Source organism: Nocardia sp. NPDC005366, from assembly GCF_040606855.1.
Classification (GTDB): domain Bacteria; phylum Actinomycetota; class Actinomycetes; order Mycobacteriales; family Mycobacteriaceae; genus Nocardia.
In genome coordinates this window covers 1-114,659 of record NZ_JBEXFQ010000006.1, presented here as the reverse complement: position 1 = coordinate 114,659, position 114,659 = coordinate 1, and the positions used below count along the sequence as shown (strand labels likewise).

General features: G+C 67.9%; 106 protein-coding genes (1 of these 106 running past the window's edge). 61 read left to right on the top strand and 45 right to left on the bottom strand.

Annotated elements, in window-relative coordinates; translation table 11 throughout:
* Positions 1-5 carry the start of a cupin domain-containing protein gene (locus tag ABZS43_RS09295; protein WP_355035506.1) on the bottom strand. It extends 409 nt beyond the left edge of the window, so 5 of the gene's 414 nt are visible here — the first part of the coding sequence; the start codon lies at positions 3-5; the stop codon falls past the left edge of the window.
* Positions 6-180: 175 nt separating this feature from the next.
* Between ABZS43_RS09295 and ABZS43_RS09290 the strand changes: the two genes are divergently transcribed.
* The gene (locus ABZS43_RS09290; protein ID WP_355035337.1) at positions 181-726 is read left to right on the top strand and encodes a MarR family transcriptional regulator; all 546 of its coding nucleotides are present in this window, start codon (positions 181-183) and stop codon (positions 724-726) included.
* Between the two features lie 86 nt (positions 727-812).
* The gene (locus ABZS43_RS09285; RefSeq protein WP_355035336.1) at positions 813-1,607 is read left to right on the top strand and encodes a hypothetical protein; all 795 of its coding nucleotides are present in this window, start codon (positions 813-815) and stop codon (positions 1,605-1,607) included.
* Positions 1,608-1,724: 117 nt separating this feature from the next.
* Here the strand turns inward: ABZS43_RS09285 and ABZS43_RS09280 are convergent, their stop codons facing one another.
* The gene (locus ABZS43_RS09280) at positions 1,725-2,291 is read right to left on the bottom strand and encodes a helix-turn-helix domain-containing protein (protein WP_355035335.1); all 567 of its coding nucleotides are present in this window, start codon (positions 2,289-2,291) and stop codon (positions 1,725-1,727) included.
* A 141-nt stretch (positions 2,292-2,432) separates the two neighbouring features.
* Entirely contained in the window at positions 2,433-5,252 is a 2,820-nt protein-coding gene (locus tag ABZS43_RS09275) for an aconitate hydratase (RefSeq protein WP_355035334.1), read from the bottom strand.
* Between the two features lie 380 nt (positions 5,253-5,632).
* On the opposite strand from ABZS43_RS09275, the gene ABZS43_RS09270 reads away from it, so the two are divergent.
* The 10 genes from ABZS43_RS09270 (at position 5,633) to ABZS43_RS09225 (ending at position 15,506) form a co-directional block, all read left to right on the top strand.
* Positions 5,633-6,217: a DUF6676 family protein gene (locus tag ABZS43_RS09270; RefSeq protein WP_355035333.1), complete on the top strand. Its 585-nt coding sequence runs from the start codon at positions 5,633-5,635 to the stop codon at positions 6,215-6,217.
* 265 nt (positions 6,218-6,482) lie between these two features.
* Positions 6,483-7,898: an NlpC/P60 family protein gene (locus ABZS43_RS09265; RefSeq protein ID WP_355035332.1), complete on the top strand. Its 1,416-nt coding sequence runs from the start codon at positions 6,483-6,485 to the stop codon at positions 7,896-7,898.
* Positions 7,899-8,023: 125 nt separating this feature from the next.
* On the top strand, positions 8,024-9,199 hold the full coding sequence (locus tag ABZS43_RS09260; protein ID WP_355035331.1) for a MoxR family ATPase: 1,176 nt from the start codon (positions 8,024-8,026) through the stop codon (positions 9,197-9,199).
* Between the two features lie 32 nt (positions 9,200-9,231).
* Positions 9,232-10,182 (top strand): DUF58 domain-containing protein, encoded by a 951-nt coding sequence (locus tag ABZS43_RS09255; RefSeq protein WP_355035505.1) that lies wholly within the window; start codon positions 9,232-9,234, stop codon positions 10,180-10,182.
* Entirely contained in the window at positions 10,179-11,183 is a 1,005-nt protein-coding gene (locus ABZS43_RS09250; RefSeq protein WP_355035330.1) for a VWA domain-containing protein, read from the top strand. The genes ABZS43_RS09255 and ABZS43_RS09250 overlap by 4 nt, the downstream gene beginning before the upstream one ends.
* Positions 11,184-11,260: 77 nt before the next feature.
* The gene (gene fabG1, locus ABZS43_RS09245; RefSeq protein ID WP_355035329.1) at positions 11,261-11,983 is read left to right on the top strand and encodes a 3-oxoacyl-ACP reductase FabG1; all 723 of its coding nucleotides are present in this window, start codon (positions 11,261-11,263) and stop codon (positions 11,981-11,983) included.
* 53 nt (positions 11,984-12,036) lie between these two features.
* Positions 12,037-12,873, top strand: coding sequence for an NADH-dependent enoyl-ACP reductase InhA (inhA, locus tag ABZS43_RS09240; RefSeq protein ID WP_355035328.1), 837 nt, complete (start codon positions 12,037-12,039; stop codon positions 12,871-12,873).
* 7 nt (positions 12,874-12,880) lie between these two features.
* Positions 12,881-13,927 carry a ferrochelatase gene (locus ABZS43_RS09235; protein WP_355035327.1) on the top strand — a complete coding sequence of 349 codons (1,047 nt, stop codon included), beginning with the start codon at positions 12,881-12,883 and terminating at the stop codon, positions 13,925-13,927.
* A 53-nt stretch (positions 13,928-13,980) separates the two neighbouring features.
* The gene (locus tag ABZS43_RS09230) at positions 13,981-14,358 is read left to right on the top strand and encodes a DUF1330 domain-containing protein (protein WP_355035326.1); all 378 of its coding nucleotides are present in this window, start codon (positions 13,981-13,983) and stop codon (positions 14,356-14,358) included.
* A gap of 74 nt (positions 14,359-14,432) precedes the next feature.
* Complete coding sequence (locus ABZS43_RS09225) at positions 14,433-15,506, top strand: hypothetical protein (protein WP_355035325.1); 1,074 nt, start codon at positions 14,433-14,435, stop codon at positions 15,504-15,506.
* A gap of 115 nt (positions 15,507-15,621) precedes the next feature.
* Here ABZS43_RS09225 and ABZS43_RS09220 read toward each other — a convergent pair whose 3' ends face one another.
* Genes ABZS43_RS09220 through ABZS43_RS09210 form a run of 3 tightly spaced genes read right to left on the bottom strand, consistent with a single transcriptional unit; the run spans position 15,622 to position 18,188 of the window.
* A complete protein-coding gene (locus ABZS43_RS09220; RefSeq protein ID WP_355035324.1) occupies positions 15,622-16,383 on the bottom strand; it encodes a serine protease in 762 nt (253 codons plus the stop codon).
* 27 nt (positions 16,384-16,410) lie between these two features.
* A complete protein-coding gene (locus tag ABZS43_RS09215; RefSeq protein ID WP_355035323.1) occupies positions 16,411-17,757 on the bottom strand; it encodes an SPFH domain-containing protein in 1,347 nt (448 codons plus the stop codon).
* Entirely contained in the window at positions 17,757-18,188 is a 432-nt protein-coding gene (locus tag ABZS43_RS09210; protein ID WP_355035322.1) for an NfeD family protein, read from the bottom strand. The genes ABZS43_RS09215 and ABZS43_RS09210 overlap by 1 nt, the downstream gene beginning before the upstream one ends.
* A 194-nt stretch (positions 18,189-18,382) precedes the next feature.
* Between ABZS43_RS09210 and ABZS43_RS09205 the strand changes: the two genes are divergently transcribed.
* The 9 genes from ABZS43_RS09205 (at position 18,383) to ABZS43_RS09165 (ending at position 29,913) form a co-directional block, all read left to right on the top strand.
* Positions 18,383-19,594: a hypothetical protein gene (locus ABZS43_RS09205; RefSeq protein ID WP_355035321.1), complete on the top strand. Its 1,212-nt coding sequence runs from the start codon at positions 18,383-18,385 to the stop codon at positions 19,592-19,594.
* 57 nt (positions 19,595-19,651) lie between these two features.
* Positions 19,652-20,488, top strand: a complete 837-nt coding sequence (locus ABZS43_RS09200) for a DUF3097 domain-containing protein (protein ID WP_355035320.1) — start codon at positions 19,652-19,654, stop codon at positions 20,486-20,488.
* 130 nt (positions 20,489-20,618) lie between these two features.
* Positions 20,619-21,434 carry a hypothetical protein gene (locus ABZS43_RS09195; RefSeq protein WP_355035319.1) on the top strand — a complete coding sequence of 272 codons (816 nt, stop codon included), beginning with the start codon at positions 20,619-20,621 and terminating at the stop codon, positions 21,432-21,434.
* A gap of 149 nt (positions 21,435-21,583) precedes the next feature.
* Complete coding sequence (locus ABZS43_RS09190; protein WP_355035318.1) at positions 21,584-22,882, top strand: extracellular solute-binding protein; 1,299 nt, start codon at positions 21,584-21,586, stop codon at positions 22,880-22,882.
* Entirely contained in the window at positions 22,879-24,702 is a 1,824-nt protein-coding gene (locus ABZS43_RS09185) for a hypothetical protein (protein ID WP_355035317.1), read from the top strand. Before ABZS43_RS09190 ends, ABZS43_RS09185 begins: the two co-directional genes overlap by 4 nt.
* Complete coding sequence (locus ABZS43_RS09180) at positions 24,699-26,390, top strand: hypothetical protein (RefSeq protein ID WP_355035316.1); 1,692 nt, start codon at positions 24,699-24,701, stop codon at positions 26,388-26,390. Before ABZS43_RS09185 ends, ABZS43_RS09180 begins: the two co-directional genes overlap by 4 nt.
* 282 nt (positions 26,391-26,672) lie before the next feature.
* A complete protein-coding gene (locus ABZS43_RS09175) occupies positions 26,673-27,572 on the top strand; it encodes a CorA family divalent cation transporter (protein WP_355035315.1) in 900 nt (299 codons plus the stop codon).
* Positions 27,573-27,771: 199 nt separating this feature from the next.
* Positions 27,772-28,674: a trypsin-like peptidase domain-containing protein gene (locus tag ABZS43_RS09170; RefSeq protein ID WP_355035314.1), complete on the top strand. Its 903-nt coding sequence runs from the start codon at positions 27,772-27,774 to the stop codon at positions 28,672-28,674.
* 141 nt (positions 28,675-28,815) lie between these two features.
* The gene (locus ABZS43_RS09165; RefSeq protein WP_355035313.1) at positions 28,816-29,913 is read left to right on the top strand and encodes a 4Fe-4S binding protein; all 1,098 of its coding nucleotides are present in this window, start codon (positions 28,816-28,818) and stop codon (positions 29,911-29,913) included.
* A 61-nt stretch (positions 29,914-29,974) separates the two neighbouring features.
* Here the strand turns inward: ABZS43_RS09165 and ABZS43_RS09160 are convergent, their stop codons facing one another.
* Together ABZS43_RS09160 and ABZS43_RS09155 are read right to left on the bottom strand one after the other, a co-directional pair.
* Positions 29,975-30,121 (bottom strand): DUF1059 domain-containing protein, encoded by a 147-nt coding sequence (locus ABZS43_RS09160; RefSeq protein WP_355035312.1) that lies wholly within the window; start codon positions 30,119-30,121, stop codon positions 29,975-29,977.
* A gap of 194 nt (positions 30,122-30,315) precedes the next feature.
* The gene (locus ABZS43_RS09155; protein ID WP_355035311.1) at positions 30,316-30,864 is read right to left on the bottom strand and encodes a hypothetical protein; all 549 of its coding nucleotides are present in this window, start codon (positions 30,862-30,864) and stop codon (positions 30,316-30,318) included.
* A 609-nt stretch (positions 30,865-31,473) separates the two neighbouring features.
* On the opposite strand from ABZS43_RS09155, the gene ABZS43_RS09150 reads away from it, so the two are divergent.
* Positions 31,474-31,995, top strand: a complete 522-nt coding sequence (locus ABZS43_RS09150) for a hypothetical protein (RefSeq protein WP_355035310.1) — start codon at positions 31,474-31,476, stop codon at positions 31,993-31,995.
* Here the strand turns inward: ABZS43_RS09150 and ABZS43_RS09145 are convergent.
* Positions 31,973-32,650, bottom strand: coding sequence for a TVP38/TMEM64 family protein (locus ABZS43_RS09145; protein WP_355035309.1), 678 nt, complete (start codon positions 32,648-32,650; stop codon positions 31,973-31,975). The two genes, ABZS43_RS09150 and ABZS43_RS09145, sit on opposite strands and share 23 nt — an antisense overlap.
* 177 nt (positions 32,651-32,827) lie before the next feature.
* Between ABZS43_RS09145 and ABZS43_RS09140 the strand changes: the two genes are divergently transcribed.
* The 3 genes from ABZS43_RS09140 to meaB are packed head-to-tail and all read left to right on the top strand — an operon-like array spanning position 32,828 to position 38,000.
* Positions 32,828-34,684 (top strand): methylmalonyl-CoA mutase family protein, encoded by a 1,857-nt coding sequence (locus tag ABZS43_RS09140; protein ID WP_355035308.1) that lies wholly within the window; start codon positions 32,828-32,830, stop codon positions 34,682-34,684.
* On the top strand, positions 34,684-36,960 hold the full coding sequence (gene scpA / locus ABZS43_RS09135; RefSeq protein ID WP_355035307.1) for a methylmalonyl-CoA mutase: 2,277 nt from the start codon (positions 34,684-34,686) through the stop codon (positions 36,958-36,960). The genes ABZS43_RS09140 and scpA overlap by 1 nt, the downstream gene beginning before the upstream one ends.
* Complete coding sequence (gene meaB, locus ABZS43_RS09130) at positions 36,957-38,000, top strand: methylmalonyl Co-A mutase-associated GTPase MeaB (protein ID WP_355035306.1); 1,044 nt, start codon at positions 36,957-36,959, stop codon at positions 37,998-38,000. Before scpA ends, meaB begins: the two co-directional genes overlap by 4 nt.
* 25 nt (positions 38,001-38,025) lie before the next feature.
* Here the strand turns inward: meaB and ABZS43_RS09125 are convergent, their stop codons facing one another.
* The 3 genes from ABZS43_RS09125 to ABZS43_RS09115 all read right to left on the bottom strand — a co-directional run bounded on the left by ABZS43_RS09125 (position 38,026) and on the right by ABZS43_RS09115 (position 39,812).
* Positions 38,026-38,607 (bottom strand): DUF3558 domain-containing protein, encoded by a 582-nt coding sequence (locus ABZS43_RS09125; protein WP_355035305.1) that lies wholly within the window; start codon positions 38,605-38,607, stop codon positions 38,026-38,028.
* The gene (locus ABZS43_RS09120) at positions 38,607-38,993 is read right to left on the bottom strand and encodes a hypothetical protein (protein ID WP_355035304.1); all 387 of its coding nucleotides are present in this window, start codon (positions 38,991-38,993) and stop codon (positions 38,607-38,609) included. Before ABZS43_RS09120 ends, ABZS43_RS09125 begins: the two co-directional genes overlap by 1 nt.
* Positions 38,994-39,113: 120 nt before the next feature.
* A complete protein-coding gene (locus ABZS43_RS09115) occupies positions 39,114-39,812 on the bottom strand; it encodes a TetR/AcrR family transcriptional regulator (RefSeq protein ID WP_355035303.1) in 699 nt (232 codons plus the stop codon).
* Between the two features lie 112 nt (positions 39,813-39,924).
* Here ABZS43_RS09115 and ABZS43_RS09110 point away from each other — a divergent pair, with 112 nt between their 5' ends.
* From ABZS43_RS09110 to ABZS43_RS09090, 5 genes are all read left to right on the top strand, one after another.
* Positions 39,925-40,800 carry a metal-dependent hydrolase gene (locus ABZS43_RS09110; protein ID WP_355035302.1) on the top strand — a complete coding sequence of 292 codons (876 nt, stop codon included), beginning with the start codon at positions 39,925-39,927 and terminating at the stop codon, positions 40,798-40,800.
* Positions 40,797-41,858 carry a PDR/VanB family oxidoreductase gene (locus ABZS43_RS09105; protein ID WP_355035301.1) on the top strand — a complete coding sequence of 354 codons (1,062 nt, stop codon included), beginning with the start codon at positions 40,797-40,799 and terminating at the stop codon, positions 41,856-41,858. Before ABZS43_RS09110 ends, ABZS43_RS09105 begins: the two co-directional genes overlap by 4 nt.
* A 46-nt stretch (positions 41,859-41,904) precedes the next feature.
* Entirely contained in the window at positions 41,905-43,374 is a 1,470-nt protein-coding gene (locus tag ABZS43_RS09100) for an NAD(P)/FAD-dependent oxidoreductase (protein ID WP_355035300.1), read from the top strand.
* Positions 43,371-44,309 carry a short-chain dehydrogenase/reductase gene (locus tag ABZS43_RS09095; protein ID WP_355035299.1) on the top strand — a complete coding sequence of 313 codons (939 nt, stop codon included), beginning with the start codon at positions 43,371-43,373 and terminating at the stop codon, positions 44,307-44,309. The genes ABZS43_RS09100 and ABZS43_RS09095 overlap by 4 nt, the downstream gene beginning before the upstream one ends.
* Before the next feature lie 350 nt (positions 44,310-44,659).
* A complete protein-coding gene (locus tag ABZS43_RS09090; RefSeq protein ID WP_355035298.1) occupies positions 44,660-44,974 on the top strand; it encodes a hypothetical protein in 315 nt (104 codons plus the stop codon).
* 106 nt (positions 44,975-45,080) lie between these two features.
* Here ABZS43_RS09090 and ABZS43_RS09085 read toward each other — a convergent pair whose 3' ends face one another.
* The 3 genes from ABZS43_RS09085 to ABZS43_RS09075 all read right to left on the bottom strand — a co-directional run bounded on the left by ABZS43_RS09085 (position 45,081) and on the right by ABZS43_RS09075 (position 47,750).
* Positions 45,081-45,596 (bottom strand): hypothetical protein, encoded by a 516-nt coding sequence (locus tag ABZS43_RS09085; RefSeq protein ID WP_355035297.1) that lies wholly within the window; start codon positions 45,594-45,596, stop codon positions 45,081-45,083.
* Entirely contained in the window at positions 45,596-46,843 is a 1,248-nt protein-coding gene (locus ABZS43_RS09080) for an aconitase/3-isopropylmalate dehydratase large subunit family protein (protein ID WP_355035296.1), read from the bottom strand. The genes ABZS43_RS09085 and ABZS43_RS09080 overlap by 1 nt, the downstream gene beginning before the upstream one ends.
* Before the next feature lie 202 nt (positions 46,844-47,045).
* A complete protein-coding gene (locus tag ABZS43_RS09075) occupies positions 47,046-47,750 on the bottom strand; it encodes a TetR/AcrR family transcriptional regulator (RefSeq protein ID WP_355035295.1) in 705 nt (234 codons plus the stop codon).
* A 170-nt stretch (positions 47,751-47,920) separates the two neighbouring features.
* Here ABZS43_RS09075 and ABZS43_RS09070 point away from each other — a divergent pair, with 170 nt between their 5' ends.
* From ABZS43_RS09070 to ABZS43_RS09055, 4 genes are read left to right on the top strand one after another with little or no spacing between them, the layout of a single operon-like run.
* Positions 47,921-49,495 (top strand): succinic semialdehyde dehydrogenase, encoded by a 1,575-nt coding sequence (locus tag ABZS43_RS09070; protein WP_355035294.1) that lies wholly within the window; start codon positions 47,921-47,923, stop codon positions 49,493-49,495.
* A gap of 32 nt (positions 49,496-49,527) precedes the next feature.
* Complete coding sequence (locus ABZS43_RS09065) at positions 49,528-50,358, top strand: SDR family oxidoreductase (protein WP_355035293.1); 831 nt, start codon at positions 49,528-49,530, stop codon at positions 50,356-50,358.
* Positions 50,359-50,404: 46 nt separating this feature from the next.
* Complete coding sequence (locus ABZS43_RS09060) at positions 50,405-50,692, top strand: hypothetical protein (RefSeq protein ID WP_355035292.1); 288 nt, start codon at positions 50,405-50,407, stop codon at positions 50,690-50,692.
* Positions 50,689-51,000 (top strand): hypothetical protein, encoded by a 312-nt coding sequence (locus ABZS43_RS09055; RefSeq protein ID WP_355035291.1) that lies wholly within the window; start codon positions 50,689-50,691, stop codon positions 50,998-51,000. Before ABZS43_RS09060 ends, ABZS43_RS09055 begins: the two co-directional genes overlap by 4 nt.
* A 3-nt stretch (positions 51,001-51,003) precedes the next feature.
* Here the strand turns inward: ABZS43_RS09055 and ABZS43_RS09050 are convergent, their stop codons facing one another.
* Both ABZS43_RS09050 and ABZS43_RS09045 read right to left on the bottom strand, forming a co-directional pair.
* Positions 51,004-51,864, bottom strand: a complete 861-nt coding sequence (locus ABZS43_RS09050) for a putative protein N(5)-glutamine methyltransferase (RefSeq protein WP_355035290.1) — start codon at positions 51,862-51,864, stop codon at positions 51,004-51,006.
* 102 nt (positions 51,865-51,966) lie between these two features.
* A complete protein-coding gene (locus tag ABZS43_RS09045) occupies positions 51,967-52,836 on the bottom strand; it encodes a YdcF family protein (protein ID WP_355035289.1) in 870 nt (289 codons plus the stop codon).
* A 208-nt stretch (positions 52,837-53,044) separates the two neighbouring features.
* Here ABZS43_RS09045 and ABZS43_RS09040 point away from each other — a divergent pair, with 208 nt between their 5' ends.
* On the top strand, positions 53,045-53,899 hold the full coding sequence (locus tag ABZS43_RS09040) for a bifunctional 5,10-methylenetetrahydrofolate dehydrogenase/5,10-methenyltetrahydrofolate cyclohydrolase (protein ID WP_355035288.1): 855 nt from the start codon (positions 53,045-53,047) through the stop codon (positions 53,897-53,899).
* A gap of 18 nt (positions 53,900-53,917) precedes the next feature.
* Here the strand turns inward: ABZS43_RS09040 and ABZS43_RS09035 are convergent, their stop codons facing one another.
* Together ABZS43_RS09035 and ABZS43_RS09030 are read right to left on the bottom strand one after the other, a co-directional pair.
* The gene (locus ABZS43_RS09035) at positions 53,918-54,694 is read right to left on the bottom strand and encodes a hypothetical protein (RefSeq protein WP_355035287.1); all 777 of its coding nucleotides are present in this window, start codon (positions 54,692-54,694) and stop codon (positions 53,918-53,920) included.
* 196 nt (positions 54,695-54,890) lie between these two features.
* Positions 54,891-55,319, bottom strand: coding sequence for a MarR family transcriptional regulator (locus tag ABZS43_RS09030; RefSeq protein WP_355035286.1), 429 nt, complete (start codon positions 55,317-55,319; stop codon positions 54,891-54,893).
* Positions 55,320-55,401: 82 nt separating this feature from the next.
* On the opposite strand from ABZS43_RS09030, the gene ABZS43_RS09025 reads away from it, so the two are divergent.
* The gene (locus tag ABZS43_RS09025) at positions 55,402-57,159 is read left to right on the top strand and encodes an ABC transporter ATP-binding protein (RefSeq protein WP_355035285.1); all 1,758 of its coding nucleotides are present in this window, start codon (positions 55,402-55,404) and stop codon (positions 57,157-57,159) included.
* Between the two features lie 71 nt (positions 57,160-57,230).
* Here the strand turns inward: ABZS43_RS09025 and ABZS43_RS09020 are convergent, their stop codons facing one another.
* Both ABZS43_RS09020 and ABZS43_RS09015 read right to left on the bottom strand, forming a co-directional pair.
* Positions 57,231-57,983 carry a L,D-transpeptidase gene (locus tag ABZS43_RS09020; RefSeq protein ID WP_355035284.1) on the bottom strand — a complete coding sequence of 251 codons (753 nt, stop codon included), beginning with the start codon at positions 57,981-57,983 and terminating at the stop codon, positions 57,231-57,233.
* Between the two features lie 156 nt (positions 57,984-58,139).
* Entirely contained in the window at positions 58,140-58,799 is a 660-nt protein-coding gene (locus ABZS43_RS09015) for a cyclodeaminase/cyclohydrolase family protein (protein WP_355035283.1), read from the bottom strand.
* A gap of 141 nt (positions 58,800-58,940) precedes the next feature.
* On the opposite strand from ABZS43_RS09015, the gene ABZS43_RS09010 reads away from it, so the two are divergent.
* Positions 58,941-59,978 (top strand): LLM class F420-dependent oxidoreductase, encoded by a 1,038-nt coding sequence (locus tag ABZS43_RS09010; protein ID WP_355035282.1) that lies wholly within the window; start codon positions 58,941-58,943, stop codon positions 59,976-59,978.
* An 87-nt stretch (positions 59,979-60,065) separates the two neighbouring features.
* Here ABZS43_RS09010 and ABZS43_RS09005 read toward each other — a convergent pair whose 3' ends face one another.
* The 5 genes from ABZS43_RS09005 to ABZS43_RS08985 form a co-directional block, all read right to left on the bottom strand.
* A complete protein-coding gene (locus ABZS43_RS09005; RefSeq protein WP_355035281.1) occupies positions 60,066-60,404 on the bottom strand; it encodes an STAS domain-containing protein in 339 nt (112 codons plus the stop codon).
* Between the two features lie 88 nt (positions 60,405-60,492).
* Positions 60,493-61,305 (bottom strand): class I SAM-dependent methyltransferase, encoded by an 813-nt coding sequence (locus ABZS43_RS09000; protein WP_355035280.1) that lies wholly within the window; start codon positions 61,303-61,305, stop codon positions 60,493-60,495.
* A gap of 178 nt (positions 61,306-61,483) precedes the next feature.
* Entirely contained in the window at positions 61,484-61,825 is a 342-nt protein-coding gene (locus tag ABZS43_RS08995; RefSeq protein WP_355035279.1) for a zinc ribbon domain-containing protein YjdM, read from the bottom strand.
* Positions 61,826-61,851: 26 nt separating this feature from the next.
* Positions 61,852-62,658 (bottom strand): alpha/beta hydrolase, encoded by an 807-nt coding sequence (locus tag ABZS43_RS08990; protein ID WP_355035278.1) that lies wholly within the window; start codon positions 62,656-62,658, stop codon positions 61,852-61,854.
* Positions 62,659-63,058: 400 nt separating this feature from the next.
* Entirely contained in the window at positions 63,059-63,439 is a 381-nt protein-coding gene (locus ABZS43_RS08985) for a DUF5313 family protein (protein ID WP_355035277.1), read from the bottom strand.
* Positions 63,440-63,664: 225 nt separating this feature from the next.
* Between ABZS43_RS08985 and ABZS43_RS08980 the strand changes: the two genes are divergently transcribed.
* The 8 genes from ABZS43_RS08980 to ABZS43_RS08945 all read left to right on the top strand — a co-directional run bounded on the left by ABZS43_RS08980 (position 63,665) and on the right by ABZS43_RS08945 (position 74,406).
* Positions 63,665-65,497, top strand: coding sequence for a phosphoenolpyruvate carboxykinase (GTP) (locus ABZS43_RS08980; protein WP_355035276.1), 1,833 nt, complete (start codon positions 63,665-63,667; stop codon positions 65,495-65,497).
* 2 nt (positions 65,498-65,499) lie between these two features.
* Positions 65,500-67,218, top strand: coding sequence for a SulP family inorganic anion transporter (locus ABZS43_RS08975; protein WP_355035275.1), 1,719 nt, complete (start codon positions 65,500-65,502; stop codon positions 67,216-67,218).
* 144 nt (positions 67,219-67,362) lie between these two features.
* A complete protein-coding gene (locus ABZS43_RS08970; protein ID WP_355035274.1) occupies positions 67,363-67,839 on the top strand; it encodes an oxidoreductase in 477 nt (158 codons plus the stop codon).
* 41 nt (positions 67,840-67,880) lie between these two features.
* Positions 67,881-69,815, top strand: a complete 1,935-nt coding sequence (locus ABZS43_RS08965) for a proton-conducting transporter membrane subunit (protein WP_355035504.1) — start codon at positions 67,881-67,883, stop codon at positions 69,813-69,815.
* A 5-nt stretch (positions 69,816-69,820) separates the two neighbouring features.
* A complete protein-coding gene (locus ABZS43_RS08960) occupies positions 69,821-70,771 on the top strand; it encodes an NADH-quinone oxidoreductase subunit H (RefSeq protein WP_355035503.1) in 951 nt (316 codons plus the stop codon).
* Positions 70,772-70,799: 28 nt separating this feature from the next.
* Positions 70,800-71,462, top strand: coding sequence for a hypothetical protein (locus ABZS43_RS08955; protein WP_355035273.1), 663 nt, complete (start codon positions 70,800-70,802; stop codon positions 71,460-71,462).
* Positions 71,462-72,928 (top strand): proton-conducting transporter membrane subunit, encoded by a 1,467-nt coding sequence (locus ABZS43_RS08950; protein ID WP_355035272.1) that lies wholly within the window; start codon positions 71,462-71,464, stop codon positions 72,926-72,928. The genes ABZS43_RS08955 and ABZS43_RS08950 overlap by 1 nt, the downstream gene beginning before the upstream one ends.
* Complete coding sequence (locus ABZS43_RS08945; RefSeq protein ID WP_355035271.1) at positions 72,925-74,406, top strand: NADH-quinone oxidoreductase subunit C; 1,482 nt, start codon at positions 72,925-72,927, stop codon at positions 74,404-74,406. The genes ABZS43_RS08950 and ABZS43_RS08945 overlap by 4 nt, the downstream gene beginning before the upstream one ends.
* A gap of 25 nt (positions 74,407-74,431) precedes the next feature.
* Here the strand turns inward: ABZS43_RS08945 and ABZS43_RS08940 are convergent, their stop codons facing one another.
* From ABZS43_RS08940 to ABZS43_RS08925, 4 genes are all read right to left on the bottom strand, one after another.
* Entirely contained in the window at positions 74,432-74,662 is a 231-nt protein-coding gene (locus ABZS43_RS08940; RefSeq protein ID WP_355035270.1) for a hypothetical protein, read from the bottom strand.
* Positions 74,659-76,506, bottom strand: a complete 1,848-nt coding sequence (locus ABZS43_RS08935) for a phosphoenolpyruvate carboxykinase (GTP) (RefSeq protein WP_355035269.1) — start codon at positions 76,504-76,506, stop codon at positions 74,659-74,661. The genes ABZS43_RS08940 and ABZS43_RS08935 overlap by 4 nt, the downstream gene beginning before the upstream one ends.
* Before the next feature lie 29 nt (positions 76,507-76,535).
* Complete coding sequence (locus ABZS43_RS08930; RefSeq protein ID WP_355035268.1) at positions 76,536-77,417, bottom strand: hypothetical protein; 882 nt, start codon at positions 77,415-77,417, stop codon at positions 76,536-76,538.
* A gap of 91 nt (positions 77,418-77,508) precedes the next feature.
* Positions 77,509-77,868 (bottom strand): metalloregulator ArsR/SmtB family transcription factor, encoded by a 360-nt coding sequence (locus ABZS43_RS08925; protein ID WP_355035267.1) that lies wholly within the window; start codon positions 77,866-77,868, stop codon positions 77,509-77,511.
* 265 nt (positions 77,869-78,133) lie between these two features.
* Here ABZS43_RS08925 and ABZS43_RS08920 point away from each other — a divergent pair, with 265 nt between their 5' ends.
* The 9 genes from ABZS43_RS08920 to ABZS43_RS08880 are packed head-to-tail and all read left to right on the top strand — an operon-like array spanning position 78,134 to position 88,321.
* On the top strand, positions 78,134-79,744 hold the full coding sequence (locus ABZS43_RS08920) for an ABC transporter substrate-binding protein (RefSeq protein ID WP_355035266.1): 1,611 nt from the start codon (positions 78,134-78,136) through the stop codon (positions 79,742-79,744).
* Positions 79,745-79,761: 17 nt separating this feature from the next.
* The gene (locus ABZS43_RS08915) at positions 79,762-80,850 is read left to right on the top strand and encodes an ABC transporter permease (protein WP_355035265.1); all 1,089 of its coding nucleotides are present in this window, start codon (positions 79,762-79,764) and stop codon (positions 80,848-80,850) included.
* Entirely contained in the window at positions 80,847-81,719 is an 873-nt protein-coding gene (locus ABZS43_RS08910) for an ABC transporter permease (RefSeq protein WP_355035264.1), read from the top strand. Before ABZS43_RS08915 ends, ABZS43_RS08910 begins: the two co-directional genes overlap by 4 nt.
* The gene (locus ABZS43_RS08905; protein WP_355035263.1) at positions 81,716-83,374 is read left to right on the top strand and encodes an ABC transporter ATP-binding protein; all 1,659 of its coding nucleotides are present in this window, start codon (positions 81,716-81,718) and stop codon (positions 83,372-83,374) included. Before ABZS43_RS08910 ends, ABZS43_RS08905 begins: the two co-directional genes overlap by 4 nt.
* Positions 83,371-84,642, top strand: coding sequence for an acyl-CoA dehydrogenase family protein (locus tag ABZS43_RS08900; protein WP_355035262.1), 1,272 nt, complete (start codon positions 83,371-83,373; stop codon positions 84,640-84,642). The genes ABZS43_RS08905 and ABZS43_RS08900 overlap by 4 nt, the downstream gene beginning before the upstream one ends.
* Positions 84,639-85,862 (top strand): acyl-CoA dehydrogenase family protein, encoded by a 1,224-nt coding sequence (locus ABZS43_RS08895; RefSeq protein WP_355035261.1) that lies wholly within the window; start codon positions 84,639-84,641, stop codon positions 85,860-85,862. The genes ABZS43_RS08900 and ABZS43_RS08895 overlap by 4 nt, the downstream gene beginning before the upstream one ends.
* A gap of 38 nt (positions 85,863-85,900) precedes the next feature.
* The gene (locus ABZS43_RS08890) at positions 85,901-86,932 is read left to right on the top strand and encodes an aldo/keto reductase (RefSeq protein ID WP_355035260.1); all 1,032 of its coding nucleotides are present in this window, start codon (positions 85,901-85,903) and stop codon (positions 86,930-86,932) included.
* 50 nt (positions 86,933-86,982) lie between these two features.
* Positions 86,983-88,092, top strand: coding sequence for an NtaA/DmoA family FMN-dependent monooxygenase (locus tag ABZS43_RS08885; RefSeq protein ID WP_355035259.1), 1,110 nt, complete (start codon positions 86,983-86,985; stop codon positions 88,090-88,092).
* Positions 88,049-88,321 carry a hypothetical protein gene (locus tag ABZS43_RS08880; RefSeq protein ID WP_355035258.1) on the top strand — a complete coding sequence of 91 codons (273 nt, stop codon included), beginning with the start codon at positions 88,049-88,051 and terminating at the stop codon, positions 88,319-88,321. Before ABZS43_RS08885 ends, ABZS43_RS08880 begins: the two co-directional genes overlap by 44 nt.
* Before the next feature lie 8 nt (positions 88,322-88,329).
* Here ABZS43_RS08880 and ABZS43_RS08875 read toward each other — a convergent pair whose 3' ends face one another.
* Entirely contained in the window at positions 88,330-88,611 is a 282-nt protein-coding gene (locus ABZS43_RS08875) for a hypothetical protein (protein ID WP_355035257.1), read from the bottom strand.
* Positions 88,612-88,694: 83 nt separating this feature from the next.
* Between ABZS43_RS08875 and ABZS43_RS08870 the strand changes: the two genes are divergently transcribed.
* The gene (locus ABZS43_RS08870; RefSeq protein WP_355035256.1) at positions 88,695-88,817 is read left to right on the top strand and encodes a hypothetical protein; all 123 of its coding nucleotides are present in this window, start codon (positions 88,695-88,697) and stop codon (positions 88,815-88,817) included.
* Between the two features lie 94 nt (positions 88,818-88,911).
* Here ABZS43_RS08870 and ABZS43_RS08865 read toward each other — a convergent pair whose 3' ends face one another.
* A complete protein-coding gene (locus ABZS43_RS08865; RefSeq protein ID WP_355035255.1) occupies positions 88,912-89,976 on the bottom strand; it encodes an LLM class flavin-dependent oxidoreductase in 1,065 nt (354 codons plus the stop codon).
* Positions 89,977-90,005: 29 nt separating this feature from the next.
* Positions 90,006-90,194, bottom strand: a complete 189-nt coding sequence (locus ABZS43_RS08860; RefSeq protein WP_355035254.1) for a hypothetical protein — start codon at positions 90,192-90,194, stop codon at positions 90,006-90,008.
* Positions 90,195-90,578: 384 nt separating this feature from the next.
* Here ABZS43_RS08860 and ABZS43_RS08855 point away from each other — a divergent pair, with 384 nt between their 5' ends.
* The gene (locus ABZS43_RS08855) at positions 90,579-91,421 is read left to right on the top strand and encodes a hypothetical protein (protein WP_355035253.1); all 843 of its coding nucleotides are present in this window, start codon (positions 90,579-90,581) and stop codon (positions 91,419-91,421) included.
* A gap of 37 nt (positions 91,422-91,458) precedes the next feature.
* Here ABZS43_RS08855 and ABZS43_RS08850 read toward each other — a convergent pair whose 3' ends face one another.
* Positions 91,459-93,078 (bottom strand): ATP-binding protein, encoded by a 1,620-nt coding sequence (locus ABZS43_RS08850; protein WP_355035252.1) that lies wholly within the window; start codon positions 93,076-93,078, stop codon positions 91,459-91,461.
* Positions 93,079-93,257: 179 nt separating this feature from the next.
* On the opposite strand from ABZS43_RS08850, the gene ABZS43_RS08845 reads away from it, so the two are divergent.
* Positions 93,258-94,094, top strand: a complete 837-nt coding sequence (locus ABZS43_RS08845) for an SMP-30/gluconolactonase/LRE family protein (protein WP_355035251.1) — start codon at positions 93,258-93,260, stop codon at positions 94,092-94,094.
* Between the two features lie 183 nt (positions 94,095-94,277).
* Here ABZS43_RS08845 and bfr read toward each other — a convergent pair whose 3' ends face one another.
* Positions 94,278-94,760 (bottom strand): bacterioferritin, encoded by a 483-nt coding sequence (gene bfr, locus ABZS43_RS08840; RefSeq protein WP_355035250.1) that lies wholly within the window; start codon positions 94,758-94,760, stop codon positions 94,278-94,280.
* Between the two features lie 58 nt (positions 94,761-94,818).
* Positions 94,819-94,980 (bottom strand): hypothetical protein, encoded by a 162-nt coding sequence (locus tag ABZS43_RS08835; RefSeq protein ID WP_355035249.1) that lies wholly within the window; start codon positions 94,978-94,980, stop codon positions 94,819-94,821.
* Between the two features lie 664 nt (positions 94,981-95,644).
* Between ABZS43_RS08835 and ABZS43_RS08830 the strand changes: the two genes are divergently transcribed.
* From ABZS43_RS08830 to ABZS43_RS08820, 3 genes are all read left to right on the top strand, one after another.
* The gene (locus tag ABZS43_RS08830) at positions 95,645-96,577 is read left to right on the top strand and encodes a DUF1206 domain-containing protein (RefSeq protein ID WP_355035248.1); all 933 of its coding nucleotides are present in this window, start codon (positions 95,645-95,647) and stop codon (positions 96,575-96,577) included.
* A 115-nt stretch (positions 96,578-96,692) separates the two neighbouring features.
* A complete protein-coding gene (locus tag ABZS43_RS08825; RefSeq protein WP_355035247.1) occupies positions 96,693-97,154 on the top strand; it encodes a hypothetical protein in 462 nt (153 codons plus the stop codon).
* 107 nt (positions 97,155-97,261) lie between these two features.
* Positions 97,262-97,807 carry a hypothetical protein gene (locus ABZS43_RS08820; RefSeq protein WP_355035246.1) on the top strand — a complete coding sequence of 182 codons (546 nt, stop codon included), beginning with the start codon at positions 97,262-97,264 and terminating at the stop codon, positions 97,805-97,807.
* A gap of 13 nt (positions 97,808-97,820) precedes the next feature.
* Here ABZS43_RS08820 and ABZS43_RS08815 read toward each other — a convergent pair whose 3' ends face one another.
* From ABZS43_RS08815 to ABZS43_RS08805, 3 genes are read right to left on the bottom strand one after another with little or no spacing between them, the layout of a single operon-like run.
* Positions 97,821-99,239 (bottom strand): aminotransferase class I/II-fold pyridoxal phosphate-dependent enzyme, encoded by a 1,419-nt coding sequence (locus ABZS43_RS08815; protein WP_355035245.1) that lies wholly within the window; start codon positions 99,237-99,239, stop codon positions 97,821-97,823.
* Positions 99,236-105,553 carry an SDR family NAD(P)-dependent oxidoreductase gene (locus tag ABZS43_RS08810; RefSeq protein WP_355035244.1) on the bottom strand — a complete coding sequence of 2,106 codons (6,318 nt, stop codon included), beginning with the start codon at positions 105,551-105,553 and terminating at the stop codon, positions 99,236-99,238. The genes ABZS43_RS08815 and ABZS43_RS08810 overlap by 4 nt, the downstream gene beginning before the upstream one ends.
* A gap of 44 nt (positions 105,554-105,597) precedes the next feature.
* Positions 105,598-106,203, bottom strand: coding sequence for a GNAT family N-acetyltransferase (locus ABZS43_RS08805; RefSeq protein WP_355035243.1), 606 nt, complete (start codon positions 106,201-106,203; stop codon positions 105,598-105,600).
* Positions 106,204-106,479: 276 nt separating this feature from the next.
* On the opposite strand from ABZS43_RS08805, the gene ABZS43_RS08800 reads away from it, so the two are divergent.
* Entirely contained in the window at positions 106,480-108,012 is a 1,533-nt protein-coding gene (locus ABZS43_RS08800) for a cytochrome P450 (RefSeq protein WP_355035242.1), read from the top strand.
* Between the two features lie 4 nt (positions 108,013-108,016).
* On the opposite strand, the gene ABZS43_RS08795 is transcribed toward ABZS43_RS08800, so the two are convergent.
* The 6 genes from ABZS43_RS08795 to ABZS43_RS08770 form a co-directional block, all read right to left on the bottom strand.
* Positions 108,017-109,459, bottom strand: a complete 1,443-nt coding sequence (locus tag ABZS43_RS08795) for a CYTH and CHAD domain-containing protein (RefSeq protein ID WP_355035241.1) — start codon at positions 109,457-109,459, stop codon at positions 108,017-108,019.
* Between the two features lie 107 nt (positions 109,460-109,566).
* Positions 109,567-110,223 (bottom strand): class I SAM-dependent methyltransferase, encoded by a 657-nt coding sequence (locus tag ABZS43_RS08790; RefSeq protein WP_355035240.1) that lies wholly within the window; start codon positions 110,221-110,223, stop codon positions 109,567-109,569.
* Positions 110,224-110,292: 69 nt separating this feature from the next.
* On the bottom strand, positions 110,293-111,414 hold the full coding sequence (locus tag ABZS43_RS08785; protein WP_355035239.1) for a glycosyltransferase: 1,122 nt from the start codon (positions 111,412-111,414) through the stop codon (positions 110,293-110,295).
* Positions 111,411-112,754, bottom strand: a complete 1,344-nt coding sequence (locus ABZS43_RS08780; protein WP_355035238.1) for a glutamate-1-semialdehyde 2,1-aminomutase — start codon at positions 112,752-112,754, stop codon at positions 111,411-111,413. Before ABZS43_RS08780 ends, ABZS43_RS08785 begins: the two co-directional genes overlap by 4 nt.
* Before the next feature lie 17 nt (positions 112,755-112,771).
* Positions 112,772-113,335, bottom strand: coding sequence for a YdcF family protein (locus ABZS43_RS08775; RefSeq protein WP_355035237.1), 564 nt, complete (start codon positions 113,333-113,335; stop codon positions 112,772-112,774).
* 5 nt (positions 113,336-113,340) lie between these two features.
* Positions 113,341-114,659 (bottom strand): glycosyl hydrolase family 28-related protein (locus tag ABZS43_RS08770; protein WP_355035236.1); only part of this gene is annotated, 1,319 nt, incomplete at its 5' end.

The window sequence follows — 114,659 nt, the reverse complement described above, 5'->3', positions numbered from 1 at the left end:
ATCAACAGGCGGATCCGTGCCTGCTCGGTGCCGACGATCTCGGACTGCCGCGGATGCCGGATGGCGAGGTCGCGGTGCTCGGCAGCGGTGCTCATGGCTCACTCCTATGGTTCGGTACTTGATTGTTCGCTGAAATATAATTCGGTACCGAACTATATCCCGGCGAATAGAATGCTGTCCATGGCTGCCAAGAAATCGGGTCCGAGGAACTCCGATCCGGTCGACCGCATCACCGCGCAGTGGCGTCGGGAACGGCCCGATCTGGATCTGGAGGCGATGGCGATCCTCGGGCGGCTCGGCAGGCTGATGATGGTCGCCCAGGGGGAGATCGAGGCGGTCTTCACCGCGCACGGCCTGAACCGAGGCGAATTCGATGTGCTTGCGGCCCTGCGGCGTTCGGGTCAGCCGTTCGAGCTGAACCCCTCGGTCCTCGCCGATACGCTGATGCTGTCGCGGGCGGGGATGACCGGCAGGCTGGACCGGCTCGAATCCGCGGGCCTGGTGCGTCGGAGCGCCGATGCCGCCGATCGGCGCGCGATCCGAGTCGCCCTCACCGCCGCGGGGCGCGAACTCGTCGACACGGTCGTGACCGACCACATCGAGAACGAGACGAGGATGCTGGCTGTCCTCGATGCCGCGGACCGCCGCGAACTCGACCGGATCGTGCGGGTACTGCTGGAGAGTATGGAGCCCGGTTTACCCGCCCGAGCGGCGGAAATCGAGTAGTTCGCTACGCGGGTTCCGCACGCGCGCGAGCCTCACCCTGATGTTCCACGCCGCCGCTGGCGGCGCAGGAGTCAGGGAGGATCTCGATGATCGACATCATCACACTGCGGGGAACCGGGGAACCTCGCACCGCGGACGGAACGCCGGTGGGCATGCTGGGCGACGTCACCGCGCTACTCGATCGGAACCGGTTCACGGTCTTCGAGCCGGACTGGCCCGCCTCGGTGGGGCCTTCCCCCGATCTGTGGGGCCCGTCGCTGGAAACCTCGGTGCGCGAAGGCGTGGCCGCGGGGGTGCGGGCGATTCAGGATTCGCCGAATATCTGTGGGCTGCTGAGCTATTCGCTCGGCGGCATCTGCGCGTCGAAGATCCTGGAGGGTGTGCGCTCCGGCGCGTACACCAATACCGACGGCTCGCCCCTGGAGATCGCCTTCGCGGTGAATATCGCCAATCCGCTCCGCAGAGCAGGCCAGTCCGTCGGAAATCTGTGCCCGCCACAGACTTTCGGTCTGCACGGCCAGCGTGGCCCCTGGCCCCCGAATGTCGCTGTGCGCGAATACGCCAACCCGGGCGACATCATCACCTCCGTGCGGGCCGACTCGCCGCTACGTTTAGTCGACGCCGGCATCTCACCGTTCTCCTTCATCGAGGGCGCGCGCATCGGCAATCTGACGCCGCTGATCTTCGCCGAACTGCTCCGCTTCCTCATGAACGATCCGGTGTCGAACCTGAACCGCTACGCCCTGGCAGTGCAGGGCGTCATCGGCTACCTGACCCCGTGGCCCGACGGTGAGCACGTGCTCTATTCCGGCCACAATATGCCGGGCACCGGCGTCCTGTGGACCACGCACGCCGCCGAGTACATCAACGCGAATTTCTGAACGACGCGGCAGGCCGGGGGCCGTGGAGGCGGGAATCGAACCCGCGACCTCCGCACCTGCTGAGTGGGTGATCTACCTGCTGGTCTACTCCGCGGCCATAGGCGTCCTGACGCGTGGTCATTCCCTGCGGCGGACCGAGGCTTCCACGAGATCCAATACCGCGGACAGGTTTTCGTTCGTATGACCGGATGCGATTCGGGCGATCAGGCCGTCGAGGACGAGGTCGAGATAGCCGAGCAGCACGTCGGTGGGGACATCGTCGCGCAGTGCGCCCGCTGCCTTGCGGCGTTCCAGTCGGGCCAGGGTGGCCGCGGTGAGCTCCGCGGAACGCTGGGTCCATCCCGCACGGAATTCGGGATCGGTGCGCAGCCGCCGCGCGATCTCCAACCGTGTTCCGAGCCAGTTGAATTGCTCGGGATGGGTGAGCATATCGCGCATGACCTGCACGATGCCCTGATTGGCCGCGACATCGGCCATCCGTTCGGCATCCTCTTGGGCCAGGGCGAGGAAGAGGGCGTCCTTGTCGCGGAAATGGTGGAAGATCGCGCCGCGGGACAGGCCGATCGCTTCTTCGAGACGGCGCACGGTGGCACCCTCGTAACCGAATTCGGCGAAGCAGGCCCGCGCACCGTCGAGAATCTGGCTGCGCCGGGCGGCGAGGTGATCTTCACTGACCTTGGGCATGCGGACTCCTCGAGGCAATGTGAGAAGGTCCGCGCACCGCGAGACGCGGTGCGCGGACCCTCCGAACGACGACCGTGCAGTACAACGACCGTGCAGTCGATCAGCGAATCACTGATCGTCCCCGCGTGAGCGGGGAGCGAACTAACCGCGAATCATGTTGCGCAGCACGAACTGCAGGATGCCGCCGTTGCGGTAGTAGTCGGCCTCACCGGGGGTGTCGATGCGGACCACGGCGTCGAAGGTGATCTTGTCACCGTTCTCCTTGGTGGCCGTGACCTTCAGGGTCTTCGGCGTGACGCCCTCGTTCAGCTGGGTGATGCCCTCGATATCGAAGGTCTCGGTGCCGTCCAGCTTCAGCGATCCGGCCGACTCGCCCGCCGGGAACTGCAGCGGGATCACGCCCATGCCGATGAGGTTCGAGCGGTGGATGCGCTCGAAGGATTCGGTGATGACGGCCTTCACGCCCAGCAGGCTGGTGCCCTTGGCGGCCCAGTCGCGCGAGGAACCCGAGCCGTACTCCTTGCCGCCGAGCACGACCAGCGGGATACCCGCGGCCTGGTAGTTCTGCGAGGCGTCGTAGATGAAGGCCTGCGGGCCGCCGTCCTGGGTGAAGTCGCGGGTGTAGCCGCCCGAGACGTCGTCGAGCAGCTGGTTACGCAGCCGGATGTTGGCGAAGGTGCCGCGGATCATCACCTCGTGGTTACCGCGACGCGAGCCGTAGGAGTTGTAATCCTTGCGCTCGACGCCGTTGCTCTCCAGGTACTGCGCGGCGGGGGTGCCGGGCTTGATATTGCCCGCGGGGGAGATGTGGTCGGTGGTGACCGAATCGCCCAGCAGCGCGAGAACACGGGCGCCCGTGATGTCGGTGACCGGGTTCGGGGTCTGCGGCATCCCGTCGAAGTACGGGGGCTTGCGGACGTAGGTCGATTCCGGCGCCCAGTCGAAGGTCTTGCCCTCCGGGGTGGGCAGCGAACGCCAGCGCTCGTCGCCCTTGAAGACGTCCTTGTAATCCTCGAGGAACATGTCGCGGGAGATGACCCGGTCGATGGTGTCCTGGATCTCCTGCGGCGCGGGCCAGATGTCCTTCAGGAACACGTCGTTGCCTTCGGTGTCCTTGCCGAGGGCGTCGTGCTCGAAGTCGAAGTCCATGGTGCCCGCGAGCGCGTAGGCGATGACCAGCGGCGGGGAGGCCAGGTAGTTCATCTTCACGTCGGGGGAGATGCGCCCCTCGAAGTTGCGGTTACCCGAGAGGACCGCGGTGACGGTCAGGTCGTTGTCGTTGACCGCCTGGGAGATCTCCTCCGGCAGCGGACCGGTGTTGCCGATGCAGGTGGCGCAACCGAACGCGACCAGGTTGAAGCCCAGCTTGTCCAGGTACGGCCACAGGCCGGCCTTCTGGTAGTAGCCGTCGACGACCTGCGAGCCCGGCGCCATCGAGGTCTTCACCCACGGCTTGCGGGTCAGGCCCTTCTCCACCGCGTTGCGGGCGAGCAGGGCCGCGCCGATCATGACCGACGGGTTGGAGGTGTTGGTGCAGGAGGTGATCGAGGCGACCACAACGGCGCCGTGATCGAGCACGAAGTCGCCGTACTCCTCGGTGGAGACCTTGACCGGCTTGGACGGGCGGCCCTGCGAGCCGTTGGCCGCGGACGCCAGCGAGACGGCGCCGTCGTCGGCGAAGGACAGCACGGCCGGATCGCTGGCCGGGAAGGATTCCTCGACGGCCTCGTCCAACTGGGTGTGCGGGGTCGCCGCGGCGGGGCCGGAGACGGTGTCGCTGGTGTAGTTGTGGATATCCTTGCGGAACGCGGTCTTGGACTCCGACAACAGGATTCGGTCCTGCGGACGCTTCGGTCCGGCGATGGACGGCACCACGGTGCTCAGGTCCAGCTCCAGGTACTCCGAGTAGGTGGGCTCCTTGTCGGCGTCGTGCCACAGGCCCTGCTCCTTGGCGTACGCCTCGACGAGAGCGACCTGCTCGTCACTGCGGCCGGTGAGCTTCAGGTATTCGACGGTGACCTCGTCGATCGGGAAGATCGCGGCGGTGGAACCGAATTCGGGGCTCATATTGCCCAGGGTGGCGCGGTTGGCCAGGGGCACCTCGCAGACGCCCTTGCCGTAGAACTCGACGAATTTGCCGACGACGCCGTGCTTGCGCAGCATCTCGGTGACCGTCAGCACCACGTCGGTGGCGGTGACGCCGGGGTTGATCTCACCGGTCAGCTTGAAGCCGACCACGCGCGGGATCAGCATCGAGACCGGCTGGCCGAGCATGGCCGCCTCCGCCTCGATACCGCCGACGCCCCAGCCCAGTACGCCGAGGCCGTTGACCATGGTGGTGTGCGAGTCGGTGCCGACACAGGTGTCGGGGTAGGCCTGCCCGTTCCGCACCATGACGACGCGCGCCAGATGTTCGATATTGACCTGGTGCACGATGCCGGTGCTCGGCGGGACGACCTTGAAATCGTCGAAAGCCGTTTGGCCCCAACGCAGGAACTGGTAGCGCTCGCCGTTGCGACCGTATTCGATGTCGACGTTGCGCTCGAAGGCGTCCGCGCGGCCGAAGACGTCGATGATGACGGAGTGGTCGATGACCATCTCGGCGGGAGCCAGCGGGTTGACCTTGTCCGGGTCGCCGCCGAGGGTGGCGACGGCCTCGCGCATGGTTGCCAGGTCGACGATGCAGGGCACGCCGGTGAAGTCCTGCATGATCACGCGGGCCGGGGTGAACTGGATCTCGGTGTCGGGCTGGGCGTTCGGATCCCAGCTCGCGATCGCGCGAATGTGGTCGGCGGTGATATTCGCGCCGTCCTCGGTACGGAGAAGGTTCTCCGCAAGAATTTTCAGCGCATAGGGGAGTTTTTCGGTGCCGGGCACGGCCGAGAGACGGAAGATCTCGTAGGAGTTGCTTCCGACCTCGAGGGTGCCCTTGGCGCCGAAAGTATCGGTACTCGTCGTCACGTCAGCTCCACTCGTCTGTGAGGGTCGGCCACCGGCGGGGCTGCGCCGATGACTGGTTGTTCGACAGCGACCTGCACGCAGTCCCTGTCGGGCGTCCTTGGAGGGGCTCCGGCGCCGTCGAGCGCCGGTTCCTCGCGCGGTAACTCTAACAGTACGCTTGTCCTATGAAACGCACGGGGGCCGCTCAGAGCGACATGCCCGGCTGCCGGTCGGCGTCGTCGCGTACTGTGCTTGCGAGCCAGCGTGGCCGGATCCGAATCCGGCGATGCGCTCCCGGGGCGGCCGCACTCCGCTCGCGTCGGACGGGAGCGGTGCTCACCCTGCAGTGTTGGATGCCCGTCGCCTCGCACGCCGATGCGGCTCGACAGACCGGATGGAAGATGGCCCCCTCGCACACATCGGTTTTCACTCCCATGGCCGCGGAGTTGCCGCCCAGCATCACCGGTGACGGCCTGGACGCGATTCTGGTCGATGTGGCGGACAACCACGTCGCGACGCCGACGGGTAAGGGGCAGTCGGGGCTCGAGGCAGTCGTCGCCGAGGCGCGATCCCACGGGATCCCGCTGAGCATCGTGGTGATTCCCGGCAATCCCGGCCACGACTCCAATCTACGGGACCTGGCCACCGAGGTCGGCAAGCAGGAACACGGCACCGTCGTCGTGCTCAGTGACGACTGGGTCGGCACCTACAGCGATTCGATCAGCCGGGTCACCCTGGAATGGGCCGAGGACGCGTCCAAGGGCACGCAGGGCAATTCGGTCGACGCGGCGCGGACCTTCGTCGGGCGACTCGAGGAACCGGATTCGATCTCGTGGACCGCGATCACCATCGTGCTGCTCGCGCTCACCGTACTCGCCACGGGCGGGCTGTACTGGGTGAAGGCGCGGCGCGCACGTGCGGAGATCGCATCCGCCGATTCCGCCCCCGCGGTGGTTGCGGGGCGTTCCCGAGACGCCGACCGCTGAGCGGTATCCCCGGCATTTCTTTTTATAGCGGTCGGTTTGTTTTGACCGGGACTTTCCTATGGCGCACATGGCTAATTCTGAGCTATGCATAAATTACTCGCCTGTGATTCCGTAACTGGAGTTCTTTTCGTGATGTTTGTGTCGTACGGTTCGATTGATCGCCGATGGGGAACATGTGTTGACAAGGGCCATTAGTCGACCCCTGGGGTAGATGGGGCGACAGGGGCTCGTGTGGCTACGCCGAATTCGGGTCCTTGGAGGTGCCATGCGTAGTTTCGGCAACGGCAAACAACGCTCGTTTTCGATCGCTCTCGGGTTGCTGGTTGCGACGGCGGTTCTCGTCACGTCGAGCCCCGCGACAGGTGTTCCCCCCGCGCCTGCCAATCCCAGTGACAGTGAAATCGCCGACGCGGGCGCACAGGTTGCCGCCCGAGTCGGCGAAGTCGGCGCGCTGATCAATCAGGTCGCGGTCGTCGACGAGCAGTTGCGGCAACTCGACGACGCGGTGTCGTCGGGACGGGAACAGGTCAACAAGATGCTGGTCGACCTGCAGAACGCCCGCGACGCCGTGGACGCCGCCGCCGACCGGGTCGACGCGACCGCGCGCGAACTCGACGACGCGGGCGCGCGGGTCACTCAGGCCAGGCAGGCTTTCGACGAGTTCGCCACCCAGGCGTACACCAGGCCGACCTCCAGTTCGATGGTCACCTACCTGTCCGCCACCAGCCCGGCGGGCGCCATCGATCGTTCGCAGATCCTCGGGCTGGTCACGAGGAATCAGCAGCAGGCGATGGACGGTCTGCGCCGCGCCCAGATCGAGCAGGGCAACAGGAATTCCGACGCCCGCCAGGCGAAGGCGGCGGCGGACGCGGCCGAGGCCGCGGCCGAGCAGAAGAAGGTCGAGGCCGAGAACGCGGTCGCGGCGGCGACGGCGGCGTTACAAGCGCAGACCGCGCAACGCGACGGTCTATTACGCCAGCGCGCGGCAGCTCAGAGCAGGCTGGACGCCGCGCGCACGAACGTCGACGGCCTGCAGAACCAACGCGAGGCGTTTCAGGCGTGGGATCAGCAGCGCCGAGCCGAGGAAGCCGCGATCCTGGCCGCCGCGCGAGACGCCGCCGCCCGTGCCGCCGCGAACCAGGCCGCCCGCGACCGCGCCGCCGAACTCGCCGCGGGCAGGCGCCCGCACACCGACCTGGAGAGTTCGACGCCGCCGCGACGAGCGACCCCGCGCCCGTCCACGCCGTCGCTGCATGGTTCGGCGGCGGTCGAGACGGTCGTCGACCGGGCGATGTCGCAACTCGGCGTCGTCTACGCCTGGGGCGGCGGTGACGAGGACGGCCCCACGCTCGGCATCAGGGACGGCGGAGTGGCCGACAGCTACGGCGATTTCAACAAGGTCGGTTTCGACTGCTCCGGACTCATGCTCTACGCCTTCGCCGGAATCGGCGTCTCGCTTCCGCACTACAGCGGCTACCAGTACAACGCGGGCACCCGGGTTCCCGTCGACGACAGGGCACGCGGCGACATGCTGTTCTGGGGGCCGAACGGCAGCCAGCACGTGGCGCTCTACCTGGGCAACGGCACCATGGTCGAGGCGCCGGAATCCGGCGACGTGGTGAAGGTTTCCCCGGTGCGCGAGGGCGGAATCATGCCCTTCGCGGTGCGGATCGCCACCTGAGGAATCCCCGTCCCGACCCTGCGAATCGACCGTGAATTCCCCCGTTACCGGAGCCGGTTGCGGCATGTGCGGCAATTACCTGGAATAGTTGGGGCAGCACGCACGAGACCAAGGCGAAAGCGGGGATGTTGGTGACTTCGACGGATGGTGTGAGCGGGGCGAACCTGGCGAAGGATGCGCCGGAGCCCGCGTCCACGCTGGAGCGAGACGTCCAGACCCTGGAAAAGGCGATCTACGAGGTCAAGCGGGTTATCGTCGGCCAGGATCGTCTGGTCGAGCGGCTGTTGGTCGGGGTGCTCGCACGCGGCCACGTCCTGCTCGAGGGTGTGCCCGGTATCGCCAAAACCCTTGCGGTCGAGACGTTCGCGAAGGTGGTGGGCGGTTCGTTCTCCCGCGTCCAGTTCACCCCGGACCTGGTGCCGACCGACCTCATCGGTACCCGCATCTACCGTCAGGGCCGCGAGCAGTTCGATACCGAACTCGGCCCGGTGGTCGCGAACTTCGTCCTGGCCGACGAGATCAACCGCGCGCCCGCCAAAGTGCAGTCGGCGCTGCTCGAGGTGATGGCCGAACGGCACGTGTCGATCGGCGGCAAGACCTACCCGATGCCCGATCCGTTCCTGGTCATGGCGACCCAGAACCCGATCGAGAGCGAGGGCGTGTATCCGCTGCCCGAGGCGCAGCGCGACCGGTTCCTGTTCAAGGTCATCGTCGACTATCCCTCGGTCGAGGAAGAGCGCGAGATCATCTACCGGATGGGTGTCACCCCGCCGGAGGCCAAGGCGATTCTGGACCCGGCCGAACTGATCCGACTGCAGAAGGTCGCCGCCAATACCTTCGTGCATCACGCGCTGGTGGACTACGTGGTCCGGGTGATCGTGGCGACCCGTAAACCGCTCGACTTCGGTATGCCCGATGTCGCGAACTGGATCTCCTACGGCGCTTCGCCGCGCGCCAGCCTCGGCGTGATCGCCGCGGCCCGCGCCGTCGCGCTGATCCGAGGACGCGATTATGTGGTGCCGCAGGATGTGGTCGAGGTGATCCCGGACGTGCTTCGTCATCGTCTGGTGCTGTCCTACGACGCGCTCGCCGACGAGGTGTCCCCCGAGGACGTCATCAAACGGGTGCTCCAGACCGTCGGCCTGCCTCAGGTCGCCCCGCAAGCGGTCGCCCCGAATTCCGCCGCCGCGCCCGCCGCGCCGCAGTCGCAGATCCCGCAGCCGCCCACCCCGCCGCAGGCGGTGCCGCAGCCGGCCGTCGGCCAGATGGCACCGGTCGCCGGCAACAGCCAGCCCAAGTGACGGCCGCACCGGATCCCGCTGCCCGAGCGCCGATGTCCCCGCACGCACCGCCCTCGTTCCGAGCGGGTGAGCTGACCGATCCTCGGCTCACCGCCGCGCTGAAAACGCTGGAGCTGACCGTGCGCCGCCGCCTCGACGGCGTCCTGCACGGCGACCACCTCGGCCTGATTCCCGGACCCGGCTCGGAGCCGGGGGAGGCGCGCGCCTATCAGCCGGGTGACGATGTGCGGCAGATGGATTGGTCGGTCACCGCGCGTACCACCCACCCGCACGTGCGGCAGATGATCGCCGACCGTGAGCTGGAGACCTGGATGGTCGTCGACCTGTCGGCCAGCCTCGATTTCGGTACCGCCGCCTGTCAGAAACGTGATCTCGCGATCGCCGCCGCGGCGGCCATCACCCATCTGACAAGCGGCGGCGGTAACAGGATCGGCGCCGTTGTCGCCACGGGCGAGCAGTTGGTCCGCATTCCCGCCCGCAGCGGCCGGGTGCACGCGCAATCGCTGCTGCGCGGTATCGCCACCACCCCGCACGCCCGCGACGGCGTGCGCGGCGATCTGCGCGGCGGGATCGAATCGCTGCGCCGACCGCAGCGTAAACGTGGTCTCGCGGTGATCATCAGCGATTTCCTCGGCGACATCGACTGGCAGCGGTCACTGCGCGCGATTTCGGCGCGCCACGATCTGCTCGCCGTCGAGGTGCTCGACCCGCGTGATCTGGAACTGCCGGATATGGGTGATGTGGTGCTGCACGATCCGGAGACCGGACGCACCCGCGAATTCAGCGTGACGCCGACACTGCGCGCGGATTTCGCCGCCGCCGCGCAACGGCATCGGCAACAGGTCGAGCAGGCGCTGCGCAGCTGTGGTGCGCCGGTGCTGACATTGCGGACCGATCGGGACTGGATCACCGATGTGGTCCGGTTCGTCTCCACCCGGCGTCACAGCTTCGGCGCCCCGAGCGGACAGGCCCCGCGCCAGTGAGTATTTCGCATTTCACCGCGCTGATCTGGCTTGCCTTCCTCATCGTGGTCGGCCTCATCGCGCTCGGCTACGTGCTGGTGCAGCGCAGCAGGCACAAGCACATGCTGCGGTTCAGCAATATGGAACTGCTGGAGAAGGTCGCCCCGTCGCGGCCGAGTCTGGTGCGGCACGTGCCGGTCACGCTGATGCTGGTGGGCCTGGTGTTCCTCACCATCGCGGCGGCTGGCCCGACGGCGGTGCAGAAGGTGCCGCGAAATCGCGCGACAGTCGTTCTCGTGATGGACGTCTCGCTGTCCATGGAGGCGACCGACGTGCCGCCGAGCCGGCTGAAGGTAGCCCAGAAAGCCGGTAAGGAATTCGTCGACGGATTGACCCCGGGTATCAACCTCGGATTCGTCACCTTCGCGGGCACCGCGTCGGTGATGGTGTCGCCGACGACGAACCGCGAGGCGGTCAAGGCCGCGATCGACAACATCAAACTCGCCGAACGCACCGCGACCGGCGAAGGCATTCTCACCGCGCTGAACGCCATCGACACCCTGGCCAGCGTGCTCGGCGGTGCGGAGACCCCGCCCCCGGCTCGCGTCGTGCTGATGTCGGACGGTAAACAGACCGTGCCCGACGACAAGGACACCGAGAATCCGAGACACGGGTTCACGGCGGCGCGCTTGGCCAAGCAGAAGAACATCCCGGTCTCCACGATCTCCTTCGGCACCGAATGGGGGTCGGTCGAGATTCCCGACCAAGACGGTCAGGGCGCCCAGCGGGTCAAGGTGCCCGTCGACAACGATTCGCTGCGCGAGATCGCGAAACTGTCCGGTGGCGAGTTCTACACCGCGTCCAGTCTCGAGGAACTCACCGCGGTCTACGACACCCTGGAAGAGCAGATCGGCTACGAGACGACCAGGGGCGACGCGAGCAGACCGTGGCTGCTGCTCGGCATGCTGCTCGTCGCCGCCGGAGTCGTCACCGGTTTGCTTTATCGTCAACGCCTGCCGTAGACCGGTGCGTTCGTGGCATCACACAAGGTGTGGTGCCCGCGCGTCGTCATGCGAACCCGAACAGATAGGTTGTGCTTATGTCCAACATCACATCCCGGTCGGTCCTGGTTACCGGCGGTAATCGCGGTATCGGACTCGCGGTCGCCGAGCGCCTGCTGGCCGATGGTCACAAGGTGGCCGTCACGCATCGCGGGTCAGGAGCGCCCGCGGGCATGCTCGGCGTGAAATGCGATGTGACCGACAACGAATCGGTCGACCAGGCATTCACCGAGATCGAGCAGAAGCAGGGCCCGGTCGAGGTACTGGTCGCGAACGCTGGCATCACCGACAACACCCTGCTCATGCGGATGAGCGAGGAGCAGTTCACCCGCGTCATCGACGCCAACCTGACCGGCGCGTTCCGGTGCGCCAAGCGCGCCAACCGGGCGATGCTGCGCGCGAAATTCGGCCGCATCATCTTCCTCGGCTCGGTGGTGGGACTCAAGGGCGGACCCGGGCAGGTCAACTACGCGGCCTCCAAGGCGGGACTGGTCGGCATGGCGCGTGCGATCACCATGGAGATCGGCTCACGCAACATCACCGCCAACGTCGTCGCGCCCGGATTCATCGATACCGACATGACGCGCAGCGACGTCACCGAGGAAATGCGGGATCTGGTCCTGAAGTACGGTATTCCGGCCCAGCGCATGGGCCAGCCCGAAGAGGTCGCCGCGGCGATCAGCTTCCTGGCCTCCGACGACGCCGGATACATCAGTGGCGCGGTCATCCCGGTCGACGGCGGCATGGGCATGGGCCACTGAGGCTTCATGCCTTTCCCGACCCGACACACCTGACACAGGAGAACCACACACTCATGGGCGGACTGCTCGAGGGCAAGACCATCCTGATCACCGGCATCATCACCGATGCCTCGATCGCGTTCCACGCCGCGGCGGTGGCGCAGGAACAGGGCGCGCGCGTCATCATCACCGGTTTCGACCGGCTCCGGTTGATCGACCGGATCGCGCAACGGCTGCCGAAGGAGGTACCGCCTGCCATCGAACTCGACGCCACCAACGAGGAGCACCTGAGCACCCTCGCCGAGCGTGTGCGCGCCGTCGCGCCCGAGGGGATCGACGGCGTGCTGCACTCCATCGCGTTCGCTCCGCGCACCCTGATGGGCCCCGACGCGAAGCCGTTCCTCGAGGGCCCCGGCCCCGACGCGGCGAAGGCGTTCGAGATCTCGGCGTGGAGCTACGCCTCGCTGGCCCGCGCCGTGCTGCCCGTGATGAACGAGGGCGGTTCCATCGTCGGCATGGATTTCGATCCGCGCACCTCGATGCCGTACTACAACTGGATGGGCGTGGCCAAGGCCGCGCTGGAGTCGGTCAACCGTTACGTCGCCCGCGAGGTCGGCGCGGCGAAGCGGATTCGTTCCAACCTGATCGCGGCGGGCCCGATCAAGACGCTGGCCGCCAAGGCCATCGCCGGCACCGCTACCGATGACGCGGCCAAGATGAACCAGCTCAACACCTACTGGGACGGCGCGTCGCCGATCGGCTGGGATGTCGACGACCCGACCGTCGTCGCCAAATCCATCTGCGCGCTCCTCTCGGACTGGCTGCCAGGCACCACCGGTTCGATCATCTACGTCGACGGCGGAGCCAGCCACAACACGTGGCTGCCGGAGGATATGTCGACGGCCCGATGACCTGCTGATGACCTATCAGGCCCTGCTTGTCCTGTCCTTCGGCGGCCCGGAACGCCCCGAGGACGTGATGCCGTTCCTGGAGAACGTCACTCGGGGGCGGGGTGTGCCGCGCGAACGGCTGGACGAAGTCGCGCAGCACTACCTGCATTTCGGCGGGGTGTCGCCGATCAACGGGCTCAACCGCGACATCATCGCCGCGGTCGAGGGTGAACTGGCCGGGACCGGCCTGCGATTGCCGGTGTACTTCGGCAATCGGAATTGGCACCCCATGGTGGAGGACACCGTCGCGCGGATGGCCGCCGACGGTGTCGGGTCCGCGCTGGTCTTCCCGACTTCCGCGTGGGGCGGTTACTCCGGCTGCCTGCAGTATCACGAGGATATCGCCAGGGCGCGTGCGGCTTTCGGCGCCGGTGCACCGGAATTGGTGAAGCTGCGCCAATATTTCGACCACCCGCTGTTGATCGACGCCTTCGCCGACGCGATCCGTGCCGCCTTACGGGAGATTCCCGCCGAACAGCGCGACCGCGCGCGACTGGTCTTCACGGCGCATTCGATTCCGGTGTCGGCGGATATCGCGGCGGGCCCGCCCGCCGACGGCGGCAGGCTCTACAGTCGCCAGGTGGCCGAGGCCGCCCGATTATGTGCGGCGGCAACCGGATTCGGCGAATACGATCTGGTGTGGCAGTCGCGTTCCGGCCCGCCGCAGGTGCCGTGGCTCGATCCCGACATCGTCGACCACGTGGAGACTCTGTCCGCCAAGGGCGTCGACGCCGTCGTCGTGTGCCCCGTCGGTTTCGTCTCCGACCACCTCGAGGTGATCTGGGATCTGGACAACGAGGCGAAGGGGCGCGCCGCCGAACTGGGCATGGCCTTCGCCCGAGCGGCGACGCCCGGTACCGATCCACGTTTCGCCCGCCTCGTGGTCGAGCTGATTCGCGAGCATCTGGACGGCGGGCAGGCGCGCCGAATCGGAACGGTACCCGGCTACGGCTGTACCGCGGACGGGATACCGTGCGCGGTCGGCTGCTGCGCGGTGCGCAGGCCGACACGGTAGTCCGCATCGCTCGCGGGGTGGCGCCGCGAGCGCGCGAACAGGAGGATGAACAGATGGCTGTCGACCCCCGAGGCGAGGATCTGAGCCGATTCCTTTCCGAGGCTCCCGGCGGTCCGGTCGTCATGGTCAATCTGCTGCGTTTCGCGCCGGACGGTGAGGCCGCCTATCACGAGTACTCTCGCCGGGCGGCGACGTTCCTGCGGCAGTACGGGGGACGGGTCCTCTACGCGGGCCAAGGATCCACCGCGCTGGTCGCGGAGGCCGGTCAGGACTGGGACGCCGTTCTCATCGTGTGGTACCCGAGCCGGGACGCGTTCTCGCGCATGGTCGCCGATCCCGGCTATCTGGAGATCACGCCGTTGCGGACGCGGGCCCTCAGTGCGGCGGTATTGCAGGCTACGGTTCCCTGGCCGGGATTCGCCGACAGCTGATACAGGAGCGGGCCGCGGGATAGCGTGCGCGGTTTGGTACCCTCCGGCGCAGTCCTGTTGGCGAGGGGGAGTGCATGCGTGCAAGACATCGTGGGCTGTTGGCGGTGTCCCTGGCGTTGACGACCCTGCTGGGCTGCTCGGCGGAACAGGACATGTCCGAGCCTGCCGCGCCGTCGGCCGCGGTGGCGACGTTCGGGGTTCGGGTTCCCGCCGTCGACCTGCACAAATTGCAGGTCGCCGATCAGGTGCGGCAGATCGATCCGTGCGGCTTCTTCGACAGCGACGAGTTCGCGGCATACGGCGAGGTCACTTCCTCGGGACCGGATCGGGGGCTCGACGACTGCACGGTCGGGTTGACGCCGAAAGGGCGAACCCGTTCGGCGGGCCGGGCCACGATCGCGCTGACCGCTGACCAACCCGGACCGGACGAAACCGAAACCAGGCAGGTCGCGGGCGAAACGGTGGTGGTCGACCGAGCCGGCACCGGCGACGCCGGTTGCGCGTTCAAGGTCCCGCTGCGGTTGCCCGGATCGGTGGCCGCCGCGACGAGCCGACACGATGGCGAGGTCGGCACGGTGCAGTGGGCGCGCGTGGAGGGCACCGGGTTCGACACCTCGGCACTCGACTGCCAGGCCGCCACCGAGGCCGCCGCGGCAATGGTCTCGGCGCTGCGAGACAACCGGATCCCCCGTCGCGACGAATCCGCCGTCGAGATGACTCTGGCCGACCGCAGCCCGTGCGAGCTGATGTCCGGAGTTCCCGCCGGGTACACGATTTCCCGCTTCGATGCCCAAACCCGGCCCTACACCTGTAGCTTCCGGGTGGACGGCTCCTCGGCGGGTCGCTACGGCTCCACGGTGACCGTCGACTTCCTGCTGCAGGCGGCGGACGGTGTGCTCGATCCGGGGGAGGGCAGGCAGGCGGTGGCTGTCGCCGGGCGATCGGCGCTGCGCGAGGAATCCCCGCAAACAGGTTCCTGTTTCATCAGCATGACCGCGGGCCCGGTCATCAAATCCGTTGCCTCCAGCGCACAGTCCGGGACCGGGACCGCGCGCAGCCAGGTGGTCGTGCGCGTGTTCGCCGGTTCCTGCGCGGTCGCCGATCAGTTCGCGGCGATCGCCGCCGAGATGTTCGGGGCCAACCGATGATTCGGGGTGATCGCTGTTCTCGTGATCGCGGTTCTCGTCACCGCGGTCCTCGCCTGCCGCCGGTGCGTGACCGAGGGCCGCGGCGAGTGCCTCCGATAGCGTCGACCTGCCGGTACTAGAAGGCCGCGCAGGGCAGTCGGGAGTAGACGCCGGGGAAACCCGGCCGTGCGACACCGTTACCCCACGAGGTGATCCCGGCCAGGTATCCGCCGATGAGAAGTGGTCCACCGCTGTCGAATTCGCCGGTATCCGCCGAGGCCGAGCCCGCGCACAACATGTCGCGTGCGTCGAACGCGGAACCGTATGCCGCCGCGCACTCGCTGTCGGCGACGATCGGGACGGTCGCGGACAGCAGCCGGATATTCGATGAATCGCCTTCCGAGGTTGCGCCCCAGCCGAGAATCGTTCCCGTCGACGCGCCGCCCGCGCCGACCCGCGCGAAGGGCTCCGGCCGTGGCGTCGCCAGCGTCAGTAGCGCGAGATCGTCGTGGTAGACGGTGGTGCCGCCGAACGAGGTCTCGTGGAATCCGGGATGGACGCGAATATCGGTGACGCCCACCGTGACACCGTCGGCAGCGTGCAGATCGGAGCGGCCGAACGTCACCGACAGCGCCCGCGGTACGAGTCGTGCGATATCCACGCAGTGCGCGGCGGTGAGCACCTGATCGGCTGCGATCAGCGCACCGCCGCAGAACTGTCCGGACGGACGCGTGAGGAACAGCGGGCTGCCGACCGCGGCCAGCCACGGATAGCTCGCCACCTCGACCTCACCGCCGCCGACGATCGCCCCGGCCGGACCCGGTAGTGCGGAGAGCCCAGCGACAGCGGCGAGCACAGCGGCGGCGGCGAGCACGGCGGCACGGCGAACGCGTGTCATGTCCCGTCTCCTGGTAACCGGCGCGGACTACTGGCGGTAGGTCTCCGGCGGTTGCCACGGCCGACCGTAGGGGTCGTCGGGACGCTGCTGCGGCGGGTCGGCGGGGTCGTGCGGTTCCTGGGTATGTTGTGGTTGCTGCGGCTGCTGGAATTGCTGCGGCTGCTGTGGTTCCTGCGGCTGCTGCTTCTGGAGTTGTTGTGGCTGCTGGGATTGCCCCTGCGGCGGGATCACCTGCTGGTGTGGCGAGGGTACGAGATTGTGTCCCGGCGTGACGCCGAGTCCCTCGACCGAGGTGCGGGCCGTCGCTTCGGCGGCGCGCACCGCGCGTTCGATGGTCGGATCGGGCGCGGTGTCGAACCAGTCGGCGACATCGGAATCGTCCTCGACCTTGGCCTCGGCAGGCTCATCCGTCGGCGGTTCGTACCGGAATACTCCGTCCTCGCCCTGCGTCGCGAAACTCTTGGCGAAACCTTCCAGCGCCTTACCGAAATCGCTTGGCACCAGCCACACTTTGTTCGCGTCGCCGCGGGCGACCATCGGCAGCGTCTGCATGTATTGATAGGCCAGCAGTTCCGGGGTCGGCTTACCGGATTTGATCGCGGCGAACACCTTTTCGATGGCCTTGGCCTGGCCCTGGGCCTGCAGGTACGAGGCGGCGCGTTCGCCCTGGGCGCGCAGGATGCGGCTCTGTCGTTCACCTTCCGCGGCCAGAATCGATGACTGTTTCCCGCCTTCGGCGGACAGGATCTGCGCCTGTTTGGCGCCCTCGGCGGTTTTGATCTGCGATTCGCGCTGACCTTCGGCGGTGAGGATCATGGCGCGCTTCTCGCGGTCGGCCTTCATCTGCTTCTCCATCGATTCCTGGATCGACGGCGGCGGATCGATGGCTTTGAGCTCCACCCTGGCCACCCGAAGGCCCCAGCGGCCGGTCGCCTCGTCGAGGACGCCGCGCAGTTGGCTGTTGATCTGATCGCGGGAGGTCAGCGTCTCTTCCAGGGTCATACCGCCGACGACGTTGCGCAATGTCGTCACGGTGAGCTGTTCGACACCGGCGATATAGTTGCTGATCTCGTAGACCGCCGACTGCGGACTGGTGACCTGGAAGTACACCACCGAGTCGATCTGCAATGTCAGGTTGTCCTGAGTGATCACCGGCTGCGGGGGAAAGGAGACCACCCGCTCACGCAGGTCCACCTTGGCGCGGATGCGGTCGGCGAAGGGCACCAGGAAAGTCAGCTGCCCGGACACGGTGCGCGAATACCTCCCCAGCCGTTCGATCACCGCCGCCTCCGCCTGCGGCACCAGTGCGATCGACTTGAAGACCACCACCACGACCAAGAGGACGAGGACGGCGGCCACGATCAGTACTGCCATTAGGGTCCTTTCCAGACGACGGCGGTCGCGCCGTCGATTCTCATGACATACACGGTCGTACCCGGCTCGTAGACCTCGTCCGAGGTCATCGGCCGGGCGGTCCACTCCTCGCCGCCCAGCTTGATCCGGCCCGAATGGGCGGCGACCTCCTGGAGCACCAGCGCCGACTTACCGGGCAGCGCATCGACATTCGTCGGAATCGGCGGCGGGGTCCCGAAACGCCTGCGCAGCATCGGACGCACCCCGAGGAACAGGACCGCGGAGATCACCCCGAAGATCACCGCGTCGGCGACCAGTGACGTATCGGCGGCGGCGCTGACACCGGCCGTGCCGAGTGCCGCGGCGCCCAACATCAACAATGTGAGGTCCCCGGTGAGCATCTCCGCCGCCGCGAGTAGGACTCCCGCGACCAGCCAAATGATTGCGGCCACGAATTTCACTCTAGTGCGCCCGCCGTGATCGTGGGCGTAACAGCGGTAACCGCTGATCTCGCCGGGATCACGAATTCCCCCGGCGATCCGCGAAACACGACGGCTCGGTTGCGCCCGCGTCGCGGACCGCGATGACGGAGTAGGGAGGCGAGCCGTATCGCCCCCGCTTCCGACACACACGAGGAATGGCCGAGATGGTTCGACGATCACGCATCACGCTGCTCGCCGCCGGGGTGGCGCTGGCGAGCCTGCTGACCGCCTGCGGTGTCAACGGCACGCCCGTCGCGGGCGAGCCCGATGTCCGCACACTCGAGGTCGGTCCCTATCCGGTCGATCGCCACCGGTACGACCAGGATTCGCACGGTAAAGGCGCACTGCTGGAAGGTATTCGGATGGCCGACGCGGTCGCTCCCGCGGTCAGCGTCGATCCGTCGCTGACCGCGGGCGTCCACGCGGACGTGGTGTCCGACAGCGACAGCGCGGTCTACGGATTCCTCGCGGATGTGGCGAAACCGGTGCTCGAGCGTCACCAGATGGTCGTCGCCTACCGCACGATCGGCGCGGATCGGCCGTTCCAGCCGTTCGCGGAGCAGCAGACCGGGCCGACGCCGGACACCATCGTGTTGCAGATGCTCATGCGTTTCCGCAGCACCGGGGTCGCCCAGCAGGCCGCCCGTGATCTCGAGGAGACCGATTTCCAGGTCGCGCCCGACCAGGACCGGCGCGTGCGCCATCCCGATTATCCCGACGCGCTGATCCATTGGCGTCCCGGCGTGCCCAATATGGGGACGTTCGTCGCCGTGGGCGAATACGTGCTCTTCGTCTTCGTCCAGCGCCAGAACGCCGACGAGAAGGATCTGCTGAACTGGACAGGCGCCACCTTGCGGGCCGAAATCCCGGCGGTGAAGGCCTTCTCGCCCACGCCGATCGACAAATTAGACACCCTGCGGGTCGATCCGGACGATCTGCTCGCCCGGGTCGTCGTCCAGGACCGCGATCGGCAACTCGATCCGGATACGTTCAGCGTGCATCCGCCGACCGCGATCGTGCATACGGCGTCCAATCAGGCGGCGGCCAAGCGCATGCTCGAGACCGACGGGATCGAGGCACTGGCGGGAATAGACAACAGCGTCGTCTACCGGGTGCGCGACGCCGCCAAGGCGCCCGCGCTCATCTCCGATCTCAGTGCCGGGGCAGGCGACGCGTTCGACCCGGTCGACGCACCGCATGACGTACCCGGCTCGACCTGCCAGCACCTGAATCATCGCGGCGACAGCGAAACGTTCTACCGGTATCTGTGCTACGTCTCCTACAAGCGGTATGTCGCCGTCGTCGCGGGGGACAGCGAACCCGATGTGCGCCAGCGGGTGGCCGCGCAATACGCGTTGCTCGCCAACAGCCTGTGACCGGCACGCCCGCGCCGATTACGCGGCGATCGCAAGCAGCGGTGTTAGTTTCGGGCGGTGAGCGGGCGCGATGAATACAGCGACATCTTCTCGGGGCATTCCCGGGCCAAGCGGCGTGCGGTGCCGACGGTCACCGCGGAGCGGGATCTGGTGGTGGAGGACGCCGCGAGCGGATTCTGCGGCGCCGTAGTCGGTTTCGACCGCAGCTACGACGGGGAGTTCGTGAAGTTGGAGGACGCGCGAGGCGCGGTGCGGTTGTTCGCGCTGCGCGAGGCGGCCTTCCTGATCGACGGCAGTCCGGTCACGCTGGTGCGTCCGGCCGCGGCGGCTCCGAAACAGCCGGTCAGATCCGCCTCCGGTTCGACCCGGGTGGCGGGGTTGCGCGCTCGTGTCGCCAGGACCAGCCGGATCTGGGTGGAAGGTGTGCACGACGCGGCTCTGGTCGAGCGGGTGTGGGGACACGACCTGCGGGTGGAGGGCGTGGTGGTCGAACATCTGGAGGGACTGGACAATCTGGCGCGGCGTCTCACCGAATTCGGTCCCGGACCTGGCTGCCGGGTCGGGGTGCTGGTCGACCATCTGGTCACCGGATCCAAGGAAACCCAGCTGACCACGGGACTCGGCCCGCACGTACTGGTGACCGGGCATCCGTTCATCGATATCTGGCAGGCCGTTCGCCCCTCGGCCGTCGGCATCGAGGAATGGCCGCGGATACCGCGCGACGAGGATTGGAAGACCGGCATCTGCCGACGACTCGGGTGGGGCACCCCGCAGCAGGGGTGGCGGCGGGTCTACGACGCGGTCGAGAGCTTCCGCGACCTCGAAGCGCCGCTCATCGGTGCGGTGGAACGGCTGATCGACTTCGTCACCGAACCCGATCAGCCGGCAGGGTAACCGGGCGCCGCGGTCGTCCAGAGGACTGGATTTCGCGACACCGACACCAGCCGTTCCGATCGATGCGCAGCTCACCGGGGTTGTGCCACAGCCACCCGCCGTCGCCGCGCACATATTATGCTCGATGATTATGTGCTCCCCTAGTGCCACGCTGACGGTGTGGGCCGGCTCCTGGCTGGCCGGGAACAGCGCGCCCGACGACGTGCTGGAAGCCCTGCACCAGTGGGCGCCCACGCACACCATCGCCGCGGGTGATCCGGCCACCGGCGGACGATCCGACCTGCCCTGGTCCTCGCGCGGAAATCTCGCCGGCAGCGGAATTATGGCGCTGCTCAAGGTCGTTCGGGAGACGATGGCGCAGCCGAGCGCGCAGTTGCGGCTGGTGCTTCCCGTGCCGGGTGACGTGCGGGGGTTACCCGTCGGCACCGTCTTCGCCGCCGACGCGGTGGAGGCCGAGGAAGGTCTGCTGATCGGTGTTCCCGGACAGGACGGCACCGGCCTGATCCCGCTGTGGGCCGACGAGGGCACGTTGCAGTGGACGATCTACAGCACGCCGATACCGCCGGAGCCGGGGCCGGATATGGGCCTCGGCGAGGCCGAGTACACGATGCGGGAGGCGGTCCGCGATGCCGCCGACGCGCTGATGCGGTTGCACACCACCGCCGTCGGCGTCGTGGACTCCGATCCACGCGAACTGATCGAGGCCGAATTGGCCGACTATTCGCGTCACGACTATCCGGAATCGATTCCGTTGCGCGCCAGGCGCATCCTCGACACCGCCGATCATGTCGCGGCGATTCTCACGGTGGCGCAGCGGGAACCGGCGTCCTCGCCCACCTCGGCCAGCGCCATCGGTGCGCAGGAGACCCTGCTGCGTCCCCTGTGGGACGCGATCAGGGCGGCCCGGCTGGTGGCCGTGCACGCGGCGGCCCGCGGCAGTCGGTAGTTCCGCCGTCTCGGCGCGCGGGGGCAAGCCATCGGAATTCGGGGCAGACCGGTCGCGGGTGATCCGCTACCGAGGTTCGCCGTCGGCGGGGATAATCGAAACCGGCCGTAAGGGAACGACATCGGGGGCGTATGGGGACGCGCAGGTCGGTGCTGCAGGCGGGAGCGCTGCTGCCGTTGATGACCGCGTGCGCGCCGGACCTGCTCGGCGATCCGGATGTCGTGCGGATCGGGGTGTCGTGGAGCGGAACCGAATTGGCGGCGTTTCGCGCCGTGCTCGACGGACTCGCGGGGGTGAGTCGGGTCGAGGTGGTGCCGCTCGGCGACGATATCGGCACCGCGTTCACGGCGTCCGGTCGCGCCGCACCGGATCTGGTCATGCTGCCGCAGGCGGGGCAGGTGCGCGGGCTGGCCGCCGCCGGCGAACTCACCCCGCTCGACAAGAAGACGCCACTGTGGGCGGAACCGGGCGCGCCCTCGTCGGCGAGCGGCGAGTCGCCGCTGTATCTGCCGTACTGGCGGCAGTTGCTCTTCCACGACGGCACACCGTATGGGATCCCGTTCAAGGCCTCCGCCAAATCGCTGGTGTGGTTCGACAGGGAATCGGTCGACCAGTACAGGCTCGGTGATCCGTCGAACTGGACCGTCGAGGACTGGATCGACAAAGCGGAAGTGCTGGCGCGTACACCGATTCGTCTGCTCGCGCTCGCCGCCGCCGACGGCTGGGTGCTGACCGACCTCTTCGAGAACATGCTGCTCGCCGAATCACCGCGCGACTACGGCGAGTTGGCCGCGGCGGCCTCCGATCGCGACCGCCGCTGGGACCGCGCCGCGGTGCGGGCCGCGCTCGGACGCCTCGGCGCGCTGTGGGGTGGTCGTTCGGCGCTGCCCGGTGGCCTCGGCCGGGCGCTGACCAGGCAGTTCCCCGATGCCGTGAGGGAAGTGTTCGATCGAAGGACCGCGGTCATGGTCGTGATGCCGGATTTCGCCGAACCAGTGGTGCGGCGATGCCTGCGTCACACCGGGCGTTCCCGCGATGTGGTCGGCGCGACGTGGTTTCCCTCGATTCGCCGTCATTCGCCGAAACCGCGCATCGTCGGCGGCGATGTCGTCGTCCTGACCCGCCAGGCCGGACCGGCCGCCGTCGGCGTGGTGGAAGCGCTGGCGGCCCCGCAGGCGCCCGGCCCGTGGATCAGGGAAGGCGGCTTCCTCTCGCCGAATCTGCGTACCTCGAACGAACACCGGGAAAGTTTCCTGCCCGCCGGGATCGACCTGTCGCACTGCGCCTTCGATCTGTCCGATCGGATCAGTCGGGTCGGCGGACGGGACGGGCTGTGGCGGGTGCTGACCGATTTCCTCATCGAGGTCGGTGACGGAGACGGCGGGGTACAGCCCGCGATCGACCGGGCGGTACTGGCGCTGAACGATTTCGGGCGGACCTCGCGGTGAGCACGACACCGGATTTCGAGATCAATGGTCTGCGCGTCGAACTCGCGACGAGGCCGATGCGCGGGGCACCGGTGCCGGGTGGACATCCACGCAGGTGGGTGAGTTGGACCTGGTTGATCCCGGCCGTGGCGCTGGCGGCATTGTTGCTGGTTCCTTCGGCGATCACGGTGGTGCAGTCGGTGCGAACCCAGCCCGAGGTGCCGCTGTGGTGTGCGGTGGGGGCGGCGGCGTTCGTCTCGCTGGTCTCGGTGACACGTCGCCGGGGAATGGCGACGCGAGCGGATGCGCTCGCCACCATCGCGCTCGGTGTGCTGACCGCGGTGGCGCTGCTGCTGCTCGCCGACGCGCTCACACCGGCGGGGGCGCGCGCCTACGCCTACACGTTGGGCATGGTGGTGCTCGCCGTCCTGCTGCTGGCCGTGGCGCTGTGGATCGCGTGGATCACGCGCGACAGGTGGTGGCTGTGGTTACCGCTGATCGCCCCGTGCGCGGTCGCGGCATTGGTCTCGGGCGTCGCGTTCCGCCTGATGTTCCAGCGTCTGGCCGACTGGCTGGAATCCGGGGAGGTGTCCGCGCACCGGTACCTGTTCTTCGCCCTGCCTTTCGTCGCCTTCGTGTGGACCTGGTTCGGCTTCGCCGCCGCCTTGCTGCGCGACGGAATCCGCGCCGTGGAAGCCGATCCGGTGCGCGCCGGATATCTGCGCCGAGCGCGGGGCGTGACGTGGCTGCGGCGCCTGCTCGAGCAGTTGCGGCCGGTGATCCTGGTGGTCGGACTGGTGGTCGGCGTCGCGGCGGCGCGGGTTTTCGACGTGATCCTGATCGGCGTGCCCTGGACGTTGCAGGACAGGGCGGCGAGCGCCACCGTCCACTGGTGGCTGCTGGCGAGCGATCACGACGCCGCCTCGAACGAAGCCGCGGTCTACGCGCTGCCGTTGGCGGCTCTTGTCGGTGTGGTGGCGTGGTGGTTGCAGACCGATGTCAGCAAACACCGCACCGCGCCGTCGAGCGACGGTTTCTCCTCGCCGAGACAGATCCGTCGACGCCCCGGATTTCTGGGCTGCTGCGGCGGGCTGCTGGTCTTCGCGGTCTTCTGGGCGCCGATCGTGACGCTCGTCGTCGCCGCGGTCTACGGCCCGTACGGATTCCAGCTCGACGCGATCAAGTCACTGGTCAGCGACCAGGTGCTCGGTCAGGCGATGCTCACCACCGCGTGGGTGGCGGCGCTGGCCACACTGCTGGTGGTGACGGCCGCCGTCCCGGTGGCGCACCGGTTGGCGGCGGTCGCGTCGGACGGATGGTTCGCGCGTATCGCGGTGGTATTCCTGGTCGTGCTCGCGGTTCTGCCGGTGCAGAGCTATCTCGGTCCGCTCGACGCCGTCATCGATGACTGGGGGCTGTCCGGTACCCGAGTCCCGCTCATTCTGGTGCACGCCGCCGCGGGTCTGCCGATCGCGATACTGATTCTGCGCGCGGCACTGCTCGCGCCGCCGGGCAGCGCGGCGGCGGACGCGTTACACGGGTTGGCGAGTCACAGCACCACCGCGCGTCGGGTGCTCGACACCGCGTGGCCCGCGCTCGGCGCGGTCGCGGTACTGGAATTGATCCAGGTGTGGAACGACTTCTGCGTCGGACTCATGATCAGCGGCGCCGGCGGCAGTCCATGGTCGCTGCTGCTGTGGGGCGAGGCGCGGCAATTCGAGGAGAACGCGGCGCGGCTGGCGGCGGGTTCGCTGGTTTCGGCGGTCGGGCCGGTGCTGCTGATGATGATCACCTGGCGTCGCTGGCTGGTGCCAGGACTCACCGGAGGGGTGCTGCGATGAACGCGCGACCCGAGTCCGGCCTCGGCTTCGCGCGCGGCACCGGCCCGCCCAGATCCTCACTGTGGCGCGGCATCCTCGGCGCGGCCCCGGTGGTGTCCTCGGCCGTGGTCCTGGAGTTGGGCCGTGATCTCGTCGTCGGCTCCTTCGGCGATACCGAAGTGGTCAAAGCGCTCGCGGCGGCACTGAGATCCCTCGCCGTACTTGTCGTGCTCGGCGGGATCCTGTTCGCCGCGATCCGGTGGTCCGCCAGGAGACGCGAAAGCACCCGCACGGCAGCCGAACTCGATGTGCTCGCGGGTCTGGACGAGCCGGGAACTACCGTGGCAGGCCTCCCCGCGCCGGTCCCCGCACCGACCCCGACCGAGGAACCCGGACTCGTCAGCCCGGAGGCGGCCGTGCTGCGCGAGCTGCCCGTGCGCGACTACCGCAGCGCCGCGTTGCTCGCGGTGCTGGCCGCGATCGTCGCGGCACCCGCTCGGCTGCCGCAATCGGGGACCCCGCCGCGATTCGACAGTGCCAACGACCTACTCGCGCATCTGTTGACCCGGGGAATTCTGATCGATATCGATCCGCATCGGTATTGCGTGGCGAAGAAACCGACGACGCCGCCCCTCGCCGAGGTGGTCGCCGGACCCGCATGGCCCGCCGCGGTGTGGACCTTGCTGCACCATTACGCCGACCGCGCCGGTGCCTGGGCCGCGGCGACCGAATCCGTCCGGCACGCCGAGGCGGCCGATCGGTGGTTCACGATGAGCGCGCCGATACTTCACCAACTCGTGATGGATTGTTCGGCAACGGAATACGCCCAAAATTTGCCCGAGTCGGCGCTCCCGGAACTGGTGGGCATCATCGACGCGCTCGAGGTCTGGTACACCCGCACCGGTACGGCCGACGCGGTCGGATTCCGCGCGCTGTGCGCGGCCGCGGCCGATATGCCGAGGATGAGTAATCTCGCGATGCACCACGACCTGCTCGAAGTGCGCGCGGGACGCCGGACGCGCGCGCCGCACGGGTATCGGCCGATGCGGTGGGCCACCGGGGTCGCCGTGCGGTGGGAACACGACGTCGCGTTGCGGGCGCTCGCCGAACCGTCGCCGGATCTGGCCGCCGTCGCCGACCGGCTGGAGCGAGCCTGGTGGTTGCTGCCGCGCGCCGATGTGGGCGCGGAGGTGTGCGCGCTGATCAATCTGGCGGTGGTCGGCCTGCGGCGCGGCCGACTGGAGGCCGCGCAGGATCGGCTCGACCTGGTGTTCGCCCACACCGCGGACGGTCGCGAACTGGGCGGCCGGTGCCACGCGCACGAGATCATGGGCGTTGTGTGCTGGGCGCGCGGGGAACCGTTTCGCGCACTGCGCAGTTGGCAGACGGCGCTGACCGGCTACCGGTCACTGGCCGACCGCCGGGGCACGGGGCGCTGCCTGCGCCATCTGGGTTCGGCGCTCGTCGTCGCGCCCGAACACGGTGCCATCGTCTTGGGCGCGGATCCGCCGCCGGATCGCGGGCAGGTATTGCTCCAGGCCAGTGGATGGCTGGCCGCGGCGGACCGGTGGAATCCGGTGGATCCGGCGAGTGCGCTGGCCGCAGAGGACTATCGGGGCAGGGTCAGCGCCGAGTTGGCGCCCACCGCGCCGTTGACCTCGGTCGAACGCTGGCCCCTCGCGGTCGCCGATCCCGACCTGGAGACGTAGTCCCACCCGACCGATCCCGTCGCCGACGTGGTGTACGCCGCTTTCCCCGTGCGCCGATTGACGTGGGCGCGCGGCGGTTTCTAATGTTGCACTGCACGTTTCGTGCGCGATCACCACAATCGAAGCCGGTGAGCGGTATCCGTGCCGTCCGGTCTTCCCACGGCGCGAGCCGGTGCCATCGAATGCCGGTCCCGCGCCATCACCAACGACGATCCGAGTCTGGAGTTCAGCCATGGCAGAACTGTGCACGCGCCCGGCCCGATACCGCGGCGGTCGATAGCGGTGGGAACCTCCACCGCCACCCTGGCCGCCGAACGCTTCGATACCGAAGTGCTCGGTAGACATTGGATACCGCTGTCGATGACCGATTCCGACACCGCCGCGGTACTGCGTGAACGGCTCGGGGTCGACTTCTCGGCCGCCGGGGAACGCGATCGGGAGACAGACGATTTCCTGTACCTGCCGGTGGTGGTGAACTACCGGCGCGGTGACGGAGCCCTCGCGCGCGAGACGATCGTGTTCGCGTTGAACGAGGACTTCCTGGTCACCTGGCAGCCAGCGGAACCGTTCGCGCCCTTCGACGCGGCGATCGCGAAGTTGGGCCGTGACCCGCTGCTGACCGGGTCGTCGCACGGTGTGATGTACGCGCTGCTGTGGGCGCTGAACGACAGTTCGCGCCGAATTCTCAGTTCCGTGGACGATACGCTGACGGGCGTGCGCCGCGATCTCGCCACCGCGACCTCCACGGCGCTGCGCAGCGCTCTGACCAGTATGGATGATGCCGAGGAGATCGTCGGTCCGGTCCGGGAAACACAACGGTACCTGGCAGGCGCCGCCCGCCAGCTGCGCGCCGGTATCGCCGGTCGAAGGGAACTCGACACCCGCGCGGCCGCACTGGTCGCCGATGTGGACAGCGTGGAGAAGTACGCCGCCGCCGAATACGACACCCTGCGCTATCTCCAGCATTCGGTGCGATCGCGACTCGATATCGAACGCAACCGGATCATCGAGATTCTCACGCTCATCGCGGCCGTCTGTCTGCCGCCGACCCTGATTTCCACGTTCGCGAACGTCATCGGCATGCCGGAATGGGAATTCGGGTTCCTCGCCACGACCTTCGTGACCGTCGCGGCGGCGGTGATCCCCTTCGTCTACGTCGTCCGCAAGGGCCTGCAACGCTGAGATCGGTATTCCTCGACGTGCTGAACGGTGCGCCACAGCTCCGATGACGGACCGCGGCGGCATTCGTTCACGGCGATGTCGCGCCGAATTCATCTGTGCCTCTGGCGAACCCGGTGCGAGGGTGCGCGACGGGGCGCATGCTGAGAGAGGTTTGCTGTTTTGGGTGGGCAGGATGGTGGTCGACGTGGACGATGCCGCGATGGATGCTTATTCGCGGACGGTGATCGCGGTCGCGGCAGCGGTGACTGCCCACGTCGCCAGTATCCGCACCCGCCACGGCGGCGGTTCGGCCGTGGTTTTCACCGATGACGGCGACCTGCTCACCAACGCGCGCGTGGTGGGTTCGGCCGATGGCGGCGATATCGTCTTCGCCGACGGTGTGGAATCGCGATTCGACGTCGTCGGCGTCGATCCGCTCTCGGACCTGGCGGTGCTGCGCGCCAGGGGCGGCGCGCCCGGCGCGGTGGCGCTCGGCGATGCCGACACCCTCGTCGTCGGACAGTTGGTCGTCGCGGTGGGGAGCCCGCTGGGGTTGGCGGGCTCGGTCACCGCGGGAGTGGTCGGGGCCCTCGGGCGCGCGGTTCCGGTCGCCTCCCGTCGCGCCGGGCGGGTGATCGAGGATGTGATCCATACCGACGCGGCGCTGAATCCGGGTAATTCCGGTGGCGCGCTCGCGGATTCGAGCGGGCGGGTCGTCGGCGTCAATACCGCTGTCGCGGGGATCGGCATCGGCCTCGCCATTCCGATCAACAGCACCACCCGTCGCATCATCGATACCCTCCACACCGAGGGCCGGATTCGTCGCGCGTACCTCGGTGTCGTCGGGTCGCCCGCACCGCTGCCGAGCGATATCGCCGCGCGCACAGGGCAATCCGCGGGCGTACGCGTCGTCGAGGTCGTGCGCGGCGGCCCGGCCGACGAGGCCGGGCTGCGGCGCGGGGATCTGGTACTCAGCATCGCCCGCACGGAAGTACATGACGCACAGGGGATTCAGCGTCAACTCTTCGCCGAGGCCATCGGCCGCTCGACGCCGGTGACCGTCGTGCGTCATGGCGCGACGCTCGATGTCGTCGCGGTGCCCGTCGAACTCGGCACGGATTGAGTCGCGAGTTTGCCGAAGGGTGGTCGACCTGGAGGGGTGTGCTTTCGGAGTCGTCCCGGTGGGCAGCGATGAATTCCGGCCGCCACCGGCGTCTGACTGTATGAGGCCACGCCGGTCTCATGGCATCCGGGAGGTCGACACATGGACCAGGAATCGTCGGCGCAGCGGCGGCTCGCGCACCATCCGACGGTCAGGCGAATGGCCGAACGGCCGAGAGAACGTCCCGATCCGGTACTGACGGCGTCGCGGCTGCGGGAACTCTGTCTCGACGCGGGTGCGGACGACGTGGGTTTCGTCCCGATCGACGATCCGCGCGTCGCCGAGGAACAGGAGCACGCGCGCTCGATTCTGCCCTCGGCCCGCACCTTCATTTCCTTCTGTGTGCGGATGAACCGCGACAACCTCCGCAGTCCGCGGCGCAGCCTCGCCAATACCGAGTTCAATCACGCCGACGACGAGACCAACGAGGTGTCGCGTCGGATCACCAGGGCATTGCAGGACGCGGGTCACCGCGCGGTGTATCCCGCGCCGGGATATCCGATGGAGGTGGACAGATTTCCCGGTCGCATCTGGGTGATCGCGCACAAAGTGGTCGCCGAGGCCGCCGGACTGGGCGTGATGGGCATTCACCGCAATGTGATCCACCCGAAATTCGGCAATTTCATCCTGCTCGGCACGGTCGTCACCGACGCCGTAGTGGACGAGCCGAGCGCGCCACTGGATTTCAATCCCTGCCTGGAATGCAAACTGTGCGTCTCGGCGTGCCCGGTCGGCGCGATCACCCAGGACGCCGGCTTCGATTTCCAGGCCTGCTACACCCACAACTATCGCGAATTCATGGGCGGATTCACCGATTGGGCCGAAACCATCGCCGACAGCGACAGCCGCGCGGACTATCGCGAACGCGTCAGTACCGGTGAATCGTTCTCGATGTGGCAGAGCCTGTCGTTCAAACCCAACTACAAGGCCGGCTACTGCATGGCGGTATGTCCGGCGGGGGAGGACGTGATCGGCGCGTATCTCGACGATCGGAAATCCCACCTGGACGAGGTCGTGCGTCCGTTGCAGAACACCGAGGAGCCGGTCTACGTGCTGCCAGGGTCGGCCGCCGAGGAACATGTCACCCGCCGGTTCCCGCACAAGACACCGAAGCCGGTGGCAAACGGGTTCCCCGACGAGGTCAACGCGCTGCTCGACCAGATCGGTCCGCGTCCGCGTCCGCGCGCGACACCGGACTGAAGTCGTCGGCGATTCGGCAGTCGGGTGCGGCCCGGCGGCGCGACCATCGCGCAGGAGCGGGTCAGTAGGCGATGAAGAGGATCTCCTCGCGGGAGTAGTCGTGGCCGGGATGATTCGCGGCGAGGTGGGCCTTGGTCTTGGCGACCAGATCGTCTTCGTCGGTGCCGACGATGGTTTCACCGCAGGGGCAGTTCAGATTTCGCTTCAAGAGTGATCCTTCCTCCGGATATGGACGGCTCGAACATATTCCACCCGCACCACGGCACGGGTCTGCGGCTGGCACGAACGAGCGCTTGGTCATCGTAGCCAGCCCGACCGAGCGCACGGAACCCCCCGACCGCGCGGAAGCGGCCCGCGCCCTATCGAGCGCGGGCCGCGAACGATTCCGCGTCGGTCACCCGGCTACGGGGTGGAGTATCCGATCAGCGCGCCGATACCCGCCCCGATCGGGACGGTGACAAGGGCGCCGACGCCGCCGAGGAAGAACCCGAGAACAGCGCCGATACCCGCGCCGACCAGCGCCCCGATACCGGCGTTGTACTGCTTGCGGGCCAGTGTGTCGGAGGCTTCGTCGATGGTCTGTGCGGTCTGCGCGGTCGCCGATTGCGGCGTGAGCGTGAGCGTGCGGCCCTCGGCGTCGATCCGCGCGGTGAGCGCGACGGTCTGCCCGGCGGCACTGAGGCCGAGCGGAATCGTGGTGACGACATTTCCCGCGCCGTCGGCGAGCGTCACCGACGCGGCGTCGGAGGCCAGTGTGAACCGACCGGCCTCCACGGTGGTCGCGACCCCCGTGCCGTCGGCGGTGGCCGCCGCGACGTAACCGATGCCGTGCTCGACTCCGTGCACGCCGACGCCGGTATCCGGTACCGGCTGTGCCTGGACGGCGCCGGCGGTGATGCCGGTGGCGCCGATGGCGAGTAGAGCAGTGGCGGCGAACTTGTTGGCTCTCATTGCTTTCCCCATATTCCGTCGGCCGGTCGTGCGCCGACTTTTCCCCTGACGGCCGGATCTCGGCACCCCCATTCTTGCTCAGCCGACCGCTGTGCCGGTAGGTTTCGATCACATCGCGCGCATGACCGTCGCCGGGATCTCGTGGTACTCGATCGTGCTTGCCCGCGAACGACTTTCGATTCGCGCAGGTTCGCCGGACCGATGCCGGTCGTGTTGTCGAATCCGGTCGGGCGAACACCGCCGTGCGCCGCCGGTGTTCGCCCACACACGGATTGCCGCCGGGACTGCGCAGGTGGATCGGTGCCGAACTCCTCGTCGGGAGCCCTCGACTCGAGATCTTCGCTCGAAATATCTTACCGGCGAATAGGTTTGCCATTCGATCGCCCCAGCCGGTAGTTCCGTGAGCAACGTGGGCGCTCACTCGGGGTCATGGGGACAACCGCGCCGCCGAGCCGTTCGATCTGTCCAACCGGAGCATCGCCGACGAGCGAGCATGAACGGCCGAGTCGCCCGGAGATGTCGAATCATAATCGGGCGTCGTTGATTGGCCGACTTGTAGTGTGCTCGGAAAGCCGGAGTGGTCGGCTGGTGTGGATGAAGGGATGCCGGATGTCGGATGCGTCGATCGAGGTTCTCCTGGAGGACTTCGAGAATAAGGACAACTGGGATCTCGGAGGTTCGGGGGCCGGGCAGACACATATCACCACATTCGCGGAGGGCGCGCCGAGTAAGGAGCCGGGGGTGTACGCCAACGGTGCGGCGGGCGCCGACTACCGCGCTGTCGCGCTGCTGGTCCGGTCGGCCGCGGACGGCCTCGATATCGAGTTGCTTCCCAAACCGGGTGCGGCGTTCGCCATCCCCGGGCGACTCGAGGAACTGAACCTGTGGGTTCGTTCGCCGCACGCCTCGATCCGGGTTTTCGCGCGGGTCGGCGGTGGCGCCGAGGAACAGGAGCTGTCTCTCGGGCGCATCGCCGCCAACGGTGAATGGCAGCGGGCCGGACACGAGTTACCCGAGCCCGTCGACGCCGTGGACGTGCTCGGGTTACGAATTCGGTTGACCGAGGTCGTCAAGCGGGCGGGTGAGGTCATGATCCTGCTCGACGACCTCACCGCGCGCACGCGCCGGTAGGGGAACGGTCGGCGACTCGCGGATTCCAGCGGCTGTCGATGACGAGTCCGGTCAGGCCGACGGCGATACACGCGGCCGAGACGGCGAGCATGGCGGGATGGGTTCCGCCGACCAGGGCGGCGGCGAGGACGACCGTCGCCACCGTGCCGGGCGTCGATCCGACGAGCGAGGCGCTGAGATAGGGCCAGAAGCGGACCGAGGAGAGCGCGCAACAGTAGTTCACCACCGAGAACGGGGCGAAGGAGACAAGGCGCAGCGATCCGACCGCGAGCCAGCCTCGTCGCTGTAGCCGCGCATCGATCGCCTGGAGGGCGGGATGGGTGAGTCGCGAGACGACATGATCGCGGTCCAGTGCGCGAACCGACAGCAGCGCGAGTGCGGCGGCGACGGTGGTCGCGGTCAGGGCGACGATGCTGCCGAGTAGCGGACCGAACAGGAGGCCGCACGTCACCGTGAGCACGGTGCGCGGAATCGGCGCGGTGGCAGCCACGGCGTAGATGGTGAAGAAGACCAGGGGGAACCAGGGCCCGACCGATTCCGCCCACTCCTGGATGCGTCGCGGACCAGGTAGCGGAATCAGCACCGCCGCGACGAACAGGAGGCCGACGCCGAGAAGTAGCGCGACGATACGCCGGTTGCGGATGAGCCAGGTCACTCGAGCGAGGTTACCGGTTGGTAGTGGCGGCCAGGATCAACCGTCGACGCCGCTGCCGCTAGCATCAAAGGAAACGGGACGAATGCTCGTTAACCGAAGTGCTTGCTGAGCTGGGCGAATGCTTCGGTAATGGGTGCGCACAGTGGGTGCGCCATCTCGAGTGGAAGAGGGAAAGCAGTGCCGATTGCTTCAGAGCCGGCCGCGGAGCCGGTGCCGGAGTACGCCGCATGGCGTAAGGGAGTGGCCGGTGTGCTGGCGAAGGCCCGTCGGGTCGAGGTCGCCGAATTGCCGGAGGAGCCCGAGCGCCTGCTCGCGGAGACCACCTACGACGGACTCACCGTCGCCCCTTTGTACACCCGTCGAGACGAGTTGCCGGAGCAGCCGCTGCCCGGAGCGTTCCCCTACGTGCGCGGTCGCGACGCGACCCGTGACGTGCATCGCGGCTGGTATGTGACCGCGCCTGTCACCGAGGCCGATGCGAGCGCGGCCAACAGGGAACTCCTGTTCGGTTTGGAGAACGGTCACAGCGCGGCGTGGATCGTCGCGGGGGAGCGCGGGGTGCCGGTGGCGCAGTTGCCGACCGCGCTCGCCGGACTGCTCTTCGAACTCGCGCCGCTCACCCTGAGCGCGGGCGCTGCTGTCAGCGAGGCCGCCACGCGGGTTTTCGCGGTGCTCGACGAGTACAAGACGCCGGACCGGCAGGCGATCACGGTCGCCCTCGGCGCGGCCCCGCTGACGAGCCGCTACGCCGGAATCGACGACGCCGGACTGCCGGAGACGCTGACCCTCGCCGACCAGGCGATCGCACGACCGGAGACGGTGCGCGCGATCACGGTGGACGGCACCGTCTTCCACGACGCCGGCGCTTCCGATGCCCAGGAACTGGGCGCGGCGGTGGCCGCGGGCCTGGAATACCTGCGGGCGCTCAGTCCCGGCCGCGATATCGCGGATGTGCTCGGCCAGTTGGAATTCCGCTACGCCGCGACCGACGACCAGTTCGCGACCATCGCGAAATTCCGTGCCGCGCGCCAGCTCTGGGCTCGGGTGGCGCACGTGTGCGGCGCGCCCGCGTTCGGTGCCGCGCCCCAGCACGCGGTGACCTCGGCGGCCATGATGACCCAGCGTGACCCGTGGGTGAATCTGCTGCGCACCACGCTGGCGGCCTTCGGTGCTGGAGTCGGCGGCGCGGACACCGTGACGGTGCTGCCCTTCGATTCCGCGCTACCCGCCGGTGAGCTGGGCGTCTCGAAAGCGTTCTCCGACCGCATGGCGCGCAATACCCAGCTACTGCTGCTCGAGGAATCGCGTCTCGGACATGTCCAGGATCCCGGCGCGGGCTCCTGGTATGTCGAGGATCTCACCGCCGCTCTCGCGGAGAAGGCGTGGGAGTTCATGCGCGAACTCGAGGCCGCGGGCGGCTATCTGGCCGCATTGGACTCGGGTCTGCTCGCCGAGCGGATCGCCGAGACCAGGGCGGCGCGCGATGCCGATGTCGCACACCGCAAGACCGCGGTCACGGGAGTGAACGAATTCCCGAATCTGGCCGAGAAGCCGCTCTCGGAAGCGGCCCGCGAGAGTGGCCTCGCCACCCGCTACGGCGCGGCGTTCGAGCAACTGCGCAACCGTTCCGATGCCTACCTGGCGGCTACCGGTGCGCGGCCGACGGCGCTGCTGGTGCCGCTCGGCACGGTGGCCGAACACAATGTGCGGGTCACCTTCATCGCGAACCTGCTGGCCTCCGGCGGTATCGAATCGATCAACCCCGGACCGCTCGAGGCGGACGGAATCGGCGCCGCGGCAACCGAATCGGGCGCCACGATCGCGGTGCTGTGCGGCTCGGACAAGCGTTACGGCACCGACGCGGGCGCGGCCGTCGAGGCCCTGCGCGCGGCCGGTGTCGACACGGTACTGCTGGCCGGTGCGGCGAAGGCGGTCGCCGAACTGAGTGAGACACAGCGCCCGGACGGATACCTCGCCGCGAAGATCGACGCGGTCGCGGCACTGTCCGGCCTGCTGGAGAAGGTGGGAGCCTGATGACTACGCGCGAAGTCGAACATGTGATCGGCAGTTTCGCGGAGGTGCCGCTGCACGAGCGCGCCCCGGAACCCGCCGCGGTGGATGCCGCGCAGGTGAAGGAATTCGTCGCCGAGGCGGCCGAAGCCAATCACTACACCCCCGATCAGTTGGTCTGGGCGACCCCCGAGGGCATCGACGTGCCGCCGGTGTTCACCAAGGCCGATCGGGACGCCATCGCGGCCGAGGGCTATCCGCTCGACAGCGTGCCCGGTGTCGCGCCGTTCCTGCGCGGTCCGTACCCGACCATGTACGTGAACCAGCCGTGGACGATCCGCCAGTACGCGGGCTTCTCCACCGCCGCCGATTCCAATGCCTTCTACCGCCGCAATCTGCAGGCGGGCCAGAAGGGTCTCTCGGTGGCCTTCGACCTGGCGACGCACCGCGGTTACGACTCCGACCACCCGCGGGTGCAGGGCGACGTGGGCATGGCCGGTGTCGCCATCGATTCGATCCTCGATATGCGTCAGCTCTTCGATCACATTCCGCTGGACCAGGTTTCGGTGTCGATGACGATGAACGGCGCGGTGCTGCCGATTCTCGCCCTCTACGTCGTGGCCGCCGAGGAGCAGGGCGTCACGCCCGAACAACTGGCCGGAACCATTCAGAACGACATTCTGAAGGAGTTCATGGTCCGCAACACCTACATCTACCCGCCCAAGCCATCGATGCGGATCATCTCCGACATCTTCGCCTACACCAGCACGAAGATGCCGAAGTTCAACTCGATCTCCATCTCCGGCTACCACATTCAGGAGGCGGGCGCGACCGCCGACCTGGAATTGGCCTACACCCTCGCCGACGGCGTGGAATACATCCGGGCCGGTATCGAGGCGGGTATGGAGGTGGACAAGTTCGCGCCGCGGCTGTCCTTCTTCTGGGCCATCGGCATGAACTTCTTCATGGAGGTCGCCAAACTCCGTGCGGGACGGCTGCTCTGGAGTGAGCTGGTCGCGAAGTTCAACCCCAAGAGCGCGAAATCGCTGTCGCTGCGCACCCATTCGCAGACTTCCGGCTGGTCCCTGACCGCCCAGGACGCCTACAACAATGTGGCGCGCACCTGCATCGAGGCGATGGCCGCGACCCAGGGCCACACCCAGTCGCTGCACACCAACGCCCTCGACGAGGCGCTCGCGCTGCCGACGGATTTCTCCGCGCGCATCGCCCGCAATACCCAGCTGTTGATCCAGCAGGAGTCCAACACCACTCGGCCGATCGACCCGTGGGGCGGTTCGTACTACGTCGAATGGCTCACCCACCAGCTGGCCGACCGGGCTCGGGCGCATATCGCCGAGGTGGAGGCGCACGGCGGTATGGCCCAGGCCATCGGCGAGGGCATCCCCAAGCTGCGCATCGAAGAAGCCGCCGCGCGCACCCAGGCCCGCATCGACACCGGGCAGCAGCCGGTGATCGGCGTGAACAAGTACCAGGTCGAACAGGATCAGCAGGTCGAGGTACTCAAGGTCGAGAACTCCCGCGTGCGTGCCGAGCAGATCGAGAAGTTGCGGCGGCTGCGCGCGGAGCGGGATTCGGCCGCCGTCGAGCGGGCGCTGAGCGAATTGACCCGTGCGGCGGCCTCTTCGGAGGGCGGTATGCGGAACAATCTGCTCGCCCTCGCGATCGACGCCGCGCGCGCCAAGGCCACCGTCGGCGAGATCTCCGACGCGCTGGAGAAGGTCTACGGCAGGCATCAGGCCGAGATCCGTACTCTGTCCGGTGTGTACCGCGACGCGGCAGGGAAGGTCACCAACATCACCACGGCCAGTGCGCTCATCGAGGAATTCGCGGAGGCCGAAGGTCGCCGCCCGCGTATCCTCGTCGCGAAAATGGGTCAGGACGGGCACGATCGAGGACAGAAGGTGATCGCCACCGCCTTCGCCGACCTCGGCTTCGACGTCGACGTGGGCCCGCTGTTCCAGACTCCCGAAGAGGTGGCGCAGCAGGCGGCCGATAACGACGTGCACGTCGTCGGTGTCAACTCGCTCGCGGCAGGCCACCTCACGCTGGTGCCCGCCTTGCGGCAGGCACTGGCCGATGTCGGTCGTCCCGACATCATGATCGTCGTCGGCGGCGTCATCCCGCCCGGCGATTTCGAGGAGCTCTACGAGGCGGGCGCGGCCGCGATCTTCCCACCCGGCACCGTCATCGCCGACGCGGCGATCGACCTGCTGAAGAAGCTCAGCGTCGCGCTCGGCCACAGCGACAGCCACGGCGCGGACTCCGCCACAGCCGAATGAGCGAAGCGGGTTCGGCCGCCCCGCAGCGGGCGGCCACGCGCCGTGCGATCGATGTCGACGCACTCGCCGAGGCGGTCCGCGACAACGAGCGGGCCGCCCTGGCGCGGGCCATCACCCTGGTGGAGTCGACCAGGGCCGACCACCGGGAGTTGGCGCAGCGGCTGCTGCTGAAACTCACCCCGGAGGTGCAGGGTTCGGCGAGCACCGTGGTGTCCAATCGTGTCGGCATCACCGGTGTTCCCGGTGTCGGCAAGTCGACGTTCATCGACGCGCTCGGCATGTACCTGATCGCCAAGGGACATCGGGTGGCGGTACTGGCCGTCGACCCGTCCTCCACCCGCACCGGCGGATCCATCCTCGGCGACAAGACCCGGATGGCGCGGCTGTCGGTGGAACGCGACGCCTTCATCCGGCCCTCGCCGACCGCGGGCACGCTGGGCGGCGTGGCCAAGGCCACCCGCGAAACCATCGTGCTGCTCGAGGCCGCGGGTTACGACGTGATCCTGGTGGAGACGGTCGGCGTCGGGCAGTCCGAGGTCACCGTCGCCGATATGGTCGACGTCTTCTGCTTCCTGACCCTGGCCCGCACCGGGGATCAGTTGCAGGGCATCAAGAAAGGCGTGCTCGAACTCGCCGACCTGGTCGCGGTGAACAAGGCCGACGGCAAACACGAGATCGAGGCGAAGGCCGCGGCCCGCGAACTCGCGGGCGCGCTGCGGCTGATCCACCCGCACGACGCGCTGTGGCGCCCACCGGTTCTCACCATGAGCGGGCTGGAAGGTGTCGGCCTGGACAAGTTCTGGGACACCGTCCTCGAGCATCGCCGGGTCCTCACCGACGCGGGCGAATTCGACGAGAAGCGCCGCCGTCAGCAGGTCGACTGGACCTGGACCATGGTGCACGACCAGTTGCTGCGCCGTCTCGCCGACAATCCGCGGGTGAAATCCCTTCGCGCCCAGGTCGAAAAGCAGGTTCGCGAAGGCACCCTCACCGCGGCTCTTGCCGCACAGCAGATCCTGGACGCGTTCGACGGTTCCTGAGTCGGGGTATCAGCGGGTGTCGTCGTCAACTGCCCGTGGGAAGCAGCGGCCCCACCGCTTCGGCTATTTCGGTGACGTTGTCACAGGGCGACAGTCCGCGTGGATGCGTGCCGCGCGGGTCGTCCACCAGGATGAAGAGCGAACCGGATTTCATCTCGATATTGACGGTGCAGCCGCCGGGGACATCGGGACGCGCCTCGTACCGCAGCGCCTTTCGCCCGCTGATGGTGGTCGCGGTGGCCGAGGGGAATTTCTCGCGCACCGCGGCGAGGGTCGTGTCGGTGGTCTGCACGCGGAAGGTGTAGGAACTCGCGGCGACGTAGAGGCACCCTTTCCAGGTGGAGCCGCCGGAATTGTCCAGCCGTGGCTGCGGTGCGCGAGCATCCCAGCGGTGCTGTGCCAGGAACTGGGGCGTCAACGCGGCGCACGGGTCGAAACCGATGGAGCCCGAACCCGCGCTCGATGATGCCCCCACCGCGGTGGTGGTCGTGACCGGCGGGGGCGTGGTCGGCATGGCTGTGCCGGCCTCGCCGCACGAGGTGAGGGCAAGCGAGAGGGCGAGCACGCCGAGCCCGGCTGCCCACCGCCGACGGTCTCGACGGGTCACTACCGAATCTCCCTGAGCCTGCGCGCGAAATCCTCGTCGGTGCGCTCGTAGGTCTCGCGAATCGTCGTGAGCAGCGACTGGATATCGCGGGCGACGGCGATGTAGTCGGCCAGGGTGTCATAGGCGTTGTTGGGACCGCCGAACGCCTTCTCCTTGAACAGGGTGACCAATTCGCGCGCCGACGACAGCCGTGCGACATCCTCGCCGAGCCCCCAGGTCGCGCGTTCGCCGAGGGCGCGCGCGTCGTTCTGGGCCAGGGACAGATCGAGAATCAGATCCTCGCAGGCCTTGTCGAGATCGAGGAAGGCCTGCGGTTCCATCCGCACTGTCAACGCCCCCGACTTCGCGTCCTCGATGAATGCCCCGAACGGGCTCTCCACGGCCATCAGGTCGCCCCTTCCACTAGTCGCGTTTGCCCATAGAGACGCACGCGCCCGGAGAACGGTTCCATCGAAACACAGATCCGGCCGGTCGTATCGTGCGATTCGGATTCGACCCGCGGACCGCTAGAACTCCGATTCCCGCACCCCCGGTTTCCGGGACGGGGGTTCGGGCGGCGAGGAACGGACGAGCGCGATACTGGTCAGCAGCCGTGCGGCGTGTTCGTCGAACCGTTCCCGCGATACCGCGATCGATCCGGTCAGCCAGGGCCGGTACAGGTAGGCCAGCGATCCGAAGATCGCGTTGGCGTTGAGGACGCTGTCGGTGTGGTCCGGTGCGCGGTTGCGGTAATCGCCCGCGCCGATCGTCAATGCGATGGGCGCGGTGAACAATTCGATGAGTTCGTCGGCGCGTGCGGTGAGCGCCGGGGTGGCCTGCGATTCCACGAACATGATCCGGCCGCGGCGGCGATCCTCGGTGAGGAAATCGGTGAACGCCGCGACGCAGTACTGGAACATGGCGTCACGATCGATGGGCGCGGTGGTGAGGGCGTCGAGGAGGCTGTCGCGCGCCGCGAGCACCACGGTCTCCAGCACGGTGGTCATCAGGGCGTCGAGGTTGGGGAAACTCTCGTAGAAGTAGCGCTCGGTGAGTCCGGCTTGGCGGCAGACGCCGCGCATGGAGGTTTCGCCCGCGCCGACGGTGCCCATCAGCTCGATGCCCGCGGTGATCAGCTGTTCGCGGCGCGCGGTGACTCGCTCGGCGGGGGCCAGCCCGCGCCAGCGTCGGGTGCCGGGCTGGGTTGCGTCCGATTCGGCGACCATACTGCTGATCTTCTCATATCCGGAAGTTGACATCATCTGATGTTGACATCACGTGATTTCAGAAATACATTTCGAGAGTCCGGTTTCATCGACGAGACGTGAGGACCATCCGATGGGTTCCGCTGCATATACCGATCAGGCGCATGCCATCCACGCCCGTGATGTCAGCTTCGATTTCGACTCGGTGCCCATGCACTACATACCGGGCGAGGTCATGGCGACGCACATGATCAACGTGATGCACCTGGTACTTCCCGAGGGGGAGCGTGCCATGGCGCAGGCGCTGGCCGAGGCGCTGCCGCTGATCTCCGACGAGCGCCTCGCCGAGGAGGTGCGCGGGTTCATCGGCCAGGAATCCATGCACGCGAGTTCGCACGAGCAGGCGCGCAAGCAGCTGGAACGGCTCGGGCTCGACGTCGGCCCGATGGTCGAGCTGATGTCCTGGATGACCGACCGGATGCTCGGCGATCACGGGCTCACCGGTCGCGCCAAGCACGCGTGGCTGTGCGAGCGGCTCGCGCTGTTCGCGGGGATGGAGCATTACACCGCGGTGATCGGCGAATGGCTGCTCACCAACGACAAACTCGAATCGGCCGGCATGCATCCGGCGATGCTCGACCTGATCCGCTGGCACGGCGCCGAAGAGGTCGAACACCGCAGTGTGGTCTACGACGCCTACATGTACGTCGACGGCGGCTACGCCAGGAAGGCGCGGCAGGCCATGATCGCGAGTGTGGGTCTGGTCGCCCTGTTCGTCGCCTCCGGCGGCTACCTGTTCCATCGTGATCCGGAGCCGAGCAAGGGCCGGTGGTGGCCGTTGCAGTTGGCGAGCGCGTCGGTGCGCGGTGTCGTCCCGAGTCTGACGACCTTCTTCACCGAGATCCCGCGCTATCTGCGCCCCGGTTTCCATCCCTCCCAGCTGGGGCCGATGGATAACGCGCTGCGCTACCTCGCGCAGTCGCCCGCCGCGCGAGGCGGAGTGTCGTGAGCGAGGGGTTCCGGCCTGGCACCGGGGTGCGCCTGCTGGCGTCCGCGATGGACGCCTACAAGACGGTTTTCGTGGAAGCCCCGGCGGCGCGAGTGCTTTCGCGTCCGAGTCCGGTACGCCGCAGCGGATACGACCGCACCGTGGTGATCGACCGCGTCGAGACCGTGGCCGACGATGTGGTCCGCCTGACGCTGCGCGATCCGCGGCGCGAGTTGCTTCCCGCGTGGACCCCGGGCGCGCACCTCGACGTATTCCTGCCTTCGGGCAGGCAGCGGCAGTATTCGCTCAACGGAGACCCGGCCGATCGCGCGAGCTACCGGATCGCGGTGCGTCGCATCGCGGACGGCGGCGGCGGATCGGTGGAGGTGCACGACACGCTGCGTGCGGGTGACCCGCTACGAATTCGCGGACCCCGCAACGCTTTCCCGTTCATCGCCGCCGGATCGTATCTGTTCGTCGCGGGCGGAATCGGTATCACGCCGATCCTGCCGATGGTGGCCGAGGCCGCGCGCGCCGGCATCCCGTGGCGGCTGGTGTACGTGGGTCGCTCGCGGGCGAGTATGCCGTTTCTCGCCGAACTGTCGCGGCTGCGCGGCGGGGAACTGGTGGTGCGACCCGACGACGAATTCGGCGTCGCGGCACCCGCGGATCTCGTCGAGTCGGTGCGGGCGGATACCTCGGTGTATGTCTGCGGTCCGCCGGCCCTGATGGACGCGGCGTGCGCGCGGGTGGCCGCCCTCGACCCGGCCGTCGCGCTGCATACCGAGCGTTTCTCCGCGCTTCCCGTGCGCGACGGGGTCGAATTCGATGTCGCGCTGACCCGCACCGGCCGCACCGTGCGGGTCGGCGCGGAGGAGTCCGCGCTCAACGCCATTCGGCGGGTCGTGCCGGGGGTCGCCTACTCCTGTCAGCAGGGCTTCTGCGGAACCTGCAAGGTCGGGGTGCTCGACGGCACGGTCGAGCACCGAGACCGGCTGCTCTCCGACGCCGATCGGCCCGACTCGATGCTCATTTGCGTATCACGCTCACGCGGTGGCGAACTCACGCTCGACCTGTAGTTGCTCGGCGAGCGATGATGCTCGCGCCGGAAAGGACTTGGCTGCCATGGCCGTTGATATTCCCGAACACGTCTCGATCGCCGTCATCGGGGCCGGCATCGCTGGGATCGGGCTCGCGGTGAAATTGCGCGAAGCCGGATTCGAGGATTTCCTCATACTCGAACGCGCCGACGATCTCGGCGGCACCTGGCGGGCGAACACCTATCCCGGTGCGGCCTGCGACGTTCCCTCGCATCTGTATTCGTACTCGTTCGCGCCGAATCCCGACTGGTCGCGCACCTACGGCACCCAACCGGAAATCCTCGCCTACCTGCGCGGTGTCGCCGACGAACACGACGTCCAGCGGTATATCCGTTTCGGCGCCGACCTCGAGGAGGCGCGGTGGCGGGAATCGGAGAATCGTTGGCAGTTGCGCACCGGTCGCGGTGAACTCACCGCCGATATCCTGATCTCGGCCGTCGGGCCCTTCAGTGAGGCGCAGATACCGGCGTTGCCTGGGCGCGACACCTTCGCGGGCACACAGTTCCACTCCCTGCACTGGGATCACGGACATGATCTGACCGGCGAACGGGTAGCCGTCATCGGCACCGGTGCGTCGGCGGTGCAGTTCATTCCGGAGATCCAGCCGGTGGTCGGCTCGTTGACGGTCTTCCAGCGTTCCGCGCCGTGGATCGTCTCGAGACTCGACCGAACCACCACCGGTGTGGAGCGGGCCGCGTTGCGCCGGATACCCTTGCTCGGCAAGGCGATTCGCGGCGCGTTCTACGCGGGTATCGAGGGATTCGGGCTGGTCGGCTTCGTCGACAAACGGTTCAGGCACCCCTACGAGACCTTGTCGAAATTGCAATTGCTGCGCCAGGTGCGCGATCCGGAACTCCGTCGCAAACTCACCCCCGACTACGTCATCGGTTGTAAGCGCGCGATCTTCTCCGATACCTATTTCCCCGCCCTCACCCAGCCCAATGTCGAGGTGGTCACCGAGGGTATCCGAGAGATCCGGCCGCATTCGATCGTCACCGCCGACGGCGTCGAGCATCCGGTGGACACCCTCATCTGGGGGACCGGATTCAGCATGCCCGCAGGGGCTTTCGCGCGGATCCACGGCGCGGACGGACAGTCCATCGCCGACCACTATCACCGGCGGCCAAGCAGTTACCTCGGCGCGGCCATCGCGGGCTTCCCGAACTTCTTCTGCACGCTCGGCCCCTTCGGGGCAGCGGGGAATCAGTCCGCGATCTATATGATCGAGGCACAGTTGCACTACATCGTCGACGCGTTGCGGACCATGCGCGACAAGGGATTCGGCCGTGTCGAAGTCAGGCGCGACGTGCAGAGCGCCTTCCTGGACGAGGTCGCCGAACGCAGCCGCGAGACCGCATGGCTGACCGGCGGCTGCCGCAGTTACTACCAGACGGCCGACGGCCACAATTCCGGGCTGTACCCGAACTGGAGTTTCGAATATCGCCGCCGCACCAGGCGTTTCGACGCCGAATCCTATGAATTGAGCGTGCGATGAACCTGACGGACCTGTTGTCCGCGCGCAAACTACTCGCGGCGGTGCCGTCGGTGTCGCAGGGCGCGGGCACGCTCGACCCGCGCGGGAAGGTCGCGCTGATCACCGGCGCCGCCACCGGGATCGGGCGGGCGCTGGCCGAGGATCTGTACGACAGGGGCGCGCGCGTGGCGATACTCGATATCGACGGCGCCGCAGCCTCGCTCGCCGCGTCGCAATTGGGTGACCGCGCGCTGGCCGTCACCGCCGATGTCGCCGACCGGGCGGCCATGCGCGCGGCCGTCGACCAGGTGTACGCGGCGTTCGGGCGGATCGATGTGGTCGTCGCCAATGCCGGGGTGGTGCCCGAACCCGCGACGATCGCGACCATGGACCCGGCCGTCTTCGATCGCGTCGTCGCCATCAATCTGGTCGGCGTCTTCAACACGGTGCATCCGGCGCTGCCGCATGTCATCGACGTGGGCGGACACGTCGTCGTCGTATCCTCGGCCGCCGCCTTCGCGCCGGGAATGGCCGGATCCCCCTATATGACGACCAAGGCCGCCGTCGAACAATTCGGCCGCGCGCTGCGGGTGGAACTCGCGGCGGCGGGCGCGACCGCGGGCGTCGCGTACTTCGGCATCGTCGACACCGCGATGACGCACGGAACCCTCGACGACGACGAATTGGGCCGCGCGGTGGGCGAATTGCTGCCGTGGCCGCTGAACCGCCGCATCTCCGCGCGCGAGGCCGCCGCCTCGGTGGCCGATGGCATCGTGCGCCGCGCCCCGCGCACCATCGCGCCGATCCAGTGGGAGCCCTACGCCCTACTGCGCGGGGCGATCAACGTGGTGCTCGATGATCGCCTGACTCGCGACGCGCGGGTGAAGGATCTGATCCAGCGGGTGGAGAAGCGAGTCCTCGCACAGCGTGCGGGAGTCACCGGGTCAAGCGACTGATTCGTGCCCTGTTCGATCGTGCCGGTACCCTGGGGGCGGTTGATCGCCTCGCTTCGGTGGTAGTACGCGTCGAGATCCGCGACGCGTTTGCCGTCGAATGCTTCGGGTCGCGCACCGATTCATCATGGAGGCCGCGATCAGTGTGGCGGTCACGGTCGTCGTCTCATGCCTCACCGCCGTCGGCATCGGCACTTCATTCAATCCAGCCCCCTTGGGAATTCCCCCCCGCGTGGGGACGTAGACAGCCACCCGGATCTGCCTAGCCGGCTCGTTCCTTGGTAGCCCGCCCTGGTGATCGGACTTACCCTCGATACAGGCTGATGTTTCGAACTGGCAGTACGTGGTGATTGATGGACGCGCGATTGTTTGGGGCGGCGTTTGTGTCGGTGTTTATCGGGACCTCGATGCTGAGGTGGGCTGACAAATGGTCCGCGGAGCCTTGGCTGGTCTGGCCAGGATGGGTTCTGGCTGTTGCAGGGATCGTAGGGATAGTCGCGGGGCTGGTAGTCGAAGCCTGGGACGCGTGGCTGGCGCGGCCGCCGGCCACGCCGCCGGAAACCTTCTCACCGGAGGAACGCGCCGCTCGGAGTCGTGAACTGGACGAGGGGTATGCGCGGCTGCGTGAGCAGCTCGCGCGGCTGCGCGAGCAACGCGACCAGCAGTAGCATGTTTCGCCGTCGGCTGTCGTGTAATACGCAGTCGCTCCTCGCGATTGATCAGACGTCGGGCCCGCGCATGGGAGGGGTGTCGGGCCGCGACACCGCTCAGCCGTCATCGCCGCAACGCGGCGGGATCCCGACTCAGCAACGTCAAGATTCCGCCCGCGCCGACGATCGACCGCAGATGGTTCGGTAGCGGCTCGGTGCTCAGGCTTCCGTTGGGGCCGTGCAGGGCTCCCGACGCGAGATCAGCGCGCACCTCGACATCGTCGGCGAACAGCGGATGGCTCGCGGCGCCGGGTACTCGCACCAGTACGATGCCGAGGTTGAAGCAGTTCCGGTAGAAGATATTGCCGAAACTTTCGGCGATGATGAGCCGAACCCCGCAGCCCAGCAGGGCTTTCGGGGCCTGCTCCCGGCTGGAGCCGCATCCGAAGTTGCGCCCGCTCACCAGAACCGTGCGTCCGGCGAGGCGATCCCGGAACCCGGGGAGAACCCCGTGGAAGGCGTAATCGCCCAGTTCGTGCTCCGGAATCCGGAGGTAGGCACCGGGCAGGATCAGGTCGGTGTCGACGTTGTCGGTCAGGTTGTCCGGCATACGGAAGACGCGTCCAGCGATCGAATCCATCATCGACTGCTCGCGTCGATAGCGCTGCCGACCCGGCCGCTCAGTGCCGCGTTGGCCGCTGTGGTCGGCGAACCGAGATAGACCTCCGATTCGGCGCTTCCGCAGCGTCCGACGAAATTGCGATTCTGCGTCGACACCGCGACCTCCCCGGCCGCGAGCGTGCCGAGGCGGCCCAGACACGCCCCGCAGCCGGGCGGCAGGACGGTGGCCCCGGCCGCCGTCAGTCGGGCGATCGACCCGTCCTCGACGGCACGCTGATAGACCTCGGCGGAGGCCGGGCCGACCAGCAGTCGCACATCGGGGTGCACCTTCTGCCCGCCGAGTACCTGTACGGCCTCGTGCAGATCCTCGAGTCGCCCGCCCGCACAAGAACCGATGAACACCTGGTTCACCTCGATCGGTTCGAGATCGCTCGCCGCCACGGTGCGATCGGGGCGGGACGGCCGAGCCAGCGTCGGGACGACATCGCCGAGGTCGACGGTCAGATCCCACGGGTCGTCGCCGTCCACCGCGCGATCGGCGTGGGTGAGGTCGGCGCCGCGCTCCGCGAGCCAGGCGAGGACCGTGGCGTCCACTGGGAACACCCCGGTCACGGCGCCCATTTCCACCGCGTGATTGGACAGTTTCATCCGGTCGGCCACCGACAGTTCGGCGATCGCCGGGCCTACGAATTCCACCACCATGCCGATGGCCCCGCCCATCCCGACCTCGGTGGTGATGGCCAACGCTAAATCTTGTGCGGTGGTGCCGTTTCCGAGGGATCCGGTCAAACCGACCCGTAGCACTCCCGGCACTTCCAACCACAACCGTCCGGTCGCGAGTACCGCCGCGACGTCGGTGGCGCCGAATCCGATCGCGAGCGCGCCGAACGCGCCGCCGGTGCAGGTGTGCGAGTCGCCACCGACCATGACGGTACCCGGCGCGATCAGGCCGAGTTCCGGTAAGAGTTGATGCGCTATACCCGCTCCGGCGTATACGGGGATGCCGTTGCTCTCGGCGAACCGACGAGCCTGGGCTTGGAGGTCGGCCTCTCGCTCGGTGATCGGCGGGTAGTGATGATCGAAGACGAACACGGTCCGATCGGCCGCGGCCAACTCGGTGATGCCGTGGCGGTTCAGCGCCTGCGCCACCACCGGCCCGGAGCCGTCGTGCGCCATGACGCGGGAGACATCCACGGTGACAACCTCGCCTTCGACGACCGGTCGTCCGGTCAGCGCGGCCAGGATGTTGTACGTCGGTCCTGCCATCTCTACCCTTTTCGACGATCGCGACGACGGTTTCCGCGTCGAACTCAGGGTACGTCGACCACGCCCGCGCCGCTCGATCGAACGACGCCGTCGACAGCGAACCAGCGCGGGGGAATCCGGTCGGCGCGCGGTCTTCCGACGCCGAATCCCCGGAAGCGCCCGAACCCGGAATCCCCGTATGTCTCGCGACCGCACGGGGCGGTCAGTCGGTCGCGTCGGGGAACAATCCGGGCAGTTCGAGCGCGTATTCCAGATCGGCTCGTGTACCCAGGGTGCTCAGCAGCACGCGAATCATCGTCAACCTGGCCTCGGCGACGATATCGGGTGCGGGCTCGGCTCCGGGGCCCGCCTCGGCGGAGATCCGGTAGACGACGTATTCGCAGACGTGCAGCGCCGCGTCGAGATCGAGCTGGCTCGGCGCGGGGCGGCCCAATGCGGCGAAGGTGTCGTGGACGGAGGCCCGGATATCATCGAAGGCCCGTTCCCGATATTCCGACACCGGCGATGCCGGATCGTGTAGTTCGGCGAAGAGCGGACGCAGCATGGCCCCGTGGCCGCGCGCCCAGTCCAGATACGCGTCGATGAGCCGGATACCGAGTTCGACGGGTTCGTCGGTGCCGGACAGCGCGGTTCTGATGCCGCCGACCAGCCCGGCGTTGGAGGCGGTGAGCAGCACGTGCAGCGGTTCCACCGCATTGCCGAAGTAGCGATAGAAGGTGGGGCGGGCCAGCCCGGCCTGTTCGATGATCTGCGCGACGTTCAGTCCCCGTGACCCGGTGCGGGTGAACACCTCGGCGGTGGCGCGCACGATTCTGGCGCGGACTTCTTCGGCCTGCTGCCGCGTCTGCGGTGGCCTGCCGCGTCGTGCGCTACGGGTCTCGGCCGGGTCCGAACCCCTAGGCGACATGGTGATTCCTCACAGGTACCTGCTCAGCGGGGCTGTGGTGCACACCGGAGAGCTTGACACGGGAGGCCACACGAGGATTAATCTAACACTAGTGTTCATTAAATAGGTGCACAGTTCGGCGACTCCGCTGGACCCACCGAGCCGTATCCGTTTCATGAGAGGGCCGACCGATGACGACCGCCCGCAGGCTCGCCACAGAACCCACCGCGCTGCCCTCCACCCTGGTGCAGCCCCTGCTCGACCTCGCCGTCGCGGGCGGCGCGCCCGCCGTCGAGGTGCTCGCCCCCGTCACCGGCGCGAAGATCGCCGACCTGCCGCAGTCGTCGACCGCCGATATCGAACGCGCCTTCGCCACGGCGCGCGAGGCCCAGCGCGCCTGGGCGCAGCGCCCGGTCCACGAGCGGATCGCGGTGCTGCGCCGTTTCCACGACATCGTCCTCGACGAGCAGCAGACCATCCTCGACATCGTGCAGGTCGAGACCGGGAAATCCCGCGCGCACGCCTTCGACGAGGTCGGCGATGTCGCGGTGAACGCCAGGTACTACGCCTCGGTCGCGGGCAAACTCCTCGCCGACCGCAAGCCGCGCGGTGTGCTGCCCGTGCTCACCCGCGTCGATGTGCGGCACCGTCCCAAGGGCGTGGTCGCGGTCATCTCGCCGTGGAATTACCCCCTCGCACTGGCGGTCTCGGACGCGCTGCCCGCACTGGTCGCGGGTAATGCCGTGATCTCGCGTCCGGACAACCAGACCGCGCTCACCGCGCTGTGGGCCATCGCCGCCGCCGAGCGCGCCGGACTCCCGCGCGGGCTGTGGCAGGCGGTACTCGGGCGGGGATCGGTGATCGGTGGCGAGGTCATCGCGCGCGCCGATTACGTCGACTACACCGGGTCGAGCGCCACCGGCCGCACCATCGCCCAGCAGGCCGGGGAACGGCTGATCGGCTACTCGCTGGAACTCGGCGGAAAGAATCCACTGCTCGTGCTGGCCGACGCCGATATCTCGCGGGCCGCCAAGATCGCCATCCGCGCCTGCTTCGCCTCGGCGGGCCAACTGTGCGAATCGATGGAGCGGATCTACGTGCACGACAGCGCGTACGACCGATTCGTCGGCGAGTTCGTCAAGCATGTGAAGGCGATAAAACTCGGCGGCGCACTGGATTACGGCAGCGATATGGGTTCGCTGACCTTCCAGCGTCAACTCGACACGGTGCGTTCGCACGTCGATGACGCGGTCGCGAAGGGCGCGACCGTGCTGGCCGGCGGGCGGGCCCGACCCGATCTCGGCCCCTATTTCTACGAGCCGACGGTACTGGCCGATGTGCGCCCGGGGATGACGGTGTACCGGGAAGAGACCTTCGGTCCCGTCGTCTCGATCTACCGCGTCGGCAGCGACGACGAGGCGATCGCGGCGGCCAACGACACGGCCTATGGACTCAATGCCAGTGTGTGGACGAAGGATACGAGCCGGGGGCGTGCGGTCGCGGCGCGGATCAACGCCGGATCGGTGAATGTGAACGAAGGTTTCATCGCGGCCTGGGGCAGTTCCGACGCGCCGTCGGGAGGCCTCGGCATCTCCGGAACCGGGCGTCGGCACGGTCCAGAGGGCCTGCTGAAGTACATCGACACCCAGACGATCGCGGTGCAGCGCGTGCTGCCGATCGCGCCGCTGCCCGGTATGTCCGAGGAACTGTGGGCCAAGACGATGACGCTGTACTTCTCGGTCATGAAGACACTGCGCCAGAAATAGCCCGCACGCACCGCCGAACGAATGGGAAATCGATGAAGCTCGACACCGTAGCCGGTAAGAAGGTCTTGGTCACGGGCGCGGCCATGGGCTTGGGCAAACTATTCGCCGAGCGCGCCGTGCGCGAGGGCGCGGCATCGGTCGTGCTGTGGGATATCGACGAAGCCGCCCTGAAGGACACCGCCGCCGAATTCACCGCCCTCGGCGGGCGGGTGCACCACTACGTGGTCGACGTCGCCGACCGCGACGCCATCGCCGAGGCCGCCGCCTCGGTGCGCGCCGAGGTCGGCGATATCGACATCCTGGTGAACAACGCCGGCATCGTGCGCGGTAACAGCTACTTCTGGGAAACCGAGAACCGCGCCGATATCGAGAAGACCATGGCGATCAATTCACTCGCGCCCATGTACATCACGCTGGAATTCCTGCCCGCGATGGTGCGCGGTGCGGGCGAGGCCAGGGTGCTGAATATCGCGTCCTCCGCGGGGCTGGTGTCCAATCCGCGCATGAGCGTCTACGCGGCGTCCAAATGGGCCGCGCTCGGCTGGTCGGATTCGGTGCGCATCGAATTGGAGCAGGCCGGGCACGACCACGTGAAGGTGACCACCGTCTGCCCGACCTATATCGACACCGGCATGTTCGACGGCGCGAAGGGGTTCCTGTTCACCCCGATTCTGCAGCAGGACGCGGTGGTCGACACGTCGTGGAAGCAGATGAAGGCGGGTAATCCGCTGGTCATCCTGCCGTGGACCTCGCGTCTGAACAAGGCGCTGTCGGGTCTGCTTCCCATCAAGATGCGCGATCTGTTCCTCGACACCGTCGGCGTCTACCACTCGATGGATCAGTTCACCGGCCGCGACAAGTGAATCGCCACTCCCAGCTGCGGTAATACCTTGGTATTATCGACACACAATGCAATACGAGTGGTGGTATGGAGCCCGGGATCATCTGCGGCGAGCCGGGGTCGAGCCCTGGGAAGTCATGGAGGTCCTGTACTCGCCGAGGCGCTGGCCTCGGCCCGCGCGCACACCGGAGGGCCTGCCGGTACTGACGGTGTGGGGCCGGACCGAACAGGGACGTCCGGTCGTTGTGCTGTTGCGACAGCCCTCCTCCGCGCCGGGAATCTGGGAGGTCGTCATGGCCGCGCCCATGCGACCACACCAAGTGCATGAGTACGAGGCATGGGAGGTCGAGCGGTGAAAGATCTACGCGCAGGCGAGGATCCGGACGCGATCCTGGACTCGCTGACCTACGACGACACGGTGTCGGCACCCCCGCTGCCGCCGACGACCGCCGAGATCGAACACGCCATGACGGTGGTCAGATCACTGAAGATGTCACCGGAGATGGACCGCCGGGTGAAAGAGGCCGCCGCCGCCCACTGCGTCACCCAATCCATGCTGATCCGCCAGTACATCGAGATGGGTCTCGCGGCCGAACAGCCCGAACGAATGATCCCGCTCTCCGACGCCATCCGGGTGCTGTCGAATCTGCGGCCATCGGCCTAGATCTCATCTCGAAGCGACGGGGCCTCGGGTCGACGTCGGCCGCCCGGGCTTGCGTGCGATGACCGCGGTGGCCTCGTACTCCTCGTACTCCTCGTACTCCTCACTCGAGCGGATATGGGCATCCAATCCGTGCGCGCGCAGAATATCGGCGGCGACCGGGGCCTGGGCCTCGCTCTCCTCGACCAGGAGATGACCGCCGGGAGCCAACCAGACCGGAGCCGCGGCGGCGACGCGGCGCAGGATGTCCAGACCGTCGGCGCCGCCGTCGAGGGCTCGGCGCGGTTCGTGATCGCGCGCCTCCGGCGGCATCCGCGCGATCATGCCGGTCGGGACGTACGGGGTATTGCACAGCAGGATATCGATCCGCCCGCGAAGGTCGGCGGGTAGCGGTTCGAAGAGATCACCCTCGTAGACCGATGCGTCCCATGCCGCCAGATTACGGCGGGCGCATGCGACCGCGGCGGGCTCGATATCGGCGGCGACCAGTTCGACGGATATCCGTTCGTCGGCGAGCGCGGTGGCCAGCGCCAGACCAAGAGCGCCCGAGCCGCAACACAGATCGAGCACGACGGGACGGCGGACGCCGAGCGCCCGCACCGCGAGCGCGGCCTCGTCGACCAGGAATCCGGTGCGCTGCCGCGGCACGAAAACCCCTGACGTCACACCCACCCGAATCCCATGGAATTCGGCCCACCCCAGCAGATGCTCCACCGGCGTTCCGGAAACCCGCCGCGATACCAACTCGTCCAGATCCGCGCCCGTCACCTCGGCGGCCTCGGCCAGCAGCGCCGCCTCCTCCTCGGCGAAAACGCATCCGGCCGCGCGCAACCGCGCGACCACCTCGATACCACCCGTCGATGTCACGGCGTCATCCTGCCCCGTCGCACCCGCTGGATGCCAGTGGATTTCGGAGCGCAACGGACCGCCGTGTCCGTTCGCGAGCGGCCGGACGCGGCGGCGGGTGAGTCAGCGCGCGGTGGCGAGCTGGAAGGTGCGGGTGGCGTCCAGGTAGATCCCGCGCTGGTTCGGGCGAGAAGGCGGCGGAAGCTGCGAGATGATCTCATCCATGGAGGTGGTGGCGCCGACGACACGGGTGCCCGCGACGATGAAGTCGGCGACGGCGCGCCGGATGTGGTTGGGGGAGGTGACGACGACCGCGCTCGTCGCGCCGATATCGCGCAGCAGCTGGGTGCTGAACAGCGCGTTCTGCACGGTGGACCCGGCCTGGTTCTCGATGAAGACCCGGTTGGGCGGCAGACCTTGGCCGACCAGCCAGTGGAACATGGCGTCGGCCTCGGCGATACCGTCCACCGGATTACCGCCGGTGACCACCACGGGGGAGAACGGCGAGGCGATCGCCTGCAACCAGGCCCAGGCCAGCCGGTTCACCAACTCCGGGCGCAGCACGCCGCCGGGTAAAAGCCCGTACCCGAGTACGACGATGCCGGTTTGCGGGCCGACCAGGGCGGGCAGCGGATTGGGCAGGGTGCCCACCGCGGCGGCGATGGCGTTGAGCACATTGGTGGTGCCCGCGGCCATTCCCGGATCGACCGCGTTCAGCCTGGCCATCGAATCCGCCAGTGCGGGTAGATCGTTGGCGTATTGGGACCAGATTGCCTGCAGGGACAACGCCTCGGCGTCGGCGGGATCGGCGCCGATGAGGGCACGCAGATCCGCGCGGCCCGCGGCGTCGTCGCCGTTGGTGAAATGGCGCTGGGCGGAGTTGTAGAGATCGTCGGTATCGGCCGCGTGCGCGGGGACGCCGACCAAGCCGGTGAGGGCGACGGCCGCGAACGAGGACGCGACCAGGGTTTTCCAATGCCTCGAGATCTTCACGACAGTTGACACCTTTCCACGCGTGAAACGGGGGTTCTCGGCACGTCAGCTGGCAGTTAGCCGGGGCAAGCTGTCCTTACGATACGGCCGGTCAACGCGATCGGGCCGCAATTGCGAGGGGGGGTCGCGCGAACTGTGTCGGCCCGCGGCGGCACTCGGGCGGTGCGGCGCGATCGGTTCTCCGGCCTCCCCGATAGGGTGGAACACCGTGGATACCGTTTCGCTGACCGGCAAGGAACTCGCCGCCGCCATCAACGCCGACACCAAGGCGCGCGCCGCCACGCTGACCGCGGCGGGGACCGCCCCGCGCCTGGCTCTCATCGTCGCCAATGACGACCCGGCCAGCGCCTGGTACGTGAACTCGCTGCGCAAGGCCGCCGAGCGACTCGGAATCGACTGCGACCGCATCGATCTCGGTGCCGAGGCGAGCGCCGACGCCATCCGCGCCGAACTCGCCGCCCGCAGCGCCGACGCCGCGGTCGACGCCATCATGTTGCAGACCCCGCTGCCCGCGGGCGTCACCCTGGACGACGTGAGCTCGTCCATCGTCGCGACCAAGGACGTCGACGGCGTCAGTCCACTGTCCCTGGGTCTGCTCGCCGCCGGTCTCGACGGATTCGTGCCCGCCACTTCCGAGGCGGTGGTGGAACTACTGAAGCATCACGACATTCCGCTCGCCGGTCGGCACGTCGCCGTGGTCGGCCGTTCCAATGTGGTCGGCAAACCGCTCGGGCAACTGCTGCTCGCCGAGAACGCGACCGTCACCATCGCCCACTCCCGGACCGGCGACCTGGCCGCCGTGACCTCGGCGGCAGATATCGTCGTCGCCGCGGCCGGACGCATCGGACTCGTCACCGGCAAACATATCGCCGACGGCGCGGTCGTCGTCGATGTCGGCACCAATGAATCCGCCGACGGCGCCATCGTGGGCGATGTCGAGGCGGAGTCGGTGCGGGGCAAGGCTTCCGCTCTCAGTCCCGTCCCCGGAGGCGTCGGTCCGGTGACGACGGCGCTGCTGATGCGTCATGTCGTGGTGTCCGCGGAAAAGGCGCGCGCCCACTGACCTTCGCCCAGGGCACGGTTACGGCGCTGGCGCGATACCGGTGATGAGTGTCTTGCCGTCGATGCGCGCGGTGCCGACGGCCTGCGCGTGGTAGGTGAACGCCGCTGCGCCAGGCCGGTATTCGGTGACCACGACCAGGTACTGACCGGCGAACGCGCCGGGGGTGATGCTCACGCAGTGGCTGGTTCCGGCCGGGATGGAGTCGATACCCTGCTGGATCGCGGTCGCGGTGGACACCGACGCGTTCGGGGCGACGACCGAGCGCGCCACCGTGCCCGAGCGGGCGACGTAGTAGGCGTGCTGGAAGGCGAAGATGGCGGCGGGACCGGAATCGACGCCGCCGGCGCCGTTGCCCTGGATGCGGTTGCCGACTCGTTCGGCGGGGCACTGCGCCACCGCCGTACCTCCCGAAGAGGCCGGTACGACAACGATTTCGGTCGCATGGCTGACCGAGTGCGGCGCGGGGGCGCCACGCAGCTGGAAGAATGCCACCCCGAGTACCGCGGCCGCCGCGACCGACCCGGCCAAGGGCATCAGCCAGCGCGGTATCGCCTGCTGACGCGGCGGTCTGCGAGTGGATCGATCGATGAGGCGGGCGAAGGCGTCGTCGGGCAGCCGCTCACGTTCGGGTTCGGGTTTCGGAGCGAAATCGAAATTCGGCAGGTACATCGGCACGGTCGGCGCGTCTGCCATCCAATCCGACCATTCGCCGTCGAATTGCCGGTCCGGCGATGGTGGGAAACCGGGGCGCCGCCCGCGTAGTCCCGGTCGCACGCCCATATCCGGTCGATCCATTTCCCCGCCTCCATCAGGTCCCATCGTCGAGTTCGTTCCCGCATCCGATGCCGCCCCCGGAACGATACTGCCAGTGGGCTGTCCTCGACGTATCTCAGCCACACTCGTATTGATCGGCTCCTCGAAACCGTTCTATCGCAGCCGATTCTAGCCAGCGGCCCGCCGTCATGGCGTGGCGACGCGCTGATGTCGTCGATCAGGCGGATTCGGCGTCCAGTGCCGCGAGCAGTTCGCGCAGGGTTTCGCGCTGGCCGGGGCTGAGGGTGGTGAACAGTTCCGCGGCGGCCTCGCGCCTGGCCCGTACCATCCGGTCGAGGACGGCGGTACCCGCGTCGGTGGGCGTGACCAGGGTGGAACGCCGGTTGCCGGGATCGGGCGTCCTGCTCACCAGTCCAGCGGCCTCCAGCGCGTCCACCACCGTGGTGGCCGAGCGGGGGACGATATCGAGACGTTCGGCCAGCGCGGCCATATGCAGCGGTTGGCTCGCGTGGCCGATGGTGCGCAACGCGCGTGCTTGCGCGGGGGTGAGGCCGAGCGGCGTGAGGCGGGTCATCTGATTGCGGCGGATGCGTTTGGCGGCGCGCAGGAAGAGTTCGGGAAGGTCGGGTTCGGGGCCGCTGTCCATATACTGAGCTTAACTCATTGTTCAGTGGAACAATTATGAGTCATACTCGGTTTCATGAGTTGACATTCGAAAGGAGCCGCCTGTGCAGCCCCCCTCCCAACTTCGCCGGATACTCCGGCTCTTCGGTCCGTATCGCGCCAGGCTGGCGACGGTCGCCGCCCTTGTCGGTCTGTCGTCCGTCGTCGCCCTCGCGTCGCCGTTCATGTTGCGCGCGGTCCTCGATGACGCACTACCGCACGGCCGTACCGGCCTGCTGACCCTCCTGGCCGCGGGCATGGTCGCGGTCGCGGCGCTGACCAGCGTGTTCGGTGTGCTACAGACCTATATCTCCACCGCGGTCGGCCAGGACGTCATGCACGATCTGCGATCCGCGGTCTACGCCCAACTGCAACGGATGCCGCTGGCCTTCTTCACCTCGACCCGAACGGGAGAGGTGCAGTCCAGGATCGCCAACGATATCGGCGGCATGCAATCCACCGTCACCTCCACCGCGACCTCGCTCGTCTCCAATTTCACCACCGTGCTCGCCTCGGTCGTCGCCATGGTCGCGCTGGACTGGCGGCTCACCCTGGTCTCGCTGATGATGCTGCCGCTGTTCGTCTGGATCAGCCGCCGCGTCGGCGACGAACGCCGCAAGATCACCGGGCAACGTCAGCGTCAGCTCGCGTCCATGTCGGCGATCGTGGAGGAATCGCTCTCGGTGAGCGGCATCCTGCTCGGCCGCACCATGGGCCGATCGCCCGCGCTTGTCGAGGATTTCTCGCGGGAATCGCGCGGACTGGTCGATCTGGAGATCCGCGCGAGTATGGCGGGCCGCTGGCGGCAGTCGACCATTCAGATCGTGCTCGCGGCGATGCCTGCGATCATCTACTGGGTGGCAGGGCTGACGAGCGCCACCGGTCATCCGCTGGTCTCGATCGGCACCCTGGTCGCCTTCACCACCTTGCAGGCCGGCCTGCTGCGGCCGATGGTGCAACTGCTCTACACCGGTGTGGAGGTGCAGAGTTCGCTGGCGCTGTTCGGGCGGATCTTCGAATACCTGGATCTGAAGCCGGATATCGAGGAGCCGTCGCACCCGACGCCGCTGGCCGATTCGCGCGGCGAGGTGCGATTGGAGAATGTCGATTTCTCCTACGCTCCCGGTGATCGCGCGGTACTCCACGATATCGATATCACCGTCGAAGCCGGATCGAGCCTCGCCGTCGTCGGGGAGACCGGATCGGGTAAGACGACGCTCGGCTATCTGGTCGCCCGGTTGTACGACGCCACGTCGGGCCGGGTCGCGATCGACGGGATCGACGTGCGGGAACTGTCGTTCGCGGATCTCGCCGCCGCCGTCGGCGTCGTCTCGCAGGAGACCTACCTGTTCCACGCCTCGGTTGCCGACAATCTGCGGTTCGCGAAACCCGACGCCACCGATGCCGAATTGCACTCCGCCGCGCGCGCCGCGCAGATCCACGACCATATCGCCGCCCTGCCCGCCGGCTACGACACCATGGTCGGTGAAAGGGGCTACCGTTTCTCCGGCGGTGAGAAGCAGCGGCTCGCGGTGGCGCGGGCGATCCTGCGCGATCCGCCGATCCTGATCCTGGACGAGGCGACCAGCGCATTGGACACCCACACCGAACGCGAGGTGCAGGCTGCCATCGACGCGCTCTCGCGGGGGCGGACCACGATCACCATCGCCCACCGCCTGTCCACCATTCGCGGCGCGGACCAGATCGTGGTACTCGATCGGGGGCGGATCGCCGAACGCGGCACGCACGAGGAATTGATGCGGGCCGGTGGGCGCTACGCCGAACTGACCGCACGCGACCAGTCGGCGCTCACGGCCGCCTGAGTCGTCGAACGACCCTGCGCGCGAAGAGGATCGGCGTCAGGTGAACGTTCGCCGATCCTGGACCTTCGCCGTCACCAGTGCAGCGTCACCGGGTCGCCGACATTGACGTTCTGGTAATACCAGGCGGCGTCCTCCGGGGAAAGGTTGACGCAGCCGTGGCTGACGTTGGCATAGCCCTGCGAATCCACCGACCAGGGCGCGGAGTGCACGAAAACGCCGCCCCACGTGAGCCTTTCGGCATACTCGCCGTTGATGTAATAGCCCTCGGCGGAATTGAGCGGGATGCCTATGGTGCGGGAATCGAAAACCACCGAGCGGAACTTCTCCAGCACCGGGTAGGTGCCGACCGGCGTCTCCCAGCCCGGCTTGCCGAACGACGCGGGCATGACCCAGATAACCTGACCGCCCATACTGACGGTGAAGGTGTGCGCGGACATATCGCCCTCGGCTACCACGCCTTCATTGGTGCGGAATTCGCTTCGCGCGTCGCCGAATTGCACGGCGATCGGGGAACGCGCGGGCAGGAATCCGGTGGGCGTCCACGTCAATTCCTTGTCGCCGGTCCAGGAATAGGTGCCGCGCAGTGGTTGCGTCGAACTGATGTCGAGCATGCGCTCGGCGCGGGACTTGTCGGCGACGGGAGCGGCGAAACGTACGGTCACAGGATGTGCGATGCCTACTGTCTGACCGGCGGCGGGCGATATCGCCGCGACCGTGTCCGCAGGAGGTTTTCCGATCAGTGTCGCCGCCGCCGCGCCGGACCCGAAGGTGGCCAAGGCGATGACCACGAAAGCGAGGAACATCTGGCGAAATGCACCCCTCATATTTCCACCCCTTTCGAGCGGGTGTGGTAGGGGAAAGCCAGTCTACGCCTTCATGATCAACAGCGTCGAGCCGGGCGTGACAGTCCTGTTTCAGATAGTTGGACGTTGCGTGCGGCCCGCCTCGAACGGTCACCGCACCGACCGGTGTGATCCGGTTCAGCCGCGCACCGCGTGCAGCACGTCCGCGTGCAGGGCGTCGGCGCGGGCGGAGATCTCCTCCACGCGCAGCAGCGTCGGCGCGAAACGGTCGCCGTCCTCGGCGGACAGCGAGGCCACGTTGATCTCGATATTGAGCTGGGAACTGGTGGCGGCGGCGCGGGCCGCGTCGGCGGCGGCGCCGATATCGGTCACCACGTTCGGATTGCCGATCGGCAGCAGTTCGGCGGCCAGCGACAGCACCTCGTCGGCTTCGTCGACCACGGCGGCGGGGACGCGAGCGGCCTCGATCAGCGCCACGGTGATGGCGGCGGCGCGGGCGGCGGCCTCGTCGTCGGTGGTCTTCGGCAGTTTGTAGGCGTCGCCGACCGCGGTGAAGGCGGCGGCGTCGGCGTCGACCAGGGCGAGGGCGCGTTCACGGGCGGCGTCGGCGGCATCGATGATGCGGTCGACGACGGGCCGGTGCTCGGCGTCCTTGGCCCTGGTGGTGTAGCGCGCGACCATCGCGACCAGCGCCGCGCCCTGTGCCGCGTGCAGTGCGGCGACCGCGCCGCCGCCGGGCGCTGGCACCTTCGCGGCCAGCTCGGACAGGTACTGCGCGAGGGAGACCCCGCCGAAGGAGGACGCAGTGTCCTGGGACGACGTGCTTGGCTGCGACACGGGGGTGTTGCCTTTCGTTCTGCGACGCGGACGCGGACGTACCGCTTCAACCTACCGGGTCACCCTCCGAGCGGCCCACGCCAGGAGGTTCGAGTCGTGCCGATGCGGGCTCGGTCCGTAGCTGCGGTTATGTTGATTGCCATGCGGATCGGATTGAGCATCAACTATTCGGGGGGCTTCAAGGAGGCCGCGGCCGAAGTGGCCGATTTGGAGCGCGCCGGACTGGACATCGTGTTCGTTCCCGAGGCGTACTCCTTCGACGCGGTCAGCGCGCTCGGCTACCTCGCGGCCAAGACCGAGCGCCTGCAACTGGCCTCGGGCATCCTGCAGATCTACACCCGTACGCCGAGCCTGACCGCGATGACGGCGGCGGGTCTGGACTTCGTCTCCGACGGTCGTTTCCTGCTCGGCCTCGGCGCTTCCGGACCACAGGTGATCGAGGGCTTCCACGGCGTGCCCTACGACGCGCCGATCGGGCGCACCAGAGAACTCGTGGAGATCTGCCGCAAGGTGTGGCGCCGGGAAAAGCTCGAATACCAGGGCAAGTACTACCAGATCCCGCTGCCCGCCGAGCGCGGCACCGGCCTGGGCAAACCACTCAAACTCATCAACCACCCGGTTCGCGAGCGCATCCCGGTGCTGCTCGCCGCCCTCGGCCCCAAGAACGTGGAACTGGCCGCCGAAATCGCCGAAGGCTGGCAGCCGATCTTCTTCCTGCCCGAGAAGGCGGCGGAGATCTGGGGCGAGTCCATCGCCAAAGGCAAGGCCAAACGCGATCCGATCCTCGGTGACCTTGACGTCTACGCGGGCCCCGCACTGGCCATCGGTGAGAACGTGACGCCGCTGCTGGAATTCGTCAAACCGCATCTCGCCCTCTACATCGGCGGTATGGGCGCGAAGGGCAAGAACTTCTACCACGACCTTGCCACCAGATACGGATACGGCGCGGAAGCCGACCGTATCCAGGAGCTGTACCTGGCAGGTAAGAAGGAAGAAGCCGTCAAGGTCGTGCCCGACCAGTTGGTGCGCGATATCTCGCTGGTCGGCCCCGCGGGTTACGTCAAGGAGCGCATCGCCGCGTTCCGCGAGGCCGGTGTCACCGTGCTGAACGTGGTGCCGATGGCCGCCACCGCCGCCGAACGGGTGAGCCTGATCGAACAACTGCGCGCACTCGTCTGAGCCACGCGCGAAAAACGAGGCCGGTTCCGCCATCGCGGGACCGGCCTCGGTATATCCGGTGGATCAGGAGTCGGGCGCGACGCCCGGTCAGCTGCCTCGCACACCCTCCAACGCCGCCGCCAGCGTGGAATGCAGCGCGAAGACCTGATCCAAGCTGGTCATCTTGAGCTGCCGACTGGTAGCGGGCCCCTCCGCGACGACCGCGATGGTGGTCGCCTCCCCGGCCCGCTGATGGGCGGCGACCAAGGCCGCCATCCCCGCCGAGGCGAGGAAGCTGACCCCGGACAGGTCGATGATCAGGGCGGTGGGTTTAGCGGCGAGAATGCCCTCGATCGCCGTCTCCAGCGCGGACGCCGTCGCCAGGTCGACCTCGCCGGACACCGTCAGCACCGTCGCACCGTCGTGCGTCGCGACGGAGGTGCTCATCGTGTCCGCGAGGGGATACGCGTCTCCGGAAGTGTTGGTCACACCTCAACAACACACAAATCGCGGCAGATTCGCAACTTCGATGTGTTCATAGCGTCAACCATGGCTCGTTTCCGAGGTGGATTGTCCAGTCGGCACTCGTCGTGCCAGCGGGTGGCGCTGTGCGGGTGCGAGGGGATGGGTCTCGCCGGTGAGTACCGAGACCGCCTCGGCCAACTCGACCAACGACGCACGAACGTAGGTGAAGGTGGCCGAGCCGTGACCGGGGTTCCCGATGCTGTGTCCGACGTAGGCGCGCGCGATCGCCAGCCCGAACTCCCGCTCGACCCAGGTCAGGGTGGTGTGGCGGATCCAGTGCGCGCTGACCCCTAGTGCGTCGGCCCATGGCAGATGAGTACGAAAGCGCGTCGAGAGTGTGTCGTATCGGCGGCGCGAGATCGGTCGCCCGTCCCGTGAGCGCAGGGTGCAGCCGCGACAGCACCAGCGCCCCATCCGGCCGCAGCGCCCGCCGCATCTCCCGCAGCGCCGCCACTCTGTCGTCCACATACTCCAGCGCAAGCGCGAACAGCACCAGATCCACCGAGGCATCCGGTACCCAATGCAGCGGCTCGGCCAGATCATGGACCCGGAAATCCCCTTCCGGCAACCGATCCCGGCTCAGCTCCACCATCCGCGGGCTCTGGTCCAGCCCGACCACCCGCGCCCCGCGCGCGAGGAGTTCCTGCGCGTACAGCCCCGGCCCGCAGGCTGCGTCCAGCACGGTGCGGCCCGCCACATCTCCCAGCAATTCCAGGCACGCGGGCCGGTCGTAGTGGGCGTTGTAGAAGCCGTCGCGCGCGTGCGCGAGGAATTCGTCGGCGAACACATCGTATTGGGGTTCCGGTCCCACCCGATCGGTCACCGCGACCAGTCTGTCACGAGTTCTGCAGCACCGAACCATATTTCGAGCTGGTCGGAACGCGCACGAATCGTGGCACCGCGCGATCGACTGGCCTGCGCACACTTTCGGTCCGTGTCCTGGGGAGGCCGTCCAACCGTCCAGAATCATCCGCGCTTCGTCGGACCGCCGGTGCCCGCGGTCAGACTTTCTTGACCACGCTCGACTTGAGTTGCATGGGGCCGATGCCGTCGACCTTGCAGTCGATATCGTGGTCGCCGACACCGTCGACGAGGCGGATATTCCTGACCTTGGTGCCCGCCTTGATGCCGGTGGGGCTGCCCTTGACCTTGAGGCTCTTGATGACGGTGACGGTGTCGCCGTCGGCGAGGACGTTGCCGACGGCGTCCTTGATCACGATCTCGCCGGTTTCCTCGGCGGCCGGTTCCCATTCGTGGGCGCACTCCGGGCAGACCAGCAGCGCGCCCATCTCGTAGGTGTACTGGCTGGAGCAGGCGGGACAGGGCGGCAGGGTGGCGGCCACTGGAACGTCCTTTCGGGGGGCGGTTGTTATGCGGCGGTGAGGAATTCGATGATGACGCGGTTGACTTCGTCCGGTCGTTCCAGGTAGCCGTAGTGCCCGCAGCGTTCGATCTCGACGTATCGGGCGCGGGGTATGGCGGCGGCGACCTCGCGGCCGAAGAAGGTGGGCGTCATCTGGTCGTCGGCGAATCCGATGACCAGGCTGGGTGCGGTGATTCGCGCGTAGTCGGGCAGGCGGTCGCGGGAGCGGTCCATGCCGATCTGGGCCCGGACACCCGGTGTCGGTTTGCCCGTGGTGAACTCGAAGATGTCGAGCCATTCCTGGGCCTTGGCTTCGTCTTTCAGGGTGTGCGGCGAGAGGTTCAGCATCGCCTTGATGGCCGCCGCGTACTGCGGGGGCAGCTGAATTCCTTGGTCGTAGAGGGCTTGTTCGCCGAGGTTGAGGGTGCGCGCCATCGGATGGGGGCGTCCGGCGGCGCCGAGCATGATGGCCTTGCCGACGAGGTCGGGGCGGGCCAGCGCCAATTCCTGCACGACTCTCGCGCCCATCGAATGGCCGACCACGTGGGCGCGGCCACCACCGAGGTGTTCGATCAGCGCGGCGGTGTCGGCGACCAGGTCGTCGATGCCGAAGCCGCCGGCGCATTCGTCCGACGGCGCGATCCCTCGATTGTCCATGGTCGCCACCCGGAATCCGGCCGCGACCAGGGCGGGCACCTGATAGGTGCGCCAGATCCGACCCGGGCTGCCGGTTCCCATGACCAGCACGACGAGCGGACCTGTCCCGGTGACCTCGTAGTTGAGTCGGATCCCGTTGAGGGTGGCGATGGGCATGGTCCTTCTTCCGTGGATCAGCGCGCGCTGTGTGACGAATGGTGGTGTGGAGCTGGGTGAGTCGACGGCGTCGGGTGCGCGTCGACGGATCGATCCGGTGCATGCGGCCGGAACCGGCGTTTACCGGCGGCCGGGTAGTCGCAGCACGATACGGGACCGTTGTCAGTCGGCGCCAGTGGCGTCGAAGGGCTTGCCGGTGCCGACGACGGTCAACGTGCGCGCATCGCAGCGGGGGCAGGCCGCGGTCCCCGGCGTCAGTGCTGAGGTCCTGCAGAGGAGGCCGCAGTCCGGGCACCGCAGGATCCGCCCGCGAAACTTGCTGATCGGGGTCACACGCATCGGTCCACCTCCTTATTTAGTTGCTAATCTTAGCAAGCACGTAGCATAGGGGCAGTTCGGCTCAGGCGCGGCCGTGTCGGCGTTCGTAGGCGAGGCGTTCGGCCTCGGCGCGGCTCTTGGCGCGGGCGTCGGCGAGTTCGGGGTCGAGTCCGTGTGTGATCAGCCGGTTGCGCCGGTAGACGTTGGTCAGCGCCACCGTGAAATAGATCAGCGGCAGATAGAGCAGGGCCATCATCGCCAGACCCATCCAGATCGGCCCCGGTACCAGCAGGAACAACATGAGTACCGGGATGATGGGGATCAGGATCCGCATCAGATATCGGCGGGTTGCGCCGGGTCCGGTGAGGTCCTCGCGCACCCACTGCGTCAGCGACGCGGGCAGCGTGCGCCCGCAGGCGTAGCCGATCCGCTGAGCCAGGGTCGGGGTCGCGCGTTCGGTCATCGGTGCGACATTCCGGCTGAGCGCGTGGACCTGCGCGGCTGCCGTGCCGGGGTGGTGTGGAATGGCGCGATCAACGATGTCCTCCCTGGTTGCTAAACTTCGCAATCAATATATCGGGTGGCGTGGCCGCGTGACCGCAGTGGGCATGATCACCCGGCTTGCCCCTGGTCAACTGATTGCATAATTTCTAAACTAAATACGTAGCGAGTTAGAAGGAGAACGCTTGTGACCGACCGCTCCGCGTCCACCCTGGCCCCCTCGGCCCCGACCGATCACGCGGGCATCACCGCGTGGGTCGAGGACGTCGCCGAGCTGACCGCGCCGGATCGCATCGTCTGGTGCGACGGATCCCGGCCGGAGTGGGACCGGCTCACCGCGGAGCTCGTCGCGAAGGGCACCTTCGTTCCGCTCGCCGGTAAACCGAATTCGTTCTGGTGTGTCTCCGATCCCGATGATGTGGCTCGGGTGGAGGACCGGACCTTCATCTGCTCGGAATCCCGGCTCGATGCCGGTCCGACGAACAACTGGGTCGACCCGGTCGATATGCGCACGGTGATGACCGAGCACTACCGCGGGGCCATGGCGGGCCGGACCATGTATGTGATCGCGTTCTGCATGGGCCCGTTGGATGCCGCCGAGCCGAAATTCGGTGTGCAGATCACCGATTCGGAGTATGTCGCGGCATCGATGCAGATCATGACCCGCTCCGGCGCCCCGGTGTGGGAGAAGCTGACCGCCGGTGCCGATTTCGTGCAGTGCCTGCACTCGGTGGGCTCGCCGCTTGCCCCGGGCGCCGCCGACCTGCCGTGGCCGTGCGACAAGACGAAGTACATCGCGCATTTCCCGGAGTCGCGCACCGTCTGGAGCTACGGCTCCGGCTACGGCGGCAACGCGCTGCTCGGCAAGAAGTGCTTCGCGCTGCGGATCGCCTCGGTGCTCGGCCGCGACGAAGGCTGGCTGGCCGAGCACATGCTCATCCTCAAACTCACCTCTCCGCAACAGAAGGTGCACTACATCGCCGCGGCGTTCCCGTCCTCGTGCGGCAAGACCAACCTCGCGATGCTCGAACCGGCACTCGCCGGATGGAAAGCCGAGACGGTCGGCGACGATATCGCCTGGATGCGTTTCGGCGCGGATGGTCGCCTCTACGCGGTGAATCCGGAAGCCGGTTTCTTCGGTGTCGCACCGGGTACCGGCGCCGAGACCAATCCGAACGCGATCGCGACCATCGAACGCGGCAACTCGATCTTCACCAATACCGCGCTCACCGACGACGGTGACGTGTGGTGGGAGGGCCTCACCGATCAACCGCCCGCCCACCTCACCGACTGGCGCGGTCAGAGCTGGACCCCGGCGTCGGACACACCAGCGGCACACCCGAATTCGCGTTACTGCACGCCGATCGAGCAGTGCCCGTCGGTGGCCCCGGAATGGAACGATCCGGCCGGAGTGCCGATCTCGGCGATCTTCTTCGGCGGTCGCCGCGCCACGACGGTGCCGCTGATCTCGGAATCCTTCGACTGGAAACACGGTGTCTTCGTGGCATCGACGCTGTCCTCGGAGACCACCGCCGCGGCGGCGGGCAAGGTCGGCGTGGTGCGCCGTGACCCGATGGCGATGCTGCCTTTCCTCGGCTACCACGTCGGGGACTACTTCGCGCATTGGCTGTCACTCGGCGCGGGCGCCGATGCGGCGAAGCTGCCGAAGATCTTCCAGGTGAACTGGTTCCGTCGCGGTGCGGACGGGAAGTTCCTGTGGCCCGGCTTCGGGGATAACGTGCGCGTACTGAAGTGGGCGCTGGACCGTATCGAGGGCACCGCGCCGTCCGAGTGGACTCCGGTCGGACGCGTCCCGAGTGTCGATGCGCTCGATCTCACCGGTCTCGGCGACGACGAGCGCTCGCTGGTCGAGGCGGCGCTGGCGGTCGATGTGCAGGAGTGGGTGGCCGAAACCCGATCCATCGACGAGTGGTACGCCACCATCGGCGGCAACCGGCTGCCCGAAGAGCTGCGTGAGCAGCTCGCCGCGCTCAAACTCCGCCTCATCGGCAAACGCTGATCATGCGGACGTTGCTGCCGACCTGGTCGGAATGGAAGCCCGCGTTCCGCGCTCCCGGCGCGGACCTGATGGCCGGTCTGGTCGTCGCGTTGGTGGCGCTGCCGCTTGCACTCGGCTTCGGCATCAGTTCGGGGCTCGGCGCGGCCGCGGGTCTGGCCACCGCGATCATCGCCGGTGTCGTGGCCGCGATCTTCGGCGGGTCGCGGTTCCAGGTGTCGGGACCGACCGGCGCGATGACCGTGGTGCTCGTGCCGATCGTGGCCGCGCACGGCGCGACCGGGGTACTCGCGGTCGGGCTGATGGCGGGAATCGTGCTGGTGGCGCTCGCGTTCGCCGGTGTCGGACGTGCGGTGCGTTATATGCCCGCCCCGGTGATCGAGGGGTTCACCGCGGGGATCGCGGTCGTGATCGCGCTGCAACAGTTCCCGTCCGCGCTCGGCATCGCCCATGCCGAGGGCGAGAAGGTGTGGCAGTCGGCGTTCGATGCCGTGCGTCGCTTCATCGACGCGCCGAGCGTCGCGACACCGGTTACCGCGCTGGTGGTGGCCGTGGTCATCCTGATCGGCGGACGCTATCTGCCGAAGCTGCCGTTCGCGCTGATCGCGGTTGCCGTCGCCACGGGTGCCGCGGCGCTGTTCGACATGGACCTCACGCGCATCGGCACCATCCCATCGGGGCTGGCGGCGCCGTCGCTGAGTTTCCTGCATCCGAACGAGCTGGGTTCGCTGATCGGACCCGCGCTCGCGGTGGCCGCGTTGGCCGCGCTCGAATCGCTGCTCTCGGCCACCGCCGCGGATTCGATGTGCGTCGGCACTCGGCACAACCCGGACCGGGAGCTACTCGGCCAGGGCCTGGCCAATATCGCGGCACCGCTGTTCGGTGGCGTGCCCGCCACCGGTGCGATCGCCCGCACCGCGGTCAATGTCCGTTCCGGTGCGCGCACCCGGTTGGCCGCGCTCACCCACGCGGTGCTGCTCGCCGCGATCATCTATCTGGCCGCGCCGCTCGTCGCGGACATTCCGCTGGCCGCTCTCGCGGGCGTGCTGCTGGCGACCACGGTGCGCATGGTGGAAACCGCCGCGCTGATCGCGATCGCCAGGGCGTCCCGCGCCGACGCGATCATCATGCTCGTCACCTTCGCCGTCACCGTCGCGCTCGACCTGGTCACCGCCGTCGCGGTCGGTGTCGGCATCGCTGTCGCGCTCGCCTTGCGATCGGTGGCTCGCGAGGCCAGGCTCGAACAGGTTCCCCTCGACGAAAGCGACCATCTCGCAGAGGAACACGACCTACTGCGTGACCACATCGTCGCCTACCGCATCGACGGACCGCTGTTCTTCGCCGCCGCGCACCGGTTCCTGCTCGAGCTGGCCGAGGTCGCCGATGTGAAGGTCGTCATTCTGCGCATGTCCAAGATCACCGCATTGGACACCACCGGCGCACTGGTCCTCAAGGACGCCATCAGCAAGCTGGAGCACCGTCACATCACCGTGCTGCTGTCCGGACTGCGGGCCGACCATCAGCGACGCCTCACCGCCATCGGCGCGCTACCGGCGGGCGGCAGCGAAAGCGTGTTCGCGAATACTCGCGAGGCGATCGACCACGCCCGCCGTTACCTGCCGCTGAGCGGCCCTCCCATCACCCGCAGGCCGCTCACGGCCGAAACCGACACTCCCGCGATCACCGAGGTTCGAGAGCAAGCGCTCACCCAGATTCCGGGCTGAGTCCGGGGCGCGTGCAGGGTGGCACGCGGCGACACCCAATGCATGGTTGCTTATCTTCGCAATCAAAGAGATTACTGGGGCATTCTCTGGTAGACCTCTAGTCGTGGGCGATGTGGATACTCGACCCGGCAGCCGGTAGAGCCGATGGGTTGGGTGCGCAAGATTCTGCGGGTCGGCCGGGTGGCCGAACCGCGACCGGCGGCGCCCACGACCGCCGATGTTCCCGCCGCCGTTCGTGGTTCGCTGCAGATCCGCCATGTCGACGCGGGCTCGTGTAACGGCTGCGAGGTCGAGATATCGGGCGCGTTCGGGCCGGTATACGACGTGGAACGCTATGGTGCGCGGTTGGTGGCTTCCCCGCGTCACGCCGACGCGCTGCTGGTGACCGGCGTGGTCACCAGGAATATGGCCGAACCGCTGCGGCGGACTCTCGGCGCGACACCGCAGCCGCGGCTGGTGATCGCCTGTGGTGACTGCGCCCTGAATCGTGGCGTGTTCGCCGACGCCTACGGTGTGGTCGGCGCGGTCGGTGACGTAGTTGATGTCGATGTCGAGATCCCCGGTTGCCCGCCGTCGCCGGACCGCATCGTCGCCGCATTGCGTTCGGTGACCGGACGGTGACCACCACCACCGCCGCCATCGCACCGGCCGCGGAAATCCCGGTGCGCCGCAACGCTGTTCACGCGGTCATCGCTGGAATCGCGACCGCGGCACTGGGTGTTGCGGGCGTGGTGGCGGGGTTGGCCGCGGTGTTCGGCGCCGTGGGGTCGGTGTCGGTCGGCTGGCTGCTGCCGCTGTCGGGGGTGTATTTCGACCTCGACCGGGTCGGCGGGTTCTTCATGGCATTGATCGGCGCGGTGGCGGTGCCGGTCGGTGGTTATGCGGTCGGCTATGCGCGGCACGCGCATCTGGGCCGATTGCCGCTGTCGGTGTTGCCCGCGTTCGTGGCGGCGATGCTGCTGGTGCCCGCCTCCGGATCGGTGACGACGTTTCTGCTGATGTGGGAATTGATGGCCACCGCCTCGCTGATCCTGGTGCTGGCCGAGCATCGGCGACCGGAAGTGCGGTCGGCGGGAGTGTTCTACGCGGTGATGACCCAGCTCGGGTTCGTCGCCATTCTGATCGGGCTGCTGATCGCCGCCGCGGCCGCCGGTGGCGCGGACCGGTTCGGCGAGTTCACGGAGCTGCCGCAGGGAACACGCGATGTCGTGTTCGTGCTCACGGTCGCCGGGTTCGGATCCAAGGCCGGGCTGGTGCCGTTGCACGCGTGGCTGCCGCGCGCGCATCCGGAGGCGCCGAGCCCGGTGTCGGCGCTCATGAGCGCGGCGATGGTGAACCTCGGCATCTACGGCATCATCCGATTCGACCTGCAGCTTTTCGGGCCCGCGCCGGGCTGGTGGGGTTCGGCGCTGCTCGTGCTCGGCGGGATAACCGCGCTCTACGGTGTCCTGCAGGCGTCGGTGGCAACGGATCTCAAACGGCTGCTGGCCTTTTCGACTACCGAGAACATGGGCTTGATCGTGCTGGCGCTCGGCGCGGCTATCCTGCTCGCCGATGTCGGCGCTGCCGCGGCGGCCACCGTGGCGATGGCGGCGGCGTTGCTGCATCTGGTGGCGCACGCGGCGTTCAAGTGTCTCGGATTTCTGGCGGCGGGATCGGTGCTCGCCGCGACCGGACTGCGCGATCTCGATCGCCTCGGCGGGCTGGCGCGGCGAATGCCGGTGACCACGGCGATGTTCGGTATCGCGGCATTGGGCGCGTCCGGATTGCCGCTGGGAGCGGGGTTCGTCAGCGAATGGCTGATCGTGCAGTCGCTGATTCACTCCGGCCGCCATGCGGATCCGGTGGTGGCGCTGGCCGCGCCGCTGGCGGTCGGCGCGGTCGCGTTGACCACCGGTCTCGGTGTCGCGGCGATGGTCAAGGCTTTCGGGGTCGGGTTCCTGGCCCGTCCCCGGTCCCGCGACGCCGCCGACGCCAGCGAGGCTCCCGCGTCGATGCTCGCCGCGATGACGCTCGCGGCGAGCGCGTGTCTGGCGCTCGGGCTCGCCCCGCTGATGTTCGGTCCGCTCCTGCGGCGGGTCCTCGCCGTCCTGGCGCCCTCGCGCGGTGTCGATTTCACCGGTCTGGCTCTGACGGTGCGGCTGCCCGGACTGTCGGGGTCGATCGCGCCGACGGTGATCGCGGTCGCGCTGATCGTGGCGATTGTCACCGCACTCGGGGTGACCAGATGGCGGGCCCGGCGCCGGCCCGCGCCGCGGGTGCTGCCGTTGTGGGCGTGCGGCGCGGAGCAGCCGAACGCGCGCATGCAGTACACGGCGACCTCCTTCGCCGAGCCGATGCAGCGCGTCTTCGACGACGTGCTGCGCCCGGACACCGATATCGAGATCACCCCGCACGCCGAATCCCGGTATCTGGTGGACTCGGTCGCCTACCGCGCCCGCGTCACCGACACCATCGAGGAGCGGCTGTATCGTCCCGTGATTCGCACGGTCCGGCGGGCGGCGTCGATGGTGGCCCGCGCGCATACCGGCAGTGTGCACCTGTATCTGGCCTATGGCGCGGTCGGTGTGCTGATCGCGTTGGTGGTGGCGCGATGAACGTCATGTCCTGTGCGGCCGGGGCCGTCCAGATCGGCGGTGTGATGGTCGGCGCCCCGCTGGTACTCGGGGCGATGCGCCGGGTACGCGCGCGCATGGAAGGCCGCGAGGGGGCGGGGATCACCCAACCGTGGCGAGATCTGCGCAAGCAACTGAGCAAACAGTCGATCACCCCGGAAGGGACCACGGTCGTATTCGCCGCCGCCCCCGCGGTTCTCGCGGGCACGTCATTGCTGATCGCCGCGATCGCGCCACTGGTCGCCACCGGGTCGCCCCTCGACGGGGCAGCCGATCTGTTCGCGGTGGTCGGTCTGCTGTTCCTCGGCACCGTCGCGTCGACGTTGGCGGGCCTCGACACCGGCACCGCGTTCGGCGGAATGGGCGCGAGCCGGGAGACCGTGATCGCGGCGCTGGTTGAGCCGACCATCCTGCTGTCGGTGTTCGCGCTGTCCATTCCAGCGGGGTCGTCGAATCTCGGTGCGCTGGTGGCGAATACGCTCGACCACCCGGACCGGGTCGCGTCGCTGGCCGGAGTGTTGGCCGCGGCGGCGCTGGTGATCGTGATCATCGCCGAGACCGGTCGGCTGCCGGTCGACAATCCGTCGACCCATCTGGAGTTGACGATGGTGCACGAGGCGATGGTGCTCGAATACGCCGGTCCGCGGTTGGCGTTGGTGGAATGGGCCGGTGCGATGCGGCTGACCGTCCTGTTGGCGTTGCTGTCGAATCTGTTCCTGCCGTGGGGGATCGCGGGGGCGGCCCCGACCGCGCTCGGTGTCGGTGTCGGCCTCGCCGCGCTCGTGGTGAAGGTCGCGGTGCTGGCGGTGCTGCTGGCGGGCGCTGAGGTGTTCCTCGCGAAGCTGCGGCTGTTCCGGGTACCCGAACTCCTGGCCGGGTCGTTCCTGCTGGCTTTGCTGGCGGTCACGGCCGCGAACTTCTTCACCCCGCGTGGGTGAGCGTGTTGATGCGGATGGAGGGAGCGCTGTGACCCATACCGGCTACGTGAGCGTGCTCGACTTCGCCGCGGGCGGACTGCTGCTGGCCGCGGTATTGGTGGTGTGGCGCCGTGACCTCGGCGCCATCGCCCGCCTGCTCGCCGCGCAAGGCGTCGCGCTGGCGGCGATTCCGATCACCCAGGGGGTGTACGACGGGGACGTCGCCCTGCTGATCGTCGGTGTCGTGGTGCTGGTGTTGCGGGCGGGCGTGCTCCCCGCGTTGTTGGCGCGCGCCGCGGGGGCCGAGCGCCGCGAGTACCGCGAGGCCACCCCGCTGGTGAACACCGCCTCCTCCCTGCTCGTCGCGGCCGGGCTGACCGTTGTCGCGTTCGCGGTGACGCGCCCGCTCGCCGAGCTGGAACCGGGACCGGGGACCGACGCGGCGCCCGCCGCGTTCGCTGTCGTGCTGATCGCGTTGTTCGTGATGGCCACGCGCCGTCACGCGATCTCCCAGGCCGCCGGATTCCTCATGCTCGACAACGGGGTCGCGGCGACGGCGTTCCTGCTCACCGCCGGGGTTCCGCTGATCGTCGAACTCGGTGTCTCCCTTGATGTGTTCTTCGCGGTCGCGGTCATCGGCGTACTGACCGGACGACTGCGGCGCGCTTTCGGTGGGGCCGACCTCGACCAGTTGCGGGAGTTGCACGACTGATGACCGCACTGGTACTGATCGCGATCCTCGCGCCCGTCACCGCCTCGGTGACCGGCGCCATCGCCGGATGGCGCCGCGCCACCGCACTGGTCACCGTGCTCGCCGCGCTCACCGTGCTCGGCTGCGCCGCCGCGCTCGGCGCGGACCTCGCAGGCGCCGAACACCTGCTGCTCGGTGGGTTGTTGCGGGCCGACGCCCTGTCGGTGACGATGCTGACCGTTATCGGTGTCGTCGGCACCCTGGCGACCTGGGCGGGCATCGGCTACATCGACGCCGAACTCGCGCACGCTCACACCGACCGGCACGGCGCGAGAATCTACGCGGGGCTGGTTCCGGCGTTCCTGGCCGCGATGGTGCTCGCGGTGTGCGCCAACAACATCGGTGTCGTCTGGGTCGCGGTGGAGGCGACCACGATCGCCACCGCGTTCCTCGTCGGGCACCGACGCACCACATCCGCGCTCGAGGCGACCTGGAAGTACGTCGTGATCTGCTCGGTCGGGATCGTGGTCGCCTTCCTGGGCACGGTGCTGCTCTATTTCGCGGCGCGCCACGCGGGCGCGCCCGCCGAACATGCCCTCGAGCTCGATGTCCTGCTCGCCCACGCGGGTGATCTCGATCCGGCTGTCACCCGCCTGGCCGGTGCGCTCCTGCTGATCGGATACGGCGCCAAGGTCGGGCTGGTGCCGTTTCACACCTGGCTCGCCGACGCGCACAGCCAAGCGCCCGCCCCGGTGTCGGCGTTGATGAGCGGTGTGTTGCTGGCGGTGGCCTTCTCTGTGCTGCTGCGAGTGAAATCGATCGTGGACATCGCGGCCGGTCCCGGTTACCTTCGCGCGGGATTGCTGATCGTCGGACTACTCACCCTGCTCGTCGCCGCGCTGATGCTCACCGTGACGGGGGACGTCAAACGGATGTTGGCGTACTCCTCCATGGAGAACATGGGGCTGATCGCGCTCGCCGCCGCCGCTGGGACCGAACTCGCCATCGCCGCGTTGCTGTTGCACGTGCTTGCCCACGGCATCGGCAAGACCGTGCTGTTCCTGGCCACCGGGCCGGTGCAAGCCGCGCACGAGTCCACCGCGATCGCCGCGATCACGGGTGTGGCGGCGCGCTCGCGGCTGATCGGCACCGCGTTCACCGTGGGAATGGTCGGACTGCTCGGCCTGCCGCCGTTCGCGCTGTTCGCCAGCGAACTCGCGCTCGCCCGCGCACTCACCGACGCGCGACTGGCCTGGGCGCTCGGTATCGCCCTTGTGCTGATCGCGATCGCGTTCGCCGCGCTGGTCGGCAACGCGACAACGATTCTGCTCGGCTCCCCACCCGCCGCCGCGCCCGCGATCACCGTCCCGGCGACCACGGCGGCCGCATTGATCGTCGGCGTCGTCGCCTCGACCGTCCTCGGTGTCACCGCTGGACCTTTCACCGATCTGTTCACCACCGCCGCGAACCAGGTGAGCGGACGATGACCGACCACGAACGGACCCGCCGCGTTATCTCCGGCGACGAATTGGCCGATGCCGCAGAGGAACTCCTCGACGCGGGCTTCCGGCTGGCGCTGACCGCCGCGCACGACGACGGGCCGGTATTGCGGGTGGTGTACCTGTTCCTGGCCGGTCGGCCAGACCGCCGCATCGAGCTGGAATGCTCGATGCCCGCCGCCGATCCGGCCCTGCGGTCACTGGCCTACTTGTCGTTCCCCGCCGGTCGTTTCGAACGGGAGATGGCGGACCTGTACGGGATCCGGCTGATCGGGCATCCGCGGCCACGCAGGCTGGTGCGGCACGCGCACTGGCCGCAGGACTGGCACCCCATGCGCGCCGACGCGGGTGATATGCCCGACTTCGGCGGCTCCGGTGAGCTGCGATTCCTGACCGTCGCTGGCACCGGGGTCTACGAGATCCCGGTCGGGCCCGTGCACGCCGGGCTGATCGAACCGGGCCACTTCCGGTTCTCGGTGGTCGGGGAGACGATCGTTCGACTCAAAGCGCGACTGTGGTACGTGCACCGCGGGATCGAGCGGTTGTTCCACGGCCGACCGGCCGCCGGTGCGGTGGAACTCGCCGAACGGATCAGCGGTGACACCTCGGCAGCGCACGCGCTCGCACACAGCCTCGCCGTCGAGGAAGCCTGCGGCATCGGCCTCCCCGACGAGGTGCACCGGATGCGGGCGATGCTCGTCGAGCTGGAACGTCTCTACAACCACGCCGCCGATCTCGGCGCGCTCGCCAACGATGTCGGCTTCGGCCTCGCGAACTCCCACGCCCAGCGGATCCGCGAACAATTGCTGCGAACGAATGCCGCTGTCACCGGGCACCGGCTGCTGCGCGGCGCGATTCGCCCCGGCGGGGTTGTCCTGCGAGCGCTTCCCGATCCTCGACAACTGGATGCGATTGCCGCCGATCTCGCCGAGATAGCTCAGCTGACATTGGGGAACGCGGGGATCTACGACCGATTCGCCGGCACGGGGGTGCTCGCCGCCGACGATGCCCGCGCGCTCGGTTGCCTCGGCTACCCCGCCCGTGCCAGCGGCGTCGCGACCGACGCCCGCGTCGAGCACCCCACCGTCGAACTGCCGGTGACCGAGGTCGGCGCCACCGGCGGTGACGTGTTGGCCCGCTACCTCGTGCGCCGCGACGAGTTCGCCGCCTCGACCGCGCTCGTGGTCGGACTTGTCGAAAACCACACCGGGCCGCTGCGATTCAGCGAGGACCGCACGAATGTTCATCGGGCGGGCAGCGGCGTCGGCATCGTCGAAGGCTGGCGCGGCACCATCGTGCACCGGGTGGAACTCGGCGACGACGGGAGGATCACCCGCGCCAAGATCGTCGATCCGTCCTGGTTCAACTGGCCCGCTCTACCCGTCGCGATGGCCGATACGATCGTCCCGGACTTCCCTTTGGTGAACAAGAGCTTCGATCTTTCCTACGCGGGCAACGATCTGTAGCCGAGCGTGCTGTCCGCGATCGCGCTCAGATGGTGACGGTGATGATGTCGCTGGTCGTGGTGATTTCCTTGGTGTTGTAGTGCTGGCTTCGAATCGCGTCTTCGATGATCTGGGTGTTGTGGCCGCAGAACACGACGACGGCCAGGGTGTTCGGGTCGATGGTCTGGACCACGGCGTGCGCGGAGACTGTGGTGTGGGCGAGCTCGGCGAGCTCGAGGTGGCAGATGGTGTTCTCCAGCTGGGTAATGGTGTTCATGAGTCGCTTTCTGTCTCGGTGGCTGCCGCTGTGGTGAGGCGACGCTCGAGGGCGGCGTGTTCCTCGCGCAGGGGGAAGGGGAGTTTGTTGGCGCGGATGGTGGCGTACCAGTCCCGGATCGACCAGGTCTCGGTGATCCATTCGTCGGTGTCGACCGTCAGTGCCGCACGGACTTTCGCCTCGTCGAGATCCGCGCCATCCAGGTCGAGATCCTCGGGGGCGGGCACGTAACCGATGGGGGTCGATTGTGCGTGGGCGGTGCCGGTGACCCGTTGCACGGCCCATTTCAGGACGCGGGAATTCTCCCCGAAGCCGGGCCACAGGAAGGTGCCGTCGTCGTCGCGCCGGAACCAGTTGACGTAGAAGATCTTCGGTAGCTTGTCGGGGTCGGCCCTGGCGCCGATGTCGAGCCAGTGTTGGAAGTAGTCCCCGACGTGGTAGCCGAGGAACGGCAGCATCGCCATCGGGTCACGGCGCACGACACCGACTTTGCCGGTGGCGGCGGCGGTGGTCTCCGAGGACAGGGTCGAGGCGAGGAACACCCCGTGCTGCCAGGTGAATGATTCGGTGACCAGCGGGATGGTTGTTGCCCGGCGACCGCCGAAGAAGATCGCCGAAATCGGCACTCCACGGGGGTCGTTCCACTCGGGAGCGACGGTGGGGCACTGCGCGATCGGGGTGCAGTACCGCGAATTCGGGTGTGCCGCAGGCGTGCCCGACTCCGGTGTCCAGTCCTGGCGCAGCCAGTCGGTGAGATGGGCTGGCGGTGTGTCGGTCATGCCCTCCCACCAGACGTCGCCGTCGTCGGTGAGCGCGGTATTGGTGAAGATCGAGTTGCCGCCTGCGATGGTCGCCATGGCATGGGGGTTGGTGTGGGCGCCGGTGCCGGGGGCGACGCCGAAGAACCCGGCTTCGGGATTGACCGCGTAGAGGCGGCCGTCGTCGCCGAATCGCATCCAGGCGATGTCGTCGCCGATGGTTTGCGCGGTCCATCCTTCGAGGGTGGGTTCGAGCATGGCGAGGTTGGTCTTGCCGCACGAGGACGGGAACGCCGCGGCGATGTAGTGCACCTGCTGCTCGGGTGAGGTGAGTTTGAGGATGAGCATGTGCTCGGCGAGCCAGCCTTCATCGCGGGCCATGGTGGAGGCGATGCGCAGCGAATAGCACTTCTTGCCGAGCAACGCGTTGCCGCCGTAGCCGGAGCCGTAGCTCCAGATCATGCGCTCCTCGGGGAAGTGGGAGATGTATTTGGTGCGGTCGCACGGCCACGCCACATCGGCCTGTCCCGGTTTCAGTGGTGCGCCGACCGAGTGCAGGCAGCGGACGAACTCGGTATCCGGCGTGAGTTGTGCCCACACCGGGGTGCCGGAGCGGGTCATGATCCGCATGGACACCGCCACATATTCCGAATCGGTGATCTGCACACCGTATTTCGGCTCGGCGGCATCGAGTGGGCCCATGCAGAACGCGATCACATACATCGTGCGCCCGGCCATCGCACCGCGGTATTCCTCGGTCATCAGGGTCTTCATGTCGACCGGGTCCATCCAGTTGTTCGTCGGCCCCGCGTCGGCTTCGACCTCCGAACAGATGAATGTGCGGTCCTCGACCCGTGCGACGTCGTCGGGATCCGAAGCACACCAGAACGAGTTCGGCTTGCTCGACAACCGGACGAGGGTGCCCTTGTCCACCAGACGCGTGGTCAGCGTGCGCCATTCGTCGTCGGATCCGTCGCACCATACGACCCGGTCGGGTGTGGTGATATCGGCGACGCCCTCGACCCAGTCGGAGATTCCTGGATGACGGAATGGAACGGGGGCCATTTCGCTGATGGTCGAGGTCACGGTGTTCCTTAGTTACAGAGGGGTTCGGGTCAGGAGTGACGGTGCGGATACGGCGTCTGCCGCGCGTCGAGGGTTCTGCTGACGTGGCGGGCGACCGCTGAGACAAGCACCCGGTTGTTCAGGTCGGGCAGCGTTCGGCCCGCCGGGGTGACCAACGCGATCGCGCGGGCCGCCGCGGCAAGCGCATCGGCGGTCAACACCGAACAGCCGTGACCGCACAACGCGCTGAGCAGTCCTGGGAGCGCGATGGAAGTCATGTCGAACAGATCGATCGGGACCGAAATGGTGCGACCGGGGGCCGTCGACGGCGATACGGTGCCCGTCAGATCGATCAGGACATCGTGATGGGTCATCAACGGGCGCAGCGGAATCGTCGACGCGTCGCGGTGGAAGAAGGTGGTGACGCTGCCCGTGCCCGACCCGCGCAGCACCGGCTCCAGCCGCGGCGCGCTGTCCGCACCCGCCACCACCACCCGGCCCCGCCCGGGCGCGACGCCGCGAGCATGCAGGACCGTGGCCGTCGCGGCGGCCAGCGCGGCACTGACCACGTCGAGTTGGGTGAGGACCAGCGGACCTCCGGCCGAGGTCGTCTCCGCTTGCACGGCCGTCGCTTCCGCGGGCCCCAACCCGATGACGAACACGGCCGCGACGGTGTCCGGGAGATCCAGCACCCGCGCGACCACTTCCGGCACGGCGCCATCGGTCAGTGGCAGCGCCAACGCGCGCAGCGCGGTGCGATCACCGATCAGCGCGGTGTAGTCCTCCATCGCCGTCCAACACGACCGGACCGTCCGATCGTGCTGACCGCGTCCGGATGGTTCCCGCACGGCCGCGACGGCCACGTCGACTCCGGTCGAACGTGGGCCGCCGTACAGGGGTGCGTCGTCCTCGGCCGCGGCATCGTTGGTCACCGTAGGCGCAGATCCGATCTGTGTAAGGTTTGCACTTTAGAAATCCTGCAATCAGTGGGAATGGGTTACCGGCTTCGCCGGGGTATCGGGATCAGCCGGTGGACTCGGTGACGAGCGCGGGCTCGGGCAGCTCTTCGAGCAGTTCGGCTTGCCCGGCGACGACCCCGGTGAGAATGGCTCTGGCCACCGTCAACAACTCCGCGACACGCGGCGAGGTCAGGGCGTAGGACACCGACAATCCTTCACGGCGCGCGGTCACCAGTCCGGTGCGTCGCAGGATCGACAACTGCTGCGACAGGTTGGCCGGTTCGATGCCGACCTCCGGCAGCATCTCCGAGACCGCGTAATCGCGTTCGCTGAGCAGCTCCAGCACCCGTATCCGCGCCGGATGACCGAGCGTCTTGAAGAAGTCGGCCTTCATCCGATAGAGCGGCTGACGCGAATCCGCCATGACGTCCTCCACTCTCCGCATCGCGACGGCTATAGGGTTGATTTCTAATCTTAGCAACTCGTAGACCGCGTGGGGTGATCTGCCCTCGTCCGAACTGATCCGCCGCCGCGCCGCCGCGGGATTTCAATCACCGTGAGCTGACCCATCGCACCGCGGTGGCGGTCAATGGTCCACTCACTGGACTAACGCCCGACCGATGCGTTCGGCGTCCGATCCGGATGAAAGACCCGCCACCGCAATGAGGAACATACGATTCCGCACACTCTTGGCCACGGCCGCAGTGGCCGCCGCCCTCGCGTCGGCGCTCGCCGCCTGCGGTGGCCCGTCGTCCTCGTCGGGCGATTCGGGGGGCGACCCCGTCTTCGGCGGCACGCTCCAGTTCTACGACCCGGTCCAGTACACGGCCTGGCTTCCCACCAATTCCATCTGGTCCAACAGCCAGGTCGCCAATAATCTGGCGGAGCGGTTGACCTGGCAGGATACCGAGAGCGGCGCGATCAGGCCGTGGTTGGCGAAGTCATGGGAGATCAGTGACGACAAGCTGAAATATCGGTTCCACCTGCGCGAGGGCGTCACCTTCAGCAACGGCGATCCCCTCGACGCCGCCATCGTGAAGGCGAACTACGACCAGCACGGCATCGGCGACGCGAAACTCGGCATCCCGCCGGACCGCTTCTTCTCCGATTACCAGGGCGCCGAGGTCATCGACCCGCTCACGGTCGAGATCACCTTCACCAAGCCGAACGCCGGATTCCTCCAGGTCGCCTCCTTCTATCGCGCGGGTTCCATTCTGGCGAAACCCTTTCTGGACAAAGACCTCAACGGTCAGGGGCTGGCGACGAACTGGATCGGCTCCGGTCCGTTCGTGGTCGAATCGGTCGACGGCACAACGGGTATCACGCTGAAGCGGCGCGAGGACTACAACTGGGCCCCGGAGGGTTCGGCCCACCAGGGCAAGGCATACCTGGAGCGCGTCGTGTTCAAGACCGTTCCCGAAGCGGGCACTCGCGTCGGTGCGTTGCAGTCGGGTGAGGCCCATATCGCGCGCAATATCGCCCCGTACGACGAGGAGTCGGTGACCGCGGCCGGCGGCCGGATCCTGGCCTTCCCCGTGCAGGGACAGACCAATAAGCTCTCCGCGCAGTTGGATTCCACCGCACCGATTCTCGAGAAGAACGTGCGGCTCGCGCTGCAGGCGGCCACGAATCGCGAGGAGATCAACGCGACGGTGCTCTCGCCGAGCTACCCGATTCCGACCAGCGTTCTGGTGCAGGGTACGCCCAGTCGCGGTGACGCGACGAAGTACCTCGGCTACGACCCGAACAAGGCCGATTCCCTTCTCGAACAGTCGGGTTGGAAGAAGGGGCCCGATGGAATCCGGGTGAAGGACGGCAAGCGCCTGCGGATCGAGATCTGGGTCGCGCCGTACTACCAGGTCTCCCAGCCGGTACTGGAATTGCTGCAGTCGCAGTGGAAGAAGGCCGGAGTGGAGCTGAATATCCACAGCACTTCGCTGACGGAGTACGAGGCCACCCAGACCGCTCGACCGGACGAATGGGCGCTGGTTCAGGGCCAGACCTCGCGTGCCGAACCCGATGTGCTGCGGACCGCGTTCGATACCGCCGGCACGAACGAATTGCACGCGACGACCCCGGACGAGAGGTTGAACGAACTGGTCCGGGCGCAGGCGTTCGCGTTCGATCCGGCCGCGCGGGCCAAGGCCGTGCAAGCGATCGAGGATCACCTCTTCTCTGAGGGCTATGTGATCCCGCTCTACGACGAGACCCAGGTATTCGGCCTCGCGCCTGGCGTGCACGGCTTCGCCACGGAGTCCACCGCGCGCACCTGGCTCTATGACACCTGGCTCGCCGAGTAGTAGCGGAAGGTGACGAAATGCGCGGCTATGTCGTGAAACGACTGGGGCAGGCGGTGTTGGTCCTGTGGGCCGCCTACACCCTGTCCTTCGTCCTGCTGAGTGCGCTGCCGGGGGATTCGGTCAACAACAAGATCCAGAATCCGGACGCGCAGATCTCGCCGGAGGCGGGACGCATCATGCTGGAGTACTACGGCCTCGACCGGCCGATTGTCGAACAATATCTGCACGGGCTGCGCGGGGTGCTGACCGGAGAATTCGGCTATTCGCTGTCGAACGGCAAACCCGTCACGCAGCTGCTCGCCGAGGTGCTGCCGAGCACCCTGCGGCTCACCGGGCTCGGATTGGCATTCGGGCTGCTCTTCGCGGCGGTCGTCGCGCTGGCGAGCAATTACGCGCCGCGGGCGTGGCTGCGCGGCCTCTTCGGGGCGGCGCCCGCGCTGTTCGCCTCGGTGCCCACATTCGTGGTCGGCATTCTCGCCTTGCAGTTCCTGTCGTTCCGGTTCCACCTCATTCCCTCCGTCGACGACGGCACCTTCCTGGCACTGCTCGCGCCCGCCGCGACGATCGGCCTCCTGATCGCCGCGCCGATATCGCAGGTATTCGCCGGGTCGGTCCATTCCACCCGCCGCGCGCCCTTCGTCCATGTGCTGCGTGCGAAAGGCGCGGGTGAGGGCTATATCTTCCGCAAGGATGTGCTGCGCAATTCCTCGCTGCCCGTGCTGACGCTGCTGGGGCTTGCCCTCGGCGAATTGATCGCGGGCTCGGTCGTCACCGAATCGGTGTACGCCAGGGACGGAATCGGTCAGCTCACCGTCGGGGCCGTCGACACCCAGGACCTGCCGGTGGTGCAGGGCGTTGTGCTGCTCTCCACGGTGGCCTACGTACTCGTCAACCTCGCGGTGGACCTGGTCTATCCGTTCGTCGACCCGCGCGTTCTCGTCGACGGGAAATCGCAGCGGGTGACGAAGAGCCGAGTGCGCGAGAGCCGGGTGAGCGCGGGCCCTGTGAGCGAGGGCCGGGTGAGCGAGAGCATCGGGCGCGCGGCGATCGCCCCTGCCGCCGTGCCCGCTCCGCACCGGTTGCCGACGGAAATGGCGATGCCATGACGGTGGTCATCGAAAAACCCGATGCCGCACCGCCGGTCGCGCCGGGTCGCGCTGTCGCGGCAGCGCGCTGGTTCGGCGGGCACTGGAGTCTGCTGCTCGCGGTGGCCGTGGTCGCCGTGGTGGTGCTGTGGGCCGTCGTGCCCGGCCTGTTCGTCGACTACGACCCGCTCGCGGTCGATCCGGCGAACAAGCTGAAAGCGCCCTCGGGGCAACACTGGTTCGGCACCGACCAGCTCGGCCGGGATCTCTACACGCGGGTCGTCTACGGGGCGCGTGCGTCGCTGTCCGGGTCGGCGGTCGCGGTTGCGGTCGGCGTCGCGGTGGGCACGCTGCTCGGCGTGCTGGCGGGATGGTTCGCCGGATTCACCGACAGCGTCCTGATGCGGATCATCGACGTGGTGTTGTCGATTCCGGGTTTCCTGCTCGCGATCACCATCGTCGTCCTGCTCGGCTTCGGCGTCTTCCAAGCGGGTATCGCGGTCGGTCTCACGGCGTCGGCGACCTTCGCGCGACTGATCCGCTCGAAAGTGCTCGAGGCGCGCACCAGTAACTACGTCGAGGCCGCGATCACCAGTGGCGCATCCACTTTCGACATTCTGCGCCGGCACGTGATCCCCAATTCCCTCGGTCCGACGCTGTCGCTGATCACCGTGCAGTTCGGCATCGCGATCATCTGGATCGCCTCGCTCAGCTTCCTCGGACTCGGCGCGCAGCCGCCCGATCCGGAATGGGGCCGACTCGTCTCCGACGGTCGCAACTACATCGCGACCAGGGGCTGGTTGACGCTGTGGCCGGGACTCACCGTCGTTGTCGTCGTACTGGCGACCAATCACATCTCCCATCACCTCGTCAGAAGGACGTCCTCATGAGCGTCGTCCACGAACACCCGACGGCGAAGCCTCAGGACCCGGCGACCACTCCGGTGCTTGCCGTCGAGCATCTCAGCGTCGGCTACCGGGTTCGGCGGCATATCGAACCCGTCGTCGACGACGTGTCCTTCGAGGTGCGGCCCGGCCAGGTATTGGCACTGGTGGGGGAGTCGGGGTCAGGCAAGACGACCACCGCGCATGCCATTCTCGGACTGCTTCCCGATAACGGCGAGGTGATCGGCGGCCGGATCACTTTCCGCGGCCAGGTTCTCACCGACCTGTCGGCGCAGAGCTGGCGCGGGATCCGCGGCCGGGCGGTGAGTCTCGTTCCGCAGGATCCGACCGTCTCGCTCGACCCGGTCCGCCGGGTCGGCCACCAGGTCGAGGATGTACTGCTGCTGCACACCGACCTCGGCACGCGGGCGCGACGCGAGCGCGTCCACGAATTATTCGAACTGGTCGGCTTCGACGATGTGGAGCGTCGCTACCGGCAGTACCCGCACGAACTCTCGGGCGGTATGCGCCAGCGCGTGCTCATCGCGGCGGCGGTCGCGGCCGAGCCCGAACTGATCATCGCCGACGAGCCGACCTCCGCGTTGGACGCGACGGTGCAGAAACAGGTGCTCGACCTCATCGATGACATCCGCGGGCGCAGCGGCACCGCCATGGTGCTGGTGACCCACGATCTCGGCGTGGCCTCCGATCGCTCCGACATCATCGGCGTGATGCGACAGGGCAGGCTCGTCGAAGCGGGCCCGACCGCGCAGGTCGTCGCGAACCCGCGGCACGACTACACCCGGCGGCTGCTGGACAGCGTGCCCGCCCGGCGCACGCGGCCACGTGCCAGGGTCGCGCCGAACGCGGTCCGGGCCACCGTCATCGAGGTTTCCGAGCTGCGCAAGGAATACGGCGACGTCGCGGCCGTGGACGGCATCTCGTTCCAGGTGCGCCGGGGTGAGACATTCTCCATCGTCGGTGAGTCGGGCAGCGGCAAATCGACCACCGCCCGCGTGCTCACCGGACTCACCGAGGCGAGTTCGGGACGAGTCTCGTTGCTCGGCAACGACATCACTCGGCTCGGGCGGCGTGGTTTCCGGCCGCTGCGGCGCGAGGTGCAGATCGTCTACCAGAACCCGTACGCCTCGTTCGACCCCCGTTTCGACGTGTACGACGTCATCGACGAACCATTGCGGTCGTACCGGTCTGGACGAAGGCCGCGTGGGCGACGTCCGGACCTGGACCGGGTCGTCGCCGCGTTGCGGGCCGCGGCCCTGCCTGCCGATTTCGTCGATCGCCACCCCAGGGAGCTGTCCGGTGGGCAGCGTCAACGTGTCGCGATAGCGCGTGCGCTCGTCCTCGAACCGAAGGTGCTGGTGCTGGACGAGCCGATTTCGGCACTGGACGTGTCGGTCGCCGCGCAGATTCTGGAATTGCTGCGCACCCTGCAGGAGGAACGCGGCCTGACCTACCTGTTCATCTCCCACGATCTCGCCGTAGTCAGAGCCATCTCGGATCGGGTCGCGGTGATGCGGCACGGACACATCATCGAGCAGGGCGCGGTGGATCAGGTCTTCTCCGATCCCGTCAACGAGTACACCGTGCGACTGATCGACGCGATCGCCGGTCGCGAACTCACCGTAGGAGGTTTGTCATGACCGCGACAGCACAACCGAGTTCGCTCGATGCGGCGCTGGTCCGCATCCGGTCGGTTCTCGCCGAACTGGCCGATGGCGTCGGCGAGCGCGACCTCGCCTTCGAACATCCCGACGAATATGTGCGGGCGTTGGCCGCCGCCGGTTTCGGCCGATTGCGGGTGCCCGCCGAATTCGGCGGCTTCGACGTCGATCTGCCGACCCTGTTCGACCTGCTGGCCGAAGCGGGGCAGGCGGATTCGAATATTCCGCAGATCTGGCGTGGGCATTTCACCACCGTCGAGATCTTGCGCGCCGAAATCGACGAGGACGTCAGGCGGTACTGGCTGCGGCGCATCGGCGAAGGCGCGGTATTCGGCAACGCGCAGTCCGAACCGTCGGCTGTCGTGGCCGAAGCGGTCGCCGCGGGTTCGGCGGCGCCCGAGTGGGGCGCGACGACCACGCGGGTGCGCACGGACGAGAACGGCGACCGCTTCGTCTCGGGCACGAAGTTCTATTCGACCGGAGCGAGATTCGCGGATTTCATTCGCGCGGCCGTGGCCGACGACGACGGCACGCGCGGCTTCGTCGTCATCCCCGCTCGACACCCCGGCGTCACCCACGTCGACGACTGGGACGGGGTCGGGCAGCGACAGACAGGCAGCGGCACCACGCTTTTCGAAAATGTTCCGGTCGAGTCGCACGGCGATATCGGCGCTTTCAAGGAATCCCTGCGCGGTTTGGACTCGTTCGTGCAGATCGTGCATCTGGCGAATCTGACCGGGATCGCGCGCAGCGTCGTCGCCGAAACCGTGGATATCGTCCGCGCGCGAACCAGGACGAGTCTGCACGCGGTGACGCAGAACGCGACCGAGGACCCCGAGGTGCTCGGAGTCGTCGGCACGCTCGAGGTCCGCAGGCTGACCGCGGAGACGCTGCTGCGTCTGGCCGCCGAACGCCTGGAGGCCGCGCAATCGACCGGCGAGGAAGCCGATTTCACCCGCGCCTACCTCGATACCTCGGCGGCCCAGGTCGCCGTGATCGAAGCCGTGCTCGACGCCGCGACGCGGGCGTTCGACGCGGGCGGTTCGTCCTTGGCGCGCAATAGCGTGCACCTGGACCGGCACTGGCGCAATGCCAGGACGCTGGCCTCGCACAACCCGGTGGTCTACAAGCCGAGGGTGATCGGGGACTTTCTGGTCAACGGCGTCGCGCCGGTTCCCGGCTACTACCGCAACCGGGCGTCGGTCACCGACGCGATCGAGCGGCCCGCAGCGCAGGTGCGGCGATGACCACCCTGGCCGAACCCGAACCGCGCTCGGCGACAACGGATTCCGATCTCACCGTTGATGGCGTCCGAGCCGCGATCTGCCCGATTCTGCGACGTCTCGGCGAAACGGCCGGGCCGCGCGAGCAGACCCGCGACTACGCGTTCGCGGAGGTTCGCGCGCTCGCCGACGCGGGGATCGGACTCGTCGGCATCGCGAAGGAGGACGGCGGCGCAGGCGGTTCGCCGCGTGCGGTGACCGAGGTGGTCATCGACGTGGCGCGCGCCGATTCCAGTGTGGCGCAGGCGTTGCGCAGCACCTTCCTGATCGCGAACCAGGTAGCGGGTCGGCCCGACCTACCGCAGCGCGCCGTGGTCCTGGACCGGCTGCGCGACCGCGCGCTGTTCGCCGGTACCGCGAACGAGCGCACCGGCGGAGCGAGCGGACAGACCAACGCGACGGCCCGCCGCGACGGCTCCGGCTGGGTGGTCAACGGCGAGAAGTACTACTCGACGGGCGGTCTCTACGCGTCCTGGCTCTCCACCCAGGCGCTGGCCGAGGACGGCACGGTGGTCCGGTTCACCGTGCCCTTCGACCGCACGGGAGTCGAGCGGCTCGACGATTTCGACGCTGTCGGTCAGCGGCTCACCGCCAGCGGCACCACGCGCCTGACCGAGGTGCGCGTCCGCGACGACGAGGTGACCACGCTCGGCGACAACCCGTTGGACAATCCCTGGACGGGTTCCTTCGCCCAGCTCTATCTCGCGGCGGTACAGGCGGGGGTCGCCGCGCGAGCGTTCGACGACGCGGTCTGGTACGTCCGGGAGAAGGCGCGGCCGATCAAGCACAGTTCCGCGGCGACGAGCGCCGAAGATCCCTACGTCCGGCAGACGGTCGGTGAGATCGCCGCCCGCGCGCAGGCATCCCGCGCGGTCGTCCTGCTGGCGGCCGAGGCGCTGGGCGAGGTCAGCGGTCTCACCGGGACCGCCGCGCGCGAGGCCGGCGCCGGCGCCGCCGTGCACGTCGCCCAGGCGGGAGCGATCGCCATCGAATCCGCGCTGAAGGCGGCGGAGCTGCTCTTCGACGTCGGAGGAGGCTCCATCACCAACCGCGATCTCGGATTCGACCGGCACTGGCGCAACTCCCGCACCGCCGCCAATCACAATCCGCGGCAGTGGAAGTACGCGGTCGCCGGCGCGTATCACCTGACCGGCGAAGAACCGCCGACCACCGGCCTCTTCTGAGTCCACCCGATAACCCACAGAACGGAAAGACGACACCGATGAGCTCGAGCCCCTTCGACCTGACCTACGCCGCCGCCGCGGACCGCTACGAGAAAGTCCCGTACCGCCGCACCGGCAAATCCGGCCTGGATCTCCCGGCCTTCTCGTTCGGGTTGTGGCAGAAGTTCGGCACCGATTACCCGTTCGCGACACAGCGCGAAATCATTCTGCACGCATTCGATCTCGGCATCACCCATTTCGACAATGCCGACCGCTACGGACCTCCGCATCGCGGCGCCCAGAAGAATTTCGGCACGGTGTTGTCCAAGGATCTCGCTCCCTACCGCGACGAGCTGATCCTGTCGACCAAGGCGGGTAACCCGATCGGTCCGAGCCCCTATCTGCGGGGCGGATCGCGCAAATCGATCCTCACCTCGCTCGACCACAGCCTGCGCGATCTCGGCACCGATTACGTCGACATCTTCTATCACCACAGCCCCGACCTCACCACCCCGCTGGAGGAGTCGGTCGGCGCGCTCGTCAGCGCCGTGGAACAGGGTAAAGCGCTCTACGTCGGCATCTCCAACTATCAGGCCGACCGGACCCACGAAGCCGCCGAACTGCTGCGCCGGGCCGGTGTCCCGTTGCTCATCCACCAGGCCCGCTACTCGATCTACGACCGGCGTCCCGAGCGCGAAGGTCTGCTGGACACCGCGTCCGAGGACGGCTTCGGCGTGATCGTGTACTCGCCGCTGGCGCAGGGCCTGCTCACCGACAAGTACCTGGAGACGATTCCGGAGGGCGCGCGAGCGCAGAACAGCACCTTCCTGTCGCCGGACGTGATCGATGAGACCTACCGCCAGCGCACCTCCGAGCTCGACAAGATCGCCGCGGCCAGGGGCCAGTCGCTCGCGCAGCTGGCATTGCAGTGGGTGCTGCGGCGGCCGGAAGTCACCTCGGCGCTGATCGGCGCGAGTTCCACCGCGCAACTCGACCACAATATCGCCGCGCTGAATTTCCCGGCGCTCACCGACGACGAACTGGCTCTCATCGAGGAGCACGGCGTGCACGGGACCGGCCTGAAGCTCTGACCCGAGCGACCCGTTCGCGGCCAACGGGCCGCCGAATCACAGGAGCGTAGATGACCGGATTTCACTTGAACCTGTCGCTGATGACGCCGGGCCACTTTCGCCACGCGTGGCGATTGGATCACGCCGATCCGCTCGCCTACCTCGATATCGACTATTTCCAGCGTTTGGCGAAGATCGCCGAGGCCGCGAAGATCGACGCGGTCTTCCTCGGCGACGGACCCGCGCTGCGCGGGGAGATCGAGGAGGCTCCCGGCACCGGAATCGACCCGCTGGTGCTGCTCGGTAATCTCGCGGCGGTGACCGAGAATCTCGGCGTGGTGATCACCTCGTCCACCACGTACAACTCGCCTTACAACCTCGCGCGGCGCTTCCAGGCGCTCGATCACGTCACGAAGGGCAGGGCTGCGGTCAATATCGTCACGACCGGAACACCGGCCGCGGCAGCGAATTTCGGCCTGACCGAGCATCCGGACAAGGACACCCGCTATCGGCGGGCCCGGGAATTTCTCGATGTCGTCACTCGGCTGTGGGACAGCTGGGAATCGGATTGGCTTGTCGCGGACAAGAAGTCGGGTCAGTACGCTGACACGGCGAAGATCCGTCCGATCGACCACGAGGGCGAATTCTTCTCGGTCGCCGGCCCGTTGCCGGTCGCACCCGGCCCGCAGGGACGACCCGTCGTCGTTCAGGCGGGCGGTTCCGAGGGCGGTCTGAAACTGGCGGGCGATTTCGCCGACGTGGTGTTCACCGTCGCGCAGACCAAGGCGAAGGCGGTCGCGTTCCGCGACGATATCCGTCGGCGGGCGGCGGCGGCGGGGCGTCATCCCGACGACGTGAAGATCTCCCTCGGCGTTGTCGTCCTGGTCGCGGCCACCGAGGAGCAGGCGCGCCGTCGTGAGCAGGAACTCTACGACCGGCTTCCGATCGAACGGCTCACCGCGGCCCTGCTGACCGATCTCGGTCTGCCGCAGGCGGAATTCGGCCCCGATGACCCGATCAGCGCCGCCGATCTACCCGAAACTGTTCCCGCCGGGGCGTTTTCCACCGGTTTCAGCATCTCCACCCGCGCGCTCATCGCGGAGGGGCCGCGCACGCCGCGCGAGTTGATCCAGCGCGGTGCGGGGGGGTTCCGGCCACCGGTTGCTGGTCGGCTCGGCTGAACAGGTCGCCGACGATCTTGCGGCGTGGTACGCGGCGGGCACGGCCGACGGATTCACCGTCATGCCCGCCGAAACCGCCGTCGACCTACCGAATTTCACCGAACTGGTGGTGCCGATCCTGCAGGAACGCGGGCTGTTCCAGAAGGAATACGGCGAGCCGACGTTGCGTGAACGGTTCGGGCTGCCGTTCCCGCATCGGCAGCGTGGCGCGGAGAGCCTCCCCGCTTGAAGAATCAGCTAGTCGTCCCAACCGCCCGACCCGGTAGGGACAGCGGCACCAGGGCCGAACGCGATGACGCAGGCGAGGGTCAGCGGCAGCGAAGTGCCGACCAGGGGCAGTAGCACCAGTCCGAGACCTTGGACCGCGAACGACACCGCGGTCACCGTCGTCATGCCGAACCGGCGCGCCAGCGGAGCCAGCGCCAGCCGGGAGAGGATCTGGGCCACACCGACCGTGATCGGCAGTGCGGCAGCGGTTGTCGCGGAATGCCCGACCTCGCGGAAGTAGGTCACCATCATCGACGGGAACGCCGCTGCGCTCGGTGACCCGGCCGGTGTGGGCGGAGGTGCTCGGTACCGCCCACAGGTGGGCGGGAATGGCGATGAGCGCGAGGCCTGCGGCCAGCGTGAGCAGTGTGTCGCGCGTGACCGCGGTCCGCGAGACGCCGAGGGATTCCGACATCGGTATCAGCAGCACGGTGAACGCCTGGATCATCGCGCCGTAGCCGACCGTCTGGGTGATGGCGAAGACGACGACCAGGCGTCGCCAGTCGTGCTGTTCCCGCTCGCGCGGGAGGGCTGCCGCGATGCGCTGCGCCGTCATTCCCGGAGCAGCGGCAGCAGTTGATCGCCCTGACGCGCGATCTCCCGCAGATACGGGGTGTCGGAGAGCACGAAATGGGTGATGCCGAGATCGCGGTATCTGCGCAGCGATTTCGCGACGTCCTCGGGGGAGCCGACGAGCCAGGTGGTGCCCGCGCCGCCGCCGCCGACCCGGCCCGGCGCGGTGTACAGGTTGTCATCGATGACGTCGCCGCGGGCGGCCAGGTCGAGCAGTCGCCGCTGGCCGACGGCGGTCCTGCGGTGCGGGTTCTGCGCGGGCTCGGTCTGGTTCTTCGCCATCTCGGCGACTTTCGCCTCCGCGTCGGCCCACGCCTGTTCGGTGGTGTCGCGGACGAAAGTGGTGATGCGGAGCCCGAATTGGAGTGGGGCGTGTTCCCTGCCGAGTTCGTCGCTCAGCGCGCGCAGACGTTCGATGCGCTCCCGGACACCCTCGAGCGGTTCACCCCAGAACAGTTGCACATCGGCCTCGGTCGCGGCCACGCGCTCGGCGGCCTCGGACGCGCCGCCGAAGTAGAGCGTCGGATGCCGCCGGTCGCCGCGCGGGGTGATGCGCGGAGCGACAGTGGAATCGGTGACCTGGTAGTACTCGCCGTGGTAGGTGACATTCTCCTGGGTCCACAGTGTGCGGACGAGCTGGAGGAATTCCTTGGTGCGGGCATACCTGTCGGCCTGGTCGTCCTCGGATTCGCCGTACGCCCCGAGATCGTCCTTCCCCGACACGATATTGACGCGAACCCGTCCGCCGACGAGATGGTCGAGCGTCGCCGCGGCGGAGGCGAAGTGGGCGGGACGCCAGTATCCGGGCCGGATCGCGATGAGCGGTTCGAAGGTCGTCGTCCGCGCGGCGAGCGCGGTGGCGACGGTGAAGGTGTCGGGGCGTCCCCACCCGGTGCCGACCAAGGCCCCCTTCCACCCGTGCGCCTCGAGGGCTTTCGCTTGCGCGGTGAGCGTTTCCAGGCTGTTGTGGTCGGCGGTGACCGGTTCGCCGCGATGTCCGGCGGTGACCTGATTGGGGATGTACCAGAGGAATTCGAGACTCATGGGGTGATTCCTGTTCGGGTGGGGCGTGATCAGAGTTCGGGAATCGGCACGCCGCGGGCACGGGAGTCCGTATTCGCCGCTGTCGTCGCGTCCCTTTCGTATGCCGGGTCGATGGTGCGGATCGCCCGGTTGACGGCGACCGGCACCTGGACATCGAGATTATTGACCCCGATTTCGGCTCGAGGCCGCGCCCGATGGGCCTTCTCGACCGCCGCCATGGGTTCTGAGCTGGGCAGGCTCGTCCGATCGGGAATAAATTCCGACAGATTCGAGGGATTCGCCGCAGGGTGCGCGCGCCGGACTCCGCCGACGCCGGGTCAGCGTGGTCGCCGACTCGGTAGCAAACAGGTGGCGCGGTATGTATTCGAGTTCGTCGCGATACCGCGAATTTCCCCCGAAGCAGCGAGAACATGAGCGACTGATCGTCTCGTGCCTCGGGTGCGCGGCGATGTTCTCTTGGCGCCAGCTACTGGCATAGCGCCGGTAACGCTGTTACTGTGACTGTCGATCGAAAATTCGCCCATGCGGTTCACCCGAGCGCGGTAGGGACACCCTCGACGTCGGCGCTCAGCCCGCATGTCCACGCGGAACGAGGTATCACCATGGCTCGATTCGTCCCGATTTCGACGGCGACGGTGCGCGAGAACGCCGCACCGGTGACCGGCGGTCGATGGCTGTATCCCACTGCCGTGACCACCGCGGGCAGCAGCCTCGGTCTCGCCGACGCCGTCGACTGGGTGAGCGTCGTGATTCGCCGCATCGGTGGAACTCCACTGCTGTGGGTACCGAAAGCCTCGACCGTCGCGACCTGTACGGCGCTGCGCGAATTCGTCGACAACCACCGTGTCGTCGTCGCCGTCGCCGGTGAACCGATTCCCGAATGGCACCGAGGCCCGGTGCTCGCGGTGTGGCCGCGCCGCGCCGAACTCGCCGAACTCGCCGACGAGCCGCGCACCACCGCGCTGTGCGTCGCCCCGCTGCGGCTCGACGATATCGCCGCGTGGGCGGCTCTCACACAGCCCGAATTACTCGGCGCCGCGATCATGCCGCCCGCGCCGCCCGCTCCCGATCCGATCGTCGCCCAAGCGCTGATCACCATGACAGGAATGCTGACCCATCCGTTGACGCTCGTCTCGCCCTCGGACTATCGCGATGCCACCGCGATTCTCGACATCCTGCACCGGGCCGGTCACCGCTTCAGCGGCGAAGCCATCTACACCTGGGCACTCGCCAACGGGTGGCCCGCGCTCGGCGCGGGGCGACTGACCGAACTGGCATCGAGCTTCGATACCGGTAACCCGCCGTTGCTTCCGGGCGGCAATCCATTCCAGCCCGGCGCCATCGAGTTGTGGCGAGCCAGGGCGGCCGAGGCCACGCGCGAAGATCTCCGAACGGAGTGGACGACTCGCGCGGGGTTCGCGCGAGATCTCGCCGCGTCGCGCTGACCGCCTCGCCCGGTATCGCGGGCGAGGCGGACGGTCCTCACTCCGACGTACCCACCCCCACGGCCGCGGCGGCGGAATCGTTCTCTTCGGCGACGGCGGGGGCGGGCAGCGTGAACCGGAATCGGGTTCCCTCGGTGTACTCGGTATCGATCCAGATCTTGCCGCCGTGGTACTCGACGATCTTCTTGCAGACCGCGAGCCCGATTCCGGTGCCGCCGTATTCGTCACGGTTGTGCAGGCGCTGGAAGATGACGAACACCTTCTCGGCGAATTCCGGTGCGATGCCGATCCCGTTGTCCGACACCGAGAATTGCCACATACCGGGCTGGTCGGGGTCGGCCTCGCAGTCGACGCGGATGGCAGGTGTGAGATCGGGGGTGCGGAATTTGATGGCGTTGGCGATCAGGTTCTGCCACAGCATGGTCAACAGGGTGGGATCGCCGACGATCTCGGGAAGTCGCGCGGGTAACTCGATGCGGCTTTCCGTGCCCTCGATCACGGAGGAGATATTGGTCAGGGCGGCGTCGAGTGTGCGGCCGAGGCCGATGCGTTCGGTCCGATCGGTGAGGCGGCCGACCCGGGAGAACGCAAGCAGGTCGTTGATCAGGATCTGCATGCGTTTGGCGCCGTCGACGGCGTAGTCGATGTACTGCTTGCCGCGCGCGTCGAGTTGGTCGCCGTAGCGTTTCTCCAGCAACTGGCAGAACGAGGCGACCTTGCGCAGCGGCTCCTGGAGATCGTGGGAGGCGACGTAGGCGAACTGCTCGAGTTCGGTATTGGAGCGCCGTAGTTCCTCGGTCTGGGAATCCAGATCGGCTTTCTGCTGCGTGAGCAGCGCCTCCTGGCCGCGCGTCGATTCCAGTTCGGCGACGATGCGCTTGCGCATACTCTCGACGGCCTCGGCCACCGTGGTGACGTCGGCGGGTCCGCCGACGTCGATGTGGTGATCGAAATCGCCCCCGCCGACGCGCAGTGAGGCCGCCGTCAGCGCGGAGATGGGCCGCGCGACGAGTCGGCGCACCAGGATGGTCAACGTCACGCCGGTGAGCAAGAAGACCGCGACCATCAGCGTCAGCACCGTATCGCGCAGGACCCGCGCGTTGTCGAGTTCGCGCCGGTCTTCGGCGATGGCATCGGCCATACCCGCGTTCTGGGTGTCGAAGGCGGCGCGCAACGCGTCGAAGAGTTCCTTACCGCGCGAGGACGAGGTCGCGGCGCCCGGCGTCGACGATGCCGGGGCGGTGACCGCCGTCGCGTAGCCCGCCCGCCAGTCGTCGGCGGCCTTCTCGACGGCGTCCAGGTCGGCGAGCAGCGCGGGCCGGTCGGAGAGCAGAGTCCTGATCCGCTCGGCCGCGTGGTCCTGCTCCTGCTGTCCGACGGAGTAGGGCTGGAGGAATTGGGGATCGGCGGTGATGGTGTAGCCGCGGACGCCGGTCTCCTGATTGATCAGCGCGTTCTGTAACCGGTAGGTCTCCACCGATGCGGGCTGGGTGTGATCGAGCAGTCGGTCGGTCACGGTGCCGGTATGGGCGATCACCTGGGCTCCGACCGCCGACCCGATGATCACGACGATCGCCATCGCGGCCAGGACCAGCTGGAACCAGGTCTGTACGGTGAAGCGGCCGATGAATCGAGTCCGGTTCTGGGCGGTTGTCAACGATGGTCCTGCTTTCGAATCGGTTCGGCTCAGCGTAGGTGCCTGATCGTGATCGCGATATCGGGCGGGGAGTGGGCCGTGTCGGCAGGCTCCGCGTGCCGGGCCGGTTCGGGGCGCGAGCGATGAGTTCTCGGTGCTCGATCCGTCAGCACGAGTACCCGAAGGAAGGACATCGACGCGTGAGCGAACCAACGATCTTGATGCGAGGAATCGTGTTCGGCGAGTCACCGCGCTGGCACGAAGGGCGACTCTGGTTCTCCGATTGGGGCGCGCACGAGGTGATCGCGCTCGACCCCGAGGGCGGGCACGAGGTCGTCGCGCGCGTCGACTCGTTCCCGATGTGCATCGACTTCCTCCCGGACGGACAACTGCTGGTGGTCGACTCCGCCCACCGGCAGCTGCTTCGGCGTGACCGTGACGGATGCCTGCGCCAGTATGCCGACCTGTCGGCGGTGTCGGATACACCGTGGAACGACATCGTCGTCGACCAGCGGGGCAACGCCTATGTCGACAACATCGGCTTCGACTTCCCCGGAGGCGAATTCGCGCCGGGGCTGATCGCCCTCGTCACCCCCGACGGCAGTGTGCGCCGGGTCGCGGACGACCTCGCGTTTCCGAACGGCATGGCTGTCACCGACGACGGCGCCACGCTGATCGTCGCGGAGTCCTACGCCGAGCGGCTCACCGCCTACGACATCGGGCGCGACGGCGGCCTCGGCGGCCGGAGAGTGTGGGCGGATACGCCGGGTGACCATCCCGACGGCATCTGCGTCGACGTCGAGGGCATGGTCTGGTACGCCGATGTCGGCAACGGGCACTGCGTCAGGATCGGCGCGGGCGGCGCGATATCGCAGAAGGTCCACCTCGATCGGGGTGCGTTCGCGTGTGCGCTCAGCCGTGGCGACGCTGCGCGGCTGTATGTCGTCGGCCAGAACTGGGGTGGTGACGACGCCGCGGAACCCACCGGGGTGGTGGCGGCCTTCCCCGCGCCCGCACCCGGCGCGGGCCGACCGTAACCCCGGTCCCCGGGGCGGCATTTGTCACGTCGACCTGCCGGACTGAGCCGGTCGTTCGACCTGGTTTCCCGCGGATTCGCGGTGATCCGTCCGGCCGGACGACCGACCTCGCCGAGAATCCGGAGCCTTCGGCGGTGCACGGCGTGCCCGCGGCCGGTCGGCGGGCCGCCGATCGAGCGTGGGTCAGTCGTCCTTGGCCGTGTCGGTGTAGCGCTGGAGGTAGAGCGGCTCGCCCAGTTTCTCGAGCAGATCGAGTTCGGTCTCGAGGTAGTCGACGTGCGATTCCTCGTCCTCGAGGATCTGCTCGAAGATACGGGCCGAGGTCACGTCGCCGCGGCTGCGCATCAGATCGATGCCACGGCGGAGGCGTTCGACGGCTTCCATTTCGACCTGCAGATCGGCCCGCAACTGCTCGGGCACGGTCTGGCCGATCCTTAGCATGTTGAGCTTCTGGTAGTTCGGCAGGCCCTCGAGGAAGAGAATGCGGTCGGTGAGGACCTCCGCGTGCTTCATCTCATCGAAGGATTCGTGCCGTGTGTGGCTCGCCAACTTCGGGAAACCCCAGTGGTCCTGCATTTTGGCGTGCAGGAAGTACTGGTTGATCGCCGTGAGTTCGGCCGTCAACTGCTCGTTGAGCAGCGTGAGGATGTCCTGGTCGCCTTCCATGGGTGAGATCGTGGCACAGATCTCGCCAGGTTGCGCCGGGACGACAGAGCGTGTCGGGTCAAGCAGCCGAGGATTCGGACACCTGGGACACCTCGGACACCTGGGACACCTCTGTCAGTCGCGCCCGGCTGATCACTTCGGCCAGTCGGCTGGTGCAGTTGCCGCAGCCCGGTTTCCAGCCGCACGCCTTCTTCACCTGCCGGACCGTGCCCGCGCCCATCGAAACGCAGTCGTGAACGTCTCCCTCGGAGACTGCGTTGCAGATACAGACGTACATGGCATCCTCACAGCATCTACGGTTCTTATGAGGTTAGCCTCCGCTCCAGGAGGTTAGCCTCCCCTAATGTATAGCAGGCGCGGCGGCGGAAGGGAACCACCCGGGCCGATCGATATTCGGGCTGGTCGACGGCGCGTCGCCCGGCTGTCGTGGCCGTAGGCGTACTCGTCGCGGGCGGTATCCGGGAATCGGGTGTGTCAAGACCGCATGACATCGGTCGCCGTACGGTCCGTGTCTCGGGCGGCGCGAACCTGTGGGCGGTGTCGGTCGGTTCGTCGTGGGAAGCTCGCGCGGTCCGGGCGGGGCTGGGCATACGGCGCGGATCCCCAGGGCGCCGTTCGTGTTTCGGCCGGGCCGGACCGCTGATGTGCTGTGCCGCAACATGTTCGCGTATCGCCTCGGCCTCCGGCGACGGCGGCTCCGTTCTCCCACGCCGGGGCGTCGCGGCGCGGATCGTTCGCGCGACATCCGCTGATGGCCTGGGCCGAAGCCTTTTCCGGGATATCCGCGCGGGCTCCGTGCCACTCACCGGCGGATCGGAAATATCACCCCCGGTGTTATTCGCCGTCCAGTGCGGGCATTACGGGCCGTGAGGAAATGAGGAGCCATGAGCATATTCCGAAATACGAACAATTATCGACGACGACATGGCGGTGTCGGCACCGCGCGCGGCGGCCGGTGGCGGTCCGGCGGCGGGTATCGGCGCGGCTGGGGCCGACGAGCCGAGGACTACCGCAGACGCCGATCCACGAGTTCCGGCGGGCTGGAGACCGCGGCGCGATTCGGTTTTCTCGCCCGCGGTGTCGCCTATATCGTGATCGGCATTCTCGGGTTCATGCTGGCCATCGGAACGGCCGAGCACGAGCCGGACGCGGGCGGTGCCCTGGCGGCGGTCGTGACGAAACCGTTGGGATATCTGCTCCTGTGGATCCTCGTCTTCGGATTCGCGGCGCTGACCGTGTGGCGGATCGCGCAGGTCGCGAGTGCGCGCCGGACGTATTCGGGCGGACACCGGCTCTATGCCGTCATCTCCGGAATCGTCTATGCCCTGGCATTTCTCGGCACCCTGCGGTTCGTGGTGCACGGCAGGACACCGACGCCGAGTGACGCCGTCGCCCGCGATCTGACCGGTCGCGTCCTGAGCTGGGAGGGCGGGCAGGTCGTCGTTCTGCTGATCGGTCTCGCTGTGCTGGCCTTCGGGGTCTGGCAGACGATTCGTGGGCTGCGCCTCGACTTCGTCGACGACCTCCGCATGGGCTGGATGACCCATGGCTCGCGCGAGGCCGTGATCTGGCTGGGCCGGGTCGGCTATGTCGCGCGGGGCGCGATCGTGATCGGCATCGGCCTGGCCGCCATGGTCGCCGCCGCGAATTACGACGCGGCCGAAGCGAAGGGTGTCGACGCGGTGCTGCACGATTTCGCCGAAACCGCGTTCGGTCCTTGGATTCTCATTCTGGTTTCACTCGGCCTGATCGCGTTCGGCGTGCTGTCGTTTCTCGAAGCCAAGCACCGCAGGACCTATGGCGGCGTTCCGGTGTGATGTGATCCCGGATCGGGCTTCCGCTTATCCGTCGAAGTACGGGGTATGCCGTGGACACACCGGGCAGTACCGTCCGGTCGCCACGGCACCCACAGCAAGGGCTCGGAAAACAGCTATGTCACGTGCGTCGGTTCATCGATCACTCACCACCGTGGTCACAGCGCTCATTGTCACCGTGATGCTCGCGGGCTGTGTCACGAACTCACCGAAAGAACAATCCGACCGACAGGACAAGGCGGCCGAGTTCCAGATCATCACACTCCATATGCCCCGGGATCTGTGGACGCGGACCAGCACCGGCGCGGGTCATAAACCTATCGAGGATCCCCAGCGCCTGACCGACGATCCGAACGGCATGGTGACCGTCGAATTGAGCGGTTCGCAATTGGTCGAATATCTCCAAATACTCGACTTCAACGCGCACGGCGGCTTCATGGCCAAGGACGAGGCGATGGCCGCCACCGTGTACGACGCGCTGGCGCCGGTGCTGGACCGGGTACAGACACCGGGGCAGCAGGGCGCCGCGGGGCCGGAGGTCACCATCGACGCCGCCGCGATGCCGGCCGAGCCCAAGTAGCGGGGGCTTTTCACGACGCGCTTTTGACCGGCGACCTTCGGGGTAAGCACGGTAGTGAGCGGTGATCGGTCGATGCCGCTACGGGCGTCGTGAGGAGGAATCCCACCATGCGTGACCGGGAAATTCCAGCAGTCGGGCGGGGCGGCCTCGCGCCCCCGCCCGATGGTAGCGATATGGATCGGCCGCGGGCGGTGAGCCGCGACGACAGGGCAGCCACGCGCGGGCGTACATCGGCTACCCGCGGACGGCGGCCCGAGCGGCTGGCGGTGACGCTCAGCGTGGCCGGATACCGCGATTTCACCGTCGGCGTCAGCGCCGTGCTCGCCCCCACCTCGCACGGCGAATATCTGATCGAGCCGGGTCACGACCCCTTCGAGATCGCCATGGAGATGGGCGCGCTCACGCTGCGTTCGGAGGATCGGACGTGGCTCGCCGCGGTGCACAACGGGACACTGTCGGCCGAGGACGATCACCTGCGCATCACCGCCGATCGCCTCGAATTCGCCGATCGCATCGATGTCGATCGGGCCCGCTCGGCGCAGGCGGAGGCCGCCGAGCGGCTCACGCGCGATCGCGGCGACGCCGACGCCCACGCGGCGTTGCGGCGAGCGAATCTGCGTCTCGCGGTCGCCGCCCGGATGCGTCCGTGGTGAAACAGTTCGATGGTCAGCCCCGTGCGTGACCGCTGGGGGCGGATCCGAGGGATGTCGCGGCTCCGAGCGTCAGATCGGGGATCTGCTCGACGATCGTGAGGACTTCGGCCAGCTCGTCGACGGTGTCGAGAAGTTGCCGCTCGGTATGTTCGCTGGTGAGGAAGAAACGCAGGCGTTCGGTGCCCGCGGGAACGACGGGCGAGAGGATCGCCCCCGCGTTGTGGCCGCGCTGGAGCATGGCCGCGGCGGCGTATCCGGCGCGGATCTCACCCGGCACGATGACGGGCACGATCGGGGTGGCCTGCGAATCGGCGAGATCCATGCCGCGTTCGCGCAGTGCGCCGGTGAACAATGCGGCATTCGACCACAGGCGGGCCAGCCGTTCGGGTTCGTCGCGCATGACGTCGAGACCGGCGATGACCGCGGCGATGTTGGCCGGTGACGGGCCCGCGGTGTAGAGCGCCATGCCGGGGGCCGCGTATTTCAATGCGGCGATCAGGTCGGCGTCGCCCGCGACGAAACCGCCGGTACTGCCGAGCGCCTTGGACAGACTGCCCGCCCAGATATCGACGAGATCGCCGGGAAGGTCGAAATGTTCGCGGCTGCCGAGTCCGGTCGGCCCGAGCACGCCGATGGCATGCGCCTCGTCGACGAGCACCGCGCAATCGTATGTGCGTGCCACGGCGGCGATTTCGGCGATGCGGCCGAGATCGCCGTCCATGCTGTAGTGCCCTTCGATGATGACGAGGGCCCGATCGAACTGGTGGCGCGATGACCGCAGCAGGGCGGCGAGCGATTCGGGATCGTTGTGCCGGAACGCGAGTCGCCGACATCCGGCCCATTGCGTGCCCGCGACCAGACTGGCGTGGGCGAGCGAATCACACACCGCGACATCGCGTTCGCCGAGCAGGAAGCCGATCACCGCGGCATTGCTGAGGAATCCGCTCGAAGACACCAGCGCCGCGCCCGCCCGGTAGATCTCGGCGAGGCGGCGCTCGAGAATCCCGTACAGCGGAATCTCGCCCGTGACGATGCGCGTGGCCGAGGCGGAGGTGCCGTATCGCGCGGCGGCGTCGTTGGCGGCCAGCACGACCAGGGGATGCCCGGCCAGCTCCAGATAGTTGTAGGAGCTGTAGTTCACCAATTCGCTTCCGCCGGAATGGATCACAGCGCCGTTATGCCCCTGCGGGGACAGGAACAGCGGATGCGGCAGCCCGGTGGTGTCGACCAGGCGCTGGATCGCCGACTGTTTCTCCAGCGCCTCCACCACGGCGGGATGGTCGGCGAATTGCCTGCCGGGCCCGCGCCGCCGCGCCGCGGGGATCGCCGTGGCCTCGGGAGCCGGGATCGCGGGGGTTCGGACCACCGGCGTGGCGGCACGCTCGCGTGCCGCCCCCAACATGCGCCGCGCGATATCGCGTTCGTCGCTCACGCCGTCGATCCTCGGGAAGCGGCGCCGACGATGATCTCGGCGATTCTCGCGCCTGCCTGCGCCAGGCTGAACGATCGTCCCAACTGCATACTGTTCATCTCCACGCCGAGTGTCTTGGTCACCAGGGCTCCGAATTCCACCGCCATCAGCGAATCCAGTCCGAGTTCGGGCAGCGGCACCGTCAGGTCGATGGAATCCGAGGCCACGCCCATCACCTCGGCGAGCTGTTCGGCCAGGACGTAGCCGACGACGGTGGCGCGCTGCGCCTCGTCCAGCGCGCTGATCTCGGCGCGCAGTCGTGTCCCGGCAGAATCGCCCTCGGAGGCCGCGGCGATCAATCCCGCGACGCGGGCGGTGTAGGCGAGTTGGGGGGCGGCCAGGACCACCTTGCCCCATTCGACCGGGATGATCGCCGCTTGCCGCACGCCCAATCGCAGTGCCTCACCGAGATATTCGGTGCCTTCATCCATATCGATCGCGTCGAAACCCGCGATCCGCAGATAGCGCTGGACATTCTCGTCGGCGTCGACCATGCCGCCGCCCGACATCGCGCCCCAGCCGACGCACAGCACCCGGTCACCGTCGCGGGACCACCGGTCGGCGAACGATTGCAGCGCGAGATTGGCCGCGGTGTAGGAATACTGACCGATTCCGCCCATGATCGCGCTTCCGGAGGAGTACAGCACGATCAGATCCGGACGGACGCCCTCGGCCGCCAGTGCGGCGTGCAACGCCTGTGCGCCGAGGAGTTTCGGACGGAAGACCGCGCTGAGACTCGCCCGGTCCATGGTCGTGATCCGCTGGTCGTCGAGGACGCCGGCGACATGGAAGACGCCACGCACGCGATGCTGTGCGGTATGGGCGCGCGCCACGACATCGCGGATCGCCTCGGCGTCGGTGACGTCGGCCCTTTCCGCCAGCACTTCCACGCCTTGGGCGCGCCAGGCGTCCAGGTGGGCGCGGGCGATATCGCCGCTCGCGCCGCCGCGCCCGACCAGGACCAGGTGACGCGCGCCGCGCCGGACCAGCCACCGCGCGGTGGCGAGCCCGAACGCGCCGTAGCCGCCGGTGATCAGATAGCGTCCGGCGGGATCGATGGGCACATCGGCGGATCGCGGTCGTACCGGCGGGGTTTCGCCGGTGAGGTCGAGCGCGATGCGACCGAGCCGGGTGGAGCGCAATGCTTCCTCGAAGGCCGTCGGCAGTTCGTCGACACCGAAACGGTGATACGGCAGCGGCCGGTAGGTGCCGTCGGCCAGTTTCTCGTTCACCGCCCGCACCCGCGCGATGACCTCGGCGCGGCGCAGCGCGAGCATGCGGTCGAGATCGAAGGAGAAGTACGCGACATTCTTGTCGAAATTCCGTAGCTCGAGTACGCCGCCGGAATAGATATCGGCCTTCCCGATTTCGACGATGCGCCCGAATTCCGCGACTGCCTTGAAATTCTGGTGCACGATTTCGCCGGGAGCCGTGCTGATCACGATATCGGCGCCGCGACCGTCGGTGAGCCCGAGTACGTCGTCGACGAAATTCAGCGACCGGGAATGCAGTACCTCGTCGGCGCCCTGGTCGAGTGCGTAGGCGCGCCGCTCCTCGGTGCTCGCGGTGCCGATCACCCGCGCGCCGTGCCGCTTGGCGACCTGGATCGCGCACGCGCCGACTCCGCCCGCCGCGCCGTGCACGAGCACGGTCTCGCCCGCACGGACCCGGGCCAGGTCGAGCAGCGCGTATTCGGCGGTGACGAGGGAGACCGTCGATGTGCACAGTTCGGGCCGGATGGATTCGGCGGCGGGTCCGATCAGTTCCGCGCTTGCCGTGTGGAAGCGCTCGATCATGCCGGGCGAGGCGAGTCCGACGCGGTCGCCGACGCGCACATCGGTGACCTCCGGTCCGACCCGGACCACCGTCCCCGCGCCCTCCATACCCGGCGCGACACCGAAATGGGTTCCGGCCAACTCGTCCGCGCCGAGCACCCCGAGCACCTTCAGGGGATCCTTGAACCCGAGTCCGATGGCGGCCATGCGCACCTCGACCTCGCCTGGCCCGGGTGCGCGGCGCGGAACGCGCCGCCAGCCCAACTGGGACAGCGCCCGCGAACGCGGCATGTCGAGTGCGAAATTCGCCTCGGGATCGGTGAGCGGCTCCGGCCGGTCGAGATCGGCGAGACGGTCGGGCAGCGCGCGCGTCACGACGGTCGACCACCGTAATCCCTTGCGCAGGAACACCTCATCGGTGCCGTCGGCGCAGAATGCGCCGGGTACGGCGAGTTCGGCGAGCAGTTCCGATTCCGAGGTCTCCTCGTCGATATCGACCAGGCGCCAACGCAGCGGCGGTTGTTCGTTCAGCAGCACCCGTCGCGCGCCCGCGAGTGCGGCGTGATCCGGATTCGGCGGTCGCGAATCCTCGGCGTGCGCGAAAGCGCCTTCGGTGACCAGTGTCACGTGCACCGAGCCGTCTCCTGTCAACGGCAGCGGTTCCGGATGCAGCGCGTCGACGACGCGTTCGACGGTCAGGGCGAGTCTGCTCAGCAACCACAGATCCGTCACCGGATCGGCCCCGGTTCCGGCGACCACGCAGACGTGTACGCGCTCGACGCCTTCGGTGGCATGCGCCGCGTACAGGATATCGGCGACGGCGTCATCGAAATCCGCTGACAGGGTGTCGATATCGACCACACGCGAGCGACCGGTCGAGCCCGCGATCTGCGCGATGCGCTGCGGCGGCGCGCCCGTGAGCGGGAAGACCACGGTGTAGGCGGTGGCCGAGGACGGCAGTGCGGCGAGATCGACCGGGTCGCGCAGCGTCCAGACTTCCTCGTAGTAGAGGCTCTCCAGCCTGCGCACGCGCCCACCGCCGAAGGGCACGGCCTGGAATTTCGCGCCGACGATATGCAGGACCGGATTGTGGTCGGAGTCCAGCACGTAGACCTCGGCGCGCAGCGGTGCGGTGAGTCCGGCGACCACGACGACCTGTGCCGGAATCGGCGCGAACACGCGCACCGCCTCCGCGCCCACCGGAATGACCGCGCCCTCGACCTCTGGTCCGCCCGCGTCGCCCAGCGAGACCACCTGCCAGGCGGCGTCGAGTACGCACGGATGCGCCAGATGCCCGGAATCCACGGCGGCGCTCGCGTCCACGTTCGCCACGACGGTGTCACCGTCCACCCAGGCCTGGCGAACCAGGCGGAACGCCGGGCCGTGCGCGACACCGGTCGCGGTGAGGTCGGCATACAGGGTTTCGGGCCGCACCGGCGTCATCGTCGCCGTTTCGGGCACGGCGATCTCGACCGGCGCGAAGGCCCCGTCGACCAGGCGGCCGGTGGCGTGGATCGTCCACGACGTGCCTGCCGCCGGGCGAGAGCGGATGGTGAATCGGTGGGTGGACTCCTCGACACGTATCTGCATCACCGGGATATCACCGGACTCGATGACCAGCGGCGCGATGAACCTGACCTGTTCCACGGCGGCGATGCCGTGCTCGGCGGCTCCGAATTGAACGGCCGCCGCGCTCAGCGCCGCGTCCAGATATGCCGCGCCGGGCAGGATTCTGACGCCGTCGACGATGTGGTCATCGAGCCAGGGCAGTGACTCGGCGGCGATCTGCACGGTCCAGAGACGTTCCTCGTCGAGGTTCGGATCTCCGAGCATCGCGTAGAGATCGGCTGTGCCGTACTGCTTTTGCGTCGCGGCGGGGTGCTCGGCCCGCAGTCTGCGGCGCTGCCACGGATAGGCGGGCAGCGGCAGGTGCGGCGTCGGCCCCGCGCCGATGAGTGCGGGGATGTCGAGCGTGCCCGCCGCGTAGAGTCCGGCGATCGTTCGACGCATGCTGTCGCTGTCGGAGCGCTCGCGGTGCAAGGTGGACACGGTCGCGCCCTTGTCGCCGGAATGCAGCAGCAGCTCACCGATATTGGCGGCGAGCACCGGGTGCGGGCCGACCTCGAGGAATACGCGGTGATCCGCGCCGAGCAGGCCGCGCACGGCGTCGGCGAATCGGACCGGTTCGCGCACATTGGCGCACCAGTAGTCGGCGTCCCACAGTTCGTCGCGCACCCGGCGGCCGGTCACCGTGGAGTAGAGGGGGAGTGTCGGAGGTCGCGGGGTCAGTGTCGACAGGGCCTCTCGCAGCGAGTCGAGGATCGGTTCCATCGCAGCGCTGTGATACGGCACCTCGACGCGCAGTCGTTTCGCGAAGACCCCGCGCTCGCTGAGGTAGGCGTCGATTTTGTCGAGCCGGTCGACCTCGCCCGACAGCGTGACGGCGGTGGGGCCGTTGACCGCGGCGAGATCGACTCCGTCGCCGAGCAATTCGGCCGCCTCCTCGACGGGCAGGCCGACAGCGAGCATGCCGCCCGCGCCCGCGGTCTTCGCCTGGAGCCGCGCGCGATGCCAGGCGACGGTCACCGCGTCGGTGAGCGACAGCACGCCCGTCACATACGCGGCCGACACCTCGCCGACACTGTGCCCGACCACGGCGGCGGGCCGGACGCCCCTGGCCGCGAGGGTTTCGAACAGCGATACCTGGACGAGGAAATTGGCGGGCTGGGCGACCTCGGTCGCGGCCATTCTCGACTCGTCCTCGGGCCGGGTCAGTTCGTCGCGAACCGACCATCCCGCCACGGCGAGGAATGCGGCGTCGATCCGCTCGGCCGTCGCCGCGAAGACGGGATCGCGCTCGAGCAGTTCGCGAGCCATACCCCACCACTGCGGCCCCATGCCGGTGAAGACGAAAACGGTTCCCGTGGTGACATTTCCGATAACGCGGTGTGCCGCGCGACCTGCCCCGTCGGCGTAATCACGGAGTTCGGCGATCAGCTGGTCGGGGTCGGTCCAGGCAAAGCCGGTACGGAACGGGTGGTGATGGCGTCGCGTCCATGCCGCGGTCGCCACCCGATCCGGGTCCGCGCCCGCGGCGAGGAGTTCGGCGAATCCGCGTGCCACCTCACGTACGGCCTGCTCGCCGCGCGCCGAGATCGGCAGGACGCCGAAATGGCGCGCGCCGGCGTCCGTGTCGGCGGCGCGGGGACGATATTCGTGGAGGATGGCGTGCGCATTGGTGCCGCCGTATCCGAAACCGTTGACCGCCACCGTCATCGGGTCGTCATCGGGACCGAGCCGGTGCGCCTCGTGCTGGATGGCGAGGCGCAGTTCGTCGAGCGCGAGATCGGGATTCGGCTGATCGGCCATCCACCCTTGCGGCGGCACGGTGCGATGGGAGATCGCCAGTGCCGACTTGATGACGCTCGCGATCCCGGCGGCGGCCTCGGTGTGGCCGAGCGTCGACTTCAGCGAGCCGACGCCGAGCGGTGTGTCGCGCCCATCGACGGCGCCGTACGCCCGCCCGATCGCCCGCAGTTCCAGCGGGTCGCCGACGGGAGTTCCCGTCCCGTGCGCTTCGACGTAGGTCACCGCGTGCGGGGCGATTCCGGCGCGCTCGCAGACCGATTTCGCCAGCGACTCCTGGGCTTCGGCATTGGGCACGGTGATCGCGGTCGTGCGTCCGTCCTGATTGGCGCCGGTGGCCTTGATGACCGCGTAGACGCGATCTCCGGCGGCCTCGGCATCGGTCAGGGGTTTGAGCACGACGATCCCCGCCCCCTCGCCGCGACCGTAGCCGTCGGCCTCGGCGCCGAAGGATTTGCTGCGCCCGTCCTCGGCGAGGAACCCGCCTTTGCACATCGAGATGAAGGTTCCCGGTTGCAGCATCAGGTTCACGCCACCGGCAAGCGCCGTTCGGCAGTCTCCGTCGCGCAGCGCCTGACACGCCAGATGCAGGGCGACCAGCGACGAGGAACAAGCGGTGTCCACGGTGATACTCGGCCCGCCGAGGTCGAGCGCGTAGGAGATCCGATTGGACAGCATGGTGTACGACGCGCCCGCCGAGGAGTGCATATCGATATGGGCGACCGCGTCGCCGGACATCCCCGCGGCCAGTTGATCCAGGGTGAATGCGCCCATGTAGACGCCGACCGGCTCGTGCGCCGTTCGGCCCGCGATACCCGCGTCGTCGAGTGCCTCCCACGCCACTTCGAGCACCAACCGTTGCTGCGGATCCATCGCGGTGGCCTCACGGGGTGAGATGCCGAAGAAATCGGGGTCGAACGCCCACGGATCGGTCGTCAGGAAGGCGGCCCGTTTCGTGTACATGCGGCCGGGCGCGCGCCGGTCGGCATCGTAGTAGCGGCGATAATCCCAGCGGTCTCCCGGTATTTCGGTGACGGCGTCGCGTTTGTCGACGATGAAATCCCAGAACGACTCGGGCGAGTCGATGCCACCCGCGTAGCGGCAGCCGATGCCGACGATCGCGATATCGGTCACGGAACGTACTCCTTCACCAAGTATGGAATATCGACGGGCCGCGACTATTCGGCGATCCGGGCCAGGCTGCTCGGCAGCCACATGACCACGTTGACCTCGGGCCCGCGCCGCCCGAGCCGTATCCGCCCGATCCGCTGCGCGCCCCCGGCCTGGTAGTAGGCGACGTTGCCGTCCTTGCACAGTGCGAGCATCGGCGCGCCCGCGCGCTCGAGCTCGGCGATCCCGTAGGCCAGCAGCGCCCGGCCGACGCCGCTGTGCTGATGGTCGGGGTCGACACCGAGGGTGACCCCGAAGAAATGCGGCAGGCCCTTGGCCAGGCCCGCGATCGTCGCGTCCATCGCCAGCGCGCGCGGGCCGCCGGAACCCATGGCCCACACGAATTCGGGAATGGAGGCGAGATAGCGCAGCGGACCGAATCGATAGGCGGGGGTCTGCCAGAGCGCGCCGCCGACGATCTGCCCTCCCGCGCTGGCCACCAGCGCGCAGCCTGAGGGCAGATACTGGTGACGAATCATCGCCCGCGTCAGCCGAGGTTGGTGACGACGGCGCTTGGCCTCGTCGGGAAACATGTACTCCCCGAACGGATCGTCGACCTCGAACGCCCGGTCCAGTACCGAAACGAGCCGGGGAATATCTTCTTTCGTGGCCACGCGTACTGCCACATCATCGAACTTTTCGGGCACCGGCAACTTTCGTGACGGGCTGCCACCCCCGCGAGCAGCCGGTTCATTCTTGCAGACAGCAATGTACACCAATAGCCGGCAGTGCGCAGCGGGTTCCTACCGGTCAGTAACCTGGTGTGGAAATCATTGCAAGCCCGTACTTTCGGCGGCTCCGAACCGCGCGGCCCGCGCATCCGGTTTCGCATATCCTGCGACCGAGGCCCGGACGGGGCGAACGGATTTTCGACACGACGAGGACAACCCATGACGCCATCGGCAACCCGGCGTTCCGCGCGCGAGAACGATGCCGGTGACACCACCCTGCATCCGCCGCGCTGGCAGCCCGCGCCGATGCGCTGGCACCGCACCGAGGTCACCTGGGCGCAGTCCTGGCGCTACGTGGGGGCTTTCGTGCCACGCTGGCGGGACAGAACCCTGATCCACTACCTGGCCACCGAGCTCCCCGGAGCCGACGACGTCCTGGTCGCCCGCATGCCGATGCTGCGCTACGTCGTCGTGCGCAATCCCGAACTGGCCCGCCAGATCCTGGTCTCGAATCAGGAGAACTATTGCAAGAGCGCCGAATACGACATGATGGCGGTCACCTTCGGGCAGGGCCTCGTCACCGATATGGACCAGCGCCGCTACCAGCGCAACCGCCGCGTGGTCCAACCCCTGTTCGCTCGCGGCAATATCGAACGATTCGCGGTCCCCATCACCGAGGCCGCCGGTGACGCGGCGACGCGCATCCTGGAGGCCTGTGCCCGCGACGAACCCATCGATATCGGTCCCGAGATGAATCGGCTCACCCTGGACATCGTGGCGCGCACCATGTTCGGCACCGACCTGTCCGGCCCGATATCGCAGATCCGGTTGACGAATCTGCTGAAATTCTTCGGCGTCGGCTTCGCGACCAATATCAGCAGGCCGCTGCGGGCGTTGTCCACCTTCCTCGTCCGGTGCACCACGCCGGAAGAACGCCGGGCGGGTTCGCGCATACCGATTCGCGCCATGCGATGGCTCACCTGGTTCACCGCGCCGCACATCATGGTCGAACTGCGCCGCATCGAACGCGCGGTGGACACCCTCATCGCCGATCATCGCAGCGGACGCGTCGACCGCACCGACAATCTGCTCGGGCTGCTGATGGCCGCGCGCGACCCGGAGACCGGCCACGCCTACACCGATACCGAAATCCACGACGAGCTCATGACATTCATCGGCGCGGGTATGGAAACCTCGGCCACCGCCCTGATCTGGACCTGGACGTTGCTCGCCCAGCATCCCGAGGCGCGCGACAGGATGCACGCCGAACTCGAGGAGGTCCTCGGCGGCCGCGCACCGGGGGCCGCCGACGTGGACGCACTGGTGTGGACCAAGGCGGTGCTGGCCGAATCGATGCGGCTCTATCCGCCGATCATCGGCCTGACCAGGGTGGCGACCGGACCGGATGTGCTTGCGGGCTATCGGATCACACCGGGCACCACGGTGGTGATCAGTCTGCACGGCGTCCACCACAACGCGACGGTGTGGCCCGACCCGGAGCGGTTCGATCCGTCACGGCATCTGCCGGAGAACATGACCGCCGAGCGCAGGCACGGATCACTCGCGTTCAGCGCGGGCAAACGCGTCTGTATCGCCCAGAACTTCGCGGTCATGGAATTGGTGCTGTCGCTGGCCGTGCTGGCTCAGCGGCTGACGCTGGAGTCGGCGACCGAGGAACCGATCCGGCGCGCGCTGTCGTTCACGGGCGGCCCCGACGGACCGGTTCCGATGCGGGCGACCCCTCGGCAGTAGCGGTTCACGACCGTCGTTTCGCGACGACCTCGGCGATCTTCTTCCTGGCCGCCTCGGCCTCGTGCTTCTCGTTCGCGTACAGCAGACCGAAGGTGAAGCCGTTCTCGTCTTGCGCCGTGCTCGTGATCGTCGCTGTGCGCCAGAGGAATTCGGCCGAGACGATGGCGTCGTTGTGGTCGCCGAGCACCTGCTGCACCTTCTTGTAGTACGCGATATTCGCCTTCGCCCGCCCGGCTCGGCGCACCGGTTCGTGGAGTTCGGCGGCGTAGCGGGCGCGTTTGGCGGCCTTGCGGGCGCGATGCAGTGATTCGGCGCGCTGATCGCGCAGGCCAGTCGCGAGACGTTCGTCGGCTTTTCGCGCGGCCCGGTGCGCCCGGCGCATGAGGTCGCGTCCGCGAACGCGGCCGTCGAACGGCGGATGCGATTTCCATGCCCGCAGGGTGGCGAGCAGATCCAGATAGCGGCGCGAGTTCATGGCTTCGGCGAGTTCGTCGCGCCGCCTGACCTGCTTGCCGAGCAGTTCGGACTCGATGCGCGCCGTGACCGGGCCGAGTACGAGTTCGGGCGGGAGTTCGGCGAGTTCATCCGCGAGGCGACGTCGCTGCACCTGGCAGTCGCGGACCTCGCCGAGCAGGCACGCGTACCATTTCAGCTCCTCCTCGATTTCGCCGATCGCCGTGCCGTCGAGCAGCGTGCCGAAGACCCGCAGGGTGCTGCGCAGCCGCCGCGATGCCACGCGGGTGTCGTGGATCGGGTCGCGTCCCCGGCGAAGTTCGACGTCACCGGCGACGATCATGTCGATCTGCGCGGTCATATAGTCGCCGATCGCGCGTTCGGCCTTCGAACGGGCGGCGGGCCGAGCGGGGCGTCCGGGCAGAACCCGCGACAACTTGGACGGATATTCCGAGGCGCGAGCGCCCGCCCGCAGGAGTGCCTCGACCAGCGGCGCCGGGACCTGTTCGGTCTCCGGGCCGAGTTCGATCTCGACTTCATGCCAGGCGAGGGTGTCCCCGGAACCCTCCGCCAGGGTCGCTTCCACGGTGTCGTCGGCGACCTCGGCGATCAGTGCGCCGTCCGCGTCGAGAACGCGGTGGCGGTCGCGGAGCGTATAGATCGTGGTGACCGGGTGCAATGGCTTGCCGAGGCCGATACCCCGGACGATGTCGGCGAGTTCACGCGGCAATTCCGCGGATACCGCGGTCGACAATTCGAGCCGACCGCGCGCATGCGGGATCTTCAATTGCCACCCGGACTCGTCGTCGCCCTCGCGGCGACGCAACGTCACGTTGTCGGCGAGCAGATCCAGATCATCGGTGTCGTGATAGACGCTGGTGAGCTGGACCGAGGTCGTCTCGACCCGGCCACCGGCGACGAGGTCGTCGAGCGCGGGCAGGACGAAGCCCCGGTCGACCTCCCATTTGCTCTCGCGTTCCAGTGCGTCCTTCATCGATACAACGTTCCCAGGAAACGGGCAGTGAAACCGCAGGCGGAGCGCGGATCGGTGATCTCCCGAGGTGATATCACCGCCCGACGATCGGTGGGGACGCGGCGGTGTCAGGTGCGGCGGATGCGGGCGATCCAGGCCGCCGTGTCGATCGGTCCCTCGGTGGGCAGGTTGTGGCGTGCGGCCTCCTCGGCGACCACCTCGGTGATCCGTCCCCGATAGGTGGTGGCGGCGAGGGGTTCGATGGTCCAGCCGTCGGTGAACGCGTCGCGAATGATCGCCTCGCCGATGCGGGGCCCGAAACCCGCCTCGGTATCCGACAGAGCGAGGACGATGACGTGGCCGCCAGGCGCACAGAGGCGGTGCAGCGCGCGCACGTAGGTGGCGCGGGCCTCGGGCTCGGTGCCGAAGATGTGGAACAGGGCGCTGTCGACGATGGTGTCGAATTCGCCAAGCGGTTCGGTGCCGGGATCGGCGAAGGCGAGCATGTCGGCCACCTCGAGTCGGGCCGCGGGGACACCCTTGGCGACGGCGTTGCGGCGCGCGTAGGCGACGGCGCTCGGCGACAGATCGACCCCGAGGACGTCGTAGCCGAGTTCGGTGAGGGCGATGGTGTGCTCGCCCGCACCCGCGCCGGGATCGAGCACGCGGCCGCTGATCCAGCCCTCGCGTTGCGCGGCCAGGATCGCCGGTTGCGGTTCCCCGATCACCCAGGGTGCGGTGTCATTGTCGTAGACCGTGTTCCAGATGTGCGGACTCTGTGTCATGGTCCCAGCCTCCGACATGAACCTCGGTTCAGGTCAAGTATTCGGGGCGATCGATCCCGCCGCGCCGGGTCACGCCGAATCGAGGACTCCCGCAACGACTTCGGCCATACGGGCGCGAAACACCTCGGGGCCGAAGGTTTCCGCGTGCGTGCGGATGACGGCCGGGTCGTAGGCGTGACCGGCGCGCAGGACGTCGGCGAAGCCCGCGACGACCCGCTCATCGGTGCCGAACGGGATATGCGCGCCGGTGACCCCGGGGGTGACGGTATCGAGTGCGCCGCCCTCACCGACCGCGAGAACAGGCGCGCCGCACGCCATGGCCTCGACGGGGACGATGCCGAAATCCTCCACGCCCGGCATCAACAGGGCATGGCAGCGGCGGTACATATCCACGAGGACCTCATCGGGCGCGGCGCCGAGGAAGGTGGTCTCCGATCCCGCGATGGCCTCCAGTTGACGGCGATACCGTCCGTCGCCGACGACGACGAGCCTGCGGCCCGAGCGCTGGGCGATGCGGATCGCGAGATCGGGACGTTTGTAGGGCACGAGACGTCCGGCGAAGAGCAGGAAATCCTCGCGCGCCACGGCGGGGTCGTGGGAGAAGCGATCGAGGCGTACCGGCGGGTTGACCACGACGGCGGGGAGATCCCACCAGTCCCGCACCCGGGCGGCCACCGCGTGGGAATTGGCGACGACCGTGTTCAGGTGCGGGGCGGCCGCGCGTTCGGCGCGACGGGCGATGGCCCCGAGCGCGACCAGCGCGGTGCGGCCTGCGAGGCCGCCCGCCTCGCGGTCGCGGAACGCCGGATCCCAGGCCCAGCGCGCCGGGCTGTGGACATAGGCGATGACCGGCGCGTCGGTGGCGAAGACGGCTTGCACGGCGAAGGCGTGATGACTCACGACCACCGCGTCGAACCGATCGCGCAGTGGCAGCCCACGCAGGGCGCGCGGCACCAGCGGAAGCAGCGGTGCGTGCGAGCGACGGCCGGTGGCCGCGTGCACGCGCGAGAGCCAGGTGTCCTCGATGGTGTCCCACGGGGGATACGCGATAGCGGGCGCCCGCGCGGGATCGACGATCGGCGCGTACACCGACGCCTGCGGCCACGTGCGCGCGAATTCGCCGACTACGGCCTCCGATCCGCCGTATTCGGTGAAACGCTCGTGTACCAGGGCGATTCGCGGTTCACTCATCGCGTCACTCCTTCCAGCCGTCGGGGCTCGGCGTACCGGCGTAGCGCGGGTGCGACCGGTCGGCCCGCGAGGAATCTGTCCACGCTGCCTTCGTCGAGCGCGCGGCGATACAGCCGCGCCGCGGCGCGACAGGCCGCGAGCGTGTGGTCGATGTCGGCGTCGGTATGGGCGGCGGAGGTGACGAACGACTGCCCGAGTACCCCGTTGCGCAGCAATTCCTGGAGAAACAGCGTGCGGAATTCCTGTGACGGCGCGCCGCTCGGGTCCAGCGTCTGGAAGATCAGGCAGGACGATCGGCCCGCGATCCGCAGATGGTCGGCGATCCCCAGCTCGGCGGTGATCTCCTCGAACCCGGCGCGCAACCGCTGTCCCGCGTGCTCCATGCGGCCGATGGGGTCGGTGGTGGCGTAGGCGTGCGCCACCGCGCGGAAGGCCGCGAGCGACCCGGTCTCTGGCCCGTGCGTGGTGGACAGCAGGAATACGCGTGGCCGGTCGGTGCGCAGCCCGCCCAGTTCCATGTACTCCCGGCGGCCGGCGAGCGCCGAGATCGGGAAGCCGTTGCCCATGGCCTTGCCCCAGCACGACAGGTCGGGCACCACCCCGTACACCCGCTGGGCCCCGCCCGACGACCAGCGGAAGCCGGTGATGATCTCGTCGAATACCAACAGCGCGCCATACCGGTCGCACAGCGCGCGTACGCCATCGAGGTAGCCGGGCAGCGGTTCGTGCAATGCGGTGGCGGCTTCCATCAGGACGCAGGCGACGTCGTGTCCGGCGAGGACCGCTTCCAGCGCGGGCAGGTCGTTGTAGGGGAAGCGCACCGTCGGTGGTGCGGGAATACCGCTGTCCATCGCCGTGGTGCCGATGAACCAATCGTCGACGGAGAAGAAGGGCTGATCGCAGGCGGCGACGGTGAGACGTCCGGTGACCGCGCGGGCGAGGCGGACCGCCGCCGTCGTCACATCGGAGCCGTTCTTGGCGAATTTCACCATATCCGCGCCGGGCGTCAGCGCGAGGAAATCCTCGGCGGCGAGCAGTTCCGATTCGGTGGGGCGGGAGAAATTCACCCCGTCGGCGATGGCGGCGGTCACCGCGTCGACCACCGGCCGGTAGCCGTGTCCGAGGGTGACCGAACGCAGGCCCATCCCGTATTCGACGTATTCGTTGCCGTCGCGGTCGACCACGCGGCATCTGTTGCCGCGCACCAGGATCGGAGCCATATGCTCGGGATACTGATCGTCGCCGCGGGCATAGGTGTGCGCACCGCCCGGCACCAGTTCGTGCAGGCGGGCCCGCGCGGCATCGCTGCGGGCGAAGCTCATCGGGGGAGTCGGGTCCATGCTCGTTCCTCTCGTGCTCAGCAGCCGAATTCGGTGGCGGCCTTGATATATCCGGCGCTCTGGCGCAGATACATCCACGCCAGGAAGGGCAGGCCGGACGGACTGGGGCTGCCCACCATGGTCAGCTCGCCGTCGAAGCATTTGCCGACGATGTAGCGGGCCCGCGACACGTGCGGGGTGAAGGTGACGACGATGATGTGGCGCCAGCCCTCGGCCTCGGCGCGGCGGCGGATCTCCTGCGCCTCGCCCCGGGTGGTCCACGGATCGGGCTCGAAACACGCGACCCGGAAAGGGAATCGGCCGTCGCAGTATTTCGCCATGTGCGGGTCGTCGATGCCGGTCGATGCCGCGATCACCAGTTCCGGCGCGTATCCGCGCTCGGCGAGATCCAGTCCGACGTCGAACCGTTCATAGGCGGTGCCGCCGAGGACCACGATCGCGTCGGCGGACCGGAGTGGATCGACCTGCGGGTAGACGTAGACCGGAAGTCCGGCCAGCACCGCCGCGGCCAGCAGTGCGAGCAGCCCCGACGGGAGCAGCACCCGCCATCGTCTCGAAGGTTTCGGCACGCGCGCGTACATCGGCGCTACCGGGCCGGCCGGTCGCGGCCGAGCGGTGCGGAACCGACAGCGCCGGTGGGGGAGACGACCAACCGCCAATATCCGCCCTCGGTGTCGCGCAGTACCACCCCGGCGTCGGGGCGATCGGAGACGTAGGTCCCGCCCGCGAGGACCGAGGCGACCACCGCGCCGTCGGCGGCCTGCGCGCGCAGGATCTCACCGTCGCGCGGGTCCGCCCGCGCGGTGACGGTGCCGGTGAACGTCGGGCGGTGCGTGCGGCCGCGGCCGATCACCTGCCAGGCGGGCGGGAATACCAGTGGGTCGAGATCGTCGGCCACCCCGGAGATCAGATTGAGGGCGGTGCCGTCCGGGCACCCGGTGGCTTCGATGCGCAGTTCCACCGGCCGGGATCCCGGATCGGCGTCGAAGACGATATTCGCCAGATATGGCTGACGGCAGTGGTTCAGCTCGACACCGGCCGAACGTCCCGCCACCTTGCAGTTGACCATGCCGAACTGCGATGGCCCGCCCCGGCCGAGCACGCCGACGGTGACCGCGACTTCGGAACCCTCGAACCAGACGTTGGTCAGCCACCAGTTGTTGGCCGCGCCGTCGATGAGGATATGCCGATCGGTGGTGGCGGGATCGGTATCGGAGACGAATTCCACATTGGTCAGCGACAGACCCGCGTTGTGGTCGTTGCCCGTGCCGAGCACCCCGATGCGGTTACTGGTGAACTTCGAGGACGTCACGTAGTTCTGGATGCACGAAGTCACCAGTCCCACACCGAAATTGTTGATATCGCAGTCGATGAACGAGGTGCCCCCGGTGTTGCCGTCCAGCACCACGCCGCGCTGGCCGGTGTAGCGGGGGAAGTTGTCGCCGAGGTGATTGCCACGGATCAGGACGGTGTCGAAACTACAGCGGAAGCATTCGGTGAGGCGAACGGCGGTGGCGAGCGGTCCGGTGAGGTAGAAACCCATGCGGGAGAAACGAATCCGATGACGGCCGCGCAGGGTGATCAGGGTGGTGTCGGTCTCGCAGAACACGGTGGTCGCGTCCGCGCCGTCACCGTAGACCACCGCGAAATCGGGTAGATCGGGCCAGCGGGTCACCTTGTAGTCGCCCGCGGGCAGATACACCACCGGCGGTGGACCGTCGGTGCGGCAGGCGGCGGCCAGGGCGGCGGTATCGTCGGCGCGGCCGTCGCCGACGGCGCCGAAATCACGGATATTGCGCACGGCGGAGGTCCGCAGGAGCCCTTCCTGTTCGGCGATACCGTGCGCGCCGCCATCGCCTACGGCAAGCCCGACGCGACCCCCGCCGAGATCGAATGGGCCGCACG

Coding starts and splice junctions, on each gene's coding strand:
- ABZS43_RS09290 (WP_355035337.1), top strand. CDS start 181: ATGGCTGCCAAGAAATCGGGTCCGAGGAACTCCGATCCGGTCGACCGC.
- ABZS43_RS09285 (WP_355035336.1), top strand. CDS start 813: ATGATCGACATCATCACACTGCGGGGAACCGGGGAACCTCGCACCGCG.
- ABZS43_RS09280 (WP_355035335.1), bottom strand. CDS start 2,291: ATGCCCAAGGTCAGTGAAGATCACCTCGCCGCCCGGCGCAGCCAGATT.
- ABZS43_RS09270 (WP_355035333.1), top strand. CDS start 5,633: ATGGCCCCCTCGCACACATCGGTTTTCACTCCCATGGCCGCGGAGTTG.
- ABZS43_RS09265 (WP_355035332.1), top strand. CDS start 6,483: ATGCGTAGTTTCGGCAACGGCAAACAACGCTCGTTTTCGATCGCTCTC.
- ABZS43_RS09260 (WP_355035331.1), top strand. CDS start 8,024: ATGTTGGTGACTTCGACGGATGGTGTGAGCGGGGCGAACCTGGCGAAG.
- ABZS43_RS09255 (WP_355035505.1), top strand. CDS start 9,232: ATGTCCCCGCACGCACCGCCCTCGTTCCGAGCGGGTGAGCTGACCGAT.
- fabG1 (WP_355035329.1), top strand. CDS start 11,261: ATGTCCAACATCACATCCCGGTCGGTCCTGGTTACCGGCGGTAATCGC.
- inhA (WP_355035328.1), top strand. CDS start 12,037: ATGGGCGGACTGCTCGAGGGCAAGACCATCCTGATCACCGGCATCATC.
- ABZS43_RS09235 (WP_355035327.1), top strand. CDS start 12,881: ATGACCTATCAGGCCCTGCTTGTCCTGTCCTTCGGCGGCCCGGAACGC.
- ABZS43_RS09230 (WP_355035326.1), top strand. CDS start 13,981: ATGGCTGTCGACCCCCGAGGCGAGGATCTGAGCCGATTCCTTTCCGAG.
- ABZS43_RS09225 (WP_355035325.1), top strand. CDS start 14,433: ATGCGTGCAAGACATCGTGGGCTGTTGGCGGTGTCCCTGGCGTTGACG.
- ABZS43_RS09220 (WP_355035324.1), bottom strand. CDS start 16,383: ATGACACGCGTTCGCCGTGCCGCCGTGCTCGCCGCCGCCGCTGTGCTC.
- ABZS43_RS09215 (WP_355035323.1), bottom strand. CDS start 17,757: ATGGCAGTACTGATCGTGGCCGCCGTCCTCGTCCTCTTGGTCGTGGTG.
- ABZS43_RS09205 (WP_355035321.1), top strand. CDS start 18,383: ATGGTTCGACGATCACGCATCACGCTGCTCGCCGCCGGGGTGGCGCTG.
- ABZS43_RS09195 (WP_355035319.1), top strand. CDS start 20,619: ATGTGCTCCCCTAGTGCCACGCTGACGGTGTGGGCCGGCTCCTGGCTG.
- ABZS43_RS09180 (WP_355035316.1), top strand. CDS start 24,699: ATGAACGCGCGACCCGAGTCCGGCCTCGGCTTCGCGCGCGGCACCGGC.
- ABZS43_RS09170 (WP_355035314.1), top strand. CDS start 27,772: ATGGATGCTTATTCGCGGACGGTGATCGCGGTCGCGGCAGCGGTGACT.
- ABZS43_RS09165 (WP_355035313.1), top strand. CDS start 28,816: ATGGACCAGGAATCGTCGGCGCAGCGGCGGCTCGCGCACCATCCGACG.
- ABZS43_RS09155 (WP_355035311.1), bottom strand. CDS start 30,864: ATGAGAGCCAACAAGTTCGCCGCCACTGCTCTACTCGCCATCGGCGCC.
- ABZS43_RS09150 (WP_355035310.1), top strand. CDS start 31,474: ATGTCGGATGCGTCGATCGAGGTTCTCCTGGAGGACTTCGAGAATAAG.
- scpA (WP_355035307.1), top strand. CDS start 34,684: ATGACTACGCGCGAAGTCGAACATGTGATCGGCAGTTTCGCGGAGGTG.
- meaB (WP_355035306.1), top strand. CDS start 36,957: ATGAGCGAAGCGGGTTCGGCCGCCCCGCAGCGGGCGGCCACGCGCCGT.
- ABZS43_RS09120 (WP_355035304.1), bottom strand. CDS start 38,993: ATGGCCGTGGAGAGCCCGTTCGGGGCATTCATCGAGGACGCGAAGTCG.
- ABZS43_RS09115 (WP_355035303.1), bottom strand. CDS start 39,812: ATGGTCGCCGAATCGGACGCAACCCAGCCCGGCACCCGACGCTGGCGC.
- ABZS43_RS09110 (WP_355035302.1), top strand. CDS start 39,925: ATGGGTTCCGCTGCATATACCGATCAGGCGCATGCCATCCACGCCCGT.
- ABZS43_RS09100 (WP_355035300.1), top strand. CDS start 41,905: ATGGCCGTTGATATTCCCGAACACGTCTCGATCGCCGTCATCGGGGCC.
- ABZS43_RS09095 (WP_355035299.1), top strand. CDS start 43,371: ATGAACCTGACGGACCTGTTGTCCGCGCGCAAACTACTCGCGGCGGTG.
- ABZS43_RS09090 (WP_355035298.1), top strand. CDS start 44,660: ATGGACGCGCGATTGTTTGGGGCGGCGTTTGTGTCGGTGTTTATCGGG.
- ABZS43_RS09085 (WP_355035297.1), bottom strand. CDS start 45,596: ATGGATTCGATCGCTGGACGCGTCTTCCGTATGCCGGACAACCTGACC.
- ABZS43_RS09080 (WP_355035296.1), bottom strand. CDS start 46,843: ATGGCAGGACCGACGTACAACATCCTGGCCGCGCTGACCGGACGACCG.
- ABZS43_RS09075 (WP_355035295.1), bottom strand. CDS start 47,750: ATGTCGCCTAGGGGTTCGGACCCGGCCGAGACCCGTAGCGCACGACGC.
- ABZS43_RS09070 (WP_355035294.1), top strand. CDS start 47,921: ATGACGACCGCCCGCAGGCTCGCCACAGAACCCACCGCGCTGCCCTCC.
- ABZS43_RS09065 (WP_355035293.1), top strand. CDS start 49,528: ATGAAGCTCGACACCGTAGCCGGTAAGAAGGTCTTGGTCACGGGCGCG.
- ABZS43_RS09060 (WP_355035292.1), top strand. CDS start 50,405: ATGCAATACGAGTGGTGGTATGGAGCCCGGGATCATCTGCGGCGAGCC.
- ABZS43_RS09035 (WP_355035287.1), bottom strand. CDS start 54,694: ATGGATCGACCGGATATGGGCGTGCGACCGGGACTACGCGGGCGGCGC.
- ABZS43_RS09030 (WP_355035286.1), bottom strand. CDS start 55,319: ATGGACAGCGGCCCCGAACCCGACCTTCCCGAACTCTTCCTGCGCGCC.
- ABZS43_RS09020 (WP_355035284.1), bottom strand. CDS start 57,983: ATGAGGGGTGCATTTCGCCAGATGTTCCTCGCTTTCGTGGTCATCGCC.
- ABZS43_RS09010 (WP_355035282.1), top strand. CDS start 58,941: ATGCGGATCGGATTGAGCATCAACTATTCGGGGGGCTTCAAGGAGGCC.
- ABZS43_RS09005 (WP_355035281.1), bottom strand. CDS start 60,404: ATGAGCACCTCCGTCGCGACGCACGACGGTGCGACGGTGCTGACGGTG.
- ABZS43_RS08990 (WP_355035278.1), bottom strand. CDS start 62,658: ATGCCCATCGCCACCCTCAACGGGATCCGACTCAACTACGAGGTCACC.
- ABZS43_RS08985 (WP_355035277.1), bottom strand. CDS start 63,439: ATGACCGAACGCGCGACCCCGACCCTGGCTCAGCGGATCGGCTACGCC.
- ABZS43_RS08975 (WP_355035275.1), top strand. CDS start 65,500: ATGCGGACGTTGCTGCCGACCTGGTCGGAATGGAAGCCCGCGTTCCGC.
- ABZS43_RS08970 (WP_355035274.1), top strand. CDS start 67,363: ATGGGTTGGGTGCGCAAGATTCTGCGGGTCGGCCGGGTGGCCGAACCG.
- ABZS43_RS08960 (WP_355035503.1), top strand. CDS start 69,821: ATGTCCTGTGCGGCCGGGGCCGTCCAGATCGGCGGTGTGATGGTCGGC.
- ABZS43_RS08950 (WP_355035272.1), top strand. CDS start 71,462: ATGACCGCACTGGTACTGATCGCGATCCTCGCGCCCGTCACCGCCTCG.
- ABZS43_RS08945 (WP_355035271.1), top strand. CDS start 72,925: ATGACCGACCACGAACGGACCCGCCGCGTTATCTCCGGCGACGAATTG.
- ABZS43_RS08940 (WP_355035270.1), bottom strand. CDS start 74,662: ATGAACACCATTACCCAGCTGGAGAACACCATCTGCCACCTCGAGCTC.
- ABZS43_RS08925 (WP_355035267.1), bottom strand. CDS start 77,868: ATGGCGGATTCGCGTCAGCCGCTCTATCGGATGAAGGCCGACTTCTTC.
- ABZS43_RS08915 (WP_355035265.1), top strand. CDS start 79,762: ATGCGCGGCTATGTCGTGAAACGACTGGGGCAGGCGGTGTTGGTCCTG.
- ABZS43_RS08910 (WP_355035264.1), top strand. CDS start 80,847: ATGACGGTGGTCATCGAAAAACCCGATGCCGCACCGCCGGTCGCGCCG.
- ABZS43_RS08905 (WP_355035263.1), top strand. CDS start 81,716: ATGAGCGTCGTCCACGAACACCCGACGGCGAAGCCTCAGGACCCGGCG.
- ABZS43_RS08900 (WP_355035262.1), top strand. CDS start 83,371: ATGACCGCGACAGCACAACCGAGTTCGCTCGATGCGGCGCTGGTCCGC.
- ABZS43_RS08895 (WP_355035261.1), top strand. CDS start 84,639: ATGACCACCCTGGCCGAACCCGAACCGCGCTCGGCGACAACGGATTCC.
- ABZS43_RS08890 (WP_355035260.1), top strand. CDS start 85,901: ATGAGCTCGAGCCCCTTCGACCTGACCTACGCCGCCGCCGCGGACCGC.
- ABZS43_RS08885 (WP_355035259.1), top strand. CDS start 86,983: ATGACCGGATTTCACTTGAACCTGTCGCTGATGACGCCGGGCCACTTT.
- ABZS43_RS08875 (WP_355035257.1), bottom strand. CDS start 88,611: ATGATGGTGACCTACTTCCGCGAGGTCGGGCATTCCGCGACAACCGCT.
- ABZS43_RS08870 (WP_355035256.1), top strand. CDS start 88,695: ATGAGCGCGAGGCCTGCGGCCAGCGTGAGCAGTGTGTCGCGCGTGACC.
- ABZS43_RS08865 (WP_355035255.1), bottom strand. CDS start 89,976: ATGAGTCTCGAATTCCTCTGGTACATCCCCAATCAGGTCACCGCCGGA.
- ABZS43_RS08860 (WP_355035254.1), bottom strand. CDS start 90,194: ATGGCGGCGGTCGAGAAGGCCCATCGGGCGCGGCCTCGAGCCGAAATC.
- ABZS43_RS08855 (WP_355035253.1), top strand. CDS start 90,579: ATGGCTCGATTCGTCCCGATTTCGACGGCGACGGTGCGCGAGAACGCC.
- bfr (WP_355035250.1), bottom strand. CDS start 94,760: ATGGAAGGCGACCAGGACATCCTCACGCTGCTCAACGAGCAGTTGACG.
- ABZS43_RS08835 (WP_355035249.1), bottom strand. CDS start 94,980: ATGGGCGCGGGCACGGTCCGGCAGGTGAAGAAGGCGTGCGGCTGGAAA.
- ABZS43_RS08830 (WP_355035248.1), top strand. CDS start 95,645: ATGAGCATATTCCGAAATACGAACAATTATCGACGACGACATGGCGGT.
- ABZS43_RS08825 (WP_355035247.1), top strand. CDS start 96,693: ATGTCACGTGCGTCGGTTCATCGATCACTCACCACCGTGGTCACAGCG.
- ABZS43_RS08820 (WP_355035246.1), top strand. CDS start 97,262: ATGCGTGACCGGGAAATTCCAGCAGTCGGGCGGGGCGGCCTCGCGCCC.
- ABZS43_RS08800 (WP_355035242.1), top strand. CDS start 106,480: ATGACGCCATCGGCAACCCGGCGTTCCGCGCGCGAGAACGATGCCGGT.
- ABZS43_RS08795 (WP_355035241.1), bottom strand. CDS start 109,459: ATGAAGGACGCACTGGAACGCGAGAGCAAATGGGAGGTCGACCGGGGC.
- ABZS43_RS08790 (WP_355035240.1), bottom strand. CDS start 110,223: ATGACACAGAGTCCGCACATCTGGAACACGGTCTACGACAATGACACC.
- ABZS43_RS08785 (WP_355035239.1), bottom strand. CDS start 111,414: ATGAGTGAACCGCGAATCGCCCTGGTACACGAGCGTTTCACCGAATAC.
- ABZS43_RS08780 (WP_355035238.1), bottom strand. CDS start 112,754: ATGGACCCGACTCCCCCGATGAGCTTCGCCCGCAGCGATGCCGCGCGG.
- ABZS43_RS08775 (WP_355035237.1), bottom strand. CDS start 113,335: ATGTACGCGCGCGTGCCGAAACCTTCGAGACGATGGCGGGTGCTGCTC.